This is a genomic window from Kitasatospora humi, from assembly GCF_020907985.1.
GTDB lineage: Bacteria > Actinomycetota > Actinomycetes > Streptomycetales > Streptomycetaceae > Kitasatospora > Kitasatospora humi.
Window position 1 is genome coordinate 1 of record NZ_JAJJPA010000025.1, and the last position, 92,696, is coordinate 92,696.

At 72.2% G+C, this 92,696-nt stretch carries 92 protein-coding genes, 1 tRNA gene and 1 pseudogene; 42 read left to right on the forward strand and 52 right to left on the reverse strand.

Features of this window, described 5'->3' with window-relative positions:
* Together LN042_RS38055 and LN042_RS22405 are read right to left on the reverse strand one after the other, a co-directional pair.
* Window positions 1-122, reverse strand: a 122-nt coding sequence (locus tag LN042_RS38055; protein ID WP_372495801.1) for a chaplin family protein, incomplete at its 3' end; no start/stop codon positions are given.
* A 103-nt stretch (window positions 123-225) separates the two neighbouring features.
* Entirely contained in the window at window positions 226-1,182 is a 957-nt protein-coding gene (locus tag LN042_RS22405; protein ID WP_230053096.1) for a glycosyltransferase family 2 protein, read from the reverse strand.
* Window positions 1,183-1,339: 157 nt separating this feature from the next.
* Here LN042_RS22405 and LN042_RS22410 point away from each other — a divergent pair, with 157 nt between their 5' ends.
* Window positions 1,340-2,734 carry a UDP-N-acetylmuramoyl-tripeptide--D-alanyl-D-alanine ligase gene (locus LN042_RS22410; RefSeq protein WP_230053097.1) on the forward strand — a complete coding sequence of 465 codons (1,395 nt, stop codon included), beginning with the start codon at window positions 1,340-1,342 and terminating at the stop codon, window positions 2,732-2,734.
* 105 nt (window positions 2,735-2,839) lie between these two features.
* On the opposite strand, the gene LN042_RS22415 is transcribed toward LN042_RS22410, so the two are convergent.
* The 4 genes from LN042_RS22415 to LN042_RS37355 all read right to left on the reverse strand — a co-directional run bounded on the left by LN042_RS22415 (window position 2,840) and on the right by LN042_RS37355 (window position 7,041).
* A complete protein-coding gene (locus tag LN042_RS22415; RefSeq protein ID WP_230053098.1) occupies window positions 2,840-3,193 on the reverse strand; it encodes a DUF6204 family protein in 354 nt (117 codons plus the stop codon).
* A 55-nt stretch (window positions 3,194-3,248) separates the two neighbouring features.
* Window positions 3,249-4,583 carry a DUF2252 domain-containing protein gene (locus LN042_RS22420; RefSeq protein WP_230053099.1) on the reverse strand — a complete coding sequence of 445 codons (1,335 nt, stop codon included), beginning with the start codon at window positions 4,581-4,583 and terminating at the stop codon, window positions 3,249-3,251.
* An 82-nt stretch (window positions 4,584-4,665) separates the two neighbouring features.
* A complete protein-coding gene (locus tag LN042_RS22425; protein ID WP_230053100.1) occupies window positions 4,666-5,058 on the reverse strand; it encodes an RNA-binding S4 domain-containing protein in 393 nt (130 codons plus the stop codon).
* A 300-nt stretch (window positions 5,059-5,358) separates the two neighbouring features.
* Window positions 5,359-7,041 (reverse strand): hypothetical protein, encoded by a 1,683-nt coding sequence (locus LN042_RS37355; RefSeq protein ID WP_283843887.1) that lies wholly within the window; start codon window positions 7,039-7,041, stop codon window positions 5,359-5,361.
* A gap of 415 nt (window positions 7,042-7,456) precedes the next feature.
* Between LN042_RS37355 and LN042_RS22435 the strand changes: the two genes are divergently transcribed.
* From LN042_RS22435 to LN042_RS22450, 4 genes are all read left to right on the forward strand, one after another.
* A complete protein-coding gene (locus tag LN042_RS22435) occupies window positions 7,457-8,710 on the forward strand; it encodes a S53 family peptidase (RefSeq protein ID WP_230053101.1) in 1,254 nt (417 codons plus the stop codon).
* A 153-nt stretch (window positions 8,711-8,863) separates the two neighbouring features.
* Window positions 8,864-9,826 (forward strand): hypothetical protein, encoded by a 963-nt coding sequence (locus LN042_RS22440; protein WP_230053102.1) that lies wholly within the window; start codon window positions 8,864-8,866, stop codon window positions 9,824-9,826.
* 162 nt (window positions 9,827-9,988) lie between these two features.
* Entirely contained in the window at window positions 9,989-10,993 is a 1,005-nt protein-coding gene (locus LN042_RS22445; protein WP_230053103.1) for a hypothetical protein, read from the forward strand.
* Window positions 10,994-11,144: 151 nt separating this feature from the next.
* Window positions 11,145-11,891: a ferritin-like domain-containing protein gene (locus LN042_RS22450; RefSeq protein ID WP_230053104.1), complete on the forward strand. Its 747-nt coding sequence runs from the start codon at window positions 11,145-11,147 to the stop codon at window positions 11,889-11,891.
* Between the two features lie 22 nt (window positions 11,892-11,913).
* Here LN042_RS22450 and LN042_RS22455 read toward each other — a convergent pair whose 3' ends face one another.
* The 4 genes from LN042_RS22455 to LN042_RS22470 form a co-directional block, all read right to left on the reverse strand.
* Window positions 11,914-12,330: a VOC family protein gene (locus LN042_RS22455; RefSeq protein WP_230053105.1), complete on the reverse strand. Its 417-nt coding sequence runs from the start codon at window positions 12,328-12,330 to the stop codon at window positions 11,914-11,916.
* A gap of 10 nt (window positions 12,331-12,340) precedes the next feature.
* A complete protein-coding gene (locus tag LN042_RS22460; RefSeq protein WP_230053176.1) occupies window positions 12,341-12,760 on the reverse strand; it encodes a helix-turn-helix transcriptional regulator in 420 nt (139 codons plus the stop codon).
* A gap of 221 nt (window positions 12,761-12,981) precedes the next feature.
* Complete coding sequence (locus tag LN042_RS22465; RefSeq protein WP_230053106.1) at window positions 12,982-14,157, reverse strand: alpha/beta hydrolase family protein; 1,176 nt, start codon at window positions 14,155-14,157, stop codon at window positions 12,982-12,984.
* 189 nt (window positions 14,158-14,346) lie between these two features.
* Entirely contained in the window at window positions 14,347-15,012 is a 666-nt protein-coding gene (locus LN042_RS22470) for a hypothetical protein (RefSeq protein ID WP_230053107.1), read from the reverse strand.
* A 193-nt stretch (window positions 15,013-15,205) separates the two neighbouring features.
* Here LN042_RS22470 and LN042_RS22475 point away from each other — a divergent pair, with 193 nt between their 5' ends.
* A complete protein-coding gene (locus LN042_RS22475; protein ID WP_230053108.1) occupies window positions 15,206-15,964 on the forward strand; it encodes an SDR family oxidoreductase in 759 nt (252 codons plus the stop codon).
* Between the two features lie 10 nt (window positions 15,965-15,974).
* Window positions 15,975-16,610, forward strand: coding sequence for a hypothetical protein (locus LN042_RS22480; RefSeq protein ID WP_230053109.1), 636 nt, complete (start codon window positions 15,975-15,977; stop codon window positions 16,608-16,610).
* 91 nt (window positions 16,611-16,701) lie between these two features.
* On the opposite strand, the gene LN042_RS22485 is transcribed toward LN042_RS22480, so the two are convergent.
* On the reverse strand, window positions 16,702-17,469 hold the full coding sequence (locus LN042_RS22485; RefSeq protein WP_230053110.1) for a 3-hydroxybutyrate dehydrogenase: 768 nt from the start codon (window positions 17,467-17,469) through the stop codon (window positions 16,702-16,704).
* Window positions 17,470-17,714: 245 nt separating this feature from the next.
* Between LN042_RS22485 and LN042_RS22490 the strand changes: the two genes are divergently transcribed.
* Window positions 17,715-18,269 (forward strand): DinB family protein, encoded by a 555-nt coding sequence (locus tag LN042_RS22490; RefSeq protein ID WP_230053111.1) that lies wholly within the window; start codon window positions 17,715-17,717, stop codon window positions 18,267-18,269.
* 8 nt (window positions 18,270-18,277) lie between these two features.
* Here the strand turns inward: LN042_RS22490 and LN042_RS22495 are convergent, their stop codons facing one another.
* On the reverse strand, window positions 18,278-18,841 hold the full coding sequence (locus LN042_RS22495) for a DUF6817 domain-containing protein (protein WP_230053112.1): 564 nt from the start codon (window positions 18,839-18,841) through the stop codon (window positions 18,278-18,280).
* Window positions 18,842-19,032: 191 nt separating this feature from the next.
* On the opposite strand from LN042_RS22495, the gene LN042_RS22500 reads away from it, so the two are divergent.
* Entirely contained in the window at window positions 19,033-19,938 is a 906-nt protein-coding gene (locus LN042_RS22500) for a LysR family transcriptional regulator (protein WP_230053113.1), read from the forward strand.
* A 59-nt stretch (window positions 19,939-19,997) separates the two neighbouring features.
* Here the strand turns inward: LN042_RS22500 and LN042_RS22505 are convergent, their stop codons facing one another.
* Together LN042_RS22505 and LN042_RS22510 are read right to left on the reverse strand one after the other, a co-directional pair.
* Window positions 19,998-20,663: an RraA family protein gene (locus LN042_RS22505; RefSeq protein ID WP_308191851.1), complete on the reverse strand. Its 666-nt coding sequence runs from the start codon at window positions 20,661-20,663 to the stop codon at window positions 19,998-20,000.
* A 29-nt stretch (window positions 20,664-20,692) separates the two neighbouring features.
* Window positions 20,693-21,547, reverse strand: a complete 855-nt coding sequence (locus tag LN042_RS22510) for an oxidoreductase (protein ID WP_230053114.1) — start codon at window positions 21,545-21,547, stop codon at window positions 20,693-20,695.
* Between the two features lie 286 nt (window positions 21,548-21,833).
* On the opposite strand from LN042_RS22510, the gene LN042_RS22520 reads away from it, so the two are divergent.
* The 3 genes from LN042_RS22520 (at window position 21,834) to LN042_RS22530 (ending at window position 23,118) form a co-directional block, all read left to right on the forward strand.
* Window positions 21,834-21,968: a hypothetical protein gene (locus LN042_RS22520; protein WP_372495797.1), complete on the forward strand. Its 135-nt coding sequence runs from the start codon at window positions 21,834-21,836 to the stop codon at window positions 21,966-21,968.
* A 27-nt stretch (window positions 21,969-21,995) separates the two neighbouring features.
* The gene (locus LN042_RS22525) at window positions 21,996-22,898 is read left to right on the forward strand and encodes a LysR family transcriptional regulator (RefSeq protein WP_230053115.1); all 903 of its coding nucleotides are present in this window, start codon (window positions 21,996-21,998) and stop codon (window positions 22,896-22,898) included.
* Window positions 22,899-23,047: 149 nt separating this feature from the next.
* Window positions 23,048-23,118, forward strand: a tRNA-Cys gene (locus LN042_RS22530).
* A 75-nt stretch (window positions 23,119-23,193) separates the two neighbouring features.
* Here LN042_RS22530 and LN042_RS22535 read toward each other — a convergent pair.
* A complete protein-coding gene (locus LN042_RS22535; RefSeq protein WP_230053116.1) occupies window positions 23,194-24,798 on the reverse strand; it encodes a glycoside hydrolase family 27 protein in 1,605 nt (534 codons plus the stop codon).
* Window positions 24,799-24,924: 126 nt separating this feature from the next.
* Window positions 24,925-26,091, reverse strand: a complete 1,167-nt coding sequence (locus tag LN042_RS22540; protein ID WP_230053117.1) for a winged helix DNA-binding domain-containing protein — start codon at window positions 26,089-26,091, stop codon at window positions 24,925-24,927.
* Window positions 26,092-26,337: 246 nt separating this feature from the next.
* Here LN042_RS22540 and LN042_RS22545 point away from each other — a divergent pair, with 246 nt between their 5' ends.
* On the forward strand, window positions 26,338-26,790 hold the full coding sequence (locus LN042_RS22545) for a hypothetical protein (protein WP_230053118.1): 453 nt from the start codon (window positions 26,338-26,340) through the stop codon (window positions 26,788-26,790).
* Window positions 26,791-26,850: 60 nt separating this feature from the next.
* Here the strand turns inward: LN042_RS22545 and LN042_RS22550 are convergent, their stop codons facing one another.
* Window positions 26,851-28,197 (reverse strand): NsdA family TPR-like regulatory protein, encoded by a 1,347-nt coding sequence (locus tag LN042_RS22550; RefSeq protein WP_230053119.1) that lies wholly within the window; start codon window positions 28,195-28,197, stop codon window positions 26,851-26,853.
* Between the two features lie 207 nt (window positions 28,198-28,404).
* Here LN042_RS22550 and LN042_RS22555 point away from each other — a divergent pair, with 207 nt between their 5' ends.
* Complete coding sequence (locus tag LN042_RS22555) at window positions 28,405-28,863, forward strand: ATP-binding protein (RefSeq protein ID WP_230053120.1); 459 nt, start codon at window positions 28,405-28,407, stop codon at window positions 28,861-28,863.
* A gap of 157 nt (window positions 28,864-29,020) precedes the next feature.
* On the opposite strand, the gene LN042_RS22560 is transcribed toward LN042_RS22555, so the two are convergent.
* The 6 genes from LN042_RS22560 to LN042_RS22585 all read right to left on the reverse strand — a co-directional run bounded on the left by LN042_RS22560 (window position 29,021) and on the right by LN042_RS22585 (window position 35,952).
* Complete coding sequence (locus LN042_RS22560) at window positions 29,021-29,368, reverse strand: hypothetical protein (RefSeq protein ID WP_230053121.1); 348 nt, start codon at window positions 29,366-29,368, stop codon at window positions 29,021-29,023.
* A 486-nt stretch (window positions 29,369-29,854) separates the two neighbouring features.
* A complete protein-coding gene (locus LN042_RS22565; protein ID WP_230053122.1) occupies window positions 29,855-30,292 on the reverse strand; it encodes a DNA-binding protein in 438 nt (145 codons plus the stop codon).
* A gap of 665 nt (window positions 30,293-30,957) precedes the next feature.
* Window positions 30,958-32,637: a carboxyl transferase domain-containing protein gene (locus LN042_RS22570; RefSeq protein WP_372495798.1), complete on the reverse strand. Its 1,680-nt coding sequence runs from the start codon at window positions 32,635-32,637 to the stop codon at window positions 30,958-30,960.
* A gap of 176 nt (window positions 32,638-32,813) precedes the next feature.
* Window positions 32,814-33,302, reverse strand: a complete 489-nt coding sequence (locus tag LN042_RS22575) for a GNAT family N-acetyltransferase (RefSeq protein ID WP_230053123.1) — start codon at window positions 33,300-33,302, stop codon at window positions 32,814-32,816.
* Window positions 33,299-34,759: a methionine--tRNA ligase gene (locus LN042_RS22580; protein WP_230053124.1), complete on the reverse strand. Its 1,461-nt coding sequence runs from the start codon at window positions 34,757-34,759 to the stop codon at window positions 33,299-33,301. Before LN042_RS22580 ends, LN042_RS22575 begins: the two co-directional genes overlap by 4 nt.
* A gap of 197 nt (window positions 34,760-34,956) precedes the next feature.
* On the reverse strand, window positions 34,957-35,952 hold the full coding sequence (locus tag LN042_RS22585; RefSeq protein WP_230053125.1) for a DUF5937 family protein: 996 nt from the start codon (window positions 35,950-35,952) through the stop codon (window positions 34,957-34,959).
* 66 nt (window positions 35,953-36,018) lie between these two features.
* Between LN042_RS22585 and LN042_RS22590 the strand changes: the two genes are divergently transcribed.
* Window positions 36,019-37,338, forward strand: coding sequence for an MFS transporter (locus LN042_RS22590; protein WP_230053126.1), 1,320 nt, complete (start codon window positions 36,019-36,021; stop codon window positions 37,336-37,338).
* Here the strand turns inward: LN042_RS22590 and LN042_RS22595 are convergent.
* A complete protein-coding gene (locus LN042_RS22595; RefSeq protein ID WP_230053127.1) occupies window positions 37,299-38,276 on the reverse strand; it encodes a pyridoxamine 5'-phosphate oxidase family protein in 978 nt (325 codons plus the stop codon). The two genes, LN042_RS22590 and LN042_RS22595, sit on opposite strands and share 40 nt — an antisense overlap.
* A 23-nt stretch (window positions 38,277-38,299) precedes the next feature.
* Window positions 38,300-38,788, reverse strand: coding sequence for a VOC family protein (locus tag LN042_RS22600; RefSeq protein WP_230053128.1), 489 nt, complete (start codon window positions 38,786-38,788; stop codon window positions 38,300-38,302).
* 156 nt (window positions 38,789-38,944) lie between these two features.
* Here LN042_RS22600 and LN042_RS22605 point away from each other — a divergent pair, with 156 nt between their 5' ends.
* A complete protein-coding gene (locus tag LN042_RS22605) occupies window positions 38,945-39,496 on the forward strand; it encodes a CGNR zinc finger domain-containing protein (RefSeq protein ID WP_230053129.1) in 552 nt (183 codons plus the stop codon).
* A 171-nt stretch (window positions 39,497-39,667) separates the two neighbouring features.
* Here LN042_RS22605 and LN042_RS22610 read toward each other — a convergent pair whose 3' ends face one another.
* From LN042_RS22610 to LN042_RS22630, 5 genes are all read right to left on the reverse strand, one after another.
* A complete protein-coding gene (locus tag LN042_RS22610) occupies window positions 39,668-40,465 on the reverse strand; it encodes a nucleotidyltransferase domain-containing protein (RefSeq protein ID WP_230053178.1) in 798 nt (265 codons plus the stop codon).
* A 56-nt stretch (window positions 40,466-40,521) separates the two neighbouring features.
* Entirely contained in the window at window positions 40,522-40,932 is a 411-nt protein-coding gene (locus LN042_RS22615) for a cupin domain-containing protein (protein ID WP_230053130.1), read from the reverse strand.
* 22 nt (window positions 40,933-40,954) lie between these two features.
* A complete protein-coding gene (locus tag LN042_RS22620; protein WP_230053131.1) occupies window positions 40,955-42,130 on the reverse strand; it encodes a M48 family metalloprotease in 1,176 nt (391 codons plus the stop codon).
* A 99-nt stretch (window positions 42,131-42,229) separates the two neighbouring features.
* On the reverse strand, window positions 42,230-43,387 hold the full coding sequence (locus LN042_RS22625; RefSeq protein ID WP_230053132.1) for a PP2C family protein-serine/threonine phosphatase: 1,158 nt from the start codon (window positions 43,385-43,387) through the stop codon (window positions 42,230-42,232).
* A gap of 53 nt (window positions 43,388-43,440) precedes the next feature.
* Complete coding sequence (locus LN042_RS22630) at window positions 43,441-43,857, reverse strand: gamma-glutamylcyclotransferase family protein (protein ID WP_230053133.1); 417 nt, start codon at window positions 43,855-43,857, stop codon at window positions 43,441-43,443.
* Window positions 43,858-44,027: 170 nt separating this feature from the next.
* On the opposite strand from LN042_RS22630, the gene LN042_RS22635 reads away from it, so the two are divergent.
* From LN042_RS22635 to LN042_RS22670, 8 genes are all read left to right on the forward strand, one after another.
* Window positions 44,028-44,969 carry an EamA family transporter gene (locus LN042_RS22635; RefSeq protein WP_230053134.1) on the forward strand — a complete coding sequence of 314 codons (942 nt, stop codon included), beginning with the start codon at window positions 44,028-44,030 and terminating at the stop codon, window positions 44,967-44,969.
* 74 nt (window positions 44,970-45,043) lie between these two features.
* Entirely contained in the window at window positions 45,044-45,280 is a 237-nt protein-coding gene (locus LN042_RS22640; protein ID WP_230053135.1) for a hypothetical protein, read from the forward strand.
* A gap of 254 nt (window positions 45,281-45,534) precedes the next feature.
* Window positions 45,535-47,301, forward strand: coding sequence for a peptide-N4-asparagine amidase (locus LN042_RS22645; RefSeq protein WP_230053136.1), 1,767 nt, complete (start codon window positions 45,535-45,537; stop codon window positions 47,299-47,301).
* A gap of 559 nt (window positions 47,302-47,860) precedes the next feature.
* Entirely contained in the window at window positions 47,861-49,870 is a 2,010-nt protein-coding gene (locus LN042_RS22650; protein ID WP_230053137.1) for an ATP-binding protein, read from the forward strand.
* The gene (locus LN042_RS22655; protein WP_308191852.1) at window positions 49,867-50,352 is read left to right on the forward strand and encodes a roadblock/LC7 domain-containing protein; all 486 of its coding nucleotides are present in this window, start codon (window positions 49,867-49,869) and stop codon (window positions 50,350-50,352) included. The genes LN042_RS22650 and LN042_RS22655 overlap by 4 nt, the downstream gene beginning before the upstream one ends.
* 26 nt (window positions 50,353-50,378) lie before the next feature.
* A complete protein-coding gene (locus LN042_RS22660) occupies window positions 50,379-50,834 on the forward strand; it encodes a DUF742 domain-containing protein (RefSeq protein WP_230053138.1) in 456 nt (151 codons plus the stop codon).
* Window positions 50,815-51,450 carry a GTP-binding protein gene (locus LN042_RS22665; RefSeq protein ID WP_230053139.1) on the forward strand — a complete coding sequence of 212 codons (636 nt, stop codon included), beginning with the start codon at window positions 50,815-50,817 and terminating at the stop codon, window positions 51,448-51,450. The genes LN042_RS22660 and LN042_RS22665 overlap by 20 nt, the downstream gene beginning before the upstream one ends.
* A gap of 60 nt (window positions 51,451-51,510) precedes the next feature.
* Complete coding sequence (locus LN042_RS22670) at window positions 51,511-52,740, forward strand: styrene monooxygenase/indole monooxygenase family protein (RefSeq protein ID WP_230053140.1); 1,230 nt, start codon at window positions 51,511-51,513, stop codon at window positions 52,738-52,740.
* Here LN042_RS22670 and LN042_RS22675 read toward each other — a convergent pair.
* Both LN042_RS22675 and LN042_RS22680 read right to left on the reverse strand, forming a co-directional pair.
* The gene (locus LN042_RS22675; RefSeq protein ID WP_230053141.1) at window positions 52,719-54,020 is read right to left on the reverse strand and encodes an MFS transporter; all 1,302 of its coding nucleotides are present in this window, start codon (window positions 54,018-54,020) and stop codon (window positions 52,719-52,721) included. The two genes, LN042_RS22670 and LN042_RS22675, sit on opposite strands and share 22 nt — an antisense overlap.
* A gap of 34 nt (window positions 54,021-54,054) precedes the next feature.
* A complete protein-coding gene (locus tag LN042_RS22680) occupies window positions 54,055-54,801 on the reverse strand; it encodes a GntR family transcriptional regulator (RefSeq protein WP_230053142.1) in 747 nt (248 codons plus the stop codon).
* 274 nt (window positions 54,802-55,075) lie between these two features.
* On the opposite strand from LN042_RS22680, the gene LN042_RS22685 reads away from it, so the two are divergent.
* Window positions 55,076-55,588: a carboxymuconolactone decarboxylase family protein gene (locus LN042_RS22685; protein ID WP_230053143.1), complete on the forward strand. Its 513-nt coding sequence runs from the start codon at window positions 55,076-55,078 to the stop codon at window positions 55,586-55,588.
* Between the two features lie 163 nt (window positions 55,589-55,751).
* On the opposite strand, the gene LN042_RS22690 is transcribed toward LN042_RS22685, so the two are convergent.
* Window positions 55,752-56,741 carry a quinone oxidoreductase family protein gene (locus LN042_RS22690; protein ID WP_230053144.1) on the reverse strand — a complete coding sequence of 330 codons (990 nt, stop codon included), beginning with the start codon at window positions 56,739-56,741 and terminating at the stop codon, window positions 55,752-55,754.
* A 168-nt stretch (window positions 56,742-56,909) separates the two neighbouring features.
* Here LN042_RS22690 and LN042_RS22695 point away from each other — a divergent pair, with 168 nt between their 5' ends.
* The 6 genes from LN042_RS22695 to LN042_RS22720 all read left to right on the forward strand — a co-directional run bounded on the left by LN042_RS22695 (window position 56,910) and on the right by LN042_RS22720 (window position 61,656).
* Window positions 56,910-57,221, forward strand: coding sequence for an ArsR/SmtB family transcription factor (locus LN042_RS22695; RefSeq protein WP_230053145.1), 312 nt, complete (start codon window positions 56,910-56,912; stop codon window positions 57,219-57,221).
* 32 nt (window positions 57,222-57,253) lie between these two features.
* Window positions 57,254-57,778 (forward strand): GNAT family N-acetyltransferase, encoded by a 525-nt coding sequence (locus LN042_RS22700; RefSeq protein ID WP_230053146.1) that lies wholly within the window; start codon window positions 57,254-57,256, stop codon window positions 57,776-57,778.
* A 65-nt stretch (window positions 57,779-57,843) separates the two neighbouring features.
* Window positions 57,844-58,494, forward strand: a complete 651-nt coding sequence (locus tag LN042_RS22705) for a hypothetical protein (protein WP_230053147.1) — start codon at window positions 57,844-57,846, stop codon at window positions 58,492-58,494.
* 534 nt (window positions 58,495-59,028) lie between these two features.
* Window positions 59,029-59,520 (forward strand): MarR family winged helix-turn-helix transcriptional regulator, encoded by a 492-nt coding sequence (locus LN042_RS22710; protein ID WP_230053148.1) that lies wholly within the window; start codon window positions 59,029-59,031, stop codon window positions 59,518-59,520.
* A complete protein-coding gene (locus tag LN042_RS22715; protein WP_230053149.1) occupies window positions 59,517-60,569 on the forward strand; it encodes an ATP-binding cassette domain-containing protein in 1,053 nt (350 codons plus the stop codon). The genes LN042_RS22710 and LN042_RS22715 overlap by 4 nt, the downstream gene beginning before the upstream one ends.
* A 292-nt stretch (window positions 60,570-60,861) precedes the next feature.
* Window positions 60,862-61,656, forward strand: coding sequence for an ABC transporter permease (locus LN042_RS22720; RefSeq protein WP_230053180.1), 795 nt, complete (start codon window positions 60,862-60,864; stop codon window positions 61,654-61,656).
* Between the two features lies 1 nt (window position 61,657).
* On the opposite strand, the gene LN042_RS22725 is transcribed toward LN042_RS22720, so the two are convergent.
* The 5 genes from LN042_RS22725 to LN042_RS22745 all read right to left on the reverse strand — a co-directional run bounded on the left by LN042_RS22725 (window position 61,658) and on the right by LN042_RS22745 (window position 66,363).
* A complete protein-coding gene (locus tag LN042_RS22725; protein WP_230053150.1) occupies window positions 61,658-62,119 on the reverse strand; it encodes a hypothetical protein in 462 nt (153 codons plus the stop codon).
* A gap of 266 nt (window positions 62,120-62,385) precedes the next feature.
* Window positions 62,386-63,705, reverse strand: coding sequence for a DUF58 domain-containing protein (locus LN042_RS22730; RefSeq protein WP_230053151.1), 1,320 nt, complete (start codon window positions 63,703-63,705; stop codon window positions 62,386-62,388).
* Complete coding sequence (locus tag LN042_RS22735) at window positions 63,705-64,721, reverse strand: AAA family ATPase (protein ID WP_230053181.1); 1,017 nt, start codon at window positions 64,719-64,721, stop codon at window positions 63,705-63,707. Before LN042_RS22735 ends, LN042_RS22730 begins: the two co-directional genes overlap by 1 nt.
* A gap of 149 nt (window positions 64,722-64,870) precedes the next feature.
* Window positions 64,871-65,374 (reverse strand): hypothetical protein, encoded by a 504-nt coding sequence (locus LN042_RS22740; RefSeq protein WP_230053152.1) that lies wholly within the window; start codon window positions 65,372-65,374, stop codon window positions 64,871-64,873.
* Window positions 65,374-66,363: a DUF4129 domain-containing protein gene (locus LN042_RS22745; RefSeq protein ID WP_230053153.1), complete on the reverse strand. Its 990-nt coding sequence runs from the start codon at window positions 66,361-66,363 to the stop codon at window positions 65,374-65,376. The genes LN042_RS22740 and LN042_RS22745 overlap by 1 nt, the downstream gene beginning before the upstream one ends.
* Before the next feature lie 233 nt (window positions 66,364-66,596).
* On the opposite strand from LN042_RS22745, the gene lepB reads away from it, so the two are divergent.
* Window positions 66,597-67,418: a signal peptidase I gene (gene lepB / locus LN042_RS22750; protein WP_230053154.1), complete on the forward strand. Its 822-nt coding sequence runs from the start codon at window positions 66,597-66,599 to the stop codon at window positions 67,416-67,418.
* 6 nt (window positions 67,419-67,424) lie between these two features.
* Here the strand turns inward: lepB and LN042_RS22755 are convergent, their stop codons facing one another.
* From LN042_RS22755 to LN042_RS22765, 3 genes are read right to left on the reverse strand one after another with little or no spacing between them, the layout of a single operon-like run.
* The gene (locus tag LN042_RS22755) at window positions 67,425-68,156 is read right to left on the reverse strand and encodes a succinate dehydrogenase/fumarate reductase iron-sulfur subunit (protein ID WP_230053155.1); all 732 of its coding nucleotides are present in this window, start codon (window positions 68,154-68,156) and stop codon (window positions 67,425-67,427) included.
* Entirely contained in the window at window positions 68,153-70,117 is a 1,965-nt protein-coding gene (locus tag LN042_RS22760) for a fumarate reductase/succinate dehydrogenase flavoprotein subunit (protein WP_230053156.1), read from the reverse strand. The genes LN042_RS22755 and LN042_RS22760 overlap by 4 nt, the downstream gene beginning before the upstream one ends.
* A complete protein-coding gene (locus LN042_RS22765) occupies window positions 70,114-70,848 on the reverse strand; it encodes a succinate dehydrogenase cytochrome b subunit (RefSeq protein ID WP_372495800.1) in 735 nt (244 codons plus the stop codon). The genes LN042_RS22760 and LN042_RS22765 overlap by 4 nt, the downstream gene beginning before the upstream one ends.
* Window positions 70,849-70,931: 83 nt before the next feature.
* On the opposite strand from LN042_RS22765, the gene LN042_RS22770 reads away from it, so the two are divergent.
* Together LN042_RS22770 and LN042_RS22775 are read left to right on the forward strand one after the other, a co-directional pair.
* Window positions 70,932-71,879 (forward strand): LysR family transcriptional regulator, encoded by a 948-nt coding sequence (locus LN042_RS22770; RefSeq protein WP_230053157.1) that lies wholly within the window; start codon window positions 70,932-70,934, stop codon window positions 71,877-71,879.
* A gap of 188 nt (window positions 71,880-72,067) precedes the next feature.
* Complete coding sequence (locus LN042_RS22775; protein WP_230053158.1) at window positions 72,068-72,463, forward strand: VOC family protein; 396 nt, start codon at window positions 72,068-72,070, stop codon at window positions 72,461-72,463.
* Window positions 72,464-72,478: 15 nt separating this feature from the next.
* Here LN042_RS22775 and LN042_RS22780 read toward each other — a convergent pair whose 3' ends face one another.
* Window positions 72,479-73,189: an alpha/beta fold hydrolase gene (locus tag LN042_RS22780; protein WP_230053159.1), complete on the reverse strand. Its 711-nt coding sequence runs from the start codon at window positions 73,187-73,189 to the stop codon at window positions 72,479-72,481.
* A 251-nt stretch (window positions 73,190-73,440) separates the two neighbouring features.
* Here LN042_RS22780 and LN042_RS22785 point away from each other — a divergent pair, with 251 nt between their 5' ends.
* Both LN042_RS22785 and LN042_RS22790 read left to right on the forward strand, forming a co-directional pair.
* On the forward strand, window positions 73,441-74,187 hold the full coding sequence (locus tag LN042_RS22785) for an AraC family transcriptional regulator (RefSeq protein WP_230053183.1): 747 nt from the start codon (window positions 73,441-73,443) through the stop codon (window positions 74,185-74,187).
* A gap of 166 nt (window positions 74,188-74,353) precedes the next feature.
* A complete protein-coding gene (locus LN042_RS22790) occupies window positions 74,354-74,995 on the forward strand; it encodes a CatB-related O-acetyltransferase (protein WP_230053160.1) in 642 nt (213 codons plus the stop codon).
* Between the two features lie 129 nt (window positions 74,996-75,124).
* On the opposite strand, the gene LN042_RS22795 is transcribed toward LN042_RS22790, so the two are convergent.
* On the reverse strand, window positions 75,125-75,346 hold the full coding sequence (locus tag LN042_RS22795; protein ID WP_230053161.1) for a DUF397 domain-containing protein: 222 nt from the start codon (window positions 75,344-75,346) through the stop codon (window positions 75,125-75,127).
* A 2-nt stretch (window positions 75,347-75,348) separates the two neighbouring features.
* Window positions 75,349-76,209 (reverse strand): helix-turn-helix domain-containing protein, encoded by an 861-nt coding sequence (locus tag LN042_RS22800; protein WP_230053162.1) that lies wholly within the window; start codon window positions 76,207-76,209, stop codon window positions 75,349-75,351.
* 244 nt (window positions 76,210-76,453) lie between these two features.
* On the opposite strand from LN042_RS22800, the gene LN042_RS22805 reads away from it, so the two are divergent.
* The gene (locus tag LN042_RS22805) at window positions 76,454-77,167 is read left to right on the forward strand and encodes an ATP-binding protein (protein ID WP_230053163.1); all 714 of its coding nucleotides are present in this window, start codon (window positions 76,454-76,456) and stop codon (window positions 77,165-77,167) included.
* A 33-nt stretch (window positions 77,168-77,200) separates the two neighbouring features.
* On the opposite strand, the gene LN042_RS22810 is transcribed toward LN042_RS22805, so the two are convergent.
* The gene (locus LN042_RS22810; RefSeq protein WP_230053164.1) at window positions 77,201-77,800 is read right to left on the reverse strand and encodes a cation diffusion facilitator family transporter; all 600 of its coding nucleotides are present in this window, start codon (window positions 77,798-77,800) and stop codon (window positions 77,201-77,203) included.
* Between the two features lie 181 nt (window positions 77,801-77,981).
* Window positions 77,982-78,656, reverse strand: coding sequence for an alpha/beta hydrolase family protein (locus tag LN042_RS22815; protein WP_230053165.1), 675 nt, complete (start codon window positions 78,654-78,656; stop codon window positions 77,982-77,984).
* Between the two features lie 402 nt (window positions 78,657-79,058).
* On the opposite strand from LN042_RS22815, the pseudogene LN042_RS22820 reads away from it, so the two are divergent.
* Window positions 79,059-79,599 (forward strand): annotated as a pseudogene (locus LN042_RS22820) (class I SAM-dependent methyltransferase).
* Between the two features lie 148 nt (window positions 79,600-79,747).
* On the opposite strand, the gene LN042_RS22825 reads toward LN042_RS22820, so the two are convergent.
* From LN042_RS22825 to LN042_RS22835, 3 genes are all read right to left on the reverse strand, one after another.
* Window positions 79,748-80,437 carry a GNAT family N-acetyltransferase gene (locus tag LN042_RS22825; RefSeq protein WP_230053166.1) on the reverse strand — a complete coding sequence of 230 codons (690 nt, stop codon included), beginning with the start codon at window positions 80,435-80,437 and terminating at the stop codon, window positions 79,748-79,750.
* 256 nt (window positions 80,438-80,693) lie between these two features.
* On the reverse strand, window positions 80,694-81,311 hold the full coding sequence (locus LN042_RS22830; RefSeq protein ID WP_230053167.1) for a GNAT family N-acetyltransferase: 618 nt from the start codon (window positions 81,309-81,311) through the stop codon (window positions 80,694-80,696).
* A gap of 91 nt (window positions 81,312-81,402) precedes the next feature.
* A complete protein-coding gene (locus LN042_RS22835; protein WP_230053168.1) occupies window positions 81,403-83,151 on the reverse strand; it encodes a S53 family peptidase in 1,749 nt (582 codons plus the stop codon).
* An 850-nt stretch (window positions 83,152-84,001) separates the two neighbouring features.
* Here LN042_RS22835 and LN042_RS22840 point away from each other — a divergent pair.
* Window positions 84,002-86,167, forward strand: coding sequence for a coiled-coil domain-containing protein (locus LN042_RS22840; RefSeq protein ID WP_230053169.1), 2,166 nt, complete (start codon window positions 84,002-84,004; stop codon window positions 86,165-86,167).
* 130 nt (window positions 86,168-86,297) lie between these two features.
* Here the strand turns inward: LN042_RS22840 and LN042_RS22845 are convergent, their stop codons facing one another.
* The gene (locus tag LN042_RS22845) at window positions 86,298-88,343 is read right to left on the reverse strand and encodes a transglycosylase domain-containing protein (protein ID WP_230053170.1); all 2,046 of its coding nucleotides are present in this window, start codon (window positions 88,341-88,343) and stop codon (window positions 86,298-86,300) included.
* Between the two features lie 105 nt (window positions 88,344-88,448).
* Between LN042_RS22845 and LN042_RS22850 the strand changes: the two genes are divergently transcribed.
* A complete protein-coding gene (locus LN042_RS22850; RefSeq protein WP_230053171.1) occupies window positions 88,449-89,099 on the forward strand; it encodes a DedA family protein in 651 nt (216 codons plus the stop codon).
* Window positions 89,100-89,131: 32 nt separating this feature from the next.
* Here the strand turns inward: LN042_RS22850 and LN042_RS22855 are convergent, their stop codons facing one another.
* The gene (locus LN042_RS22855; protein ID WP_230053172.1) at window positions 89,132-89,320 is read right to left on the reverse strand and encodes a hypothetical protein; all 189 of its coding nucleotides are present in this window, start codon (window positions 89,318-89,320) and stop codon (window positions 89,132-89,134) included.
* A gap of 163 nt (window positions 89,321-89,483) precedes the next feature.
* Between LN042_RS22855 and LN042_RS22860 the strand changes: the two genes are divergently transcribed.
* A complete protein-coding gene (locus LN042_RS22860; protein ID WP_230053173.1) occupies window positions 89,484-89,834 on the forward strand; it encodes a hypothetical protein in 351 nt (116 codons plus the stop codon).
* 46 nt (window positions 89,835-89,880) lie between these two features.
* Here the strand turns inward: LN042_RS22860 and LN042_RS22865 are convergent, their stop codons facing one another.
* Window positions 89,881-92,049, reverse strand: coding sequence for a S9 family peptidase (locus LN042_RS22865; RefSeq protein ID WP_230053174.1), 2,169 nt, complete (start codon window positions 92,047-92,049; stop codon window positions 89,881-89,883).
* Window positions 92,050-92,335: 286 nt separating this feature from the next.
* Here LN042_RS22865 and LN042_RS22870 point away from each other — a divergent pair.
* On the forward strand, window positions 92,336-92,696 hold a 361-nt coding region (locus LN042_RS22870; RefSeq protein WP_230053175.1), incomplete at its 3' end, for a hypothetical protein.

Here is a 92,696-nt window from a genome sequence, read left to right on the forward strand (position 1 = left end):
AGGCCGCAGGCGTTGATCGGCACGTGGACCGGAATCTGGATCAGGTTGCCGGAGAGCAGGCGGGCGAAGGCGAGGGGGCGGGGGCCGTGGCCGGGGATGATGACTGAGCGCTTGCCCAGCAGCTGGAGCTCGCTCGCGCGGTGCGGGTGAGTCGGCCGCGCGGTGCGGTCAGTCGGCCGTGCGGTGCGGTCGGTCGGCCGCGCGCTGCGGTGAGTCGGCGCTTGCTCAGCGCGCCGGGATGCGCAGGCGCCGCACGGCTCGGCCGCCGAGGAAGGGGGCGAGGTAGCGGGCGGTGGCGGCGGGCACGTGGCGGGCCAGGCCGGCGGCGCGCAGGTCGGTCAGCACGGTGCGGGCGCCGGCGGGCTGGCCGGCCAGCGCGAAGGCCACCGCGAAGCGCAGGTAGTGCCAGGTGAGCACCTGGGCGAAGGCGGCGGCGGGCAGCACGCCGCCGCGCCGCTCCCGGCCCAGCATGGTGAGCATCCGGGTGTAGAGCCGGCCGAGGTCCTTGCTGTAGCCGCCGGGCTCGTCCCGGTAGACCGCCAGCGGGGCGTCCAACTTGATCACGGTGCCGTGCCGGGCGCAGCGCAGCCACAGGTCCCAGTCCTCGGCGCCGTCCAGCGCGGGGTCGAAGCCGCCGACCCGGCCCAGCACTTCGGCGCGGACCAGCACGGTGGAGGTCTGGAACCGGTTGAGCACCAGGACGTCGCGGTAGCCGACCACCCGGCTGAGCACCGGCTGATCGAGCGCCGGCCCGACAACCGCCCCGCCCGGCCCCTCCGGCAGCTCGCGCACCCAGTCGCCGGCCAGCAGCACGGCATGGGGGTGTTCGCCCAGCGCCGCCAGCTGCCGGGCCAGCTTGCCGGGCAGCCAGACGTCGTCGGCGTCCAGGAACGCCACCCACGGCTGGCTGCTCTCCCGGATGCCGGCATTGCGGGCGGCCGACGGCCCCTGGTTGCGCTGGCGGACCACCAGCACCTCGGGGAAGGCGGCGGCCACCCTGGCGGTGCCGTCCTGCGACCCGTCGTCCACCACGATCACCTGGGCCGGCCGGGGCACCTGCCCGAGCGCCGAGGAGAGCGCCGCGCCCAGGGTCGGTGCCGCGTTGTAGGCGGCGATCACCACGCTCACCGGTGCCACCTCGCCGCCCACCGGTGCCACGTCATCGGTCAACCGCTCTGCCACCTGCCACCTCGCTCGCACTCGGACCGGCCCCGAAGCATGCTCGCAAGCCGCCCGGACGATCGCCGGGAGGCAGCGGGCGTGGCGTAGCCGAGGAAACCCGGGTGGCCGCAGTTAGCGTCGAAAGCACCCTCCCCGCAATCCCACGATCGGAGCCCCCGTGATCCCGCTGACGCTGCACCAGATCGCCCGGCTGGTCGGCGGCACGCTGTACGACGTGCCCGACCCGGACGCCGTGGTCGACCGCCCCGCCGTGATCGACTCCCGGCAGGCCGAGCCCGGTGCGCTCTTCGTCGCGCTCCCGGGCAGCCGCACCGACGGCCACCGGTTCGCCGTGCCGGCGGTGGCGGCCGGCGCGGTGGGCGTGCTGGCGGACCGTCCGGTGGGCGTGCCCGCCGTGGTGGTGCCCGAGGTGCTCCCCGCGCTGGCGCAGCTCGCCCGGGCCGCCGCCGGCCGGCTGACCGACGCCGTGGTGGTGGCGCTGACCGGCTCGGCCGGCAAGACCAGCACCAAGGACCTGCTCGCCCAGCTGCTCCCCACGCTGGGCCGCACGGTGGCCACCCCGCTCTCCTACAACAATGAGATCGGACTGCCGCTGACCGTGCTGCGCGCCGACGCCGAGACCCGCTACCTGCTGCTGGAGATGGGTGCCAGCCGGGCCGGCCACATCGCCAAGCTGACCGGCATCGCGCCGCCGCGGGTCGGCCTGGTGCTCAACGTCGGCACCGCGCACGTCGGCGAGTTCGGTGGCAGCAAGCAGGCGATCGCCACCGCCAAGGGGGAGTTGGTGGAGGCACTACCGGCCGACGGCCTGGCGGTGCTGAACGCCGACGATCCGTACGTGATGTCGATGGCGCCACGAACTGCCGCCCAGGTGCTCACCTTTGGACGTTCCGGCGGTGATGTCCGCTTCGGCGCCGTGGATTTGGACGAGTCGGGCCGCCCGTCGTTCAACCTGACCGACCAGCACGGCGAGGTCGCCCCGGTCCGGCTGGCCCTGTACGGCGCACACCAGGTGGCCAATGCGACCGGGGCCGCCGCGGTGGCCCTGGGCCTTGGCGTGCCGCTCGACCAGGTCGCCGAACTGCTCAGCAAGGCACAGCCGTTGACGCCCGGACGGATGCAGGTGCTGGAGCGTCCGGACGGCGTGACGGTGGTGAACGACGCGTTCAACGCCAACCCGGACTCGGTGGCGGCCGCCCTCACCGCGCTGGCCGCGATGGCCCGGGGTCGGCGGCGCACCGTGGCGGTGCTGGGCGAGATGGCCGAGCTGGGGGAGCAGTCGGGCGGCCACCACGAGGAGGTGGGCCGGCTGGTGGCCGCCGCCAAGATCGACTCGCTGATCGCGGTGGGGGAGCGGGAGGCGGAGCTGATCCACCGCCAGGCGCGGGCGGCCGGAGTGGCGAGCACGCTGGTGCCCGACGCGGTGGCGGCCCTGGAGGTGCTGCGCGAGCTGCTGCGGCCGGGCGACCTGGTGCTGCTGAAGGGCTCGCACGACACCGGCCTGGCCGAGACGGCGGAGCAGCTGTACGCGATTCCGACGACCGCGCGGTGACGCCCAGGGAGCCCCGGTTCCCGCAGGCCGGCCCCGCCGCGGGCGACCCGCCGGGCGAGCGCCCGCGGCGCGCCGGCTGACGGAGCGGCCGGGTCGGCGCCCGGGTCAGGAGCCGGCCCGCGCCTTGCGCTGGCGCTTGGAGAGGGGCGCCTTCGACATGTCCTCGGCGGTCGAGCGCAGGTTCTTCCAGGCGTAGCCGCGCTCGCTCAGCCAGGCCTGGGCAGCCGCCTCGGCCCGAGCCGTGGCCGGCACGACGTCCTCGTCGGCACTGCCCGACTCCAGGAAGCGGAAAGCGAAGTCGGCGCGGGCCGTGATGTCGTAGCTGAGGTGGCCCTCCCGGGTGAAGCTCGCGAACAGCACGTCGTGCTGGGCCGCCTCGGCCCGCAGCGCGGCCCGCTGGTCGTCGGTGAGCGCGTCGAAGGCACCGCGCACGATGATCCGGAAGTCACGGTCGGTCATGCGGGCGACCCTAGTGCGCGCGCACCGGATGGAGCCACCGGATTTCCCCGGGGCGCTAATCGCTCTCGGCCCGCACCCGCCCGTCGGCGATCGCCGCGGTCAGCTCGGCCAGATCGGTCACCGTCTGGTCCGCGTAGTGCACCGCGAAATCGGCGATCGCGGTGTCGAAGGTGTCGGCGCCGCCCAGGTAGCCGGCGATGGCGATCCGGTCGCCGGAGCGGGCGTGCGCCTGCGCCAGGGTGCGGCCGCAGAGCGCTGCGTAGTCGGCCAGGTCGCGCGGTGTCATCGTGCCGATCTCGGCGGAGCCCTTCATGTCCCGCAGCTGGCGGCCGTAGAAGTGGCGGCCGGCCGGTCCGGTGGTCCAGCCCAGGAAGATGTCGCTGGCCGCCTGCAGCAGCCGCTGCCCGGCCACCACCCGGTGGCCCTGGTGAGCGGGTGGGGCGGCGGACACATGGGCCGCGAGTACCGACCGCTGGGCCTCCTTGAGCTGCAGGAAGAGCGGCTCGCCGTGAGCTCGCCCCAGTAGCAGGACGATGTAGCAGCGGGTCCCGACACTGCCCACCCCGACCACCTTGCGGGCCGCGTCGATGAGTTGGAAGCGGTCGAGCAGCTCGCGCAACTCCTCCGGCAGGGTGGCCCGGTAGCTGCTGAAGACCTTGCCGACCGCCCGGTACTCGACGTCGGAGAGCGCCTCCAGCAGCGGCGGATCGCTGATGATCCGGCGCTGGCCGTCCCGCTCCTCGGTGAGCTTGTCGAGCGCCTGCAGGCTGGTCCGCCGCTGGGCGTGCGCCAACCCCCGGTCGACCCGGTGCCGTTGGCGCCCGGTGAGCAGCGGGAGCACCTGGCTGGTGTCCATCCGCTGGTACCAGACCGACAGTTCGCCCAGACCGGAGAGACGCCGCATGGTCTCCCGGTACGCGCCGGCGGCGGCCCGGGCGGCGGCGCGTGCCTGCCGGTCGGTCTCGCCGTTGTCCCGGGCGGCCACCGCGACGCTGGCGGCCAGCCGCTTGACGTCCCACTCGAACGGGCCCGGGAAGGTCTCGTCGAAGTCGTTCACATCGAACAGCAACTCCCGTTCGGGAGAGGCGTAGACCCCGAAGTTCAGCAGGTGGGCGTCACCGCACAGCTGCACCTGCAGGCCGGTGTCCGGCACCGCCGCCAGGTCGGCGGCCATCACGGCGGCGGCCCCGCGCAGGAAGGCGAACGGGGACTGCGCCATCCGGCCGTAGCGGATCGGCAGCAGTTCCCGCACCCGGTCCGCGCCCTGCTCGACCAGCACCGCCACCGGGTCGGGCCGGTCGCCGGCCGGGATCCACCGGCCGTGCGACGACCGGCTCACCGTCTTGCGAGCCGCCCGCCCCCGCTTGGTCCGCTGCGCCGCGTCAACCACCTCGCCGCCTCCTCCGCGGCCCGCCCGAGCCGCCAGGACCCATGGTCCGCGCCCCGCTGCCGCCGCGCATCCGGGCCGGTCGTCAGCGCCCCCGGCGGCCGGACAGCTGGTCGAGATCGCGGCGCTCCCGCTTGGTCGGCCGGCCGGCCCCGCGCTCGCGCACCGCGACCGGCGCATTGAGGTGGAACGGGTCGGAGGCCGGGCGCGGCGGACTGTTGTCGACGTAGCAGTCCACCGCGACCGAGGCGCCCACCCGCTTGCTCAGCAGCTTGGTGACCACCACCACCCGGTCCCAGTCCTCCTGCCGCACCCGCACCTCGTCGCCCACCTTCAACGCCTGCGCCGGCTTGGCCCGCTCGCCGTTCACCCGGACGTGCCCGGCCCGGCACAGGCCGGCCGCGACCGATCGGGTCTTGGCCAGCCGCACCGACCAGACCCAGGCGTCCACCCGGACCGAACCCTCCTCAGCACTCATGGGTCGAGCCTAACCCGTGGCGGCACCCGGACGGCCGTGCGCGGCGAGCGGCCGAACGCCCCGGCCGGCGGTCGCACCCGGTGCCGGCCCGGCGCCGGACCGGTCAGCAGCTGGGCGTCGACCAGCCGCTCCAGCACCGGATCCGCACGACCAGCGGACCGCGCGGGCGCTGTCCTTGAAGGCGGGAGCGGGAGCGGGGACGGGTGCCGCCCAGTGTCGACGGTGCGCGTGCCGCCGCCGCGGCACCGGAGGGGCGGCCCGCCGGTCGCGGGGCGTGGCAGCGCATGCGATGACGGCCGCTCAGCCGGTGGAGTCCGGGTAGCGGCAGGCGGCCTGCGCCGCGGTGACCTGCTCGGCGGCGCTCAGCTTGACCTGCTGCGGGGGGTTCGGGGCCGGCTGCCCGGAGGTGGTGTCGGTGATGGCCGGCAGCAACCGGACGTCGGTCACATCGGTCGGTCCGTCGCCGCCCAGGCAGGCGGCGGCGACCACGGCGATGGCGCTGCCGGGGCTGCCGGGCTGGTCGGCCGTGCCGGTCAGGGGACCGAGCCGCCACGGGAAGTCGAACGTGCCGGTGTCGCTGTTGATCAGGTCGAGGTGGTGCCAGGTCGGCGCGGCGGGCGCGGCACTGGGGGTGGGGGTGGGGTGACCGGTGGCGCCGGTGGCCGGACTCGGGGAGGGGCTCGGGGTGACGTAGCGCGCGGCGAAGCCGACGATCCCCAAGTTCGTGCCGTCGGCCCGCAGTTGCACGGTGTCCGAGGTGTTGGCGTTGCGGACCATGCCGAGCGAGATCCGGTCGGGCATCGGACGGTCCGCCGGGCAGTGCGAGGGCGCCATGGCGTCCGGCGGGTTGCCGTGGATGATCGCCGAGGCGATCACGCCGCCGCCGTAGAGCTCGAACCAGCGCATGTCCACCGAGCCGCCGTGGCTGTCGTAGATGACGTCGCCCAGGCAGTAGCCGGTGAAGTGCAGTTGGCAGCCGGCCGGAATGGTGCGGATGGTGGGGGAGTTGCGGCTGGCGCCGGTGCGCACGTGCGCGCCGTCGCCGTAGGTGGCGCCGACGAAGTCGGTGGCGGTGATGCCCTTGGCGGCGGCCGGCGGTACGGGACCGCAGGCGGTCGGGGTGGTCTCCTGGGCCTTGGCGTCCTGCATGATCGGCGGCCGGGCCACCAGCAGGGCGGCGACCAGGGCTATCACGGCGACGGCGGCGATGGTGACGGGGCGCCGCCAGATCGAGCGGCCGGGGGCGCCGGGGTGGCCGGGATCGCCGGTGGACTCCGGGGCGTCCACGGCGCGCAGCCCGGTGGCCCGGGCGCCGTCGACCTGGTCGGGGCCGGCGGCTGCCGGGGCGTCAGCCGAGGCGGCTACAGGCCCGGCGGCGGTGGGCGCGGCGGCCTCGGCGGCCGAGGGTTCGGGTGCCGTGGGGTCGGCCGCAGGGGCTCCGGGCGCGGCGGTCTCGGCCGACGGTACTTCGGGCGCGGCGGTCTCGGCCGATGGTGTTCCGGGCGCGGCGGACTCGACTGCCGGCGCTTCGGGCGCGGCGGTCTCGGCTGCCGGGTTCTCGGTTGCGGGCGCCTGGGGTGCGGGGGCCTCGGCGGCGGCGGGGGGCCTGGTTGCGGGGGCCTGGGGTGCGGGAGTCCCCGCCGAACCGGCCTCGGGCGCGGCGCCGTTCGCCACCGCGCCGTCCCCGCCCGGGTGCTTGGCGCTCGCCCGCTGCTCCTGCAGCGTGCGGTTGAGCTCCCGCCAGCGCTGCTCCCAGGCGGCGACGTCACCACCGCAGGCCCCGACGTACGCCAGGGTCACTTCCAGGCTGGGCTGACGCACTCCGCCTGCGGCGTCACTGAGAGTAGTGGCACCGAACCCCGCTGTGGTGGCGAGGGCCCGGTAGGTGGGGTTGCCGGCAGCTTCGCGCACGAGCCGCAAATCGTGGGCGAAGGCCTGCAGCGGCCCCTCGGTCGGGTCGATGGGACGTGGTTTGCGGGCCAACGAGTCTCCTGGGCTCTGCCCGAACCGCCGCTGCTAGACGGCCCGGGGCTGTCGTCCGAACGCGCGTTCCTGGTGTTGGTACCTGAAGGCTGTCGATCTGGCGGTGTGATGGTACTCGCTGCTCAGTGGGCCGAGCGAGGCGCTGCGGTCCAGTGGATCGTTACCGCCGCATTGCCGCGCGACGGCATTTCAGCTAACTCTGAGTCACTTCCGGCCAACGCTCGTAACCGGAAGATTTCATTTCTGGTCACCCCTTGTTGACCTGACCATGACTCATTAGCCTCATGGCGAGCCGGCCGGTCCGAACGGGGATTCGGCGGCCTGTTCCCCGCCATCCATGAGTCACCCCCACGGCTCATGAGTGGACTTGTCATGCGCAGTGCCCCCGGTTGACCCCACTACAGGAGGCAGTTCGTTGTTCAACTCTCTCGCCAGCGGCCGGATCCGTCGCCTCGCCGTCGCCCTCACCGGCACCGCGGCGCTCGCCACCGCCACGCTGGCCGCGGCCGCCGGGCCGGCGAACGCGGCCCCCGCGACCGTGTACACCAAGGGCGGCACCTCCTGGATCCGCTCCTGCGCCACCCTCGCGGCCGGCGACACCATGGCGTGCAACGCGCTGAAGGTCACCAACGCCGTGCAGCACGTCAACGCGCTCGGTGTCACCCCCGACGCCACCCCGTCCGGCTTCGGCCCGAGCGACCTGCGCAGCGCCTACAACCTGCCGGCCAACGGCGGTGCCGGGCAGACCGTCGCCATCGTGGACGCCTACAACGACCCCAACGCGGAGTCCGATCTGGCCGTCTACCGTTCGCAGTTCGGCCTGCCGGCCTGCACCACCGCCAACGGCTGCTTCAAGAAGGTCAGTCAGAGCGGCAGCACCAGCAAGTTGCCCTCCAGCAACTCCGGTTGGGCCGGCGAGATATCGCTCGACCTCGACATGGTCTCGGCGATCGCGCCCAACGCCCACATCATCCTGGTCGAGGCCAACACCGCCAGCATGGCCAACCTGGGCACCGCGGTGAACGAGGCCGTCAAGCTGGGCGCCAAGTTCGTCTCCAACAGCTACGGCGGCGGCGAGTCGTCCGCCGACACCTCGTACGACACCACGTACTTCAACCACCCGGGTGTCGCGATCACCGCCTCGGCCGGCGACTCGGCGTACGGCGCGCAGTACCCGGCCGCCTCGCCGTACGTCACCGCGGTCGGCGGCACCGCGCTCAAGCGGGACTCCAGCGCCCGTGGTTGGAGCGAGTCCGTGTGGTCCACCAGCGCCAGTGAGGGCACCGGCTCCGGCTGCTCCGCCTACGAGGCCAAGCCGAGCTGGCAGACCGACAGCGGCTGCGCCAAGCGCACCATCGCCGACGTCTCGGCCGTCGCCGACCCGGCCACCGGCGTCGCCGTCTACCAGACCTACGGTGGCTCCGGCTGGGCCGTCTACGGCGGCACCAGCGCCTCGTCGCCGATCATCGCAGGCGTCTACGCCGACGCGGGCACCCCGACCGCGGCGGTCCCGGCGGCCGACGCCTACGCCCACAAGAGCGCGCTGAACGACGTGACCAGCGGCAGCAACGGCAGCTGCTCGCCGTCCTACCTGTGCACCGCGGGTGCCGGCTACGACGGCCCGACCGGCCTCGGCACGCCGAACGGCCTGGCCGCCTTCACCGGCTGACCTGCGGCAGCCTCCTCACCGGCGGGGCCGGCGCACTCCTGGGAATTCCGGGGGCGCCGGCCCCGCCGTCAATCTCCCGGGGCACCGGGGGTGGCCGCCCCGCCGTCAGCTCGCCGCCCCTGCCGTACACGATGTCTTCGCAAGGGTGTATGAATGTCCTCCTCAAGCTCAACCTACGAGGGGGGTTACCTCAACATGCGCAAGCGCATGCTCATGCGTGCTGCCTCGATGCTGGTCGGTGCGGGCCTCGCGGCCACCGTCGCGCCAGCCGCCGTGGCCGCGCCGGCGGCCCAGCACCTGCGGGTCCCGGCCGCCGCGCGGTCGTTCCACCACCAGACGTCCCGGACGGCCAAGACGGCCACTCCGAACGTCGGCAACAACGGCGGTGTGCTGAACCCGGGCGACAAGCTGCTGCCGGGTCAGAAGATCGTCGACAACGACGCCACCCTGGAGATGCAGGGCGACGGCAACCTGGTCATCTACCTGAACTACGCCAGCGGCCAGCACTTCGCGGCGGTCTGGCAGACCCGCACCTGGGGCAACGCGGGTGCGTACCTGATCATGCAGGGCGACGGCAACCTGGTGCTCTACAAGGCCGGTGGCACCGGTGCCCTGTGGAGCTCCGGCACCTGGGGCAAGGCCAACGCCAACGCCGAGTTCTACACCGGTGACCTGATGGTCGGCAGCGACTCCACCCAGACGGTGTTCTGGGACAGCGGCACCGGCTACCTGGCCCAGAAGGACGCCAACGGCAACTACCCCGACGTCCCGTCGGACAGCCTGCTTTCCGGTGAGGCGCTGTGGCCCGGCAACTGGATCGAGTCCACCAACGCCTGGGTGCTGATGCAGACCGACGGCAACCTGGTGGTCTACCGCAAGCGTGACGGCAAGGCGCTGTGGAGCTCCAACACCTGGAACAAGACCAACGTCGTGACCGTCATGGACTCGAAGGGCGTGCTCGCCGTCATCGACAAGAGCAACGGCAACCCCTACTGGGACAGCAACACCTGGAACAGCCCGGGTGCCCACGCGCAGATCCAGGGTGACCTGAACTTCGTGGTCCGCACCCCGTCCGGGACCCCGGTCTGGAGCAGCGGGACGTACAACCAGTACTGATCGGCGGTAGTGCCCGTCAGGGCGCCGAACAGGAGAAAACCGACGTGCCCGGCACCGCGGCTTCGGCCGTGGTGCCGGGCACGTCCGCTTCGGGTGCCTCGGCTGGTCACCGCGCCGTCCGTCCTGACCGGACGTCAGCGCCGGCCCCTAGGGTCTGGCCCCATGGATGACCTCTACACCCGTGGCAGGAACGCCCCGAGGGGCACGGCCGACTTCGAGCTGTACGCCTGGATCCAGGACCTGCACGAGGCCATGGACCTGCTCAACGACGCCTTCAGTCGCGACCGTTGGCCGCATTCCTACCAGGCGCCCTCGCTCAAGCGCCTGGAGAAGAACCTGCACTGGTACCTGGGGCGTGGCGTCGGTGGCGACGCCGAGGCACTCTTCCTGCGGTCGGTCGCCGGTTACTTGGGCGAGACCCTGCTGAACCAGGCCGGCGGGCGCTGGGGTTGGGACGAAACCCTGGACGACGGCGCCGGATTGCCGGTCGTCCGGCCGGACCCGGCGTTGGACCTGGATCCGGTCGTCCCCCTGGAGATCGTCGAGCGGGCCGTCGCCGAGCGGACGGGCACCGTCCTCGCCGAGGAGGCCCGCCGGCTGCGCGGCGCGGTCCGCGCCCGCAAACGGCGCAAGGGCAACGCCGGTTGGGAGCCCGAACGGCTGCCCACCCCGTGGATAGCGCGGGAGAACCTGGAGTCGTTCACCATGGCCAAACGGCTGCTGCGCTGGGGCTGGTACCACCGCAACCTGCACCGCTGGAGCTGGGCAGAGGAGGCGGGCGGCGGCGAAGAGCGCTGGAACTACCGACCGGAGTCGCTGGACGCGCTGGACGAGCTGCTGCACGAGCGCTTCCGGTCGGCCGAGGAGTACAACGAGGCTGCGGGGGAGGAGTTCTGGCTGCACGCCGCCTGGTACGCGGCCGAGTGCGTGGTGATGTGGAAGAAGGCCCGCTGGCAGTACCTGGAGCCCAATCCGCAGGCGCTGCCCGGCACTCCGTACGCGGCCGACAACCACTGGACCGGCGCTCCCTTCATCCGCCAGCGCTTCCGTTTCGACGGCCACGCCGAGCACCCCAGGCAGATGCTCCGCGCGGTCTTCGCCGGCCACCGGCTGAGGGAGGTGGCGGAGCGGTTCCCCGACCCCGTGCCCGGCGACTACGGCTACTGACCCGGCCCAGCGGGGGTGGGCAGGGGGCAGATTTGAACGCGTTCAAGTATGCGGTAGCGTTGGCGCCACGGCAGGCGCCCATGGCGGCGTCCGCCTCGGTGTGCCCGCAGGCGGTCGGCGCCGGGCGGGCCCGGGACGTGGGGGCGAGGGCATGAGCGAGGACGGGTTCGCCGGCTGGGTGGCGGAGTTCGAAGGGGAGCGGACACGGCGGGAGCACTTGGCGCAGCCCCAGCGGCAGCGGGGCGCCAACCTGCCGGCCACGGTCTGCCGGAGCCTGCAGAAGTTCCAGGTCGGCGAGGACGGCGACGGGCGGAACCTGATCGGCAAGGCCGACCAGGCCGGTGACCCGCACTACACGGCGGCCGTGCGGTTGTTCGTCGACGAGGAACGAAACCACGCCCGGCTGCTCGCCCGGCTGCTGGAGACCGCCGGTGTGGCGACGCTGACGGGCCACTGGAGCGACCGGATCTTCATGCGGGTCCGGCGACTGCTCGGGCTGCGACTGGAGCTGATGGTGCTGATGACCGCCGAGCTGATCGCCGTGGAGTACTACCGCGACCTGCGCGACGGCATCGCCGACCCGCTGACCCGCGAGGTGTCCGCGCGGATCCTGCGGGACGAGCAGCGGCACATCCCGTTCCACACCCGCAGGTTGCGCGGTTCCATCACCGAACTGCCCGCCGTGCTGCGCCCGTCGGCGGTGGCCGGTTGGCGGTTGCTGCTGCTGGCGGCCGCGTTGTTCGTGGCGGTGGACCACGGGCCGGCGCTGCACAGCCTGCGGGCCTCCCGCACCGGGTTCGTCCTGGGGGTGATGCGGGCCTCGGCGCCGGTCGCCGCCGGCCTGCTCGGCCCGGTCGGCACCCCGGGCGCGGCGGCCGCCCACCGGGCACCGGCCTGAGCGAACGCCCGGCGTAGTGCGGTCACTTGGCACGCGGCTGGTTGAACCGCAGCATGTTGCCGGCCGGGTCGCGGAAGGCGAAGTCGCGCACGCCGTACGGCTGGTCCATCGGCTCCTGGAGCACCTCGGCACCGCTCGCGCGGATCTTCTCGAAGAGGGCGTCGCAGTCGTCGGTGCGGAAGATGACGCCGCGCAGCTGGCCCTTGGCCATCAGTTCGGCCGCTGCCTGCCGGTCGTCCTCGGTGGCGTGCGGGTCGGCGACCGGCGGTTCGAGGACGATCTCCACGTCCGGCTGGTCCGGGGAGGCGACGGTCACCCAGCGCATCCCCTCGAACGCGATGTCATTGCGCACCTCCAGGCCGAGCACGTCGCGGTAGAAGGCGAGCGCCTTCTCATGGTCGTCGACGGCGATGAAACACTGTGCGAGCTTGAGGTCCATGGTCATCACCCTAGGGATGCCGGGCGCCTTTCGCTTCCCCGTTCCGGACCGGTCTGGTGTGGATCTTGGCGATGCAGGCCGGGATGACCGCGCTGTGCTCGTGGTCGCGGGTCCGGTAGGCGCTCGGGCTCTCGCCGACCAGCTCGGTGAACCGGGAACTGAAGGACCCCAGTGAGGTGCAGCCGACGGCCATGCACACCTCGGTCACCGTCATGTCGCCGCGCCGCAGCAGCGTCTTGGCCCGTTCGATCCGGCGGGTCATGAGATAGCCGTACGGCGTCTCGCCGTAGGCGGCGCGGAAGCTGCGCGAGAAGTGGCCCGGCGACATCAGGGCGTCCCGCGCCAACGCCGGGACGTCCAGCGGCTCCGCGTAGTCGCGGTCCATCCGGTCCCGGGCCTGGCGCAGCCGGACGAGGTCGGCGAGGGGAATGCGGGGCACGGGTGGTCGGTCCTCCTGCTGGTCGGTTGGCCCCTCCAGAGTCGCGCCCACCGGGTGTGCGGGTCAACCGAGCGCGTCCGGGGGCGAGCTCGGCCGGGCCGGGCCGGGAGGGCATTCGGCCGGGCCGGGCCGGGAGAGCACGTCGACCTGCTCGCCCCGGCGTCCGGCCCCATGGGCCGCCGACCGGCAACCGGCCGACGCCGGCCGCGTCGTCAGGGCTGGAACGCCACCTCCGGGTAGTCGGCCGACGGGCCGTCGAGGAGCGGCTGCGGGATCCCCTTGAGCTGCAGGTCGAAGAAGGCCGCCACATACGTGCGGGTCAGCTGCTCACTCCGCTGCCAGGACGGGCCGGGGAAGTGGACCCCGCCGGCGGCGGCCAGCATCGGCAGGTCGGTGAAGCTGTCGTGCCCGGCGCCGGCCACGGTCAGCCAGCGCTTCCAACCGTCCAGCCGCTTCCAGGCCTTGGTCCAGCTCTTGTCCATGCCGGGCTGCTCGTCCGCCTGGGCGCCGAGCATCAGGAACGGCCGGCCGTTCAGTCCGTCGTGCGGCATCGGGTCGAAGAACGTGCCGTCCATGTTCACCCCGGCGCGGACCCGGGGGTCCCCGGCCATGGTGCCGGCGGCCGTGTCGCCGCCGATGGAGTGGCCGGCCACGCCGATTCGCTGACGGTCGATCAGATCCGCGTGGTCCCAGGCGGGGTGTGGGCCGGTCAACCGGTCGATCACGAAGGACAGGTCGGCGGCCCGGTCCCGGACGACCTCGGCCGGACCGCCGGACGGCAGTGTGGCACAGACCTGGCAGGTGAGGGTCCGGCCGTCGGGGAAGGTGGTTCCGAAGGTGTCATAGGTGTGGTCGACCGCGGCGACCACGTAGCCGCGGCTGGCGAGATCCTCGGCCAGGCCGGTCAGGGTGGCTCGGGTGAAGCCGTTGCCCGGTGAGAGCAGCACCAGCGGGTAGGGGCCGGGTTCGGGTCGGGCGTCGGTGCGGGCCCAGGTGACGGTGGCAGCGACCGGACCGGCCGGGTAGGCGGCTGCTTGCGGGGACCAGCCGTCGAGCAGGTCCCGGGCCTCCTCGATGGTCATGTAGGGCGCCGGGGTGCCGCTGCCGGGCTGGGCCGGGTAGTAGACGGAGACCATCAGCTGGCGCGGCCCGGCGGTGGGGACCCATGGATCCTGGCGCCGGGTGTCCACCAGGTGGAGCACGCTGCGCCCCACGGCGTGCGGCCCGGTCGGCTGGGGCAGGACCGCCGGTTGGTCCATGGTGGCCCGGGCGGCGGTGGCGGCAGGGGCCGGGGCGGCGGCGAACGCGGAGCCCGGGGTGGCCACGGACAAGGGCAGGACGAGGGCGAGCAAGGCGGTGGCCGCGGCGGTGCGGCGGAGTGCGATCATGCGGTTAACGCTAGGAACGGCGCGGCCGGTTGGCGTCAGCTCTGGGGCGTCATCCCAGGGGCTGACGGGAATCATCCGCCGGGCTGTTCACGCAGCCCCCCGGTCGGCCCTGGCGATCGCGTCGAGGCAGATCCGGCGGCCGCCCGGGGGATGGCTCCCTCGGCTGACAGCGGTGTCGACCGCTGCCGGTCATCCTGCCGGAGCCGGCAGCCCGGGTCGGCGCCGGAGGGCGGCGGTGCGGCGGCGGTGGTAGTGGACGGTCAGCACGGCCACCAGCGGCCCCCAGGCGGCCAGCGGGACGTAGGCGGCGTAGAAGGCGACCGTCTGCCAGCCGTGCGTGACCAGTCCGGTGCCGGGAGTCTGCCGGGTGCTGTTGACCATCCGGCCGGTGGCGAACATCAACAGGCCGTACGGGAAGACCATCAGCAGCAGCGAGCCCACCGCGGCCGGGACGGTGGCGGCCGGCACCGGCACCCGGCGGCCGCGCAGCAGCGGGATCCAGCGCGGCACCGTCTCACCCCAAGTGCTCACCAATCCGACGGTGAGGAAGGCCAGCGCCTCGCTGACCACGCTGAGCGCCACCACGTACCAGGCCCCAGTGACGAGGACCGGGCCGTGCCCGGGCGGCGGGGTGGTGCTCGGTTCCAGCAGTGGGTCACCGTGCCCGAGCAGCGCCAGCCGCCAGAGGCAGGAGGGCAGCGTGGTGAGGGTGGTGGCGTACGCGGCGCGGACGGCCCAGCGGGGGACGCCGTCCGCGACGGTGCCGTGGAGGCGGGCGCGTCGGTGGAACCGGTAGCGCGGCGCGGGACGGACCCGGGTGCGGCGGCCGGCCTTCGAGCCGGGGGTGCTGGACATGTGAACTCCACTGCGGTGGGCCGGTGCTGAGCGTCGGCATCGACGATCGCAGCCGCCCGGGGCCCACCGGATCCCCCACGCGAGGGGAGTTGCGGGTCGGGAGCTCCCTCAGGTGGGGGAGGGGGCGATAGGGAAACATTGTCCTCCTCCCATATGATCAGCCGTCAGTTCACGGTTGATCAAAGGGGGACGGATGAGCGGGACAGCGGCGGTACGCGACCTCGAAGGCAAGGTCGCCATCGTGGTGGGCGGCAGCAGGAACCAGGGGGCGGCATGCGCCGAGGAGTTGGCGGCGCGCGGGGCCACCGTGGTGATCAGCTACGCCAACGGTGCCGAGGCGGCCGAGGAGACCGCGGCCGCGCTGCGCAAGCACGGTGTGACGGCGGAGGCCGTCCGCTCCGACGCCACGGTGTCGGCGGACGTCAACGAGCTGTTCGAGTCGACGGTGCGGCAGCACGGGCGACTGGACATCGTGGTGCACCTGCCCGGCATGGTGCTGAAGAAGCCGCTCTCCGAGGTCACCGACGAGGACTTCGACCAGGTGATCGACCGCAACACCCGCAGCGCGTTCCACACCCTGCGGGCCGCCGCCCGGCTGTTGGGCGACGGCGGTCGCTGCGTGGTCTTCTCCACCACGCTGACCTCCGTGATGACCGGGCCGTACGGCCTCTACTCGGCCAGCAAGGCGGCCGTCGAGCGGATGGTGCTCGCGGCGGCCAAGGAGCTGGGCCCGCGCGGCATCACGGTGAACGCGGTCGCGCCCGGCCCGGTGGACACCGACTTCTACCGCAACGCCGAGACGCCGGAGTCGATGGCCACCGCCGCGCACCACAGCCCGCGCGGCCGGCTCGGGCAGCCCGGCGACATCGCGCCGGTGGTCGGTTGGCTGGTCAGCGAGGAGGCGGGCTGGGTCTCCGGCCAGACCGTGCGTGCCAACGGCGCGATGTTCTGACGGCTCCCCCATGCCCGACTGGTCCACCATCTCCAACCTGGCCACCGCGGGCGGCACCCTGGTGCTCGCAGGCGCCTCCTTCGCCTCGATCCGCTCGGCCGACCGGGCTGCCCGCTCGGCCGAGCGGGCCGTGCTCGCCTCGCTGCGCCCGCTGCTGATCGGCTCCCAACTGGAGTCACCCACGCAGAAGGTGGTCTGGCACGACGCGCACTGGACCCACCTGGACGGCGGCGCCGGCTACCTGATGCTCGTCGACGACAACGTCTACCTGGCCGTCTCGCTGCGCAACGCGGGGCCGGGGCTCGGCGTGATCCACGGCTGGCGCCGGGTGGGGGAGCACGTCCACGCACGGGCCGAGCGCCCCGATCCGGCCGACTTCCGCCCGCAGGTCCGCGACCTCTACGTGGCGCCCGGAGACACCAGCTTCTGGCACGCGGCGGTCCGGGACGCGGAGGATCCCGACTTCGGTCCGCTGCAGAGGCTGATCAAGGGCCGGGAGCGGGTCGACCTCGACCTGCTCTACGGAGACTCCGAGGGCGGACAGCGCACCATCAGCCGGTTCTCGCTGATCCCGGGTGTGCAGACCGAGGCCTGGGTCGCACTGGTGGTCCGGCACTGGAACCTCGACCGGCCGGACCCCCGCTGACACCCCGCTGCCCGGCGGGCGTTGACCGCGGGCAGCGGGCAGCGGGCAGCGGGCAGCGGGCAGCGGGTGGCGGGCGGCGGGAAGCCGGGGGTCAGTGGGCGGTCCAGCCGCCGTCCAGGGTGAGCGAGGCGCCGGTCATGAAGGCGGCGGCGTCGGAGCAGAGCCAGAGCGCGGCCTGGGCCACCTCGGCCGGCTCTATCAGGCGCTTGATCGCACTGCGCTCCAGCATCACCCGCTCGACCACCTCCTGCTCCGGGATCCGGTGGGCGAGCGCCTGGTCGGCGATCTGGCGCTCCACCAGCGGCGTGCGCACATAGCCCGGGTTGACGCAGTTGCTGGTCACCCCGTGCGGGGCGCCCTCCAACGCGACCACCTTGCTCAGCCCCTCCAAGCCGTGCTTGGCGGCCACGTAGGCGACCTTGAACGGACTGGCCCGCAGGCCGTGCACCGAGGAGACGTTGACCACCCGCCCCCATCCGCGCCGGTACATGTGCGGCAGGGTGCGCCGCAGGATCCGGAACGGCGCCTCCACCATCACCCGCTGGATCAGGGCGAACCGCTCCGGCGGGAACTCCTGCACGGGCGCCACGTGCTGCAGACCGGCGTTGTTGACCACGATGTCGACCTCGGTCGGCAGGGTCTCCACCGCCGCCGGGTCGGACAGGTCGACGATCTGGGCGATGCCGCCGATCTCGGCCGCCACCGCCACGGCGGCATCGGCGGCCACGTCCACCACATGGACCGAGGCGCCGGCTGCCGCGAGTGCCTGTGCGCAGGCCCGGCCGATCCCGCCGGCCGCACCGGTGACCAGCGCGGTGCGGCCGCTCAGGAACCGTCCGGTTGTCCGATAGTTCTCCATGGTCGCAAACGGTAGGGAAGCACGACTCGGCGACCCATGTGACGTACCGCCACATCGGCTCGGCCCATCGTGGTTGCCACCGCCATGAGCGCAACCGGCCGATGGGCACGACGACAGGAGGGCGGGACGGCAGGAGCGCGGGACGGCGCGAGAGCGGAAGGACAGGAGCGGGGTGGCAGGATCTTGATGGAGAGTGGCATTGCTGCCACTGGTCGGCGCCAGGTCACAGCGAGGACCATTGAGCCATGAGCAACGAAGAGATCGCCGCCATCGCCCCCGACACCAAGGACTGGACCTGGGTGCTGGAGCGGGTCTGCCCCGATTGCGGCCTGGACACCCCCGCCGTACACCCCGCCGAAGTGCCCGACCTGGTGCGTGCCAACGCCGCCGGCTGGACCGCACTGCTGGCCGGCGATCCGATCGAGCTGCGCCGCCGTCCCGCCCCGGCCGTCTGGTCGGCGCTCGAGTACGGCTGCCACGTCCGGGACGTCTTCCGGCTCTGCGCTCCCCGCCTCGACCTGATGCTCACCCAGGACGATCCGCTCTTCCCCAACTGGGACCAGGACGAGACCGCGCTCGCCGAACGCTACTGGGAGCAGGACCCGGCCGTGGTCTCCGGTGAGCTCGCCGAGGCGGCCGAGGTGGTCGCCGCCGCCTTCGCACGGGTCACGGGCGAGCAGTGGGACCGCACCGGCAAGCGCTCCGACGGCGCACGCTTCACGGTGGGCAGCTTCGCCCGGTACTTCATCCACGACCCGGTGCACCACCTGCACGACGTGACCGGGCGGCGGGCTGCCTGATCCGCTGCTCAACCCAGAAGCAACTCGGTGGTCTCCCAGGCCGGTTCACTGAGCAGGGGACGCCACCGGGTGAAGAGCTCCAGCAGCGCGGCGCCATGACGAGTCCGGAACTCCTGGCTATGGCGGGCCAGGTCCAGCTCGTTGGCCGCCGTCAACTCGGCCAAGTCGCGCTGCTGGTGAGGTGTCGGCCGGTAGGGGCGGCCGGTGAACCGGTCGTGGATGAGCGGCGGTTCACCGGTCAGGTCCCGGTAGGTGGGGCCCCGCTCGCAGCCCGCGTAGTCGTGGACGATCGTCTCGGCCGCCGCCCCGGTCACGGCGGCCAGCCGGTCGCGCGAGTCCCGCCGGGCGGCCGGGAGCAGGGCGGTGGCGAACCCGTCGGTGCCGTAGCAGGCGTGGCACAGGCCGGCCAGCTGCAGTTCGGGGCGGGCGCCCCAGTCGGCGAGCAGCGCCCGGACCCGGTGCAGATGGGCGAGCAAGGTGCCGCCCGGGTGGTCGAGTTCGGCGGCCCCCAGCGAGCGGAGCAGGGCGTCGGCGCGGAGCAGGGCGGCGGCCTCGGTGGTGGGCTCGGGCATCGGCGTTCCTCCCGGTTGGTGGTCCTCCCGAGACCGGCCCCTGTCCTCGTGGTCGTCGTCCGCGTCCGGATCGCCGCCGCTGTCCGGCGGACAGGGTGCCGTCCCGGGCCACTGACGATCGTTCAGGAACGCGACACCCAAGTCAATCCTCGGGTTTCGTTCCAGATGCCCAAGGGATACCTTGGCTGTCCATGACCTTGGACGACCTCCGTGTCTTCGTCGCCGCCTGCGAGGCGGGCAACCTCAGCGCCGTCGCCCGCGACCTGTCCCGCACCCAGTCGGCGATCAGCCAGCACGTCCGCCGGCTGGAGGCGGAGCTCGGACTGACCCTGCTGGAGCGGCAGTCGCGCGGCGTGGTGCCCACCCAGGCCGGGCGCATCCTGCACCGGGCCGCCGCGCAGGGCATCGGACAGCTGGACCAGGCGCTGCACCTGCTGCGGGACCTGCGCGACGGGAAGGGCGGCACGGTGCGGATCACCACCGGCGCCACCACGGTGCGGCACTTCATGGCGGACGCGGTGGTGGCGTTCCGGCGCCGGCACCCCGATGTGCACCTGGAGTTCCGCACCGAGACCTCCAGCCGCAGTTGCTTCGACGCGCTCACCGCCAATGAGGCCGACCTGGGCTGGATCACCATCGGCGCCCCCATGCGCGGCATCGAGCAGCGACCGGTGCTGGAGGTGCCCTGGGTGCTCGCGGTGCACGTGAACCACCCGCTGGCGCACCGCGAGGCGATGGACCCCGGTGAATTGAGCGGGCTGCAGCCGATCCGGCTGCCGGAGAACTCGGTCGGCCGGGCCCATCTGGACGGCCAGCTCGCCCACCCCGCCGTCGAGCCCAACGCCACCACCAGCGTGGCCGACTGGGACACCGCCATGCTGCTGGCCGGGCTGGACGCGGGCACCGCGGTGGTGCCCGCGCTGCCCGGCTGGCAGGCCGCCGAGCACCCGACGCTGCGGCTGATCCCGATCCCCGGGCTGCCGCCGCTGGCGGTCGGCTGGGCGGTCCGCCGGTGGGACGCGCTCAGCCGACCGGCCCTTGACTTCGCCGAGACCGTGGTGGCGCACCAGCGGTCGACCGCCCACCAGCGCCCCTAGGGGCGGCCGGTCTCACTCCTCGATGGCGCCGCCGATGCCGCGCAGGTGGGCGCGGAAGGTCAGTTCAGGATCCCGGTCGCGGGCGGCCAGGTAGTCGGCGAACCGGAGTTGGGCGCGCAGCGTGGTGCCCGAGCGGATCCGCTCCGCCTGCCGGCGCTCGGGGTGTCGCGGATGGACTCGGCCAGGGCGAGCAGCTCCTCCGCCCGCTCGGCGGCGATCACGATCACCCCGTCGTCGTCGCCGAGCACCAGGTCGTCCGAGGTGACCCGCCACGGTCCGAGCCCGGCGCAGCGCACGGCGTCGGCCGGGCGGGCGTCCAGGCGCTGCGGGCCGGTGGGCAGGGCACCCAGGCTGAACACCGGCAGGCCGATCGCCCGCAGCTCGGCGGTGTCCCGGTGCAGGCCCCAGACCACCATCCCGGACAGCCCGGCCGCCGCGGCCTCCAGGGCCGCCAGGTCGCCCACGCACGCCTCGTCCAGCCGCCCTGCGTTGTCGACCACCAGCACATCACCGGGAGCGGCGTGGCGCTCGAACACCTCCAGGAAGACGTCCACGCTGCCGACGTGCCGGGCCGGCGCCACCCGCCCGGCGACCTTGCTCCCGGGCGCCAGCGGCCGCATGCCGGCCGGCCCGCAGCGCACCGGCAGCTTGGCCCGGATGCAGGCGTCGGCCACGTGCGCGGTGCTGAGCGCGTCGAACCGCTGACGCAGCTCCTCCTGGTCCATCGATCTCCTTCCAGTGACCCGCCGGGCGGTCAGTCGGCGAAGGCCGTGCTCAGACTGAGCTCGGCGGTCCGGTCCAGTTCGGCTCCGACCGACGCCAGCTTGTCGCGGACCGCGGAGACCGCGTCCTCGCCCAGCACCAGGCGCAGCGGCGGCTCGGGCAGCTCCAGCGCGCGGATCAGCGCGTCGGCGGCCTTCGCCGGGTCGCCGGGCTGCTGGCCGTGGCTCTCCGGCAGCCCGGTGCGCACGGCGCCGACGGTGTCCAGGTAGTCGTCGATCACGGTGGCGTGCTGCAGCGCCGATCCGGTGAACTCGGTGCGGAACGCGCCCGGTTCGACGATCAGCACCCGGATGCCCAGCGGCGCGACCTCGCCGGCCAGCGCCTCCGAGGCCAGCTCCAGCGCACCCTTGGCCGCGCTGTAGGCGCCGACACCCGGGAACGACATGAACCCGCCCATGCTGCTGACCTGCACGATGGTGCCGCTGCGCCGGGCCCGCATGTGCGGCAGCACCAGCTGGGTCAGTCGGATCGCACCGAAGAACATCACCTCGAAGGCGTTGCGCAGCTCCGGCTCGGTGGTCTCCTCGACGGCTCCGACCAGGCCGAAGCCGGCGTTGTTGACCAGTACGTCGATCCGGCCGTGCTCGGCGACGGCGGCCCGCACCGCCTCCTCGCACTGCTCCGGGTCGGTCACATCGAGCTTCACCACGGTGAGCTTGCCGGGGTAGGCCGCGGCCAGCGCCGCCATGGTCTCCGGCCGCCGGACCGCGGCGGTCACCAGGTCGCCCGCCGTGAGCGCGGCCCGCGCGAACTCCGTCCCGAAGCCGCTGTTCGCGCCTGTGATCAGCCAGTGGCGTTCCTGGCCCGGCTTCTGATCGATCGTCATGCTGCAACTCCAACACGTTCCGCTGATTCGCCGTCGACACTACACGTAGCGCGGGCGTCTACCGGGAGTCGTCAGGCGGTGAGCGGCGGCTTCCAGTCAGCGTGGCGCAGGATCGCCCGCAGGGTGGCGCCGCACGGTGCCAGCCGCAGGGCGGTGTTCCGCAGTCGAACGGCCGGCGGGTGTTCCAACTGCGCACCCAGGCACCCGGCCTGGCGAGCGGCACGGGCCACCGACTGGCTGCGCGGGCGCCGTTCGGCGTCGCACCCTGGCCCGCTGCGCCTGCGCGGTGGAGAGCGTCCACCAGCCGGAACCGCACGCGATCCTGACACCACGCCAGAGCGCCGGTCGGGCGGCGGTGCAGGACTTCCTGCGCGCCCAGGGCGTGCCGGAGCCGGCCCGATCGGATAACCGGCCGTGCTGATTCGCCGGCTATCTATACTCCCCGGGTATGGAACTGCGACAGCTTCAGTACTTCGTGGCCGTGGCCGAGGAGCAGAACTTCACCAGGGCGGCCGAGAAGGTGCACGTCGCCCAGCCCGGAGTGAGCGCGCAGATCCGGAGGCTCGAAGGGGAGTTGGGGCAGGAGCTGTTCGACCGGTCCGGCCGTGCGGTGCGCCTCACCGAGGTCGGGGAAGCCGTCCTGCCGTACGCCCGAGCCGCGTTGGCGGCGGTGGCCGGGGCCCACCAGGCGGTCGACGAGCTGACCGGCCTGCTCCGCGGCCGGGTCGCGATCGGCATGGTGACCTCGCACAACGTCGACCTGCCCGGCCTGCTGGCCGGCTTCAACCACGACCACCCGGCGGTCGAGATCACCCTGCGGGAGGCCGACTCCGCCGACCTGCTGGCCGGTCTGCACTCGGGCACCCTCGACCTGGCGATCGTCAGCGTCGGTCCCGGCACTCCGGAGGGGCTGGCGCTCGAGGTGATCGACGACCAGCCGCTGGTCGCCGTGGTCAGCCACGGACACGAGCTGGCCCGGCACACCGTGCTGCCGCTCATCGCGCTGCGCGACGTGCCGTTGATCAGCCTGCCGACCGGCACCGGCCTGCGGGCCCGGTTGATGGAGGGCTGCGCCGCGGTGGGTTTCGCGCCGCGGATCGCCTTCGAGGCCAGCGATCCGGTGATGCTCGCCCAACTGGCCGCCCGCGGTCTGGGTGCGGCCATCCTGCCGGGCGGCTATGCGGCTGCCTGCGCCGACCGGTTGCACAGCATCGCCATCGACCCGCCCGCGCTGCGCGGCCGGCTGGTGCTGGCCTGGCGGGCCGGCGGCCCGGGCGGCCCGGCCGCCCGGGTACTGCTGACCCGGGCCCTGGCCGCCCTGCGCGGCGGCGACGGGGAGCGGTCGACCTGAGGTGCCGCCAAACGGGTGAGGTTCGACCCATCGAGTCGACCCCAAGCGGGTGAATTCGAGTCTGGTTGCCGCCAGGCGGGTGAATCAGTGGCGTGCTGTCTGGCTCGCGCCGGATGCGGTCGGCATGATCGACCAGGACAGCGCGTCAGGGTGGAGTGGCCGAGAGGCGAGGCGGCGGCCCGCAGAGCCGTGTACATAGGTTCGAATCCTGTCTCCACCTCGCGATGACGGTGAGGCCGGCGACCCGGGAGGGTCCCCAAGTCACCGGCCCGTCGACGGGTTCACGAGAACCGGCTCAACTCAGCTGCCACTGCTGGTTGCTGCCGCCGGTGCACGGCCACAGCTCGGCCAGTGCGCCGTCCACCGTGCCGGCACCGGTGACATCCAGACAGAGTCCGGACTGCACGCCGGTGACGGTCCCGTCGGCGTTGAACCGCCACTGCTGGTTCGCACCGCCGTTGCAGCCCCAGATCTCCACCTTGGTGCCGGCCGTGGTCTGGTTGTCGTAGGCGTCCAGGCAGCGGGTGTCGCCGCCGCTGTAGACGGTCAGCTGGCCGCTCGGGGTCCGCGTCCACACCTGGTTGCCGCCGCCGTTGCAGTCCCAGATCTCCACCTGGGTGCCCGGGGTGGTCCAGCCCCACGGAACGTCCAGGCACTTGCCGGCTCCGATCGCGGAGACCGCGCCCGACGGGATCTGCCCCGAACTGCCGCCCGCCACCCGGTACATCACCGTGCCGTGGCCGGGCACGGTGGCACTGATCGCGCCCGTGGTGGGGCTGGTCGCGCCGCTCCACAGGTCGGTGAGGGTGTAACTCGCCGCGCCGCTCTTGCCGATGGCCGCCGCCGAAGTGCTGATGGTGGCGGCCGTGGAGTTCTCGTTGAACAGCGCCACGGCGACGTCACCGTTGGCCAGCGGCTTGGCGAGTACGTCCAACCCGCTGTTGCTGGCGATCAGTTGGCCTTGCTTGCCGAGCGGGTCCTGGTCCACCGCGATCACGCTGCGGTTCGTGAGGATGCCCAGGGTGTCCGCCGAGGCGGTGGTGATGGTGGTGCCGGAGATCAGCGGAGCGGCCATCTCGGCCCACAGGCTGAACTCGGAACGGTCCTCGGTGGTCGACATGCCGTTGCCCACCTCCAGCATGTCCGGGTCGTTCCAGTGCCCCGGCCCGGCGAAGGCGCCCAGTCCCACGTTCTGATGGAAGTTGGCGAGCATGCTGCTGTAGCCGGCGCTGATGTCACCCGTGGTGCGCCAGGAATTGCCGACCGGCGCGCCCCAGGTCCAGACCGACTCCTGACCCCAGTTGCAGAGGCTGAACAGGATCGGCCGGCCGGTCGCCGCGAGCGCGTCCCGCATCGTGGTGTACCGGGTGGTCGCGCTGGTCCCGGTGTTGTTGCAGTTGTCGTACTTCAGGTAGTCGACACCCCAGGCGGCGAACGAGGCGGCGTCCTGGCGCTCGTGGCCGAGGCTGCCCGGATAGCCGGCGCAGGTGGCGGTGCCGCCGTCCTCGTAGATGCCCAGCTTCAGGCCCAAGCCGTGCACGTAGGCGGCGGTGCCGGCGATGCCGTCCGGGAACTTGGCCGGGTCCGGCACCAGGTTGCCGTTGGCGTCGCGGGTCGAGGTCATCCAACAGTCGTCGATGTTGACATAGCGGTAGCCGGCGGCCTGCATGCCGTTGCTGTGCATCGCGTCGGCGGTCGACTTGATCAGCGACTCGGAGACGTTGCAGCCGTAGGCGTTCCAGTCGTTGAACCCCAGCGGCGGGGTGGTGGCCAGGCCGTTGCCCAGCGCCGCGGCCGGGGGAGCGGTGGCGGTGAGAACGGCGGCCGGTACGCCCGGCACCAGCAGGGCGAGCACGGCGGCCTTGGTGAGTAGCGAGCGGGTCAGTCGGCGGATCTGCATGAACACTCCCCGGGGGGATGGAGGGGTCAGCTGAGCCAATCTGTTGGAAATAGGTTGCTCATGTTAACTACTGTGCGTCAATAACCGTGCACGAGACGGTTTCCGTGTTGGAATCCGTTGATTGACTCAGGCCGTCAGCTCGCGCTCCAGCGGCGTGCGGAACCGCGGGGTGACCCGGACCCCGCCCAGCCAACCGGCCAGCCGCTCCGCCTCGGCAGCCACCGCAGCCTCCCCCTCGGCACCGATGTCACCGAGCAGCCGCCAGACCAGCTCGCCGCTCGCGCGTTGCGCCCAGCCGCCCACCACCCGGCCGTTCCACCAGACGGTCGGGCCGTTGTTGCCGCTCCGGTCGAACAGCGCGGGCACCAACTCCGGGTCCAGGTACCAGTCGCGCTCGCGCCAGCCCAGCACCGTCGGATCCAGTGCGGGCAGCAGCGCCGCCCACGGCCCGGCCGACGGCAGCTCGCCCTCGTCCCCGGGCAGCATCAGGCCGGTCGCGCCGCCGCCCAGCGCCACCTCGACCGCTCCGAGGTCGGCCACCGCGGTGCGCACCTCGCCCAGCGTCCAGCCCGTCCACCACCTGAGGTCGGCCAGGGTGCCCGGCCCGTAACCCGCCAGCCAGCGGCCGATCACCGCCGCCTTCGCCTCCCGCACCGGTACGTCGGGCCAGGGCGGCACGAGTGCCCACGGATAGCTGCTGCTCAGCCAGGAGCCGCGGGGCTTGCAACGCCTCATGTGCCCGTCCGAGGCCAGCAGCCGCAGCAGCCGGCTGCCCACGCTCTGGCGAGCCGCATAGGGCTTGCCCGGCGACATCAGGATGGTCTCCTTCAGGGCGGGCACGTCCTCGGACAACTCGGCGGTGGTCGCCTCCCCGCGCTCGGCCAGTGCCGCCAGCACCGCCCGCTCGGTCTGCGCCAGCCGTCGCTCGTCCCAGCCCTCGGCGCCCGTGGCCAGGTGTTTGAGCAGGGTGGCCCGCTCCTTGGCCGCGATCGCCCGGGCCGCCGCCGCGCTCACCTGCGGCGCCAGCTCGGCGGTGACGGCGAAGATGGTGCGGCGCATCGAGAGCAGCTTCACCAGGGTGACGTCCCGGTACAGCGCCCGCTCCACCTCGGCCGTCGACGGTTCCGCCAGCCGGGCGTTGGCGGAGAGGAAGACGGTGGCGGCATCGGTGGCGTGCAGCCCGACCAGCGCGTCCGCCACCTGCTCCACCCGGGTGGCCCGGGCGGCCGGGTGCAGCAGGTGGCGGTGTGCCAGACGGACGCGGCGCTGACCGTCGGTGAGGTGGGTGACCATGGTCCGGAGGGTATCCCGGCGGTCCGACGGTGTGCGGGGCTGAGCCGTCGGTGCCGTGCACCAGGAGGCAGGCCCACCGCGTCACACCCGAGGGTCAAGTACCCCCGGGGGAATGAGAAGTTCAGAAGGTTTTCAGAGCGATTTGGCCATGGCCAGTCAAGTTCGGGCTTGACATGCTGATTGCGCCGGCGCCGGCGAGTCCCTGACGCACCGCCACGACACCCTCTCGCTTCCCCCGGAGGACCCATGACCCCACACGCGCCTGCCCGCAGTCGGACTGCCGCGCTCGCCGCGCTGCTCTGCCTCGCGGTCTCCTGGATCCACGTCCAGGACCAGGGCGGCTTCCCTGGTGACAAGACGCCCGGCTACGTCGGCGTCGGTTACTACCTGTTGGAGGTGACCGGCGTCATCGCCGCGGTGCTGCTGCCGCTGGCCGGCCGGAAAGTACCGGCGCTGCCGGTCTGGGTGCTGGCGGCCGGTGTCGGCGTCGGACCGCTGCTCGGCTACGTGCTGTCGCGCGGACCCGGCCTGCCCGACTACTCGGACGACAAGGGCAACTGGACCGAGCCGCTCGGGCTGGTGAGCCTGGCCGTCGAGGCGCTGCTGATCGTCCTCGCGGCGGCGGGGCTGCGCGCGGCGAGCGGCCCGGCCAGAGCCACCGGGCGCAGGGCGGGAGTTCCCTCACCCGAGCGCGGGTAGCCGCCCGGCGGGCGGGGTGGCCGCGGTCCTCGCGGTCACCCCGCTGCGTGCGCCGGGCGGTCAGACGGCCGCCTTCTTGCGGGCCACCTCGCGGACCCGTTCGCCGAGCCGGCGGACCTGGCGGTTGCCGGCCTGGCCGGCGAGGCTCGCGCGCAACTTGTCGAAGTGCTCGTCCCCGCGCGAGGTGGACAGGGTGGTGTAGTCGTCCAGGAACTCGCCCCAGGTCACGGTGGCGGCCTCGATGTGCCCGAGCTCCCACTGGCGGGCCGCGAGCACCCCGTTGGCGTGCAGCCGACCCTGGCGTTCGTTGGCCGGGCGCACCTTGTTGGACTGGCGCATCGCCTGGATCGACCCCGGCAGGTCGCCGAGCGCGTAGAGCACGCTGGACACGTGGAAGTGGTAGGCGGCCCAGTCGTAGCCGCCCACCGCGTCATTGCGGCCGTCCGCCTTGCTCAGCGCCGCCTCGGTCTGGCGCAGCCGGGTGAACGCGAGCCGCTGGTCCTGCACCAGGGCGGCGCCGTGCGCCTGCTGGCCGCGGAGGAAGGCGGTCAGCCGGGGGCCGGCGGCGGGGGCGCACTCGGCGGCGGCGTCCGCGTACTCCAGGGCGCGCGGGCCGTAGCCGAGGTTGGCCGCCTGCAGGGACATGCCGCGCAGGGTGCGGCAGTAGGTGACGTGGTCCTGGCCGTCCTGGGCGAGCTGCAGGGCCTCGGTGAAGTACTGCTGGCCCAGGCCGTGGGCCCGCTCGTACATCGCCATCCAGCCGGTCAGGTAGACCAGGTCGGAGGCGGCGGCGAGCATCGACTTCTTGGTGGCCGGACTACCGTCGGCCGACAGCCAGGGCATCACCGTGTTGGCCAGGAAAGCCGCGCTCATCGGACGGGCGTGGCCGCCGCCCAGCTCGTCCAGGATGCCCGCGATGCGGTCGGTCATGGCGCGCACGGTCTCGACTTCGCTCTCCCCTATCCGGACCGTGCGCCCGGCGCGAACCTCCTGCTGCGCGCCGTCCAGACGCTGTGCGAGCTCCGTGTAGCCGGGGACCAGCATGGCCGCCGAGTACAGTCCCGCGGCCAGCATGGTGCGCCGGGACGGGTCCATGTCGTCCCGCACCAGGTCGGCGAGACCGCCCAGTCGATCGTTCGGGCGAGCACCGGCCGGCGCCTTGCCGAAACCGGCTTCCTGCGAGGTCACCGGGCGTCCCAGCCGCCGGGCGAAGGCCTCGGCGATCACCGGTCGAACGGCTTGTCTGGGCTTGACGCCTTTGAGCCAGTGCGAGACCGCCGAGTGGTCGTAGGTCAGTTCGAGACCGGCGTCCCGTCCGGTGCGGTTGACCGCCCTGGCCAGCTGATCGTTGCCCCAACGGGCCTCCGCCAGCAGGGCTGCGAGCTGTCTGTTCGGTATGCGGGTCATGGCTCCCCCGTTCTTCGCCCCCGTTAATCGCACCCCCTCGGACACCCCCGCGTCCAGGGTCGCGTCGTGATTCACGTCATTCACGACTGGGTCAAGCATGGCCCGTTCTCATCCCCGGTGTAACCCGGTTGACTGGGTATCAGTCGTGGGGGGACGGCAGCAGCACATCTGCTCGGCCGTTCTCCGGATGGTCGAGGAGATGCCGTCATGGAGCGCGAGTACCGTCCCCTGCGGGACGAATTCCACGTCACCGTCGGTGCGGACGCGGTGCGGCGGGCCCGGGAGCGGGTCGTGGCCGCCGCGGAGCACTGGGGGGTGCCGCTCTCCGCGGACGCACTGTCGGATGTCCGGCTGTGCGCCAGTGAGTTGGTGGCCAACGCACTCGAACACGGGGGCGGCAGCTGCCTGGTGACGGTCGACTGGGTGGCCGGCGAGTTCCGGGTGGAGGTGGCCGACGGCTGCCGGCGTCCGCCCGCCGTGCTCATGGCCGGCGACGAACTGCCCTCGGGGCGCGGGTTGGTGCTGGTGGAGGCGCTGGCCGGGAGCTGGGGCTGGCGGCTGGTGCCCGGCGGCAAGGTGGTCTACTTCGCCTTCGCCGCGGAGCAGGCGCCCGTCGGGCGGTGGGGCGAGCCGGTGAGCGCCTCGGCGGCGTCCTGGCTGCGCTGAGCTGCTCGTGGTGGCCCGCCGCCCAGCGGGCGGAGCCGTCTGTTCCCATGCCACGTCATGCTCCCCGCCCGCCCGGTGCGGGATATGGCATCCGGGGAACCCGGGCGCCCCGGGGCACCCGGGCACCCGGGCGTCCCCAGCAAGCCCCGGCGACTTGCTACCCGGGCGGGCGGCTGAACATCTTCATCCAGAAGGTGATGCGAGAGACGTCGGCGCCCGCAAGGAACATCTCGTAGCCATTGGTCCCGCCATCGATGGTGATCATCGCCAGGGTGTCGACGTGGACGCGGCGCAGGAGGACCACCAGTGCACGGGTGGCGTCGAGATGCCGAGCGTCGCATGTGCTCCGGCGCAGTCGCCTCTCGTAGATTCTCCGCATGGAGTCGACCCGCACGGGTGAGCAGGCTGCCGATATCCCTCCGGCAAGGAGGCCGGCGACGCCGGGATCGCAGATGCCGTCCGCGATCGCCTGACGGACAAGCCTCACTGCCTGATCCGGGTCCATGATCCTCCGTCCACACTGGCCTGAGCGTCAGTCACCTTTCCGCCGGTGGTGACCCCCAACTCGCCAGCGTCAGCTGGTGCTAACTCCAACGGATCCGCCCAGGTGGTCGGGTTGTGAGCGGTGAAGCTCATAGTGGCACTCGACTGCGGCAGGCGGGCGGCGCAGACTAGGCAGTCGGGGCAGTCGGGGCAGTCGGCGTGAGGGTTGTCTGCACAGCACGTTCAACTGTCGCCGGGGGCAGAACGGTTATTGCCGCTGCGGCGTACATCACCGACACGACTGCAGGTGTGCGGTGAACTTCCCGTCAGGGCGCTCGCACAGCCAGCCGTGCTCCGCGAGCTTGGTCAACTCATTGTGGCGACAGCGCCGTTAATGCAGTGGCGGCGAGGAGGAGGGGGCGGGAAGGGGAGCGGGGGAGGGGCGCCAGGTGAGCTGAGCGGGTGGCCACCGGGGAAGGCGCGGCCGGTGGCCACCGCTGGGCCACTGTCAGTCCTGTCCGGTGGTGCCGACCCGCTCGGCCAACCGCTCAGCCCGCTGGCGGGCGGCTTGCGGCGTGCCGAGTCCCAGGCCGAAGGCGATGTCCTGCCAGGTCAGCCCGCGGCCCCGGGCCATCTGCAGCAGGCCGCTCTCCAGCTCGTCCAACTCGGCCCGGATCAGCGGCAGCAGGGTGAGCGCGGCCAGCAAGTCGGCGCGATCCACCGGCGGTTCGCCCTCCTCCGCAAGCGCCGCCCCGCTCAGCAGGAAGCTCACCAGGCGCACCGCCTCATGCGGCCCCAGCACGTACGGGTGCACCTGCCGCCGCCGCTGCTCGTCGGTGGCGGCGTGTCGCTCGGCGATCCGGAACAGTGCGGCAGGCGCCCGCTGGGCGCGGGCCCGGTCGGGGTCGGGAGAGGCGAACGGGTCGTCCATGTCCACGGAAGTCATGCGCGCCAGCATCGCGGCTGGCACTGTTTGTTGTCAACGGATTTCTTTGAATGGAATGTTCAATCGGTCGGCTGATCGCCCAAATCGTCGGAGCGGGTCAGCTGCCGCCCCCCAGCCCGGCCGGCCGGCCGGCCGTGAGTTGGACGAGTTCCACGGCGTCACCACCGGTCCGCGATCACCTCGGCTCCCGCTGCCTGGGCTCGCTCGGTCGCCTCCTGGGCGTCCTACAAGTGGCCACGCCACAGGGATCGGCCCGGACACTCGCTGACCGGCCTCGACCGCGTCGCGGTGGGCGGCATGCGGCGGATCGGCGATCTCCGGGGTGGAACGGCCAGCCTTCAGAATGGTCAGCCGCCCGCTCGCCTGCCCGCGCTCGCCTGCCTGCGCCCGTCCGCCCGCCTGCCCGCGCCCGCTCGCCCGCCCGCGCCCGCATGCCCGCGCCCGTCCGCCCGTCCGCGCCCGCCTGCCCGCGCTCGCCCGGCCGGCCGGCGGCGAGGCTCACGTGACCCGCTCGGGCGGACCCAAGCCAACGCCTGCACGGCTGGTACATGCTGGCCGCCAGGGCCGCGCGTCAGGCCGGGCTTGCGCGGGAGTGGCGGGCGCCGGCCTCACGCATGAAGTGCGCCCCCGAGCCCACGGAATCCTCGAACAGCTTTGGCCATCGATCAGCGCGCCAGTGAGCGGAACCGCTCCAGTCGGGCCGTCGGCGGCGAAAGGGTGGCGGCGCGGGCGAGTTCGGTGGCCACCGCAGTGGCAGTACGGTCGAGGAAGCCCTCGGACTCCGGGATCAGTCGGTCCACCACGCCCTCGCGCAGCAGCTCGGGCGCGCTGATCCGCTGCTGCTCGGCCAACTGGGGCGCCAGGTCCGGCGTGCGGTGCAGGATCACGGAGGCGCCCTCGGGAGGCAGCGGTGACAGCCAGGCGTGCTCGGCTGCAAGCACCCGGTCGGCCGGCAGCAGCGCCAGCGCCGCACCGCCCGCCCCCTCGCCGAGCAGCAGGCTCACGACCGGCACCGGAACGTTGCTCAATTCGGCGGTGCAACGGGCGATCTCACCCGCCAGCGCACGTTCCTCGGCGTCCTGGCTGAGCAGCGCACCATGGGTGTCGATCACGGTCAGCAGCGGGAGTCGCAGCTCGGCCGCCAGTCGCATGCCGCGCCGGGCGGTGCGCAGCCCGGCCGGTCCGACCGGCCCGTGTCGCTCGGCCGCCGCCCGATCGTGTCCGGCCACCACGCAGGAGATCCCGCCGATCCGAGCCAGTGCCAGAAGCAGCGTCTCGTCCCGTTCGCCCGCGCCGGTGCCTGAGAGCGGCACGACCGCGTCGGCCAGCGCCAGCAACTCGACCAGGCCAGGGCGCTCCGGCTCGCGGGTGGTTCGGATGGATTCCCAGACGGGAAGGAGGGGCGGCGATTGGTAATAATCGCCATTATTAACCTCCTCGTCCGCCGCCTGCGCCGGCGCCCCAGGCTCACTTCGCGTCGGCCGCGCCGAATAATGGGCATTATTAGCTCGATCGCCGGCCTCTCCGCCGGCCGCTCCGCCTGAATAATGGGTGGCATTAACGGCGATCTCGGCCGCTGTCTCACTGCGGCGCCGGGGGCCTGAATAATGGACATTATTAATTCCGCCTGCATCCCACCCCCTCGCCACCAGCATGTCCAGCGTCGCCACCAGCCGCTCCCGAAGCCGCTCTGGATCAAGCACCGCGTCCACCGTGCCGAACTGCTCCAGATGCTCGGCCCGCTGCACGCCTGCCGGGAACGGCGCACCGTACAGCGCCTCATAGACACGCGGTCCGAGGAAACCGATCAGCGCCCCGGGCTCGGCGGTGGTGAGCTGGCCGAGTGACCCCCAGGACGCCAGCACCCCGCCGGTGGTGGGGTGGCGCAGATGGACCAGATAGGGCAACCCGGCGGCCTTGTGCGCGGTCACCGCGTTGGCGATGGCGATCATCCGGACGAACGCCGGAGTGCCCTCCTGCATCCGGGTACCGCCGGACGCCGGGAAGCCGAGCAGGGGCAGGCCTTCGGTGGTCGCCCGTTCGACGGCCCGTAGGAGGCGCGCGGCCGTGGCGGTGCCGACAGAGCCGCCCAGGAACGTGAACTCGCTCAGCAGCAGCGCCACCCGGTGGCCGCCGAGCCGTCCTTCACCGGTCAGCGCCGCCTCGTCGGCCCCGCTGCGCTCCCGGGCCCGGGCCAGGTCGGAGCGGTACTCCGGCCCGGCGTCCGGGTACGCCGGCGGGGTGTCCCAGCTGCGGAACGAGCCTGCGTCGAGCAGTTGCTCGGCGAAGACCAGCGCCCCAGGGCGGGGCGGGGTCGGGCGCGCGCTGCCAGGTTTCGTGTTCACACCGCCAGTGTCAGCAGCGGTCGCGCACGGCCACAACGTCGACCAGGTCACACGGCGCCCCCCTCGTCACGGCGTGCCCGGTCCTGACCAGCCATGGCTGTCCCAGTGCGGCCACGCGGTGGTGGTCACCCCGGAGAGCGGGGTGCGCAGCGGCCTGCCCGGGCAGGCCGCTGCCGTCAGATCACCACCGGGCTGCGCCGTTCCACCAGCACCACGTTGCGCCACTGCCCGTGCAGCCTGCCGATCCGCTCCCGGGTGCCGATCACCCGGAAGCCGGCCCGTTGGTGCAGGGCCAGACTGGCGGTGTTCTCCGGGAAGATCCCGGACTGCACGGTCCAGATGCCGGCCGCCTCGGTCGATTCGAGCAGCGCGGTGAGCAGGGCGTAGCCGACGCCGTGGCCCTGCGCCCTCGGGTGCACATAGACCGAATGCTCGACCACCCCCTCGTACGCGCATCGCTCGGAGACCGGCGAGACCGCGGCCCAACCCAGGACGCGCTCCTCCTCGTCCACGGCCACCAGTCGGTGCCCGGGCAGCCGGCCGCTGTTGAACTTCGCCCAACTCGGCGCCTCGGTCTCGAAGGTGGCGTTCCCCCCGGCGATGCCGAGCCGGTAGATGTCGAGCACCTGCCTGCCGTGATCGGGCCGCATCGATTCGATCCTCATACGCTCTGAGGGTAGCGGCGTGGAAAGAGTGTTCGAGCCTCGGGCAGTCGACCGTCCGGCCCCGGAGTGCACTGGGCCGACACCTCACGTGCGGCGCCGGGCAGGAAGGGCGCCAGCAACTCGCCGAGCGTGCGGCAGGCGTTCAGCAGAACGGTCAGATGGCAGGGCGCGGTTGACGGATCCGACCAGGGCCGGGTCTGGTCCAGGTAACGGTTCGCCGCTGCCGGCAGCTGCCAGAGTGCGGCGGTGGCGCGGCGGAAATCATAGGCGTCGAGTGCTGCGGCGACCTCGATCGGGACGGTGGCGCACTCGGGCAAGTCGGCTGAGCCCAACTCGGGCACTCGACCGTCGCATTGGCGGTGCACCAAGGTGACGACGCGCTTCACCAGGTTCCCGATTCCGCCGGCAAGATCGGAATTGGCGCGCTCCACCAGGAGGTTGACCGTGAAGTCGGTGTCGCCGACTTTTGCCACCTCGCGCAGCAGCCACCAGCGCACCGCGTCGGTGCCGTAGTCGTCGACCAGTCGGACCGGGTCGACGGTGTTGCCCGCCGACTTGCTGATCTTCTGGCCGTCCACCGTGAGGTAGTCGTGCACCAGGACGTCGGTGGGCAGCGGCAGGCCGGCGGAGAGCAGCAACGCCGGCCAGTAGACCGCGTGGAACTTCAGCACGCCCTTTCCGCAGAGGTGGATCCGCCGTTCACTGTCGCGCCACCAGCGGTCGAAGTCGGGAGAATCCAGGCCGAGACTGGTGACGTAGTTGCCGAGCGCGTCCCACCAGACGTAGATCACCTGGGAGGCGTCGCCGGGCACCGGGATCCCCCAACCGTGCGCGCGCTCACGGGACCGCGACACCGAGAAGTCCGGCAGGCCGGCCGCGAGCAGGCCGAGTACCTCGTTCCGGCGCGCGGGTGGCTCGATCCGCAGGCGGTCCTCGGTGATCGCGGCCCGCAACTGTTCGGTGTAGCGCGAGAGTCGGAAGAACCAGTTCTCCTCCTCGACGAACTGCGGCTCGGTGCCGTGCTCCGGGCACCGTCCGCCCAGCAACTCCTCGGCGGTGTAGAACTGTTCACAGCCCACGCAGTACTGCCCGCGATAGTGCCGCTGATAGAGGTCGCCACTGGCCGCGCAACGGCGCCAGAGCTCCGCCACGCCGACCGGATGGCGCGGATCGCGGCTGGTCCGGATGAAGTCGTCCAGTCGCAATGCCAGCGGTTCCTGGAGCGCTTCGAAGGCGGCGGCGTTGCGGTCCACCAGTGTGCGGACCTCGATCCCGGCGGCCGCGGCGGCCAGCACGTTCTTGAGCGAGTTCTCATCCGTGCCGCTGAGCAGCCGGACGCCCTCCCCACGGGCCCGTCGATGCCGGGCCAGTACATCGGCTTGCACCAGTTCGAGCGCGAAGCCGAGGTGCGGACGGGCGTTGACGTAGGGAATGGTGGTGGTCAGGTAGGTGGTCATGAGTGGCCCTCCGGTCATGGCTTCGATTTGTGGGACCGGGGCCGCGAACACGAAAGAGGCCCCGTGCTGGCGGGGCCTCGGCCGTTCCTGAACGCGCGTCAGCTACTACCCCGCAGGGCGGGGCATCAGCCGGCTGAGAGTACGGAACGAGGTCATGGCTCGATGGTAACCACAGCACCCCCGGTCGGGCGCGTGCTTTACCGGCCCTGGGTGGCGCCGAGCAGCGCCTGGGCGACGGGGGTTCGGTAGTAGAGCACCGTACGGCCGTCACGGGCCCGGTTCAGCAGTCCCGCGCGCCGCAGCACCGCGAGGTGGTCGCCGACCGCGCCCGGGGCCATGCCGAGGGAGCGGGCGAGCTGGGTGGTGCCGGCCGGCTCGGTGAGTGCCGACAGCAGCCGGGCCCGGGAGCGGCCGAGCAGGTCGGCGAGCGCGTCCGGCACCTCCGGCTCCGCGGACCCCCAGAGGTCGGCGGTGCCCCTGGCCGGATAGATGATGGCCTTCGGCCAGGCATCGTCGACATGGGCGGCGGTCTGCGGATGGGTGAAGACGGAGGGCACCAGCAGCAGGCCCTCACCGGCCAATGGCACCACCCGGGTCCGGGAGCGTCCGAGCACTTCGATTCCGCCGTCGTGCCAACGCAGCCGCGGGTGCAGGCCCGCCAGCGCGGCGGCCCAGCCATGGCGGCCGAGCCGGCCGGCCCGGTGCACCACGTCGCGCTCGCAAATCGCCCGCAGCCGCGGCCAGTCGGGGGCGAGCAGCGCATGCCAAGCCCGGTCCAGCGCGCCGGCGATCCGCTGCACCACGTCTGGGCTCGCCAGCACCTCGGCGACGGCCGGCGAAACCGACGGCTTGGCGCCGCGGCAGTCAGCGATCTCGGCACGGGCGGCATCCAGCGGTGTCGCACGAATGGCGGCGAGGTCGTCCGCCCAGGTCTGGGTCAGCCCGGCGGCCGGCGGCGGAGCGATGAAGCCGGCGCCGCCCGAGGCGCTCTGCAGCGCCAGCACGCCCGCCAGATCGGTCTCGGCGCACAGCTGTTGGAAAGCCGGACGGAGCCGCGCGGCCCAGCGGGCGGCAAGCGGGCGGTGCGGAAGGTCGCCGCTCAGGATGTGCAGCACGGTGCAGAGCTCGAAGGCAGGAGAGAGCGCGAACCGGCTCCGCAGCAGATCGTCGGTACCCACCTCGAATCGCAGCATGGCGGGAGCTTACGTCCCGGGACGAATTCATCGCGCATGGCGCTGCCCCACTGGAGGCTGCCGGACATGACGAGCGTGATGAGCGAGACCGCCGCAGTGCCGGACGAACCAGGGAACGACGGCGAACCAGTGCGCGGCGGCGAGGCGTTGAGCAGCGGACCGGTGCGACGGGTCGGCTACCGGGAGGTGCTGGCCCGGCCCGTCTTCCGGCTGCTCTGGTGGACGGGGGCGCTGGGAGTGGCCATGGACACGCTGCGGATGGCCACCATCTCCGTGCTGGTGTACTCCGGTACCCGGTCCCCGCTGCTCGGCGGGCTGGCTTTCGGCGCGGGTTTCGCCCCCCAGCTGGTCGGCTCGCTGCTGCTCGGTTCCCTGGCCGACCGAGGGAGGCCGCGCCTCCTGATCACCGCCGGACAGTTGCTCTCCGCCTGCGCCGCGGCGGTTCCCGCGTTCGTGCGGTTACCGGTCGGTGCGGCGCTCGTCCTGGTGGCGGTGGTGGCAGCCCTGGCGCCGGTGTCCAGTGCGGCCGGCAGCCGCCTGGTCGCGGCCGAACTCACCGGTGATGCCTATGTGGTGGGTCGATCATTGAACACCATGGCGACGGCCGGTGCCCAACTGCTGGGCCTGGCCTGTGCGGGGGCGGTGGTGGGCGGCATCGGTCCGCGTGGTGCGCTGCTGGTGAGCGGCGGCGGCTACCTGTTCGCCGCGCTGGCCGTCCGGCTGCGGCTTCCGAACACCGCGGGCGGCCGCAGTCAGACAGCGGGGGAGCGCACCGCGCTGGTCCGCAGCAGCTGGGGCGGGGCACGCGCTCTGCTCGCCGCGCCCCGGACCCGCATCGTGCTGCTCGCCCAGTGGCTCCCACCGGCCTTTGCCGCAGGTGCCGAGGGCCTGATCGTGCCCTACATCGGCCAGTGCGGGCTGCCGTTCGGCGACGCCGGCCTGCTGCTCGGCGCGCTTGCGACGGGCATGATCATCGGAGACCTGATCGTCGGCCGGTGGCTGCGCCCCGCGTCCCGGGAGCGCCTGGTCGCGCCGCTGACCGCCCTGCTGGGCCTGCCGCTGACCGCGTTCTGGCTGCGGCCGGGGCCGGCCACCGCCGTCGTGCTGCTGCTGGTCGCGGGCCTCGGCTTCGCGTACGGCCTCGGTCTGCAACGCCCTTTCCTCGCTGCGGTTCCGGCCGAGTGTCAGGGGCAGGCGTTCGGCCTGCTGGCGGCCGGAATGATGACCATCCAGGGTGTGGGGCCGGTGCTCTTCGGTGCGGTTGCCCAACTCGGCTCGGCGGCAGGCGCGATGAGCTGCGCCGGCTTCGCTCTGCTGGTGACCGCCGGCTGGCAGGCCCGCATCACTCAACTTCCGCCTTCTGCACGAGGATTGAAAGGCGAATAGGTCGGGTCGCTCCAGGTCAGGGGCAGGGCGGCGACCGACTCCACCACGCCTGCCACGGTGAAGTCCACCAGGCGTTGGGCGCCGGGGACTTGAGCGGAGTGGGCGGGATCCCAGTCGATCCGGGCGGTCCCGGTGAGTTGTAGGGTGGTGCCGGTGTCCCAGTCGATGAAGAGCAGGCCGGCGGCCGGGTTCTCGGCCAGGTTGCCCAGGGTGGCGAACATGGCGTTGCCCGCGTAGTCGGGGAAGCGCAGCCGCCCTGGCCCGAGCACCTCGACGAAGCCGGGGAGACCGCCGCGGTGCGAGGTGTCCAGGTCGCCCGCGCGGTCCGCGGTGGCAATGAAGAAGGTGTCCGCGCTGTTGACGAAGAGCTGTTGCGGCAGCGTCAGTTGGCTGGTGCGCCGCACCGGGCCCGGTTGGCGGGCGAGCAGGTCGAAGCCGCGGGCCTGGATGTACTTGGGGCAGTTGGAGAAGACCTGGTCGAGCGCCACGTGCAGTCCGTCGCCGGTCGCAGTGGCGCGCCCGTTCATCCGCATCCGACGCCGTCTGGCCGGCTCCAAGGCGATCATGCCGACCCGGGTGGACCCGCCCAGCACCGCCGCCAGCGGGTCGTGCGGGGTCGGACGGGCCGCGATGGTGACGGCGTCGGGCTCATCGCCCAGCCCTGGTCGGGCCCGCAGGAACCCGGGCCGGTCGGCGAGTGCGCTCGCCCAGATCCGCCCGTCCGCATCGGCCGCGCCGACCAGCAGCATGGGCTGCGCGGTGAGGAACTCGGCGGCCACCGCCGGGATCCGGCGGTGCTTGGTCGGCCCGGAGTAGCCGGGACGGTCGAACCCGGCCCGGCGGCGGACCATTTGCTCGCCGCTCTCGGCGGTGGCGCGTGGCGGGTGCGTCTCCATGGTGTCCGTCCTGGTCGCGTCCATGGCGTCCGTCCCGGTCATCGTGTCCGTCCGGCCGCGGGGGCTTAGAAGAAACCGCAGGTCGGAGTGCCTGCGGCATTGGGGGCGTGGGTGTGCTCGCCGGCCAACCCGGCGGGGGTGTAGATCTCCAGGCGGATGCCGTCCGGGTCGGTGAAGAAGAGCCCGCCGGAGTCGGAGCCCTCGCCGTGCGGGACCACACCGTCATGGGCGAACTCGGCCCCCAGGGAGCGCAGTACCTGTTCGACGGCGCGAACCTGCTCCAGGCTCTCGGCCTCGAACGACAGGTGGTGCAGGCCGGGTGCCGCGGTGTCGAAGCGTCCCTCGCTCTGCTGCCAGAGCGTGATCAGCGGCCGGCTGTCCCGCCCCAGGAAGACGAAGCGTCCCTCAGGGTCGTCGCGGACCACCTCGAACCCGAAGACCTGCTGGTAGAAGGCGCGCGAGCGGTCCAAGTCGGTGACGTTCAGGCCGATGTGACCGGTTTTGAAGATGGCGGCCGGCGTGGCGGTCCCGGGCTGTGTGGCTACCTGAGTCATGGAAAACCCCCTTGTTGCGAGGTCCGGAGCGGCTCCGAACTAACCAGTGAAATGAGTATGGGGGTTAGCCACGAAAGGAGTCAACCGGCTTGCTGTTCGAAGCCGGTTAGAATCGTCCGCAGAGGCAGTCAGCAGACCAGTCAGGACGGAGTGTCGATGGCCGAGGAGGCAGTACCGCAGGACCCCCGCCCGCTGCCGGATGAGCCGCTCGTGGTCGATCTGCTCAACACGCGGTGGAACAACGGCGGCAACCCGCGCGATCTGCTGGCTTCAGTGGACGATCTGGCGTTCTGGCTCCGCGCCAACGGTTTCGCCGACCAGGTGCCCGCCAATGATGCGACGCGTGACGCGCTGGTCCTGACCCGCGAGGTGATCAAGCGCCTGGTCGACGGCGAGGACGGGCCGCAACTGCGAGCCGAACTGAACTCCGTGCTGGCCCACGGCTCGGTCCGGCGCTCGCTCGCCGAGGACGGCCCGGCGGAACAGGTGGAGGTCGACGCCCCGGCCTGGCTGCCCGCCTGGGCGGCCGCCGCCGACTACCTGCGCATGCTCGTCGAGGCGCCGGGCCGGATCCGCTCCTGCGCCCACCCCTCCTGCATCCTGTACTTCCACGACACCTCGAAGAACGGCACCCGCCGCTGGCACTCGATGGCCACCTGCGGCAACCGCGCCAAGGCCTCCCGTCACTACGCACGGGCCAAGGCCTGACGCCGCTCGGGCCAAGGCGTCCCGTCACTACGCACGGGCCAAGGCCTGCCGCCGCTCGGGCCAAGGCGTCCCGTCACTACGCGCGGGCCACGGCACCTGCCGCCGCACGGGCCACGGCACCTGCCGCCATGCCCGCTGTCGGCGCGGCCAGTGCGGCGGCGGTCGCGCCGGCTACGGCCGGGGCGTCTTGACGCCGTGGACCGCCGTGTACTCCGTCGCGAGCCAGGGACCCAACTCATCGACCAGCAGCGCGAGATCAGCCGGATCCGGGCTGCCCGCGCGGGCGATCCCGGCGGCGGCCCGCATCTGCGCCCCGCGTTCGGGGTAGTAGTGCGCGAACACGTCGGCGGACTCCGCGAGATCGCTGGTCCAGCCCTGCCACCGCGGCATCACCAGGGTGAACCCGGTGCGCACCACCTTGCGCGCCGCGCCCCGGCTGAGTGTCGTCAACTCGGCGCCCGCCGCCGCGCGCGCCCGCCAGCGCGGGAGGTAGTCGGCGAGGTCGCCATTGGTCTCCCGAGCCAGCACGCCGTCCAGTCGGTAGCGGGGGAGGCGCTCGGCGAGGTCCGGCCCGAGCAGCGGTGTGCACAGGCAGGCCAGGAACCAGGCCAGGTCGTACCGCTCCAGGTCGCTGAGCAGGCGCTCGGTGCTGAACAACAGCACGCCGCCGCCGTTGAGTTGGGGGCAACGGGCCTGCAGGGCGGCGAGCAGCTCGTCCGCGCCGGCCCGGTCGGCGTCGGTCGGCTCCCGGTGCAGCGCCAGCAGCAGGTCGAGATCCGAGCGCCCGGCCACCGCCGTGCCGCGCGGAATGCTGCCGTAGAGGTAGGCACTGTGCAGCAGCTCCGGCCCGAACGCCGCCGTCACCGCCTCCCGCACCGCCGCCACCACCGGCACGTACTCCGCCGTCACGCGCGTGAGCGACCCCTCGCGCAGCATCAGCCCATCCTGGTCAAGTCCCCGGCGCTGGATCACGGTTCACCTCTCCTGGTTCGCGGGGCCAGCGTGGCGGACGAGGAACCCGCGGGTCAACGTGATTCGGGAGGGATGGACGGCAGCCACGGCCCCTGCTCGGGCCGTGCCTCGTCCGCAGTGTCCGGCCAAGGCGGCATGGTGGCGGCGACGATCAGCAGGGCGGCATCGGGATCGGCGCGGAACTGGAAGGCGACGCCGAGCGGAATGCTCACCGTGACGCCGGGGCGCAGCACGGTGGTCTTCGAGTGGCCGTCGGCGGCTCGACGGCGCCACAACTCACCCGAGCCGCCCACCACGTGCCACAACTCCTGCACGGTGGCGTGCGAGACGGCCCGGGAGACCGCGCCGGGCGCCAGCTCGAAGCGGGCCATGCTGGCCGCTCCGGGGAGCGCGCCGAGCGGTCGCACCGTCGACCCGTCGGGTGCCTCGACCATCGGGGCGTCGATCAACTGCCAGGTGTCCATGGAATCTTGGTCCTCTCTCAGCTCAATGACCGGTCGTCGGTGCCCAGGCTCGCGCGGCCGCGATCCGCCGCGCGGTGCTCGGATGGGTGGCGAAGAGCAACTCCAGCAGGCGGGGCGGGTCCACGTCGGCCACATTGGTGAGCGCGAGTCGGCGCTGCATCGCGATGAACTGCTCCGGGTCCCGGGTCAGGTCCAGGGCATGCCGATCGGCCCGCGATTCGATCCGCCGGCTCACCGCGGCCTGCACCGGACCGCCGAGCGCGCCGAGCAGCGCCAAGCAGGCGGCCAGCAGCGGCAACGAGCGCGGATCGGCGACATCCGGCACCCCGGCGGACCGGAGCAGCGGGTCAAGCGACATCAGCCGGCCCAGCACACCGACCGCCACTGCGGCGCCCACCGCGCCCAGCACCGTGCCGCGCGGCACATCGCGGTGCTTGACGTGGCCCAGCTCATGGGCGACCACCAACTCCACCTCCCGCGGCGCCGCGGTGCTCAGCAGGGTGTCGTAGGCGACGATCCGGCGAGTGGCGCCGAAGCCGGAGACGTAGGCGTTCAGCGCGGTGGTCCGCCGCGAGGCGTCCGCGACCAGCACCTCCCGCACCCGCACCGCGTCGCGCTCGGCCAGGCCGAGCAGCGCACTGCGCAGCTCACCCTCCGGCATCGGACGGAACCGGTTGAAGAGCGGCTCGACCAGCAGCGGGAAGAGGAACGAGAACAGCACGGTGAGCAGCGCCGCCGCCCCCGCCGCCGGGAGCCACCACCAGCCCGTGGACCAGCCGGTGAGTGCGTAGATGCCGAGGGCGGCGGGCAGCATCAGGGCCAGCGTGAGCAGCAAGCCGCGCAGCAGGTCCACCGCCCAGCCGCCCCAGCCCTGGGTGACCAGGCCGTAGCGCGCCCGCATCACCCGCACCCGGGCGTTGAACGGCACCACGAGCAGCTGCCCCAGCAGGATCAGGGCCGTCGCCCCGGCCAGCACCTGGGCCGCCCACGAGCCGCCGAACACTCCGCCCGCCCAGGCCACCAGCCGCGCCCCGGCCGGGGTCAGCCCCAGCACCAGCGAGAGCGCCAGCCCGGCCAGCCGCCCACCGAGCAGCCACGGCAGTTGGGCCCGGCGCAGGGCCCGGCCGCGGGCCAGCTGCTCGGGGGTGAAGTCCGGCTCCGGCGTGAAGTCCGGCTCCGCCTGCGCCGCTGTCGTCACCGGTGACCGCCTCCGTCGGGTCGATGCCGTGCCTCGTTCGACGCTCACCGTAGAGCATGCAACGGTGTGTCCACCGGGCTCCCGCGACGGGAACCGCTGTCACCGCCGACTGGTCTTCGGCACTCGCTCCACGGCCACCATCGCCGCGTCGTCCCCCAGCCGCCCACCCGCGTGCTCCAGCAGATCGCGGTGCAGATGCTGCAGCAGGGCGGCCGGCCGCTCGCTGGTCCAGGCGCGGATCCGTTCGGTCAGCGGGTAGAAGGACCGCGCCTCGTCCCGGGCCTCGATCACCCCGTCGGTGTAGAGCAGCAGCCGGTCGCTCGGCGAGAACGGGAACGAGTCCGCCTGGTACTGCGTCTCCAGCAGCCCGCCCAGGCCCAGCGGCGGCGCCGGACGGCGGACCTCCAGCGTGGCCACCCGCCCGTGGTGCAGCAGCAGCGGCGGCGGATGCCCGCAGTTGATGATCTGGATCTGCGAGCCGTCGTCCGGGATGTCCAGGATCACCGCGGTGATGAACGACTCGGCGGCGTCGTGGACCACCGGCCCGGACGTCTCGTCCTCGTCCGGCGGGTCGCCGTCGGCGGCCGCGGCGAGGTCCCAGCTGACACTGCCGTCCAGGTAGGCGGCGAGTTCCGGGAGCGAGGCCTGGAGATGGGCGGCGGCCCGGAACGCACCGAGCAGCAGCGCGGCCTCGCCGAGTGAGGTCAGCCCCTTGCCCCGCACGTCGCCGACGATCAGCCGGGTGCCGTTGACGGTCCGGGAGGCGGCGTACAGGTCCCCACCGATCTGCGCCTCGGCCTCGGCGGCCAGGTAGATCGAGGCGATCCGTAGCGGGCCGATCCGGGTGGGCAACGGGCGCAGCAGCACCCGCTGCGCCGTCTCGGAGACGGACCGCACCTGTGTCAGCTCGCGGGCGTGCCGCTCGCGCAGCGCCCGGAAGGCCACCACCAGCGCCGAGACCACGACGAGTGCCACGATCTGGCTCTCGTGGTTGGAGGTGGTGAGGCCGCCGTGCAGGACGCCGATCAGGAACAGCGCGGCCACCGCGATGGCGCTCACCAGGGCGGTCAACCGGGCGCCGGCGAACGAGGCGGTGAGGGCGGGCGCCACCACGAGGAGGGGGCCCAGGTGTATGGACGGCGGGGACAGGATGTCCACCACCGTGATCACCAGGATCAGCCCAAGCGGCAGGCACACCAGGGCGCGGCCGGAGCGCCGTGGCCGGGCGAGAGCGGTGGATCGCCGCGGGACAGGCACGCTTCCTCTTTACACCTCGCCGGGCCCGGGCGCACTGCGAAAGCCGTGGCGGTTCAGCTGGTCGGCATCCAGTCGCCGGAGGCGATCAGGGCGGGGCGCTCGCGCAGCCGGGCGGCGGCCGCCGGGCCGGCGAGGTAGACCCAGGCGGGTTCGGCGCGCCCGGTCCCGCGCAGCGTGACCGGCAGCCGCTCGCGCACGTAGAGGCCGGTGCCGTCCGGTCGGCAGTCCTCGAGCTCGTCCAACAGCGCCAGCAGCCGCGGGTACTGGGCTGCCCGCAGGGTGAGCAGTTCGCCGACCACCCGGTGGGCCGGGTCGCGGAGCAGGAACGGATAGCCGGGGCCGTCGTGCAGTGCGGCCCCGTTCAGCACGGCCGGGCGGATCCGGGTGCAGCGGCCCGCCAGGTAGCGGGCGTGGTTGTGCAGGCCGGGGCGGAGCGTCCCGTAGACGAAGAACGGCAGCTGGTCGGACACGGTCGGTGCCTCCTCGGACGGCGAGCGCCGGCGGGCGCCACCGTCACTGGCACGCTACTCGCCCGCCCAGGCGGTTCGACAGGGGCGTGCGCGGGGTGTGCACTGGCGGAAGTCGACCGGATGCGCTGTCATGACTCGGATCATCACAGCACCGAAGCAGGGAGATGCACATGACGTCGGTCGGGACGAGGCAGGAGGCCCCCACGGGGACGGCACCCGTCCGGATATCCGGTGCGGTCTGGACCGCGCTGGCCTTGGTCTACGTGGTATGGGGCTCGACCTACCTCGGGATCCGGATCGCGGTGGAGAGCATGCCCTCGCTGCTTTCCGGCGCCACGCGGTTCCTGCTCGCCGGCGCCCTGCTGCTCGCCGTGCTGGCCTGGCGGCTGGGGCCCGCCGCGTTGCGGGTGAGCGGACGTCAGCTGGCCGCCACCGGACTGGTCGGGGTGCTGCTGCTGGTCGGCGGCAACGGGCTGGTGGTGATCGCCGAGGGCAGCGTCCCGTCCGGGCTGACCGCGCTGCTGGTCGCCGTGGTGCCGATCTGGGTGGTGGTGCTGAAGGCGTCGGTGGGGGAGCGGCCGGGGTGGGCACGGCTGCTCGGGGTGCTGCTGGGCCTGGTGGGGCTGGTGGTGCTGTCGCTGCCCGGTATCACCGGCAAGGTCTCGCTCGGCGGAGTGCTGCTGATCATGGCGGCATCGCTCAGCTGGGCGGTCGGCTCGTTCGTCGGCACCCGGCTGCCGCGGCCCGCCAACGCGCTGGTGGCGAGCGCCTACCAGATGCTGATCGGCGGCTTCGGCTGCCTGCTGGTGGCGCTGGCCCGGGGCGAGCAGCACCAACTGCACCTGAGTGCGATCACCACCCGCTCCTGGTTGGCGCTGGCCTACCTGGTGGTGGTCGGCTCGCTGGTCGGTTTCACCGCCTACGCCTGGCTGCTGCAGAACGCGCCGCTCGGGCTGGTCGCCACCTACGCCTACGTCAATCCGGTGGTCGCGGTCTTCCTCGGCTGGCTGGTGCTGGCAGAGCGGCTGAGCGCGGCGGAGCTGGTCGGCGGTGCGATCGTGGTGGCGGCGGTCTGCGTGGTGGTGAGCACGGAACGGCGGGCGCGGAGCTGACCGGGCGTCGCCGGGTGCGCCACCCCTCGGGCTGGTCGTACCGTGGACGGAGGGGCGAGCGAAGGGAGTCCGTGATGCCTGGTTCCGTCACCCTCGGCCACCACATGGAGCCGGCGACCAGCGTGGAGCACATCGACGCCGAACGGCTCGCAGTGCTGCTCGACGAGCTGGGCCAGCTGCTGGCCATCCAGGGACCCACCCGGCTGAGCGACGAGCAGGTGAGCGCACTGCGCGGCGGCGCGGAGGAGGGGCGGACCGAGCTGGCGCACTGGTGCCGGGCGCTCGCGGCGCAGCTGCACGACCGACTCTGAGCAGCGCATGGGCCCGCACGGCCGGTTCTGAGCAGCGCATGGGTCCGCACGGGCGGTTCTGAGCAGCGCATGGGCCCGCACGGCCGGTTCTGAGTCGCCTGAGCAGGGTGAGCAGCGCATCGAACCACCTCGACGGCGCCCGCAGTCCACCACGGACCGCGGGCGCCGAGCGCTGTCAGAGCAATCGCACGGTCAACAACCGGGCGCGACAAGACCCTTGACAGTGATCAGCAGTGCGTGAGTACATGCCAGCCGTGCTCACACCATCCTTCCCCCGCCGCTCCCTCGGGCGCGCCGTCACCGCGTTGGCCCTGGCCGCGGCCGCCGCGCTGGGCGTGCCGACCGCCGCCTCGGCCACCACGCACGCCGCCTCCTCGGCCGCTGCCGCACCCGCCGCTCCCAGGGCCGGGCGGGTCGAGACCAACTACGGCGACCCGGTCACCGCACTGCCGCCGATCAGCCGCCCGAGCGGCAAGCACTGCACGGTCACCGCCATGCAGCACGACTTCGCCAACAGCTACGGCCAGCCCTTCACCGGCACCCTCACCCCGCCCGCCGACTGTCCCGGGCCGTGGTCCAAGGTGGTGCTCGACTGGTCCGGCAGCGTCGCGGGCCGCCAGTACGACCGGCTGGCCGGCGTCTGGATCGGCGGCGCCGAGGTGCTGCGGACCAGCACGCCGGAGCCCGACCCGGCCGGCATCAGCTGGCACGTGGACCAGGACCTCACCGCCTTCACACCACTGCTGCGCACCCAGCAGCCGGTGGTGGTCGACCTCGGCAACATCGTCAACTCGACCTACACCGGCGTCTACCACATGACCATGACGGTCACCTACTACCAGGCCGACCGGGACAACGCGCCGGCCGCCACCGCCGATCAGGTGCTCCCCGTCTCGCAGTCGACGACCGCGCCCGGCTGGTGGACCCTCGGGAAGGGCCAGAGCGCCACCGCGAACCTGGTGTTCCCGCGCAACCTGACCGGCGCCCGCCTGCAGGTCTACGCCCGCGGTGGCGGCTGTGAGGAGTTCTGGTACTCCAACGTCCCCGACGATTACGCGGCGGCTCACCCTGACTACGGCATGTGCGGCGGTGGCACCTACCGCGAGGTGCAGGTGCTGGTGGACGGGCGGCTCGCCGGCACGGTGCAGCCGTTCCCGGTCATCTACACCGGCGGGATCAGCCCGCTGATGTGGCGGCCGATCCCCAGCATCGACGCGTTCCGCACCCAGCCCTACGACGTCGACCTCACGCCGTTCGCCGGCACCCTGACCGACGGCCGCCCGCACAGCGTCACACTGCTGCCGCCGGCCGGCATCAGCGACTCCTGGACCCTGGACGGCAGCCTCTTCCTGACCACCGACCCGCTGCGCGCCCAGACCAGCGGTGCGGTCACCACCGACACCATCGCCGCCGCACCGCAGGTGAACACCACTGAGCAGAAGCAGTCCGACGGCAGCGACCTGATCACCGTCACCGCGGGCCGCGACTGGACGGTGGCCGGCTACGTCGACACCTCGCACGGCCGGATCACCACCACGGTCGAGCACCACGGCGAGTACCGCAACACCGACACCCTCGCCAACCGGGGTCAGAACCAGGTGACCAGCCAGCGGGACAGTGGCTGGAACGTCGTCAGCACCGACGACGGGCACGGTCAGCCCCAGCAGCACCGCACCACCTGGTCCTACCCGCTCGACGTGACCAGCAGCTACACCCCCGGCAGCGGGTCGGACAGCTTCCTGGTGACCGGCCAGGTGTCGGTGGCACGTGAGCTGACCGACCAGACGCGGCACAGCCAGGGTGCCTGGCAGCAGCAGGCGTTCACCGACGACCGGCTGAACTCCCAAGGCGTTCTGGAGCGGCAGAACGGCACCGTGGTCCAGGCCGACGGCAGTTCGAACGAGCACTACCTGGGCAGCACCGCCGACGGCGGGTGCTACGACCATGAGTTGGCGTCTGACCACGGGTACCTGACGCTGGATCGCGTCAGCTCCTCGACCAACGGCAAGGCCTGCCGCTGACGCCGCCGGCCAGGCCTGCGGAAACATGGCTTGCTTTCGTGATGGCCGTGATGGCCGTGACGGCCGTGATGACCGTTTTGGGAGTGATGGCCGTGACGGCCGTGTGAAACGCTGAAGGCGAACTGAGGGCTGGTCGGACCGCGTTCGCACGGTCGCGACCAGCCCTTGGCTTTCCGTCAGTCCACAGTCCAAGACTCAAGCATGTCAGGATGTGATGTCTGTCACGTCGAGTTGCGTGGGGTATTTGTGCCAACTTGCTGTGATGCGTCGGTGACCTGCGGAAACGTGGAGTGTGCGGGGAGTCACCAGGGAGAGGGTTAAAGACTCGTGAAAGAGTTGATCTTGTTCTCGAAGGGGTTCTACGCTTCACTCTGCGGGTGTCAGCGGCGGATGGGGGTGCGGCCGACTGTCCAAGGATGACATCAGGGCCGGGTAGAGGCCGTGATGCTCAAAGCTGGCGAGATTGAGAGCACCATTGCCCATGAGGATCGCGCGTGAGAAGCCCGCGCTACCCGGCCGTTCTGACCGGCTTCCACGTCGCCTCCGCAGGACCCTGCTCGTGCTACCCGGGTTGACGACCCTGGCCGGATGCTCCGCCGACTCCGGCGGCACCGAAGCCTGGACCGCCGGCGCGGCCGTGGTGCTGCTCGGCGCCACGGTGGTGGCGGTCCGCCGGGTCACCGCCCGCCCACTGGAACGGGCCCGCGACCAGGCCGCCCGAAATCTGTCCCAAGTGCTCGACGAACGAGCCGGGTTGCTGGCGGAACGCACCAGGTTGGACAGCGAGCGCGAGGCCCAGCAGTGCCAACTCCACGCGCAGACCGCCGAACACCAGCGCCTGCTCCGAAGCTACGAGGAGCTCCAGCGGCAGCAACAGGATCTGACCGAGCAGTGGAACGAGGCCGCCGCCGCCCACGCCACCGCCGTGGAGCGGCTGGAGAGACTCCGCCAGGAGTACGCCGTACTGCTCGCCCAGCGCGACGGGCTCGAGAAGGAACGCGATGACCTCCAAGGCAGCGTGGACGCGACATTCGTCAACCTCGCGATGCGCACCCTGACCCTGGTCGAGCGCCAACTGGTACTGATCGAGACACTGGAGGAGCGCGAGGCCGACGCCACGCAGTTGGACAACCTGTTCCGACTCGACCACCTGGCCACCCGGATGCGCCGCAACAGCGAGAACATGCTGCTGCTCGCCGGCCTGGAGAACAGCCAGCGCAGCCGCAAGACGGTGACCCTGCTCGACGTGGTGCGCGCCGCGGTCTCGGAGATCGAGCGCTATGAGCGGGTCAAGCTCGGCTTCCTGGCCGCCGTCCGACTCAGCGGCGCGGTCGCCGACGACACCAGTCACCTGCTCGCCGAACTGCTGGAGAACGCCACCGCGTTCTCGCCTCCGCAGGAGCAAGTCGAAGTCGGCGGCTGGCTGTTGGACAACGGAGAACTGATGATCTCGGTCAACGACCGGGGCATCGGCCTCCCGCCGGACCGGATGCGCGCCCTCAACGAGCAACTCGCCGAGCAACTGCCCAAGGACCCGGCCGAGCGTCGGGACAAGCTGATGGCCGGTGCACGGACCGGGCGCAGCATGGGCCTGTTCGTGGTCGCCAGGCTGGCCGCACGGCACGGCCTGCGGGTGCAGCTGCGCGAGAACGGGCAAGGGGGCGGGGTGACCGCCATGGTTGTGCTGCCGAGTGGGGCGCTGCACCAGGACGACGTCAGCACCGCCGACCTCGACGACCAGCGGCAGGCCGAGCGCAGTGCGGCCGCTGCGGCGGCGCAGGTGCGCATGGCGGAGCAGCGGGCCGTCCAGGCCGCGGCTGCGACGACCGTGCCCGTGCCGATCGCGGCGCCCGTGCCGACCGGGGCGTCCGTGTCCCCTGGGGCGTCCGTGTCGACCGGGGCACCCGCCTCGGGGAGCGGCGAGCCGCCCGCGCTGCCCCGGCGGCGGCCCGCGCACGCCGCCGCGCCCGCTGCGGCGGCAACTGGCGCTGCCACAACGGGCACGGCCGAGGGCGCCGTTGCAGGGTCCGGCACCGACGAGTCCGCGTCCGAGACCGCTGTCGTCGCTGAGCCCGCCGTCGCCGAGCCTGGCGGAGCGGAGCCTGCTGGTGTGCGACCTGCTGTCGCTGAGCCCGCCGGTGCCGAGCCTGCTGGTGTGCGACCTGCTGTCGCTGAGCCCGCCGTCGCTGAGCCTGCCGTCGAACCGGCCGGTGCGGACCGCCCGTTGGACCAGCCCACCCAACAGCTGACGATCCGGCACCTGCGCTCCGAGGGCCGGCAGACGACCGTGCCGGACCTGCCGCGTCGAGTGCCGCGCTCGAATGGTCTGCCGGGCACCGGTGAGGCCCCACTCTCCGGCTTGCGCCGGGTCGCCGGACCGCCACCACCGGCACGGACCAGGCCGGACGCGACGAGTGCCGGCCCGGGCGCCGCCGACGCGGAGGTCGCGTCGGCCCGCCCGCGCACCTCCGCCGAAGAGCTGCGCCGCCGACTCGGCGGCTTCCAGAGCGGGCTGCGCCAGGCAGCCCGAGAGTCCGCTCCCGAGGGATCCGAGGGACAGAACCGATGAGTGACTTCGACTACCATCTCGCCCCAGCCCAGCCCGACCTGCCGGCGCATGAGGCGGTGTCCCAACTCCCGCTCAGCCAGGCCGCGATGAATGTCCGCTGGCTGCTCGGCGACTTCCTCGGTCAGGTGCCGGGGGTGGTCGAGGCCGTGGTGGTCTCCGCCGACGGTCTGCTGCTCGCCGAGTCCCAGCAGGGTCGCAAGCCCGACGAACTCTCGGCCATCGTCTCGGCGTTGACGAGTCTGGCCGGTGGATTGGCCCGGGCGATCGAGTACGGCTCGGTCAAGCAGACCATGGTCACCATGGACGAGGGCCATGTGGTGGTGATGGCCATCAGCGACGGCTCCTGCCTCGGAGTGTACGCCTCGCTCCACTGCGAGTTGGGCGTGCTGGCCTACCAGATGTCGCTGCTGGTAGAGCGCGCCGGCCACGCCCTGACGCCCCAGGTGCGCAGCGAGCTCCGCCGGACGCTGGCGGTCCGATGAGCAACAGTTCCCCGGAGGTGGGAAGCATGTCCGGCACCGCGCACAGCGGTATCCCCGTGAACGAGGTCGGCCCGGGGGGTGGGCACGGCCTGCGCGCCGACCGCGGCCGCGCCGACCAAGGGCGCTCCTCCCGAGTGCGGCCGTACACCATCACCCGCGGCCGGACCCGGTTCGGGCGGGTGCTGCTGGTCGAGACCCTCGTGTCGGCGCTCAATCGCCCGGCGGACCCGGCCGACCGCAGCCTGCCGGAGCTCGCCGACATCTGCGACCTGACACGCGGCCAGATGCGTTCCATCGCCGAGATCTCGGCGCTGCTGCAGATCCCGCTCGGAGTGGTGAAGGTGCTGGTCAGCGACCTCGCCGAGCAGGGACGGGTGCGGGTTCACGGTGACGACTCGGCCGAACCGCTGGGCACCGGAACCGCGGTGTCGGGCAAGCGCGACGTGCTGGAAAGGGTACTCGGTGGACTTCGCAAGCTCTGACGCGCCGCTCGGCGCGCCCCGGCAGGGTGCGCTGCCTCCCGGCGTGCCGCTGCCGACCGGTACCGCCACCTCCACCAAGATCGTGGTGGCGGGCGGTTTCGGCGTCGGCAAGACCACCTTCGTCAGCTCCGTCTCCGAGATTCCGCCCCTCACCACCGAGGCGGTGATGACCGAGGCCAGCATCGGCATCGACGACACCGCGGCCGTCCCGAACAAGACGTCCACCACCGTGGCCATGGACTTCGGTCGGATCAGCCTGGAATCCGACCTGGTGCTCTACCTGTTCGGCACGCCGGGTCAGGGCCGGTTCTGGTTCATGTGGGACGACCTGGTCCGTGGCGCGGTCGGTGCCGTGGTGCTGGCGGACACTCGCCGACTGGCCGACTCCTTCCCGGCGTTGGACTACTTCGAGGGCAGCGGCCTGCCGTTCGTGGTCGCGGTCAACCAGTTCGACGGCGCCCCCGTGTATTCGCCGGAGGCGGTGCGCGACTCGCTCGCCATGCCCGACCACGTGCCGGTGGTGATCTTCGACGCACGTCAACGCGACTCCGTCGTCGACGTGTTGGTCCAGTTGGTGGTGCACGCGCTGGCCGCCGAGCCGGCCCCCGTAGGCTGACGGCCCTCAGCTCACCTTCCACCACTTCCTCAGCAACACCTCGCAAGAAGGCAGGCAGCTTTGCGCAAGATACTTGTCGTCGGCGCCGGTCAGGCCGGACTCCAGCTCGCACTGGGCCTCCAGGCCAACGGCTACGACGTCACGGTGATGACCAACCGCACCGCCGGTGAGGTGCGCGACGGCCGGGTGCTCTCCACCCAGTGCATGTTCACCACCGCGCTCGGCCACGAGCGTGAACTCGGCCTGAACTTCTGGGAGGAGGCAGCTCCGAGAGTCGAGGGCCTCGGCGTCTCGGTGGCCGGCCCGGAGTCCCAGCGGGTGATCGACTGGGTCGGGAAGCTGGACGGATACGCCCAGTCCGTGGACCAGCGGATCAAGATGGCGGGCTGGCTGGAGGCCTTCGAGCAGCGCGGCGGCAAGGTCGTGGTGCACGGAGTCACCGTCTCCGACCTGGACTACTTCAGCCGCCGGTTCGACCTGGTACTGGTCGCCGCCGGCAAGGGCGAGCTGGTCTCGATGTTCGGCCGCGATGACTCCCGTTCGCCCTACTCCACCCCGCAGCGCGCCCTCGCCGTCGCCTATGTGCACGGCCTCGGCCCGCGCCCGGAACACGACTTCAAGGCGGTGCGCTGCAACCTGGTCCCGGGCGTCGGCGAGCTGTTCATGATTCCGGCACTCACCGTCTCCGGCCCGTGCGACATCATCTTCTGGGAGGGCATCCCCGGCGGGCCGCTGGACGTCTTCGGTGACGTCAAGGACCCGGGCGAGCACCTGCGGCTGACCCTGGAGCTCATGAAGGCCTTCACGCCCTGGGAGTACGAGCGCACCCTCGGCGGTGTCGAACTGACCGACGCCGGTGCCACCCTGGCCGGCCGCTACGCACCCGTGGTGCGCAACCCGATCGCCGAACTGCCCAGTGGCGGCCTGGCCTTGGGTGTCGCAGACGTGGTGGTGGCCAACGACCCCATCACCGGGCAGGGCTCCAACAACGCCGCCAAGTGCGCCGCCGTCTACCTGGACGCGATCCTGGCCCACGGCGACCGTCCCTTCGACCGCGACTTCATGCAGGCCGCCTTCGACCGCTACTGGACGGGCGCCGGCCCGGTCACCAAGTGGACCAACGCGATGCTCGCCCCGCCGCCCGAGCACGTGCTGAACCTGATCGGTGCCGCCGGCCGGCTCCAGCCGGTCGCCGACCGGTTCGCCAACGGCTTCGACGACGCGGCCGACTTCGAGAACTGGTTCTTCGACCCGGAGAAGGCGGGCGCCTACCTCGCTTCGCTGGGCTGACGGTCGTCGGCTGGGCCGCCGTCGCGCCCACCCTCGTCAGACGGGGTGGGCGCGGTCCTACTGCGCAGGGGCGACAGGAACGCGGGCAGGAAGCTCAGCGTCATGCCGAACGCACCGATCCACAGGGTGGTCGGCGCTCCGAAGGCGGCGCCCGACGCTCCGCCCAGGAGGCCACCCAGCGGCAGACCGCCCCAGGACACGAACCGCGCCGTCGCACTCGCCCGGCCCAGCAACCGGTCCGGGGTGAGGGCCTGCTGCAGGCTCGACTGGGCCACCACTCGGACCACTCCGCCCAGCGACAGCGCCGCGAGGCCGACAGCTGCCACGTACAGGCTCACACCGCCACCGGGCCGGACCACTGGCATCAGCACCGTCAACGGGCAAGTGACGAGCGGCGCGAGCCAGATGGCCGGACCCCGGCCCACCCGCTGAGCGACCGGCGCGGCCACCAGGGCGCCCAGCAGGGCACCGCAGCCCATCCCCGAGAGGACCAGGCCCACAGCGAAGGCGCCGAGGCCCAACTCCCGCTCCAGGAAGACCAGCAGCATCGTCTGGTACATCACCAGGAAGAGGTTGAAGACCGCGTCCCCCAAGACGATCGCGCGCAACGCGGGATGTCGGGCGACGAACCTCAACCCCTCCGTGACCTCAAGGCGCAGCCGGGGACTCCCGGTCGGCTCCGGCCTGCACTCCTGAGCGCGAATGGTGGCTGCGAGCAGGCCGGACAGGGCCATCCCGGCCGAACTTGCCAGCAGCGTCGCGGGGGCGCTGACCGCGCCGACCAGTGGGGCCGCCACCACCGGGCCGCTGATACTGGTCACCGAGCGGATCGCCGAGAGCCGTGAGTTGCCCTCGACCAGCCGGCCGCGCCCCACCAGGTGCGGCAGATAGCTGACATATGCGACATCGAAGAAGACGGTCAGCACGCCGTGCACCAGCGCGATCGCGTAGAGCCACCAGACCGTCAGGCGGCCGGCCCACCACGCCAGCGGTATCGCCAGCAGGACCAACGCGCGCACCAGATCCGCGCCGATCATCACCGTTCGCTTCCGCATCCGGTCCACCCAGGCGCCGGCCGGCAGTCCGACCAGGAGGGAGCCGGCCGTGGTCATCGCCGTCAGCAGACCGACCTGGAAGGGATCCGCCCGCAAGGCCGTGATCGCCACCAGTGGCAGTGCCAGGAAGGCGATCCGGTCGCCGAGTTGACCGAGCGCCGTGGCGGCGAACAGCCGACCGAAATCCGGGTCGCGCAGCAGCCCGAACCGGGAGGGCCGTGGCATGCCAGTCACATCGATCTCCGAACTGCCGTTTCAGTTAGGACGGCTGGACGATCCCGAACTCGTAGACCACTGCTCGGTGTCGGTCCGGGATGACCATGTCGGCGGTCTCCACCGGCCGTCCGTCGGTGTCGTAGATGGTCCGCTCGATCGCCAGGACCAGATCCCCGGGCCCGATCCCCAGCAGGTGCGCCTGTGCTGGAGTGGCACGAGCCGGACGCGGCACCTCCACCACGGTCTCGACCCGCACGCCGATGGAGCGCATCCGCTCGACCACCCCCCTGCCCGCGAGCGGGCCCTGCTCGGGCAGGAGGATCGGCGTGCCTGCGGTGATCGCCATCGGCTCCCAGGAACAGGAGAGTTGCACGGGCTGGCCATCGGCGAGGAACTCGTAGTGCGTGGTCACGCAGAGGTCCCCGGGCCGGATCGCGAGCCGCTCGGCGATCTCCTCCGTGGCGGGCACGCGCAGTCGGCTGTCCGCGTCCCAGGCACTGGCTCGTCCGCGCTCGGCCAGGCCCGTGCGGGAGCCGGCGCGATGTCGCGAGCGGACCATCAGCAGGCGCTCGCGCGGCGTCCGGACGTAGGTGCCCGAGCCCGCCCGCCCTTCGAGGAGGCCCTCGACGATCAGCCGCTCCATGGCCCGCTGCGTGACGTTCCGCCCGACTCCGAACTGCTCGGCCAGGCGCGCCCGGGACGGCAGCCGCTGGCCAACCGGCCACTCTCCCCGAAGGATCCGTGTGCGCAGCGCGTCGGCTACGGCAAGGTACGGCGCGTCTCGGGGCATCTGCGACTCTCCCTGCTGGTTCCGGGCGACGGCAGCAAGCTAGTGCACCTGCGGAAAGCTGATGGAGTAGCCAACCGCCCGGGCACCAAGGCTGCTACGCCTGAGACCTTTGGGCACAGCCCGCAGACCTGCGCGAGTACCGCGCCGCCCCCACCGGCCGCACCGAGTGGGACCGCGCACGGAATTCCTTCCGGTTGTCTGTCACATCCGGCCGCTGCGGTCCGTCGAGGCAGTGAAGGCAACGACAACCGCAACGACCGGAGGACAGACCGCCATGGCTGTTGAGAGCACCACCAGCGCCGCCGCCGACAAGCTGACCGCCTCGCGCCTGCCCAACCCAGCCAGGCTGGTTCCCGAACTGGGCGTGGCGGGCGGCGCGTTGTCCAAGGCCGTCGGCAACGGTTCGGTGCCGCAGAGCACCGTTGACCTGATCCAGCTGCGGGCCGGCCAGATCGTCGGCAACACCTACCTGACCGCGCTGCACACCAAGAGCCTGCGTGCGGCCGGGGAGTCGCAGGAGCGCATCGACGCGGTCGCCTCCTGGCAGGACGCCCCTTGTTTCACCGAGGGCGAGGCCGTGGCGCTGGCCCTGGTGGAGGCCGTGCTCCAGCCCGCCATCCACGGCGAGCGGGTCCCCGACGCGCTCTTCGCCCGCGCCGCCGAGCACTACGACGAGAAGGCCCTGGTCACCCTCGCCCTCGCGATCGGCCAGGTCAACTTCTTCATCCCGCTCGCCCTGATCGGCAAGCCCCTCCCGGGCGTCAAGCCGTCGGAGCAGTGGACCTGAGTCCGGGCCCGGCGGATCCACGTCCGCACGGCGGCAGGGGCGTCAGCGATTACCAGATCCAGTCGCGCTGACGCCCCTGTGCTTCGAATACGGGCCCGGGCGAGGGGCCGTCGAACCGTGTGGCGCCCGATGGCCGCGGTCCGACGGCCCGTCGGTGTCCGTACTACTCGCCCGCCACCCGCAGCAGCAACTTGCCGGTGGTGGTGCGGGATTCGATCAGGCGGTGCGCCTCGGCGACCTCGGCCAGCGGGAGTTCGGCGCTGATCAGCGGATCGACGGAGCCATCGGCGACCAGGGCGAAGGCGCGGGCGGTGAGGGCGCGCAGCTCGTCGGGGTCGCGCTGGGACAGTTCCAGGATGGACATCCCAGCGACGGTCCGGCCCGGGTTGAGGTCGTTCTGGCCCACCTGCCACGGGGTGCCCCCGCCGGCGTTGCCGAACGAGATCAGGCGGCCGAAGGTCTGGAGGGCGGCCAGGCTCTCGCGGAAGGTGTCGCCGCCCACCGAGTCCAGCGCGAGGTCCACGCCCCGCCCGTCGGTCAGGCTGCGCACGGCCTGGGCGGTGAACTCGGCGCCCACGAGCACGTGGTCGTAACCGGTCTTCAACGCGTACTCCGCCTTCGCCGGGGCGGAGACAACGCCCAGCACCCGGCCCGCTCCCGCCAGCTTCGCCAACTGGCCGACGACACCGCCGACTCCGCCCGCCGCGCTCTGGACCAGGACCGACTCACCGGGCTGGAGCCGACCGATCTCGTGCAACAGGGCGTGTGCCGTCGGCAGCACGGTCGGCAGCGCGGCCGCGGTGCGCAGGGAGACGCCCTCGGGCAGGGCGAAGACCGTGTCGGCGTCGGCCACCGCGACCTCGGCATAGCCGCCGAACCGGGTGAGCGCGGCAACGGGCAGGCCGGGTCGCAGGCCGTAGGCCTCGGGGACGCCCTCGCCGACGGCGCGGATCCGACCGGAGACCTCCAGACCGGGCTGGAACGGCAGCGACGGGACGCGGTAGCCGCTGCCACGAGCCTTCAGTTCGGCGAAGTTGACGCCCGCGTACGCAACATCGATGCTCACCTGTCCGGGACCCGGCTCGGGCACCGGCAGCTCGGTGAGCTGCAGAACCTCGGGGCCGCCGAACTCCTCCACCACGATCGCGCGCATTCGCCTCTTCCCTCCGTTGTGAGCGCCCGTCATTGAGGACGGGTAGCCCCTGGGTGTTCAATGGGTATCGAACACTTTGAGTGTACGGACTTGATCGAACACTCGGCAAGAGGCGGAAGCCGCAGCCAAGGGTCCGGAAGCCAAGAGGGAAGCCCAGGGAGGAGAGTCATGGGTCACCGCGCGGAACCTGAACACACCCACCCCGACGACGTTCCGGTGCAGGCCGTCTTCGCGGCGCTCGCGGATCCGGTGCGGCTCGGGATCGTGCGTGAGCTGGCCGGGTCACCGGAGTGGACAAGGGCCTGCGGTAGTTTCGACGTGCCGGTCGGAAAGGCAGCGCTCAGCCACCACTTCGCGGTGCTGCGGTCGGCAGGACTGATCGAGCAGCGGGACGACGGCGCCAAGCGGGTCAACCGGCTGCGGTGCGCCGAGTTCGAGGCCCGTTTTCCGGGGCTGCTGGATCTTGTGGTGCGTGGCTGACGGCGAGTGGGAGGCAGGGGCGAGTGGGGGACGTGGTGGAGAGCGAATACCGGGTGCGGCGCCGGGAATCGGCCGACCTGGACGGCTGCGTACGAGCGCTGGCTGAGGTGCACGAGGCCGATGGATATCCGATGGTCTGGCCCGATCGGCCCGCCGACTGGCTGGCCGAGGACGACCAACTGGCCTGCTGGGTGGCGGTCGCGCCGGACGGCGCGGTGGTCGGCCATGCGGCGCTGGCCCCGGGGGTCGCTTCCTCGGCGGCGCACGTCTGGGCCGAACGGACCGGTCGGACAGCGGACCGAACCGGGGCGCTGAGCCGTCTCTATGTCGCCCCGGCGGCGCGCGGCCATGGTCTGGGTGCCCGACTCCTCGCCGCCGCCGTCGACTACGTCCGTGCGGCAGGTCTCTGGCCGGTCCTCGATGTGGTGACGACCAATGGTGCGGCCATCGAACTGTATGAACGTCAAGGCTGGCAGCGGTTGATGACTGCCGATCAGCGATGGCCCGACGGCCAGGTGGTGGCGGTGCACTGCTACGCGCTGCGGGAAGCCGGGTAGGTTGCCAGGAGCCGGGTGGAAAACCGGCTCGCAGTGGGATCACGCCGGATTGTACGGTCCGCTCCATGACTACTGATGATCATGACGTGCTGGGGCGCGCGGCAGCGGACCTCGAAGTCGCGGTGCGCTCGGCGGTCGGAGCGCTGACTCCACTTTCGGCGGCCGACTGGTCGGTGCCGGCGGGGGAGTTGAGCTGGGACTGCTGGGAGACGATCGAGCACCTGGCTGACGGGCTGTTCGCCTATGCCCTGCAATTGGGCCCGGTGCGGCCGCCATTGGACCACTTCGTGCAGCTGGGTTGGCGACGGAGCCGGCCGGATGCGCCGCCGCTGGCGATCTCGGTGGACCGGGAGGCCGGCCCGGCGGCGCTGGTGGAGGTGGTTGAGGCTGCCGGCGCGGTGCTGACGGCGATGGTGCGCACCGCCGCACCGACAGTGCGGGCCTTCCACGCCTACGGGGTGTCGGATCCGGAGGGGTTCGCGGCGATGGGTGTGGTCGAGGCCCTGGTGCACACGGAAGACGTGGTGCGCGGTCTCGGTGTCGAGTGGGCACCGCCGACGGGACCCTGCGCACGGGCCCTCGCCCGCCTCTTCCCGGAAGTCGCGGTGGGCGCCGACCCATGGGCCACCCTGCGCTGGGCCACCGGCCGTGCCGACCTGCCGGAGCAGCCGGGGCGGCGGGCGTTCGATCGCTGGCACAGTGCGCCGCTGGGGTGAGGGAGCCGCATTAATAATGCCCATTAGCAATGGTGGCGGCGGGGAGCGGGCAGGTGGGCTTGATGGGCTGCATTAATAATGCCCATTAGTAACGCCTGCGGCGCTGAAGGCCCCGTCGGCAGCTGGGCAAGAAGCCGGTGCAGGGGCGGCGTGGAAGCCGGGGCGCCGGGCTTCCGGGTGGCGCATTGGCCTCAGAAGTGCGGCTGGTTAATAATGCGCAGTATTAACCAGCTCGGCCACAGCGGGCGCCCGCCGTCTTGCGCCGTCGGACGTCCCCTCGGGCGGCGGAAGGACCGGAGTCGATCCGGTTCAACCAGTGGGGGCCGCGTGAGTTCGTTGTCCCCGATGCGCTTCCGGTGCGCGGGTGGCGGCCTCCGCCTTCGCCGCAGTTCAGGGGCGTTCTCCTGCTCGGTGCGGGCGGACGTAATGCTGCCCATTATTAGTCCGTCGGTCGCAGCGTATTAATGCCCACCATTACTACCCCTCCGCTCATTGGCTCGACAGTTAGCTCTCAATGAGAGATAAGCTGCCCATATGACGATCCCTCGCGCCGCGTCTCCCGGGCCCACTGACACGGCCCTGGCTGACGACTTCAGCGCGCTGCTCGTAGGCATACAGCGCCTGGTACGCCGCAAGCTGCGCCAAGGGCAGGTTGAGCCGCGGTTGCGCGGCGCCCATGTCGAGTTGCTCCGGCTGGTGATGGACACCCCCGGGCTACGAGTCTCGGATGCCGCAAAGGAGCTCTGCCTCGCCGGGAACTCGGTCTCCACTCTGGTCAATCAGCTGGTCACCCAGGGGCTGCTGCAGCGCGAGGTCGACCCGGCCGACCGCCGGGCTGCCCGGCTGTTCGCCACCGACGAGGCCGTCGAGCGGATCGGTGCCTGGCGGGCCAAGCGTGCGGCGCTGATCGAGACTGTGGTGGCCGATCTGTCCACTTCCGACCAGGCAGCGCTCGCCGCCGCGCTGCCCGCGCTGCGCGGCGTCGCCAACGGCCTGCGAGCCCAGCTAGGGGAGGACGCCCGATGACCAGTACCGAGAACGCGACCAACGCGTCCCACGCGACCAACGCGTCCCACGCGACCAACGGGTCCCACGCGACCAACGGGTCCCACGCGACCAACGGGTCCCACGCGACCAACGGGTCCCATGCGGCCAACACGTCCCACGCGGCCACCGTCACCGCTGCGGTTTCGCCCACCGCCGCACCGGGCCCTGCTCCCGACGCCGGCGCTTCCTCCGAAGCCGTGGTCTGCCGTGGCCTGGAGTACTCGTTCCATGGGCGCCGCAGCAAGAGCACCAAGGCGGTCGACGGCGTGGACCTCATCGTTCGTACCGGCGAGGTCTTCGGCCTGCTCGGCCCCAATGGCGCCGGCAAGACCACCACCATCCGCGCCATCACCACGCTGCTCCCGGTGCCCAGCGGCATGGTCCAGGTCTTCGGGTACGACACCGCGCGCCGCCGGATGGAGGTCCGCCGACTGCTCGGGTACGTGCCCCAGCAACTGTCCGCCGAAGCGGGGTTGACGGGCAGGGAGAACGTCGCGCTGTTCGCCCGGGTCTTCGACGTGCCGCATGCCGAGCGGGCCGAGCGGGTGGCCCAGGCACTGGCCGCGGTCGACCTGACCGAGGCCGCCGACCGGATGTGCGGCACCTACTCCGGCGGTATGGTCCGCCGCCTCGAACTCGCGCAGGCCCTGGTCAGCGCGCCGCGCCTGCTGGTGCTGGACGAGCCCACCATCGGCCTCGACCCGATCGCCCGCACCAGCGTCTGGGAGTGCATCGACGCGGTCCGCCGCGCGACCGGCATGACCGTGCTGGTCACCACCCACTACATGGACGAGGCCGACCAGTACTGCGACCGGCTGGGCTTGATGGACCGCGGCAAGATCCGCGCTCTGGGCACGCCGGAGGAGTTGAAGTCCTGGGTCCGTGAACAGGCCCCGGAACACCCCGACCCCAGCCTCGACGACGTCTTCCGCCACTTCGCCGGACGTGATCTGGCGCGCGGTCAAGCCTCGGAAGGAGATTTCCGCGATGTCCGCCGTACCCGCCGAACCGCGTCCCGTGTCGGCTGAGGCCGCAGACGCCGACGCAGTCGAGGCCGCGACCATCACCGCGACCCCCAACACCAAGGCTGCGACCTCCACTTCCATGGCCGGTGACCCCGCCTCCACGACCGGTGACCCCACCTCCACGACCGGAAACCCCACCTCCACTACTGGCGCCGCTGCCGCCACGACCGGTACCTCAACTTCCACGACCGGTGCCACCGCTGCCACGACCGGTGCCAGCACCGCCGCGACCAAGGCCACCGCCACAGCCCCAGCCGCCTCGGGTGCCGTCGCCACGCCGGAGCGCGACTTCGGTCTGCTACTGGTTCCGCCGCGCGCCAGGACCGGTTGGAAGTTGGTCCCGGCGCGGGTGCTGGCGATGTGCGCCGTCGAGTTGCAGAAGCTGCGCCACGACCGCACCGAGCTCTACACCCGGGCCATCCAGCCCGCTCTCTGGCTGCTGATCTTCGGTGAGACCTTCACCCGCCTGAAGGCGATACCGACCGGCGGCATCCCCTACCTCGATTACCTGGCGCCGGGGATCATCGCCCAGTCCGCGATGTTCATCGCGATCTTCTACGGCATCATGATCATCTGGGAGCGGGACTCCGGCGTGCTCACCAAGCTGCTGGTCACCCCGACGCCACGTGCTGCCCTGGTCACCGGCAAGGCCTTCGCCGCCGGGGTCAAGGCGGTGATCCAGGCCGTCGTGGTGGTGCTGATCGCGGCCCTGCTCGGCGTCGCGATGACCTGGAACCCGGCACGTTTGCTGGGAGTCGCGGTCGTGGTGTTGCTCGGCTCGGCCTTCTTCTCCTGCCTGTCGATGAGCATCGCGGGAATCGTGCTCACCCGCGACCGGCTGATGGGCATAGGCCAGGCGATCACCATGCCGCTGTTCTTCGGCTCCAACGCCCTGTACCCGCTACACCTGATGCCCGGTTGGCTGCAGGCGATCAGCAAGGTGAATCCGCTCAGCTACCAAGTGGACGCACTGCGCGGCCTGTTGATCGGTGCCCCCGCCCACCTTCCGCTGGACTTCGGTGTGTTGGCCGCGGCCACCGCCCTGGGGATCACGGCGGCCTCGGCCCTGCTGGGACGGCTGGCTCGCTGAGTCAGCGCCCGTCGACCGGGTGGCCGCTCCGTTCACGGCGGCCGCCCGGTCCATGGTGCAGGGCCAGGCCCACCGCGCCGGCTGCCACCGCGATGCCGAAGGCGGCCAGCAGGCGGGCGGCGCCGGACGTTTGGGCAGGAGTGAGGGCGGCTGCCAGGACCAGGGCGGAGGCGGCGCAGGCGGCCAGGATGGCGCCGGGGCCGGTGGGCAGGTGGACGTGGCTGCGGGCGTCGACGCGGAGCAGGTACCCGAGCAGCAGCGCGGTGATCGCCGCTGCCAGCCAGGCGGACGGGTGGGACAGAGCCGCCAGTAGGACGGCCACGGTGGCCAGCACGGTGTTGCGGTGGCGGGCCAGTTGAAGGTGCAGCCGGGCGGACGCGGGGCCGGGGCGGACGGTCAGCGGCGGCGCCGCCCACCATCCGAAGCCGACCGCCAGCACCGCCCCGGCCAGATGGAGGGGCACGCCTTCCCCTCCCCGCGGGTTGGTGGCGGCCACCAGGAGTGCCATGCCCAGGCAACGGCTGAGCAGGCGCTTGTGGGCGGGCGCCCATGGTCCCGCCCCCGATCCCGCCCCCGAAGCCACTGCCGTCGTCCCGACCAAGTGCCGTGCCGCAGCCGTCGTCCCGACCAAGTGCCGTGCCACCGCCGTCCTCCCGACCAAGTGCCGTGCCACTGCCGTCCTCCCGACCAAGCGCCGAGTCACCGCCGTCGTCCCGACCAAGCGCCCAGTCATCGCTGCCTCCCCTGAATCCGCCCCCGCCGCAGCGGTGCGACCGCCAAGTCCAGTGTCTCGCCAGGCTGGTGGGTCACCACCGGCACCCCCTTGTTGCGCAGGGCGAACCGGATCGCCTCGCGGTCGGCACGCCACAACTGCCCGGCCCACACCTCGTCCTGGTCCGACGGATCCACCGCCGGCTCGCCGAACGGGATCTCCACCGCCACCAGCGGATTGCCCCGATCGGACAAGTCGCCGAGCACGTCGAGGATCCGCTGGTCGGCCAGCGGCGTGAACGCGTACACCAACGCACCCGCCGGCAGCGCCCGCGGCGGCAGGCGGTGCAGATCAGGCGTGCGGTACCCGAGGTCCTTGCGCACCTCCAGCACGCTCTCCACGATCCGGTAGAACTGCCGCTCCCCGGAACCGGCTTGCAACCAGCGCAACTTGCCGCCGACCGAGATCACGCCGATCCGGTCATGGGTGCGCAGGTACGCCCTGGTCAGACCGGCGGCCGCGCGCACCGTCTCGTCGAGCGTGGAGGTCCCGGAAACGGGGTCCGCCAGATCGCCCAGCGCGTCCAGCAGCATCACGGTGTCCACCGCCCGTTCCGCGCCGAACTCGTTGATCTGGATGCTGCCGCGCCGGGTGGTGGACGGCCAGTGGATCCGGCGCTGCCGCTCGCCCCAGACGTGCGGGCGCACCCCGACGACCTCCACTCCTTCACCCGCCTGCCGCGAGGCGTGCTCGCCGAGCCGCTCGGGCAGTCGGACCGGGATCGGAGTGAGCCCGGCGGCGGTGGGCGCCGGGAAGACGTCCACCTCGCCCAGCTCCACCCGCACCGTGCGGCGGGCCAAGCCACCGCCGTCGTAGAGGTCCAGGTCGACGGTGCCCACCGTCCAGCGGCCCCAGCGGGCGGCGGTGAACTCCAACTCCACGGCGGCGGCGCCGACTCGCTGCTCCCGCAGGGTCAGTCCGGGCCCCGGGGTGAAGCCCGGGTCGAGCAGGCCGACCTCCCCGTCATGGGCGACGCTGATCCGGGCGGTGACCGTCTCGCCCTCGAAGCAGCGGCTGGGCGTCACCTCGGCGGTGGCCGACACCTTGGCGGGCCTGGTCCGTCCGGGTGCGGCCAGTACCACCAGCACCACCGGGCCGGCCGCCAGCGCGAGCAGCCAGGGCCGGCCGGTGAGCAGGGCGGCGGCCGCGGCGGTCACGGCCACGGTCAGCAGGCGCAGCGTGCGCTCGGCGGTCCGCCAGCCGCTCGGCGGCGGTGCGGGCAACTCGCTGAGCGCCAACGTCGGTTGGTCGCGCTGCTCCGGCGCGGTGGTGCTCATCACGAGGCCGGGACGGCAGCCGCCGTGGAGCCCTGCCCGAGCGGCACCCCGGGTAGCGTCTGCGGGGTCGGCACCTCGGCCACCAGCGCGGTCAGCACCTCGTCCGCCGACACCTGCCGTACCCACAACTCGGGCTTGAGGCTGACCCGGTGTGCCAGCGCGGGCACCGCCACCGCCTTGACGTCCTCCGGCGTCAGGTAGTCCCGGTCATCCAACATGGCGCGGGCGCGGCCGAGTTGGACCAGCGCGAGGCCACCGCGCGGCGAGGCGCCCACCTGGATCTGCGGATGCGAGCGGGTCGCGCCGATCAGGTCCATCACGTAGCGCACCAGGTCGTCGGCCACCTCGACCCGCTCCACGGCGGCCCGCATCGCCAGCACCGCGGCCGGGTCGGCGAGTGGCCGCAGCACCGCCTCGGGTGCGGCGCGGTCGATCCGGGCCCGCAGCATGAGGGCCTCCGACTCGGCGTCCAGGTAGCCCATCCGCACCCGCAGCAGGAACCGGTCGAGCTGCGCCTCGGGCAGCGCGTAAGTGCCGTCGTACTCGATCGGGTTGGCGGTGGCGATCACGGTGAACGGGTCGGGCAGCCGGCGCGTGGTGCCGTCGATCGACACCTGGGCCTCGGCCATCGCCTCCAGCAGCGCGGCCTGGGTCTTCGGCGGGGTGCGGTTGATCTCGTCGGCCAGCAGCAGGTTGGTGAAGACCGGGCCGGGCCGGAAGACCATCTCGCCGCTGCGCTGGTCGTAGAAGGGGGCGCCGGAGACGTCCGACGGCAGCAGGTCGGGCGTGAACTGGATGCGCCGGAACTCCAGGCCGAGCGTGGTGGCGAAGGAGCGGGCCAGCAGGGTCTTGCCGAGGCCGGGCAGGTCCTCGATCAGCACGTGCCCGCCGGCCAGGACCCCGAGCATCACCAGCTCCAGGGCCTCGGGTTTGCCGACCACGGCACGCTCGATCTCGGCCAGCACCTCGCGGGCGAGCTTGCCGGCCTGCTGGGGCGTCAGGTCTTCGGTGGTCACGGGGTCCTCACAGGGTCCAAGGGTGGTTCGGGTGGCGGCGTGGGTGGCAGTGTGGGTGGCAGCGTGGGTGGTGCCGTGGGTGGTGCCGTGGGTGGTGCCGGGGGTGGCGGCGTGGGTGGCAGCGTGGGTGGTGCCGGGGGTGGTGCCGGTCACAGCGCGTCGAGCCGGTCGATCAGCGCGCCGAGCCGGTCGGGCGGGAGGGTGGTGGACGGGGGCGGCTGCGCCGGGTCGATCCAGGGCCAGAGGTCCGCACCGACCAGGGCCGCGGCCTTGACGGGCTCGGTGTGCAGCGACACCCCGTGGCGCTCGGAGAGCCGGGCGGCGTACAGGCGTTGCAGCTGGGGGCGGAGCGAGCTGGGGTAGCCGTCCGGGTCCGACCCGCCGCGCAGGATCCAGTACCAGTCGCCGATGCCCGGCACCCGGGTGGTCATCAGCCGGGCATCGCGTCGGTATCCGCTGTCCTCCGACGCCGCGCCGATCACGTAGCGGCCGGTCAGCAGTGCGACGGCGCCCAGCACCGCGCTGCCCAGGCCGAGCGCGGGCAGCCCGCCGACCAGTCCCAGCACCAGTTCGCTGCCGGCCGCCACGGGCAGGAGCAGGGTCAGCGAGTGCCGCACCGACCCGACGTCGTCAGTGGTGTCGCGATCGGGCATCAGCAGACCCCCTCAGCAGGTTGCGCCGGCGCCAGGTGCCGGGCGATCGTGTCGAGGGCAGCGCGAGCACGCTCGAGCTCCGGCGAGCCCATCGGGTGGTGGGAGTAGCGGGCCTCGTGGAAGAGCGCGGTCAGCGCGGTGCCGGCCGCGGTCGGCAACTGGCCGAGGGCCGCCGCGCGGGCAAGGAGATCGGAGGGGCTGTCCGCGACGCGGCGGGCGACTCCGGAGGCCGCGAGCGATTCCTCCATGGCCGCGTAGCATGCGATCACCGCGGCCCGGGCATCGGTCCCGAGCAGTGCCTGCCGCCCGGAGCCGACCGCTGCGGCCAGTTGCTCCTGCTCGTCGAGCACCCGGCTCGGCACCGGGGCGGGGTGGCGGGTGCGACGGCGCCCGCGGAAGGCGGTGAGCAGCAGGCGGCCGACCAGTACGGCGAACGCCAGGACCAGGAGGGCGAGCACGACCGCGACCACGTTGCCGGTGGTGGCATGGCCGCCGCCGGAGGGCGGCCGGGGTGCCCCCGGGAGCTTCATCGCGGGAGCCCGCACGGCCAGGTCCGGCGGGACGGACCGGTGGTGGGCGTTCACGATGCCGAGCGCGGTGATCGGAAGCACCACCGCGAAGGTCAGCAGCAGCCACGCCGCCACGCTGGTGAGCCGCTCGGCCCGGGGTGTCAGGCCGCTCAGGTGGCGGACCGCCGCGCGGTAGTCCCGGCTCAGCGTCCCCACCACGATCGCCCAGCCGATGCCCAGCACCGCCACCCAGCCGGACGATCGGCCCAGCGGAGCGCCGCCCGTGCTGAACAGGCCGGTGGCCGGCCGCAGCATCAGCGCCGCGAACGCCAATCCGACCACCGCGGCCAGCGTCAGCGCCGCACGCAGCGTGCGGCGGTCGTCCGGCGCCGGTTCGGGGCCCGGTGCGGCGCCCGGTGGACTTGGCGGCGCGTCCGACCGCGCCTCGGCACGGGCGGTCCAAACGTTCGATCCGGTCATGCGTGTGTTGTTCCCCCCGGGTGCGGGACCGCGTCGGCGTGTGGACGCAGCGGCCCGGCAGGACCGCAGGTCCGCACAGCTCGCGCGGGACTGTCAGCACCCGCAACATACACGCGGTGCCGGGCCGAACTACGATGGGCCACCGGTGGCCGCGGTCGGGAACTGTCGCTCGTTCAGCTACCTGGGTGCTGTCGTACCGGCACACCGTCAGCTGGGATGACTGGGGGAGTGGCATGGCCGTTGATCAGGTCGAACGCGGTCGAAGCCGGTGGAGACGGCATCGAGGAGCCGCCACGGGGCGCCCCAAGCGGAAGCAGCGGCCGTTCTGGCAGGAGCTGCCGATCCTGGTGGTGCTGGCCGTCCTGCTGGCCCTCATCATCAAGACCTTCTTCGTCCAGGCCTTCTCGATACCCTCCGAGTCGATGCAGAACACCCTGCAACCGGGCGACCGGGTGCTGGTGGACAAGTTCACCCCGTGGTTCGGTGCCACGCCGGAGCGCGGCGACGTGGTGGTCTTCAAGGACCCGGACGGCTGGCTCAAGGGCGAGGGTCAGCAGGTGGACCACCCCAACGCCTTCCAGCAGGCGCTGAGCTTCATCGGGCTGATGCCGGGAGCCGGGGACGAGGACTTGATCAAGCGGGTGATCGCGGTCGGCGGGGACACCGTGCAGTGCGACCAGGGTCAGCCGGTCCGGGTCAACGGCACGGCGCTGACCGAGCCGTACGTCTTCCCCGGCGCGACGCCGTGCGACGACTTTCCGGTGGGCACGATCACGGTGCCCAAAGGCAAGCTGTGGGTGATGGGCGACCACCGCAACGACTCCTCCGACTCGCGGTTCCACCACAAGTTCGGACCGGGTGACGGCTTCGTGCCGGAATCGGACGTGGTCGGGCGGGCGTTCGCGGTGGCCTGGCCGCTCTCCCGCTGGTCCACCCTCCCCGTCCCGGCCACCTTCCAGCAGCACTCGCTGGCCGCGTCGACCGCCATGAGCTCGGCGGCGACGGTACCCGTGCTGTTCTGGTACCGCCGCCGCACCCGGCCGCCAGGACGCTGACGAGCGTCAACGGGCCCGCAGGAACTCCCGGTTGAGTGTGCCGATCGCGTCCAGTCCGATCCCCTTCGGGCACGCGGTGGCGCACTCACCGGTGTTGGTGCAGCCGCCGAACCCCTCGCTGTCCATGGCGGCCACCATCGACCGCACCCGGGAGCGCCGCTCCGGCGCGCCCTGCGGCAGCAGGTTGAGGTGCACCACCTTGGCCGCGGTGAAGAGCATCGCCGAGCCGTTCGGGCAGGCCGCCACGCAGGCGCCGCAACCGATGCACTCGGCGTGCTCGAAGGCCCGGTCGGCGGCCTCCTTGGGCACCGGTACGGCGTGCGCGTCCGGGGCGCTGCCGGTGGGGGCGGTGATGTAGCCGCCGGCGCCGATGATCCGGTCGAAGGCGGAGCGGTCCACCACCAGGTCCTTGATCACCGGGAAGGCCGCGGACCGCCACGGCTCCACGTCGATGGTGTCGCCGTCCGTGAAGTGCCGCATGTGCAACTGGCAGGTGGTCGTGCGTTCCGGGCCGTGCGGCCGGCCGTTGATCACCATGCTGCAGGCACCGCAGATGCCCTCGCGGCAGTCGTGGTCGAACGCGACCGGCTGGTCGCCGCGCAGGATCAGCTCCTCGTTGAGGATGTCCAGCATCTCCAGGAACGACATGTCCTCGGTGATGCCGCCGACCTGGTAGACGGTCATCTCGCCTGGCGCGTCCGGTCCGGGCTGCCGCCAGATCCGCAGGGTGAGGTTCATGCGTAGCTCCGCTGGGTGGGGTGGACGTGGTCGAAGACGAGCTCTTCACGATGGAGCACCGGCGGGCCGGAGGGGTTGAACTCCCAGGCGGCGGAGTAGCCGAACTCCTCGTCACGGCGGGCGGCTTCACCGTCAGGGGTCTGGCTCTCGACCCTGAAGTGGCCGCCGCAGGACTCGGCGCGGTGCAGCGCGTCCAGGCACATCAGCTCGGCCAGCTCGAAGTAGTCGACCAGCCGATTGGCCTTCTCCAGCGACTGGTTGAGCTCCTCGCCGGTACCGGGCACCTTGAGCCGACGCCAGAACTCGGCGCGCAGCTCGGGGATCCGCTCCAGCGCCTTGCGCAGGCCGGCCGCCGAGCGGGCCATGCCGCACTCGTCCCACAGCAGTTCGCCGAGCTCGCGGTGGAACGAGTCGGGGGTGCGGTCGCCGTTCACCGCGAGCAGCGCGGCCAGGCGGTCGGCGGCCTCGGTCGCGACTGCCTCGACCTCGGGGTGGTCCGGAGTCAGCGGAACCGCCGGGGTGCGGGCCAGGTAGTCGTTGAGGGTCGGCGGCAGCACGAAGTAGCCGTCGGCCAGGCCCTGCATCAGGGCGCTCGCGCCGAGTCGATTGGCGCCGTGGTCCGAGAAGTTGGCCTCGCCGATCGCGAACAGGCCCGGGATGGTGGTCTGCAGGTCGTAGTCGACCCAGAGACCGCCCATGGTGTAGTGGATCGCCGGGTAGATCCGCATCGGCACCTGGTACGGGTCCTCGGCGGTGATCCGCTGGTACATGTCGAAGAGGTTGCCGTACCGCTCCGCCACGGTGTCCCGGCCGAGCCGGGCGATGGCGTCCGCGAAGTCCAGGTAGACCCCCTGCCCGCCCGGGCCGACGCCGCGCCCCTCGTCGCAGACCGCCTTGGCAGCCCGGGAGGCGATGTCGCGGGGGACCAGGTTGCCGAACGAGGGGTACATCCGCTCCAGGTAGTAGTCCCGCTCGGCCTCCGGGATGGCGTTCGGCGGCCGGGTGTCACCCGCCGCCTTGGGCACCCAGATCCGGCCGTCGTTGCGCAGCGACTCGCTCATCAGGGTCAGTTTGGACTGGTGGTCGCCGGAGCGCGGGATGCAGGTCGGGTGGATCTGGGTGAAGCACGGGTTGGCGAAGTAGGCGCCGCGCCGGTGAGCGCGCCAAATCGCCGTGGCATTGGAGTTCTTGGCGTTGGTGGAGAGGTAGAAGACGTTGCCGTAGCCGCCGGTGGCCAGCACCACCGCGTCCGCGAGATGGGTCTCCAGCTTGCCGGTGACCAGGTCGCGCGCGACGATGCCGCGCGCTCGCCCGTCCACCACCACCAGGTCCAGCATCTCCGTGCGGGCGTGCAACTCCACGTTGCCGGCGGCGATCTGGCGGGACAGCGCCTGGTACGCGCCGAGCAGCAGCTGCTGCCCGGTCTGGCCACGGGCGTAGAAGGTGCGGGACACCTGCACCCCGCCGAACGAGCGGGTGTCCAGCAGCCCGCCGTACTCCCGGGCGAACGGCACACCCTGGGCCACGCACTGGTCGATGATCTCCACCGAGACCTGGGCGAGCCGGTGCACATTGGACTCGCGGGCCCGGAAGTCCCCGCCCTTGACGGTGTCGTAGAACAGCCGGCGGATCGAGTCGCCGTCGTTGCGGTAGTTCTTGGCCGCATTGATGCCGCCCTGGGCGGCGATCGAGTGAGCCCGCCGCGGGGAGTCCTGGAAGCAGAACTGGACGACGCGGTAGCCCTGTTCGGCCAGCGTGGCCCCGGCCGCCCCGCCGGCCAGGCCGGTGCCCACCACGATCACCGTGCGGCCGCGCCGGTTGGCCGGGTTGACTAGCTTGGCCTCGAACCGCCGCCGGTCCCAGCGCTCTTCGATCGGCCCGTCCGGCGCCTTGGTGTCGGCGATCGGGGCGCCGACGGTGTAGTGCTCGTACCCCTGGTTGCTGCTCACTTGAATGCTCACTTGACGGCTCCCGTCATCACGGCGATCGGCACGGCGAGGAACCCGGCGGTCAACGCGAACGCCAGCAGGTCGGCGCAGGCCTTCAGCGCCCGGTCGCGGCGCGGGTTGTTGAGGCCCAGGGTCTGGGCGGCGCTCCAGAAGCCGTGCCGGACGTGCATCCCGAGGGCCAGCATCGCCAGGCAGTAGATGACGCCGCTGTACCAGGTGTGGAAGCTCGCCACCACGTTCTCGTACGGGTGGCCGGGCTCGGCCTTCGGGTTCACGGTCAGGGTGGTGAGGTCCAGGATGTGCCAGACGATGAAGAGCGCCAGGATCACCCCGCCCCAGCGCATCGTCCGGGTCGCGTAGCTGCTCCGGGCCCGCCGGTGCCGGTAGCCGGTCGGCCGGGCCCGCAGGTCGCGGCGGCTCAGCTGGTAGGCGGCCGTCGCGTGCACCAGCACGGCGGCCAGCAGTACCAGGCGGGCGATCCAGAGGAACCACTCGTGCCCGAGGAAGGGCTGCCCGATGGTGCGCAGCCAGGCCGCGTAGCCGTTCAGGTCGGCCGGACCGAAGAAGATCTTCAGGTTCCCGATCATGTGAAGGACCAGGTAGCCGAGCAGCACCAGGCCGCTCACCGCCATGGCCGCCTTCTTGCCGACGGTCGAGTTCCACACGACGGCCACCGCACTGCGGCTGTCCGCGGGCGTGCCGCGTTCGCTGGAGCGTTCGGTGCGCTCACTCGTCAGAGCCATGAACACGACGGTAGGCAGCGCGGCCATCATCCGTCCAAGACATCTTTCAGCTCGTGACGATAGGCAGCACCTATCATGGCCTCATGCAGCTCCAGCAACTGCGCTACTTCGCCGCCGTCGCCGACACCCGTCACTTCACCCGCGCCGCCGAGCGCCTGCGCGTCGCCCAGCCCTCGCTCTCCCAGCAGATCCGCTCCCTGGAGCGCGAGCTGGGCGCGGAGCTGTTCCACCGCGGTCGCGGCGACACGGCCCTCACCGACGCCGGTCAGGCACTGCTGCCGCTGGCCAGACGCATCCTGGCGGACGCCGAGAGCGCCCGCAGCGCGGTGCAGGAAGTCGTCCAGCTGCGGCGCGGCCGGGTGCGGCTCGGAGCCCCGCCGAGCCTGTGCAGCAGCCTGGTGCCGGACGTGCTGCGCGCCTACCGCGCCCGCCACCCGGGCGTCGAACTGCTGGTCGACGAGGGCGGCTCCCGCGACCTGGCGAGCACCCTGGCCGCCGGCGAACTCGACCTGGCGCTGGTGATCACCCGGCCGAGCGGCGAACGGCCGCCGGGCATGGCGCTCACCGAGCTGCTCCACGAGGACCTGGTGCTGGTCTCGGACCGCCCGCTGCGCCGCCGCCGCATCCGGATCGAAGACCTGCGCGGCCGACCGCTGGTGATGTTCCGCGAGGGCTACGACCTGCGCGAGGCCACCCTGGCAGCCTGCCGGGCGGCCGGCTTCGACCCCGAATTCGCCGTCGAGGGCGGTGAGATGGACGCGGTGCTGGGCTTCGTCCGGGCCGGCCTGGGCCCGGCCGTGGTCCCCGGCATGGTCGCGGCCCGCAGCGGCCTGGCGGTCACCCCGTTCGCCGACCCCGCGATGGGCCGCACCATCGCCCTGGCCCACGGCGCCGAGCTCCCCCTCACCCGCGCGGCAGCCGCCCTGCGCGAGGCGCTGCTCGGCTACCTGCGCGACGCGGGCGAGGCCGGCGCGCTGCCGCCGGGCACCCGGTTGCTGCCGCTCGACACCGCACCCGCGAGTAGCAGCTGAGCCCGATCGCGCCGGCCGGCCTGCGGATGCCGGGGCCGCGAAGGACGCTCTCCTCAGTGCGGAGGCGTGCGGCAAACCGACCCGGTCCTGGCGCACGGGTGTTGGGCCGTCCGGTGGCGAAGTGACGCAAGGGACGGCGCACTTGAACCACAGGCAGGATCCTCGCGCTTGCCCGTACACTGCCGGACATGGCATGCCGCATCAGTGAACTGGTCATCGACGCCGCCGACCCCGAGCGGCTCGCCGCGTTCTGGAGCGAGGTCCTCGACTACGTCGAACTCGGCCGGGAGGAGGACGGAAGCATCGAGATCGGGCCGCCCGGCATCGGATTCGGCGGCCCGCAGCCGACCCTCGTCATCAGCCCCAGCCGCGACCGCCGGGCCGGGAAGCTCCGACTGCACATCGATGTCAACGCCACCGACCGGGACCAGGACGCCGAGTTAAAGCGGCTGCTCGCCCTCGGCGCCAAGCGCGTCGACGTCGGCCAGACCGGCACCGAGAGCTGGCACGTCCTGGCCGACCCCGAAGGCAATGAGTTCTGCCTCCTGCACGCCCGGATCCAGCCCGTGGCGTCAGCCCGTTGAGTCGCTGAGCCGCCCTCAGCGGCAAGCCTGTCGGCTGTGCGTCGGCGCATCCGCGGCGCGTTCGCCGAGCAGTAGTGCGGCGACCGCCTCCGGGGCCTCGTGCATCGCGTCGTGGCCGGTCGGGAGTTCGTGGACCTGCCACCCGGGATCGGCCTGGAGCCGTGTGCGGAGTTCGGCGAACGGCGTCCGGTGCTTCCATCCCGAGCAGTAGACGAACTCCCGACGGGGGATCCGGTCGACCGCGCCGGTGAGCCGGATCGATTGCAGGAAGGAGGCGAGGGGGTGGGGACGGCGGCGCGGATCGCCTCCGTCCGGCGGTCGGACGGCGTAGCCGGTGGCCGCGGCGCCGGCAGCGAACACTCCCCGGAAGTGCGAGTTCGTCGACGACCAGCACGACTCGCCGTCGCGCGGTACGTAGGCGTCGAGATGCACCAGTCGTGAGATCCGGCCGCCGGCGCGGTCGGCGGCGGCGGCGATCACCATCCCGGCGTAGCTGTGGCCGACCAGCGTCGCGCTGGTGATGCGGTGGCGATCGAGGAGCCGCAACACGTCGTCGGCGTGCGTGTCGAGGTTGGCGGTCGCGACCGTCGCGTTGTCGTCGTCCGGCCGCAGACCGGTCAGGGTCAGGGCGTGAACGGCATGACCGGCACGCTCCAGCAGCGGAACCACCGCCTCGAACGCCCAGGAGCCCTTCCAAGCGCCGGGAACAAGGACGAACGTCGCCATGCGTTTCTCCCTCTGCCTCAATCCGGTGCACCGAGGCACGCTGCCCCGATGACATGTGGTTCCGTCGGACGCTCTGCGCGACCGGCACCACGCGGCATGCAGGAAGTCTCGCCAGAGCAAGGGGTGGCTTGCTACCGGTAGGCTGCCAACTGATGCCCGCTCGCCGCCAACCTCGCCTGACCACCGGTGCGACGTCCCACATCTGGCCGTCCGGCGGACGCCACCTCTGGCCGTCCGGCGGAACGAGCGCCGTGCAGTCGCACGCCCGTGGACACCTGGTGTACGCGGCCAACGGCGTCCTGGCCGTCCACACCGAGCGCGGCACGTCGATCGTTCCCGCCAACCGGGTCGCCTGGACCCCCGCCGGGTTCGCGCACCACCACCGTGCCCACGGCGACACCGACATGCGGATCGTCTTCCTCGCACCATCCCTCGCCCGGCTCGTACCGGGCCGTCCCGCCGTGTTCCTGACCTCCGCCCTCGCCCGTGAGGTCCTGCTCGTCCTGACCGGCCCCCGCAACCACGACCCTGCCGCGCCCGACCACAGCCGCTCGGCGCGCTCGCGCCTGCTGCGGGTCCTCGTCGACGAGCTCCGGGAAGCACCCGAACAGCCATTGCACCTGCCGGAACCACGGGACGACCGACTGCGAGCCATCGCCAGGATGCTGCACGCGGCGCCCGCGGAGAACGCCACGCTGGCCGAACTCGGGAAGACGATCGGAGCCGGCACCCGCACCCTCAGCCGGCTGTTCCGCAACGAACTCGGCATGACCTTCTACGAGTGGCGCACGCAACTGCGCATCCACCACGCGCTCGTGCTCCTCGCCGACGGCCACGACACCACCCAGACCGCCCACGCCTGCGGATGGTCCAACCCCAGCAGCTTCATCGCGGCGTTCACCGACATCATCGGAACGACCCCGGGCCGCTACCGGACCAGTCGCCGGACCACCGCCCACGCACCTCAACTCCCGCCGGTGGTCGAGTCCTCAGGGTGATCCGCCAGGCGTCGCTCGACGACCGACCGAGGCCCGTCGAGCCCGGCGATCAGTCGGCCAGGTCGGCACGCTCGACTGCGAACGCCGGTAAACCGGTGGTCAGGGAGGACGTGCCGCGGCGATCATGGATCGGATACGAACCCGCGACTGATGAGGAACCGCGCCCATGCCCGTGCCCGCCGACCCGACGGTCCTCCACCCGATGCCCGAGCACCCGCGCGTGGTGCTGCTCAAGCCACTGGTGAAATCCCCGCTGATCGAAGTCGGCGAGTACTCCTACTACGACGACCCGGACGACCCGACCGCGTTCGAGACGCGCAACGTGCTCTACCACTACGGGCCGGAGAAGCTGGTCATCGGCAAGTACTGCGCGCTGGGCACGGGAGTGCGGTTCATCATGAACGGTGCCAACCACCGGATGGACGGCCCCTCGACGTTCCCGTTCCCCACCATGGGCGGCTCCTGGGCCGAGCACTTCGACCTGATCACCGGCCTGCCGAACCGCGGGGACACCGTCGTCGGCAATGACGTCTGGTTCGGCCACGGCACCACGGTCATGCCAGGCGTGCGGATCGGCCACGGCGCGATCATCGCCTCCGGGGCCGTGGTCACCAGCGACGTCCCCGACTACGGCATCGTCGGCGGCAACCCGGCCCGCCTCATCCGCACCCGCTTCGACGACGAGGCCGTAGCCCGGTTGTTGGCGGTGGCCTGGTGGGACTGGCCCGCGGAGCACATCACCGAGCACGTGCGCACGATCATGTCCGGGAGCATCGAAGAGCTGGAGGCAGCCGCGCCTGACGCATGAGCCTGCGAGCGGAGCCTCGGCGGTGAAACGCGGAGGACCGAGCGGGATCGAGTGCGGTCCGTGGTGCGGGGCTCAGGGCGGCGGCGCCAGCCCTGAGGCCCCGCAGGGGAGTTGAGCCGTGGATGCGGCTCAGGGGGTGCGGAAGCCGCCCTCGCGCAGTCGGTGGATGAATCCGGACCAGGCCTCGGCGGTGAAGGTGAGGGCGGGGCCGTCGGGGTTCTTGGAGTCACGGACCGGGACCACTCCCGGGCAGCCGTCGGCGACCTCGACGCACTCGCTCTGAGCTCCCGAGAAGGTCGACTTGCGCCAAACAAGGCCGGCTGTTGAGGCAGGCACCAGGAAGTTGCTCACTTCTATACCTTTTCCTTTGCGATGCGTTCGATGAGAGCGAGTGATTCGGTACGGGCCAAGGACTCGGCGAGGGCCCGGCGGAACAACTCGCAGTACTTGAAGACCTCCGCCGGATCCTCGATGTAGAGCGTGCTGACCAGGCTGTCGAGGTACACCACGTCAGTCTCCGTCGTCTCGGGGAAGCGCAGGATCGTGATGGGGCCGAACAGAGCCGCGTGAATGTCCGAAGCCTCCGGCAGGACCTGGAGGTTGATGTTGGGCTGCACGGCTGCGGCAGCGAGGAACTCCAACTGCCCACGCATCACTGAACGTCCGCCGATTTGGTGCCGGAGCGCTGACTCGGAGAGCACGACCCACACGCGCATCGGTACAGCGCGGGTCAGTACCGAACGCCGCTCCTGGCGAACCTTGGTGAGGATTTCGACTTGCTCCGCCGTCGCGTCCTCTATCTGTGCGCGGACGACAGCTCGCGTGTAGTCCTCGGTCTGCAGAATGCCCGGCACCAGAACCGTCTGGATGCTGTACATGTCCGACGCGTCCGCTTCCAGGGCGATGTAGTCGGCATAGTGCGGCGACAGGGTGTCCGAGTAGCGGTCCCACCATCCGCGAAGGCGGCCCTCCCGGGAGAGGGCTTCGAGCTGCGCGCGGACGGTGGCGTCGGCAACTCCGTAGAGGTCGAGCAGCAGCCGGAGGTCCACCAGCCTGATCCCTGACTGCGCGGCCTCGATGCGACTGATCTTGCTCTCGGCGCAAGCCAGCTGACGCGCCGATTGGGCGATCGTCAGGCCTGCCCCGGTCCGTAGCTCTTTGAGCATGCGGGCCAGTCGCCGCTGGCGAACCGTCGGGTTCCTGTTGACCGGCAATGCTCGAGCCTCCCCACTGGTGTTGAGCTGCCAGTCTGCCGTTCCTGCGCGCCGACAACAATCTTTGACGACTTCCAAAGTAGGGACTTGCACCGTAGAGGGTTCTAGGTGCACCCTACGGGGGGTAGTCACAGGGTTTCGGTTGGTGATCATGGCAGGCGCGGATCGGGCATTCCTTTGCCTGGCGCCGAGTGCGTGCCGTGGTTCACAGCCAAATCGCCCGCACCCGCTAAAGGAGCCTGCCATGCACGAAAACCCCGCCCCCGCACCCCAGTTCACTGCCCCCGAGGTCTGCTGGTTCCCGCGCAGCAAGCGGACGCCCGGCCTGGCGCGCCGCCTGCTGCGCGACTACCTCGCCCGCACTCCTGGCGGTGAACGTTTCCTGGAGGTGGGGGAGTTGCTGGTCAGCGAGCTGGTCACCAACGCCTGGCAGCACGGCACTCCGCCCGGAAACCTGATCCGGGTGGGGGTGGAGCTCGTCAACGACGAGCTCCTGATCGCCGTTGACGACGCCAGGGCCGATGTGAAGCCCGAACTCAAGCCCCTGACGGAGGACCACAAGAGCTGGCGGGGCCTCCACCTGGTGAACGAGCTGGCCAGGGCTTGGGGTCACGGACCTCGTGACGGTATCGGCAAGCGCGCCTGGTGCGTCGTCGGCCCCGCGCCCACCGACTCCGAGGAGCCCCTCATCCCGCGTCCTGTGCTGGTGGAGATCGAAGGCGTCGCGCCCCCCGCGACCTTCGCGCGCCTCTCCGACGCGCTCACCGCCACCTGGCAGTCGATCCGCCGCCTACCCCTGGGGGAGATGCAGTCCGACTGGTTCGCTCATCGTCTTACCTGCCCCGACGCCGTCCCCCGCGTGACCGAGGCACTCGACCGCCATGGCGAAGTGGTGCTCCCGTTCGCCCTCGCCGGCGACCGCCACGTACTTCGGATCCGGCCCGCTCTCGGAGCCTGACAGCCCCCGCTCGAAACCGGCAGCGCCGGTGGGTCACTGCCCGCCGAAGAAGATCTCACGGACCTCGCGGGCCGCGTAGTACGCCAGCACGTAGCCGGCGGCTGGGTCCGCCCACCACCAGCCGACGGTGGTGTTCAGGACCAGACCGAGCAGGACGGCGGCGGCGAGCAGGCCGTCGACGAGGGTGACCCGCCCCTCGGTCCGCAGGACGGGGTTGTCCAGGGCGGCTCCGGTGCGGGCCTTCCCGAAGGCCAGGGCGAACATCACCGCAGCGGTGACGGCGGTCCAGGCGATGCCGAGCGACGAGTGGTGCGGGCGGAACCCGCAGGCCAGCACGAGGGTCGACTGGACGAGCAGGTAGAGGCCGAGCAGTGCGAAGCCGACGCCGATCACCCTCAGGGCCCGCTCCTGCCGCTCCTCCCCGGTGCCGGACAGCTCCCAGATGACCACGGTGGAGGCGCCGATCTCGATCAGGGAGTCCAGGCCGAAGCCGGCCAGCGCCACCGAGCGGGCGCCGATCGCGGCGATCGCCAGGATCACGATGCCGACCATGTTCCAGCCCAGGGTCGCGTACTCGAGCGCGAATCCCCGACGGAGCAGGGCCTGGCGGGAGTTCTGGTTCACGTCGCTCACCGGCGGATTCTCCCACTGCCACTCTGCGCGGGAACGCCGGGGCCTTGGTAGCAAGCCGCCCGGCGTGAGCGGTCGCGTGGTGACCGACCTGCCGCGCTGTCCACGGCGGCTCGAGGTGCGCGCGGTGACCATGGCCGGCCAACTGCCGCTCACACTCGCGTGCTGACTCGATGCCGCGTCGTCAGAGCACCAGAGCCGCGAGCCAGTCCGCGACCGTTCCGGTGATCAGTGCCAGCGTCTCGGCCGTCGGCAGTGGCGCCGACCCGGGTACCGCGAAGACGTGGTCCGACGCCGGTACTTCGGCCAGCCGCATGCCGGCCCGCAGCACGGGGAATTCGTCCGGCCCGCCGTACGGGTCCTTGGTGCCCTGGACGACCAGTGTCGGCAGTCCGCTGCCGAGCAGTTCCGCGGCGCGCGACTCCTCCGGCCGACCCGGCGGGTGCAGCGGGAAGGCCATCGCCAGCACGGCCACCGCGCCGCCGGCCGCGCTGGTGCGGTAGGCCACCCGCGCCCCGGCGCTGCGGCCGCCGACCACCAGCGGCAGGCCTTCGGCGGCCAGACGTCCGGCGACCGGCACCCACCCCCTGTCCAGGGTGTTCGCATCGGGTGCTGCCTTCTCCCCGGACACCTTCCACGGCTGCTCGACCAGCGCGACGGTGATCCCGTGAGCGGGCAGCGCGGCGGCCAGCGCGGCCAGGTCCGGCGCCTCGATCCCGCGTCCGGTGCCGTGCCCGAGGCCGAGCACCGCGCGGGCCGGGCCGACCGACCGGTGCCAGCTGATCCGCGCGTCCCCGACCGGCGTGGGAACCACGGTCCGCTCGATCTCCGCCGCGCCGTCCGACCCGCCCACCGTCATGCCGTCCGCTCGCCCATCGTCCTGGTCTTCGTCGGGTCAGCGAGCATGCCACTCTCGTCTGCCTCGTCTGCCACCCCGATCAGCGTAGATCGCGCACGGCCTGCCACGCGCACCCGGTGCCGGGCAGGCAGGGACCCACCTGTCGGGGCGGATCGGCTCGCGGATCCACTCCTCCCAGGTGCGGGTCCGTGTGGCCGCCGCCGGCGGGCTCGGGCGGGAGGCGGCTTTGGTCCTGGCGGGACCGCGTGACCGCTGACACTCGCAACGCCGCACCGCTAGGGTCGCCGCGTGATCGAAGAGCCCGCGTACCTCACCGAGACCCGCACGTCCTACGACACCGTCGCCGTCGACTACGCCGAGTTCGTGCGACCCGCCTTCCGGCGCGACGCGTTGGGGCGAGGCATGCTCGGGGCGTTCGCTGAGCTGGTCCTGAGCTCAGGCGGTGGCCCGGTGGCCGACGTCGGCTGTGGGCCCGGTCATGTGACGGCCCATCTGCACCAACTCGGGCTGGACGCCTTCGGCATCGACCTCTCGCCGGGGATGATCGAGGTGGCTCGGCGCGACCACCCCCCAACTGCGCTTCCACATCGGCACCATGACCGCCCTCGATGTCCTCGACGGCCAACTCGCCGGCATCGTCGCCTGGTACTCGATCATCCACCTCCCGGCAGCCGAACTCCCCACCGCCTTCGCCGAGTTCCATCGAGCTCTGAACCCGGGTGGCTACCTGTTGCTCGGCTTCCACGTCGGCGACGAAGTCCGCCGCAAGCACGAGGGCTACGGCGGCCACCCCATGGCCCTCGACGTCCACCTGCTCCAACCTGATCGCATCGCCGAACTCGCGGGCCAGGCCGGTTTCGTGACACAAGCGCACCTGCTCGGAGATCCCCGCACCCGCGTCCCGCACGCCTGCGTGCTGCTCCGCAAGCCCAACGCCGGCTGATGGGCTCGGGGGCAGCACATGCCCTGATCCGGGCCGTGCCCGGTAGCGTGGTGGCGTAGGGAGACGTCTGCTCACGCCCCTTGGACCGCCTGCCGGCGGGCGCTCATAGCCCGGGTGCAGCCTCGCCGGCCAGGCCCGGCAGCGGGGATCAGCGCAGCGGGACGGCGTAGATCGGCTCCTGGCCGAAGGACGTGAAGCCCGCCTTGCGCAGGATCGGGGCCGAGGTGACCACGTTTCCCTTCACCAGGGCCATCGTCGCGCCGTGCGTCACCGCGTAGGACAGCCGCGCTTCGACGAGCGCCCGGTAGATGCCCCGGCCGCATTCGGCGGGCACCACAACGCCGCCCGACAGCCGTGCGACGCCGGCCGCCAGCAAGAGGCCGCCGAAGCCGACCGGCGTCCCGTCCAGGTAGGCGACCAGCATGCCGCCACCACCTGCGGGAACGGCGGCGGCGTACTTGGCGGCCGCTGCCTCGATCTGCTCATCGGGCGGCAACTCCCCACCGAATCCGGTGACCGCGACCGCCGATCCGTCCCGCGCGGTCGCGAAGTCCGTTGCCCACCGCATCGTCAGGTTCGCCGCGGGCGGCGGAAGCGCGGGCACGGCCTGGCTCAGGTCCCTGGCCAGGACCTCCAGGGTGAGCTTCACCTGCCCGCCGCGCGCTGCCAGCTCGGCGGCCAGCCCCGCCGGAGCGCTGAGCCCCACCTCCCAATCCAGCGCAGGAACTTCGAAAGCTCGCGCCCGCTCGATCACCGCGTCCACGGCCGGACCGAGCGGCCCGGTCGGCGTGAAGGACAGCACTGAGAGGTCCCAGGCGAAATGCTCGGGCAGCCGCACGATCGTGAACTCGTCGCCGTCGACGACCTCGGCGTCGTCAGGGGCCCACATCCAGGCCGCACTCGCGGCCGCAACATCAGTCGCACTTAACATGCGCCGCATCCTAACCGTCTCGCCGTGGCCGCCCGGCGACGCGAAGCCAGGGGCCCGTGTCGCGACCCGTGGCGGGCCACCACCGGCAATCGAACCCGGGAGGGCATCTCCCGCCACTGGGATGAGACGGCTGGACGCCGCCGTCTGCCCGGCGCCGTACGGCTCATCGACGCGGTGACTCCGGATGCCCCCGGTGCTGCGACCACTCCGGGGCGAGGATGGACATGTCGTGGTCGTCCACCCACTCCTCGCCGAACCGCAGGGCCTGCCGCCGGGTGCCCTCCAGGACGAACCCGGCCTTCTCGTAGGAGCGGCGGGCGCGCGGATTGTGACCGTAGACGGTGAGCGAGATCCGGTGCAGACCGAGCTGCTCGAAGCCGTACCCGACGATCAGCCGCAGCGCCTCGGTGCCCAGCCCCCGGTCTCGTCCGGCCGCCGTGAGCAGGATCCGGAAGCCGCAGCTGCGGTTGGCCGGTTGCCAGTTGTTGAGCACCGCCTCGCCGACGCAGCGCCCGGTGGCCCGGTCGACGACTGCCAGGTCGAGCCGGTCGGGCTGGTCGGCCCGGGTGCCGTACCACTGCCGCATGGTCCGCTCGGCCTCCTCGTCCCACGGCGGCGGCGTACCGGGATCGCCGTCCGTGAAGCGGAGCACCTCCGGATCGGTCAGCCACTCGCGGATGACCGGTGCGTCCTGCTCCAGCCGGAACGGGCGCAGGGTCACCAACTCGCCGGTGAGGGTGGGCTTGAGGGAGAAGTCGGCGCCCTGGTGATCATCACTCATGGCGCGCATTGTGGGCGGCGGCCAACGCGGCGGGCAACTCGATTTCAGGGGGCGGCAGGTGAGTGCTGCCCCCTGGAACACCGGCTCCGGGTCAAGCCGTCGACACCTTGCCCGAGGACGGCGCGGTGGGGGCCGGGACGTGGGCCTGCGTGGCACCCAGCGCCTTCAGGCCGTTCAGCAGGGCCTGGCCGCCGGGGCTGCCGAAGCCCGTGCAGGCGTCCCACCCGGGACCGGACGAGTAGGCGCCGTTGCCGCCCTGGGTGATGTCCCGCAGCACGCCGTTCGCCAACTTGCCGTACAGCAGCGGGTTGAGGAACCCGACGGGCGCGCCGAGCCCCTGGTTGATCCGGGCCAGCAGCGCGGCCCACTGCGGTGCGGCCGCGCTGGTGCCACCGATCTGGATGAGGTGCTGACCATCGACGCTGATGATCACCACGCCGGTCTGCGGATCGGCCACCGCGGAGACGTCCGGCACCGCGCGGCCCTTGTGGTGCGGCGGGTTGGCCGAGGGCGGCACCGGGACCGAGGCCTGCCAGGTCGGCACGGGGAACCAGCGGCTGACCCCGCCGCCGGTGGCGCTGCCCGGCCCGTCGTCCCAGACCGTCTCGCTGACCACCCGCGCGCCGTCCGCGACCAGTCGGGTGCCGCCGACGCCCAGCACGTGCGGGCTGGACGCCGGGAAGTCGGCGTGCGCCCGGTTGTCGCTGCCCTGGTCGCGGGAGCCGTCGTCACCGGAGGCGCAGCAGATGCTGATGTTGCGCAGCGCCGCCTGGGCGAAAGCCTGGTCGACGGTGGCGATCGCCATCCTGGTCCAGGCCGAGCCCGGGTCGTCCTCCGGGTTCCCGTAGCTGCACGAGATGATGCTCGGCCGGTTGACGGTGTCGGTGACGATCGCGTTCATCGCGTCCACCCAGCCCTGCTCGGTGAACTCGGTGAAGTAGACGACGATCGAGGCACCGGGGGCCAAGGCGCCGACCACCTGGAGGTCGAGCATGATCTCACCGGTGCTGTCGGCCGGGTCGCCCTGCCCGTCGTCCCGCCCCGGGTCGTTGCCCGGACCGTGCACCCTGACGTCGGTGATCAGCGGCACGGGTGCCTTGAGCACCTGGGTGAAGTAGGTCTGCAGGGCGGACAGGCGGTAGCCACCGGACGGCACGCCGGGCTGCGTCTGGCCGTTGAAGGCGAGCACGGCGATGGTCTGGCCGGTGCCGTCCAGCGCACTGGGGTAGGTGTAGGGGGCGGCCAGCGCGTTCGGCAGGAAGGCGCCCGGCGGCAGCTTCGCGAACGCTGCGTCACCCTGCTGGGCGAGCGGGCTCCGCGAGACCTGGCGGGTGAGCAGATGGGCGCCCAGCGGCCGGTTGTCCAGACCGAGCACGGCGGTGACGATCCCGTGCAGCTCGGCCGGCACGTGCACGGCGCCCTGCCGGCCGCGGTAGCTGCGTTGGCGCTGGTCGCGGTCCTGGTAGGTGTAGCGGGCCAGGGTGACCTGGAAGGCCTCGGACATCTGGGCGGCGGTGCCGGTCAACCGGATGCTGCGGGCCAGCGGATTGGTGGCGGCGACGGACAGCCCGTGCCGGGCGGCGAACCGCTCGACCTTCTCCACGTCCTCCGGCGCCGCCCGGTTCGCGGCGGTCAGCTCCGCCTCATCGGGTGCGTCGCGCAGGGTGGGCGGCGCCAGGGCGTACTCGGCGGGATCGGGCATGGCGGGAGCAGCGGAATCGCGCCGCAGGTAGACGGTGACGGAGAGGAGTTCGCCCGGATTGACCAGTCCGGCGACCACGGCGCCCCGACGGGGCATCCGATCGCTGTCCGGAAGCGCGACGTAGTGGCTCTGCGACATGGGGTCACCAGCATTTCCGGCCCCGGCCTCCCGGGGCCTGGGAGTGAACGGCAGAACTCGGTGTGGACGGCAGGAACGCATTGCGCACGCGGCGAGAAGCGTCGTACCAGGTCAACGTCGACAGTACGCGTACGACCGCCATGTACTTTGTATACCTAGCGTTGAGCCTGGGGGTTCGGGAGTCAAGGGGGTGATGGAGCAAGGAGGCGCCCAGGGTGGCGAATTCGGAAAGCGGGGCGCACGGGACGGGAGCGCACACCGGGCGCAGGCGCCCGACCGGCCCCGCGTCCTGGTCGCCGCGATCGACCTGGCCGACCGTCAGGGGTTGACCGCCCTCATTGGGGCTGGGCGCGACGACCGCGCCACGCCACGCTGCGCTGCGCCGTACCGCGCGTCGGCCGGCTGGGCGACCGGCTGCCCGCCGCGGACTGCCCGTGGCTGCCCGCCGCCGACTGCGCGCGGTCGAGCGCCACCGTCCTGCCGCAGGCGGGCCACGAGCCCCCGGCCGAACTGACGCCCGGTCTGGATCTGTCGATCGATCAGCCGTGCCAGTCACAGCCGGTTCGTCAGCGTCCGACCGCCCAGAAGAAGGATGAGAAGAAGAGACGATCGGCGAAAAGGCAGTAGCCGACCGTGGTTTGGCCGTCGCCTGGACGCGTGTCAGGGATGCACAGGGTGGCGTGAGCACGGCACAGTGGCAGGCAGCGACGGCGGGTGCGTGCAACGGTCGAACGCCCACCCGTATCCTGACCTACCAGCACGGACCCCGGGACGCGACCACGCACCACGCACCACCCGCAGCCCGACGGCCGTACCGACGCAGCCCCCGCCACGAATCCGGACGTTCCCCATGACAGTGCTTCCCGTCAAGAACGCTGATGTACCGCCGCAGGACCGCTCCGGCGGCCCAGCGCTCGACGACCCTGCGGCGACCGACCTGGGCGAGAACCTGCTCAGGTACGCCGAGCTCGGTGGCTTCACCCTCGCCGCGGACACCCACGCCTGGTACGCCGCCGCCGGCACCGTGACCAATCCCGAAGAGGCCCGGGCCGGTTCCACCGCACTCGCCGAGGTCCGCGGTGGAGACCTCGGCGCGCTGCGCGAGGCCGCCGACCGCCTGGCCGGTGAGGCGGCCCTGCGCGAACCCACCACGGTGGCCGAGGTGGTGACCCTGATCGGCCTGCTGCGCCGGGTCGGGGAGACCGCCGCCACGCTGCGCTCCGGCGCCTACGAGGCGGACCTCGACGCCCTTGCCGCCGCGACCGCCAGCGGCAGTTGGCGCAAGGAACGCGGCCTCAAGATCTCCTGGGGGCGCCGCCGCAAGCTGCGCGCCGAGGCCCGTCGCCTGGCCGTCGCCGACCGCCCGCGCCGCGACGCGCTGCACGCCGCCCTGCTCGCGGCCGCCGCCGAGCGAGAGGAGTGGCAGGCGCTGGCTCCCGTCGCCGGCACGGTGGCGCGGCCGGTCGACGCCGAACTGCTGGAGCTCACCGGCCAGTGCGCCGATTCCCTGGCCGGCGGACTGCGGGAGCTGGGCCGGCTGCTGGGTGGCCGGGAACTGGCGGAGTTGGCGTTCGACGAGCTGGGCGAGCTGGTGGAGGCGCTGGCCGCCGACGAGGGCACCCTCTACCGCCTGCCCGAACTGGGCACCCTGCGCGCCGAACTGGAGACTGCGGGCATCGCCGAGCTGCTCGCCGAGTTGACGGCGGCCCGGGCCGACCGGGCGGCGGCGGAGGCCGCGTGGGCGGAGCGTTCACTGCGCGAGGCGCTGGCGCGGGAGCCGGAGGCGGCAGATCCGGCGGATGCGCCGGACGTGTCGGACGTGTCGGACACGGAGTTGGATGCGTCGGAAGAATCGGTTGCATCGGATGCGTCGGGTTCGGATGGGGAGCCGGTCGCGGGCAAGACTCACGCGGCCCTGGGCGATGAGGCCGTGACCGAGGCAGAGGCCGACGTTGCGGCGCAGGCCAGGGCCGAGGGTGACGCGGTGTCGGAGGCCGTCGAAAGCGAGGACGACACCCGGCACGCCGCCGAGGACGTGGCTGCGGGTCTGGTGGTCATTCCGTCGCCCTCGCCGGAGCCGCCCCTGGAGGTCATCGCCCCGGCCGCCGAGGTGGTCGAGGAGGACCAGGTCACGGCCGAGGCGGGGCCGGCGCTGGAACTGCAGCCCGTCGCCGTGGCTGAGGTCCAGGTCGAGGTCGAGGCTGAAAATCAGCCCGGTGTCGAAGCCGAGGTCGAGGCCGAAGCCGAGGTCGAAGCCGAAGCCGAAGCCGAAGCCGAAGCCGAGGTCGAAGCCGAGGTCGAGGCCGAAGCCGAGGTCGAGGCCGAAGCCGCGGTCGAGGTCGAGGTCGAGGCCGTCGTGGTCGAGGCAGCGGGCGAGGACGTGGACGCCCTGGAGGAGCCCGTCGTCGCTGTGCTGGAGGCCGTTGAGGAGGCCGAGCCGGCCGCTGTGACGCTCGACGAGGCACCGGTCGCCGATGGTGCTGCGGCGCTTGGAGCCGTAGCGGTCGTGGAGGCCGTTGAGGCTGCAGCGGCCGTTGAGGCTGTGGAGGTCATCGAGGAGCGGGTCGCTGCGGTGGTGGAGGAGACCATCGAAGACGAGACCTCCCCGGAAGCGGCTACCGAGGCTCCGGCTCCCGTCGCGGAGGCGGAGGAACCCGTCGCCGCCGTGGAGCCCGAGGCCCCGGTCGCCGTGGAGCCCGAGCCGGCCGTGGAGCCCGAGGTCCTGGTTGCCGTGGAGCCCGAGGCCCCGGTTGCCGAGGAGCCCGAGCCGGCCCCCGCGGTCCGCACCCCGCGGCGCCCCCAGAAGCCGGACCTCACCCCGGGTCGCCCGATCACCGCCTACAGCGCCGAGGAGCTGCTCGCCCTGGTCCGCTGGATCGACAGCGACTACACCAGCCGTACCGATGACGAGTTGCTGCGCGCCGCCATGAAGGAGCTGGGCTTCGCCCGCCTCGGCCCCCGCATCAAGGAGGCCCTGGCCACCGCTGTCGCCGCCGCCCGCCACGGCGACGAGTAACCAGCGGCCCCGCCACCGGTGCCGGACCTCGAGGTGCCGGCACCTGGACCGAACGCCGATGCCCCCGGGCCGCCGACCGAAGTCGGCAGCCCGGGGGCATCGGCGTTGCTGTCGACCGCGCCCGACGTCCTTACTGCAGCGGCACCGTGGTGAGCGGCGTCGGGCTGGTGCCCTGGAGCGCTCCGCTCATGGTGTCGCGCCAGATCGGCCCGGCCAGGGTGCCGCCGAAGGCCTGGCCGACGACCGTGCCGCCGATGCTCTGGCCGTCCAGCGGGCGGGGGTTGTCGGTGTCGGTCACCACGGTCGCACCGGACAGCTCGGGCGTGTACCCCACGAACCAGACCTGCTTGCTGTCGTTGGTGGTGCCGGTCTTGCCCGCGCTGTCCCGGTCGCTCAGGCCGGCCGGGCTACCGGTGCCGTCCTGCACCACGCCCTTGAGCATGGTGGTGATCTGGTCGGCGGTCTGCGACGACATCACCTGGCTGCACTGGCTCTGCGGCACGCTGATCGGCTTGCCGTCGGGCCCGGTCACATCGGTGATGGCGGTGGGGGCGCAGTAGGTGCCGTGCGCGGCGAAGGTGGCGTAGACGTTGGCCATCTCCAGCGGGGTCAGCGAGTTGGAGCCGAGCGCCATCGAGGGGGTGACCGCCAGCTTGGTACCGCCGGCCTGCTCGGTGATGCCGAGCTTGTTGGCCATCTTCGCCACGTTGCACAGGCCCACGTCGCCCTCCAGTGAGGCGAAGTAGGTGTTCACCGAGGCCGCCATCGCCGGGCCCATGGTGAACGGGCCGACCAACGAGGTGCTGTCGTTGTGGACCGTGTCGCTGGCCGGGTAGCGGCCGCCGTTGCAGTCCTTCATCGCCGGCCAGGTCTCGCTGTACGGCGAGGGGTAGGACTGCGACGGCGTGATGCCGTTCTCCAGCGCGGCCGCCGCAACGATCGGCTTGAAGGTCGAGCCGGTCGGGAACCCGATGCCGCCGCCCATCGACTTCTCGACGTTGTAGTTGATCTCCGTCTGATTGGCGTTGACACCGTACGGGCGGCTCTGGCCCATCGCGATGATCTTGCCAGTGCCGGGCTGCACCACGGTCATCGCGGTGGCCGCCTTGTCGGTGGCGTAGACGTGGCCGGTCACCGAGGTCTGCAGGGCCGCCTGCGCCTTCGGGTCGAGCGTCGTGTGGATCTGCAGGCCACCGCGCTTCCAGAGCGCGGCGCGGGCCGCCGAGCTGGCGCCGAACGCCGGGTCGTTGAGCACCTGGTTCTTCACGTAGTCGCAGAAGAAGCCCTCGCCCTGCTGGGCGGTGATGCAACCCTGCTGCGGGCGGCTGACGTTCAGCTGGACCGGGGTGTTGATCGCCTGGTCGGCCTGCGCCTGGGTGATGGTGCCGTACTGCGCCATCTTCTTCAGCACGGTGTCACGACGGTCCTTGGCCGCCTTGGGGTTGACCACCGGGTCGTAGCCGCTGGGCGACTGGACCAGGCCGGCCAGCAGCGCGGCCTGTGGCAGCGTGAGGTCCTTGGCATGGACGCTGAAGTACCGCTCGGACGCCGCCTCGACCCCGTAGGCCTGTTCACCGAAGAAGGTGATGTTCAGGTAGTTGGTCAGGATCTGGTCCTTGGTCAAGGTTTCCTCGACCTTGATCGCGTACTTCATCTCCTTGAGCTTGCGCCCCACCGTCTGGGCCTGGGCCGCCAGCACCGCCTGCTGGTCGTCGCCGGCTTCCTCGACGAAGACGTTCTTCACATACTGCTGGGTCAGTGTGGAGGCGCCCTGGGTGCCGCCACCGCCCGCGTTGTTGCCGACCGCCCGGAGCACGCCCTTCACATCGATCGCGCCGTGCTGGTAGAAGCGGTTGTCCTCGATGTCCACCAGGGCGGACTTCATCAGCGGGGATATCTGGTCACTGGGCACCACGGTCCGGTCCCGGTCCCAGACGGTGGCGATCACGCCGCCGTTGGCGTCGTAGATCGTCGACGCCTGGGTGAGCGGCGGCGCCTTGAAGTCGTCCGGCAGGTTCTGGAAGTCGTCGACGGCGCTCTTGGCGGTCAGCCCGAGCCCGCCGACGGCCGGGACGGCGATCCCGGCCGTGAGCACACCGGCGGCCGCGCTAGCGCCAAGGAACTTGGCCGCGAAGCCGCTTTTCTGCATGAGGGAGCCAAAACGCGACGAAGACATGCCTTGAACTCTATGTAGAAAAGATGAGGGATCAGACCAAACGGGGGGCGTCGTCCGTCACAAGCCTGCGACAATGTCCGCCTACGGATCTTCGAGGTGCTGCCCATGAACCCAGGCCCGTCCGGCGGCGAGCTGCCCGGCCCGTTGGCCGCGCTGGCACCCTTCCTGGAGCACTACGGCTACCTCGCGGTCGGCCTGCTGGTGCTGCTGGACAACGTGGCGATCCCGGTGCCGGGCCAGACGGTGCTGATCCTGGCCGCAGTCTACGCCGGGGCCGGGCGGCTCTCGCTGGCCGGAGTGATGGCGATCGCGCTGCTCGCGGCGGTGCTCGGCGGCTGCCTGGGCTACCTCCTCGGCCGTTCCGGCGGTCGGGCCCTGGTGCACCGCTACGGCCGCTACGTCGGCCTGACCGAGCCCCGGCAGCACAAGGCGGAGGCGTTCTTCGGCCGCAACGGTGGCAAGGTGGTGCTGATCGCCCGGTTCATCGACGGGCTGCGCCAGACCTACGGGATCATCGCCGGCACCACCGAGATGGCGTGGCGCCGATTCATGCTCTGGAACGTCCTGGGCGCCGTGCTCTGGGTCGGGGCCTGGAGCACCGCAGGCTACCTGGCGGGCGGCAACATCGACGAGGTCTACCGGCAGGCGCTGCGCTACCAGCTCATCCTGCTGATCGCGCTGGTCGTGCTGGTGCTCGTGTGGGTGCTCCGCCGGCTGCTGCGCCGGCGGAGCGAGCGGGGAGACCAGCGGGACTGAGTCAGGGCAGCAGCCTCTCGACCGCCGCCGGGTCAGGGCAGCAGCCTCTCGACCGCCGCCGGGCCCTCCTCCTCCAGCTTCCGGCGCGCCTTCTCGATGAGTTCCGGGGTGGGGTCCTGACCGGAGGCCATCACCAGGTCCACCGGGTCGACGGGATGCTCGGCACCGGTGTGCAGAAGGCTGTCAGGAGTGGGCAGCTCACTCTCGATCGGCTCGGACATGCGAAGCCTCCGTGGGTCGGGGCGTGGCCGGATGGTCCTGCGTTACTCCCGAGTGTGGGCCCGAACCGGTGGAATGCGCACCCCGACGGCGCAATCGACCGCTGTTCGCTCCCTTGGCCGTCTCAGGTGCGCCCCGGCGGTCGGCGCTGCTTAGTCTGCGGACATGACCAGCCACGAACTGACGTCACGGGTCGGGGCGCGATCCCGGGAGCAGGTTGAGAGCGCGCTCGCCCGCCTGGAGTACATCGGCGACACCCCGTTCGAACCCTCGCCGGCCCGTCACGGCTCGCTGGACGGCTACCGCTGGGCGCTCGGCCGGGCCCGGCTCGCGCCGGTGACCACGAGCAGGGCCAGCGGACCCGAGGGCCCGTGTCCCGCGCAACTGGCCGCCGAGCGGCAGGCCGCCCAGGTCCGCCATCTCGATCTGCGGGTCGACCCGGAACAGCGCGAGTACGCGCGGGGCGCGCACGACGCGCTGGCCTGGGTCTGCGGCCGCAGTGACGTTCAACCGTAGGAGACCGTAGCGACCCCACCGGGCAGCGGCCGTCAGGCAACGGCCACTAGGCCACGCGGAGGTGCCGCCGCAGGAACTCCAACTGGTGTTCCAGCAGCTCGGCGCTGGTCACCGCATGGGTGGCGCCGCTCAGCGGCAGCACCTCGTGCGGGTGGCCGGCCGCGAGCAGGGCGGCCGACAGCCGCAGGGTGTTGGCGACCAGCACGTTGTCGTCGACCATCCCGTGCACCAGCAGCAGCGGGCGGCGCAGCTTCGGCGCGTCCCCCAGCAGCGAGCTGCGGTCGTACCACTCCGGGTGCTCGTCCGGGTGGCCGAGGAAGCGCTCCCGCCAGTGGGTGTCGTACAGCCGCTGGTCGTGGTTCCCGGCGCCGGCCACCGCCGCGTGGAAGACGTCCGGGCGGCGCAGCACGGCGGCGGCCGCCAGGGTGCCGCCGAAGGACCAGCCGCGGATGCCGACCCGATCGAGGTCCAGCAGCCCGGGGCGGCGTTCGGCGGTGGCGTGCAGTGCGGCCACCTGGTCGTCCAGCGCCGGGCCGACGCTGTCCCCGTACACCTCGCGCTCCCAGGCGGGCCCGCGACCCGGCACACCGACGCCGTCGGCCGCCAGCACCGCGAAGCCCCGCTCGGCGAACCACTGGGAGAGCAGCGCCCACCAGGCGCCGTCGTCCACCACCTTCTGCAGCGCGGGGCCCGCGTAGGGGTCGAGCAGCACCGGCAGCGGGCCGTCGCCCTCCCGGTACCAGGACGGCAGGAAGAGCTGGGTGCGCAGGCCGCGCGGGCCGACCGCGGCCGACTCGACGCGCAGCGCCAGCACCGGCGTCTCGGCGAGCGAGGTGATCTCGACCGCGGGCCGCCCGTGGCGCAGCACCCGGGTGCGGCTGCCGGGCCGGGCCAGCGAGCGGGCGGTGTGCACCAGGGTGTCCCCGCCCCGCACGCCGCCGTGCCGCCCGGGCTCATCGGTCAGCCGCCGGGCCCCCGACGCCGGCTCCCAGCTCCACAGGTCGACCCGGGTGGGCTCCTCGGAGGCGGCGAACAGCACCCGGTCGCCGTCGACCGACAGCACCTCGCGCAGCACGAGTCCGGGTCCGGTGACCGGGGCGCCGTCGACGGTGAGGTGCCGGGTGTCGCCCCGGTCGCTGAACCCGAGCAGCGCGCCGCTCGCGGTCCGCGCGGGCAGGCCCTGGACCAACTGCACCCAGCAGTCGTCGCGCTGCTCCTGCAGCGTGGTGGTGGCGCCGTCGGCCGGGTCGACGGCCAGCAGCCGAACGGTCCGCTGGTCGCGGGTCTGCACCGCGGCGAACGGGCCGTGCGCGTCCCAGCCGGCGGCCGTCACGTACTCGAACGCGGCGCGGTCCCAGCGCACTTCGGTGCGGCGGCCGGCCAGGTCGGCGAGCCAGAGGGTGACCTCGGCGTTGGCGGTGCCGGCCGCCGGGTAGCGGACGGCGCGCGGCGCCAGCTCGGGGCGGGCCGGGTCGGCCAGGTACCAGAGCGCCACCATCGACTCGTCGACCCGGGCGACCAGCAGCCGCTCGCCGTCCGGTGCCCACCAGTAGCCGCGGTGCCGGCCCATCGACTCGGCGGCCACGTGCTCCGGGCGCCCGTAGGAGACCGCGGGCCCGTCCGGCACGGCCACCGCGCGGTCGCCGGTGCCGTCGGACCCGATCACCCGCAGGGCGTCGCCGCTCAGGTAGGCGATCCGGCGACCGGTGGGGTCCGGGCACGGGTCGACTACCGGGGCCTCGGCGGGCAGTCGGCGGGCCGCACCGGTGGCGGTGTCCACCGTCCACAGTTCGCCGGAGAGTGTGAAGACGGCCAGCGCGGCGGCCCGGTCGGTGGCGTAGTCGGTGATCCCCTGGCCGAGCTGCCCGGTGCGCTCCCGACGGGTCCGCTCGGCCTGGGAGAGTTGTTCGCAGCCGCCGCCGAGCAGTTCCGCCGGGTCGACCAGCAGCCGCTCGCCGACGCCGCGGCCGTCGGCCGGCAGTCGCTCGGCGCCGTCGCGGCCGTCGACCGGCAGCCGCTCGGCGCCGCCGCTGCCGTCGGCCGGCTCCAGGTCGAGCGCCCAGAGGCAGTTGACCGGGTCGGCACCGCCCCGGCTGCGCAGGAAGAGCACGGTGGTGCCGTCCGGGGCGACGGTCAATCGGCTCGGGGCGCCGAGCGTGAACCGCTTGGTGCGGGTGAGCTGTTCGGGCAGCGTGGTGCTGGTGGTAGTCGGCATTCCGACACTCTGCCAGTCGTCCGGGAAGGCTCGGTAGCCGGTTTTCGCGCTGGCACTGCGGGCCGGGAAGGCACCCCGATCTGACACCCTGTGCCGCGGTAGTGGTCAAGTGGCCAACAAGTGACGGGCATTCAGCCGAAATCAACTGAAATTCCGACCGTCCGGGGTGCGGTGGGGCCCCGGCAGGGCCAGTCTGGATCCATGGACGGAGTCGAGCGGCCACACAGGGTGACCAGGGGCTTGGGTCCGTCCAAGATCCTGGAGTTCTCACCCTGGAGAGGACCCGATGACCTCGGACCTGACATCGCACCAGCTGACCGCCGGCCGGCCGCCGATCGCCATCGACTACCACCCGATCGACGGCCCCGCCCAGCAGCTGCTGGTGAGTGGCGAGCAACTGCACGCCAACGCCTGCCTCTACTGCGGCACCGACCAGCAGCAGTTGCACACCGCAGGCCATGCCTACACGCACAGCGGTGGGCTCGCCTGGGTCGTGGTGGCCTGCGCCGCCCACCTCGCCCTCGGCCGGGCCGAGGTGGCGCAGTCGGCAGCCGAGGCGGCCGAGGCCGCCAGGGGCGCCCGCCCGGCAGGTGTCGATGAGGCCGTGCGTCCGACGGTCACCGCCGAGCCCCCGGGCGGGGTGGCGG

Excerpts from the sequence above, each read along its gene's own strand:
- LN042_RS22640 (WP_230053135.1), top strand. The coding sequence starts at position 45,044 with ATGCCTGGTTCCGTCACCCTCGGCCACCACATGGAGCCGGCGACCAGC.
- LN042_RS22490 (WP_230053111.1), top strand. The coding sequence starts at position 17,715 with ATGAGCAACGAAGAGATCGCCGCCATCGCCCCCGACACCAAGGACTGG.
- LN042_RS22675 (WP_230053141.1), bottom strand. The coding sequence starts at position 54,020 with ATGCCACGGCCCTCCCGGTTCGGGCTGCTGCGCGACCCGGATTTCGGT.
- LN042_RS22655 (WP_308191852.1), top strand. The coding sequence starts at position 49,867 with ATGAGTGACTTCGACTACCATCTCGCCCCAGCCCAGCCCGACCTGCCG.
- LN042_RS22565 (WP_230053122.1), bottom strand. The coding sequence starts at position 30,292 with ATGACTTCCGTGGACATGGACGACCCGTTCGCCTCTCCCGACCCCGAC.
- LN042_RS22480 (WP_230053109.1), top strand. The coding sequence starts at position 15,975 with ATGCCCGACTGGTCCACCATCTCCAACCTGGCCACCGCGGGCGGCACC.
- LN042_RS22500 (WP_230053113.1), top strand. The coding sequence starts at position 19,033 with ATGACCTTGGACGACCTCCGTGTCTTCGTCGCCGCCTGCGAGGCGGGC.
- LN042_RS22550 (WP_230053119.1), bottom strand. The coding sequence starts at position 28,197 with ATGACCCGCATACCGAACAGACAGCTCGCAGCCCTGCTGGCGGAGGCC.
- LN042_RS22540 (WP_230053117.1), bottom strand. The coding sequence starts at position 26,091 with ATGGTCACCCACCTCACCGACGGTCAGCGCCGCGTCCGTCTGGCACAC.
- LN042_RS22680 (WP_230053142.1), bottom strand. The coding sequence starts at position 54,801 with ATGCCCCGAGACGCGCCGTACCTTGCCGTAGCCGACGCGCTGCGCACA.
- LN042_RS22850 (WP_230053171.1), top strand. The coding sequence starts at position 88,449 with ATGAACCCAGGCCCGTCCGGCGGCGAGCTGCCCGGCCCGTTGGCCGCG.
- LN042_RS22605 (WP_230053129.1), top strand. The coding sequence starts at position 38,945 with ATGGCCGAGGAGGCAGTACCGCAGGACCCCCGCCCGCTGCCGGATGAG.
- LN042_RS22705 (WP_230053147.1), top strand. The coding sequence starts at position 57,844 with ATGACTACTGATGATCATGACGTGCTGGGGCGCGCGGCAGCGGACCTC.
- LN042_RS22510 (WP_230053114.1), bottom strand. The coding sequence starts at position 21,547 with ATGACGATCGATCAGAAGCCGGGCCAGGAACGCCACTGGCTGATCACA.
- LN042_RS22495 (WP_230053112.1), bottom strand. The coding sequence starts at position 18,841 with ATGCCCGAGCCCACCACCGAGGCCGCCGCCCTGCTCCGCGCCGACGCC.
- LN042_RS22590 (WP_230053126.1), top strand. The coding sequence starts at position 36,019 with ATGACGAGCGTGATGAGCGAGACCGCCGCAGTGCCGGACGAACCAGGG.
- LN042_RS22755 (WP_230053155.1), bottom strand. The coding sequence starts at position 68,156 with ATGAACCTCACCCTGCGGATCTGGCGGCAGCCCGGACCGGACGCGCCA.
- LN042_RS22505 (WP_308191851.1), bottom strand. The coding sequence starts at position 20,663 with ATGGACCAGGAGGAGCTGCGTCAGCGGTTCGACGCGCTCAGCACCGCG.
- LN042_RS22635 (WP_230053134.1), top strand. The coding sequence starts at position 44,028 with ATGACGTCGGTCGGGACGAGGCAGGAGGCCCCCACGGGGACGGCACCC.
- LN042_RS22780 (WP_230053159.1), bottom strand. The coding sequence starts at position 73,189 with ATGGCGACGTTCGTCCTTGTTCCCGGCGCTTGGAAGGGCTCCTGGGCG.
- LN042_RS22775 (WP_230053158.1), top strand. The coding sequence starts at position 72,068 with ATGGCATGCCGCATCAGTGAACTGGTCATCGACGCCGCCGACCCCGAG.
- LN042_RS22555 (WP_230053120.1), top strand. The coding sequence starts at position 28,405 with ATGGAGCGCGAGTACCGTCCCCTGCGGGACGAATTCCACGTCACCGTC.
- LN042_RS22860 (WP_230053173.1), top strand. The coding sequence starts at position 89,484 with ATGACCAGCCACGAACTGACGTCACGGGTCGGGGCGCGATCCCGGGAG.
- LN042_RS22475 (WP_230053108.1), top strand. The coding sequence starts at position 15,206 with ATGAGCGGGACAGCGGCGGTACGCGACCTCGAAGGCAAGGTCGCCATC.
- LN042_RS22455 (WP_230053105.1), bottom strand. The coding sequence starts at position 12,330 with ATGGACCTCAAGCTCGCACAGTGTTTCATCGCCGTCGACGACCATGAG.
- LN042_RS22615 (WP_230053130.1), bottom strand. The coding sequence starts at position 40,932 with ATGGACACCTGGCAGTTGATCGACGCCCCGATGGTCGAGGCACCCGAC.
- LN042_RS22535 (WP_230053116.1), bottom strand. The coding sequence starts at position 24,798 with ATGCAGATCCGCCGACTGACCCGCTCGCTACTCACCAAGGCCGCCGTG.
- LN042_RS22740 (WP_230053152.1), bottom strand. The coding sequence starts at position 65,374 with ATGCCCGATCGCGACACCACTGACGACGTCGGGTCGGTGCGGCACTCG.
- LN042_RS22770 (WP_230053157.1), top strand. The coding sequence starts at position 70,932 with ATGCAGCTCCAGCAACTGCGCTACTTCGCCGCCGTCGCCGACACCCGT.
- LN042_RS22470 (WP_230053107.1), bottom strand. The coding sequence starts at position 15,012 with ATGTCCAGCACCCCCGGCTCGAAGGCCGGCCGCCGCACCCGGGTCCGT.
- LN042_RS22865 (WP_230053174.1), bottom strand. The coding sequence starts at position 92,049 with ATGCCGACTACCACCAGCACCACGCTGCCCGAACAGCTCACCCGCACC.
- LN042_RS22595 (WP_230053127.1), bottom strand. The coding sequence starts at position 38,276 with ATGACCGGGACGGACGCCATGGACGCGACCAGGACGGACACCATGGAG.
- LN042_RS22425 (WP_230053100.1), bottom strand. The coding sequence starts at position 5,058 with ATGAGTGCTGAGGAGGGTTCGGTCCGGGTGGACGCCTGGGTCTGGTCG.
- LN042_RS22585 (WP_230053125.1), bottom strand. The coding sequence starts at position 35,952 with ATGCTGCGATTCGAGGTGGGTACCGACGATCTGCTGCGGAGCCGGTTC.
- LN042_RS22600 (WP_230053128.1), bottom strand. The coding sequence starts at position 38,788 with ATGACTCAGGTAGCCACACAGCCCGGGACCGCCACGCCGGCCGCCATC.
- LN042_RS22440 (WP_230053102.1), top strand. The coding sequence starts at position 8,864 with ATGTCCTCCTCAAGCTCAACCTACGAGGGGGGTTACCTCAACATGCGC.
- LN042_RS22685 (WP_230053143.1), top strand. The coding sequence starts at position 55,076 with ATGGCTGTTGAGAGCACCACCAGCGCCGCCGCCGACAAGCTGACCGCC.
- lepB (WP_230053154.1), top strand. The coding sequence starts at position 66,597 with ATGGCCGTTGATCAGGTCGAACGCGGTCGAAGCCGGTGGAGACGGCAT.
- LN042_RS22855 (WP_230053172.1), bottom strand. The coding sequence starts at position 89,320 with ATGTCCGAGCCGATCGAGAGTGAGCTGCCCACTCCTGACAGCCTTCTG.
- LN042_RS22580 (WP_230053124.1), bottom strand. The coding sequence starts at position 34,759 with ATGACCACCTACCTGACCACCACCATTCCCTACGTCAACGCCCGTCCG.
- LN042_RS22730 (WP_230053151.1), bottom strand. The coding sequence starts at position 63,705 with ATGAGCACCACCGCGCCGGAGCAGCGCGACCAACCGACGTTGGCGCTC.
- LN042_RS22745 (WP_230053153.1), bottom strand. The coding sequence starts at position 66,363 with ATGACCGGATCGAACGTTTGGACCGCCCGTGCCGAGGCGCGGTCGGAC.
- LN042_RS22765 (WP_372495800.1), bottom strand. The coding sequence starts at position 70,848 with ATGGCTCTGACGAGTGAGCGCACCGAACGCTCCAGCGAACGCGGCACG.
- LN042_RS22695 (WP_230053145.1), top strand. The coding sequence starts at position 56,910 with ATGGGTCACCGCGCGGAACCTGAACACACCCACCCCGACGACGTTCCG.
- LN042_RS22830 (WP_230053167.1), bottom strand. The coding sequence starts at position 81,311 with ATGAGTGATGATCACCAGGGCGCCGACTTCTCCCTCAAGCCCACCCTC.
- LN042_RS22560 (WP_230053121.1), bottom strand. The coding sequence starts at position 29,368 with ATGGACCCGGATCAGGCAGTGAGGCTTGTCCGTCAGGCGATCGCGGAC.
- LN042_RS22660 (WP_230053138.1), top strand. The coding sequence starts at position 50,379 with ATGTCCGGCACCGCGCACAGCGGTATCCCCGTGAACGAGGTCGGCCCG.
- LN042_RS22465 (WP_230053106.1), bottom strand. The coding sequence starts at position 14,157 with ATGATCGCACTCCGCCGCACCGCCGCGGCCACCGCCTTGCTCGCCCTC.
- LN042_RS22815 (WP_230053165.1), bottom strand. The coding sequence starts at position 78,656 with ATGACGGTGGGCGGGTCGGACGGCGCGGCGGAGATCGAGCGGACCGTG.
- LN042_RS22805 (WP_230053163.1), top strand. The coding sequence starts at position 76,454 with ATGCACGAAAACCCCGCCCCCGCACCCCAGTTCACTGCCCCCGAGGTC.
- LN042_RS22845 (WP_230053170.1), bottom strand. The coding sequence starts at position 88,343 with ATGTCTTCGTCGCGTTTTGGCTCCCTCATGCAGAAAAGCGGCTTCGCG.
- LN042_RS22710 (WP_230053148.1), top strand. The coding sequence starts at position 59,029 with ATGACGATCCCTCGCGCCGCGTCTCCCGGGCCCACTGACACGGCCCTG.
- LN042_RS22575 (WP_230053123.1), bottom strand. The coding sequence starts at position 33,302 with ATGAGGATCGAATCGATGCGGCCCGATCACGGCAGGCAGGTGCTCGAC.
- LN042_RS22415 (WP_230053098.1), bottom strand. The coding sequence starts at position 3,193 with ATGACCGACCGTGACTTCCGGATCATCGTGCGCGGTGCCTTCGACGCG.
- LN042_RS22835 (WP_230053168.1), bottom strand. The coding sequence starts at position 83,151 with ATGTCGCAGAGCCACTACGTCGCGCTTCCGGACAGCGATCGGATGCCC.
- LN042_RS22525 (WP_230053115.1), top strand. The coding sequence starts at position 21,996 with ATGGAACTGCGACAGCTTCAGTACTTCGTGGCCGTGGCCGAGGAGCAG.
- LN042_RS22840 (WP_230053169.1), top strand. The coding sequence starts at position 84,002 with ATGACAGTGCTTCCCGTCAAGAACGCTGATGTACCGCCGCAGGACCGC.
- LN042_RS22715 (WP_230053149.1), top strand. The coding sequence starts at position 59,517 with ATGACCAGTACCGAGAACGCGACCAACGCGTCCCACGCGACCAACGCG.
- LN042_RS22690 (WP_230053144.1), bottom strand. The coding sequence starts at position 56,741 with ATGCGCGCGATCGTGGTGGAGGAGTTCGGCGGCCCCGAGGTTCTGCAG.
- LN042_RS22450 (WP_230053104.1), top strand. The coding sequence starts at position 11,145 with ATGAGCGAGGACGGGTTCGCCGGCTGGGTGGCGGAGTTCGAAGGGGAG.
- LN042_RS22545 (WP_230053118.1), top strand. The coding sequence starts at position 26,338 with ATGACCCCACACGCGCCTGCCCGCAGTCGGACTGCCGCGCTCGCCGCG.
- LN042_RS22790 (WP_230053160.1), top strand. The coding sequence starts at position 74,354 with ATGCCCGTGCCCGCCGACCCGACGGTCCTCCACCCGATGCCCGAGCAC.
- LN042_RS22485 (WP_230053110.1), bottom strand. The coding sequence starts at position 17,469 with ATGGAGAACTATCGGACAACCGGACGGTTCCTGAGCGGCCGCACCGCG.
- LN042_RS22445 (WP_230053103.1), top strand. The coding sequence starts at position 9,989 with ATGGATGACCTCTACACCCGTGGCAGGAACGCCCCGAGGGGCACGGCC.